The sequence below is a fragment of the Dyella koreensis genome (genome assembly GCF_044904565.1).
Lineage (GTDB): Bacteria > Pseudomonadota > Gammaproteobacteria > Xanthomonadales > Rhodanobacteraceae > Dyella_D > Dyella_D koreensis.
Window position 1 is genome coordinate 1 of the sequence record NZ_JADIKD010000005.1, and the last position, 115,343, is coordinate 115,343.

Annotated in this window: 94 protein-coding genes (1 of these 94 running past the window's edge); 51 read left to right on the top strand and 43 right to left on the bottom strand. The window is 64.6% G+C overall.

The window, feature by feature from the left end:
- Window positions 1-251 precede the first annotated feature (251 nt).
- Entirely contained in the window at window positions 252-1,037 is a 786-nt protein-coding gene (locus ISS97_RS01015) for a TatD family hydrolase (protein WP_379987681.1), read from the bottom strand.
- Window positions 1,038-1,355: 318 nt separating this feature from the next.
- Here ISS97_RS01015 and ISS97_RS01020 point away from each other — a divergent pair, with 318 nt between their 5' ends.
- The 13 genes from ISS97_RS01020 (at window position 1,356) to hrpB (ending at window position 17,555) form a co-directional block, all read left to right on the top strand.
- Window positions 1,356-3,011, top strand: a complete 1,656-nt coding sequence (locus ISS97_RS01020) for a S8 family serine peptidase (protein ID WP_379987421.1) — start codon at window positions 1,356-1,358, stop codon at window positions 3,009-3,011.
- A 259-nt stretch (window positions 3,012-3,270) separates the two neighbouring features.
- A complete protein-coding gene (gene gspE, locus ISS97_RS01025; protein ID WP_379987422.1) occupies window positions 3,271-5,004 on the top strand; it encodes a type II secretion system ATPase GspE in 1,734 nt (577 codons plus the stop codon).
- Entirely contained in the window at window positions 5,001-6,218 is a 1,218-nt protein-coding gene (gene gspF, locus ISS97_RS01030; RefSeq protein WP_379987683.1) for a type II secretion system inner membrane protein GspF, read from the top strand. The genes gspE and gspF overlap by 4 nt, the downstream gene beginning before the upstream one ends.
- Window positions 6,219-6,273: 55 nt before the next feature.
- Window positions 6,274-6,699, top strand: a complete 426-nt coding sequence (gspG, locus tag ISS97_RS01035; RefSeq protein WP_379987423.1) for a type II secretion system major pseudopilin GspG — start codon at window positions 6,274-6,276, stop codon at window positions 6,697-6,699.
- Window positions 6,700-6,764: 65 nt separating this feature from the next.
- A complete protein-coding gene (locus ISS97_RS01040) occupies window positions 6,765-7,244 on the top strand; it encodes a GspH/FimT family pseudopilin (RefSeq protein WP_379987684.1) in 480 nt (159 codons plus the stop codon).
- A 59-nt stretch (window positions 7,245-7,303) separates the two neighbouring features.
- Window positions 7,304-7,759: a prepilin-type N-terminal cleavage/methylation domain-containing protein gene (locus ISS97_RS01045; protein ID WP_379987424.1), complete on the top strand. Its 456-nt coding sequence runs from the start codon at window positions 7,304-7,306 to the stop codon at window positions 7,757-7,759.
- A complete protein-coding gene (locus ISS97_RS01050; RefSeq protein ID WP_379987425.1) occupies window positions 7,756-8,427 on the top strand; it encodes a prepilin-type N-terminal cleavage/methylation domain-containing protein in 672 nt (223 codons plus the stop codon). The genes ISS97_RS01045 and ISS97_RS01050 overlap by 4 nt, the downstream gene beginning before the upstream one ends.
- Window positions 8,424-9,281: a type II secretion system minor pseudopilin gene (locus ISS97_RS01055; RefSeq protein WP_379987426.1), complete on the top strand. Its 858-nt coding sequence runs from the start codon at window positions 8,424-8,426 to the stop codon at window positions 9,279-9,281. Before ISS97_RS01050 ends, ISS97_RS01055 begins: the two co-directional genes overlap by 4 nt.
- Before the next feature lie 2 nt (window positions 9,282-9,283).
- On the top strand, window positions 9,284-10,441 hold the full coding sequence (locus ISS97_RS01060) for a PilN domain-containing protein (RefSeq protein ID WP_379987427.1): 1,158 nt from the start codon (window positions 9,284-9,286) through the stop codon (window positions 10,439-10,441).
- Window positions 10,438-11,076, top strand: a complete 639-nt coding sequence (gene gspM, locus ISS97_RS01065; protein ID WP_379987428.1) for a type II secretion system protein GspM — start codon at window positions 10,438-10,440, stop codon at window positions 11,074-11,076. Before ISS97_RS01060 ends, gspM begins: the two co-directional genes overlap by 4 nt.
- On the top strand, window positions 11,073-11,858 hold the full coding sequence (locus tag ISS97_RS01070; RefSeq protein WP_379987429.1) for a hypothetical protein: 786 nt from the start codon (window positions 11,073-11,075) through the stop codon (window positions 11,856-11,858). The genes gspM and ISS97_RS01070 overlap by 4 nt, the downstream gene beginning before the upstream one ends.
- 3 nt (window positions 11,859-11,861) lie before the next feature.
- Window positions 11,862-14,264: a type II secretion system secretin GspD gene (gspD, locus tag ISS97_RS01075; RefSeq protein WP_379987430.1), complete on the top strand. Its 2,403-nt coding sequence runs from the start codon at window positions 11,862-11,864 to the stop codon at window positions 14,262-14,264.
- A gap of 783 nt (window positions 14,265-15,047) precedes the next feature.
- Window positions 15,048-17,555 (top strand): ATP-dependent helicase HrpB, encoded by a 2,508-nt coding sequence (gene hrpB, locus ISS97_RS01080; RefSeq protein WP_379987431.1) that lies wholly within the window; start codon window positions 15,048-15,050, stop codon window positions 17,553-17,555.
- 139 nt (window positions 17,556-17,694) lie between these two features.
- Here hrpB and glk read toward each other — a convergent pair whose 3' ends face one another.
- Together glk and ISS97_RS01090 are read right to left on the bottom strand one after the other, a co-directional pair.
- Window positions 17,695-18,720 (bottom strand): glucokinase, encoded by a 1,026-nt coding sequence (gene glk, locus ISS97_RS01085; RefSeq protein ID WP_379987432.1) that lies wholly within the window; start codon window positions 18,718-18,720, stop codon window positions 17,695-17,697.
- A gap of 48 nt (window positions 18,721-18,768) precedes the next feature.
- On the bottom strand, window positions 18,769-20,121 hold the full coding sequence (locus tag ISS97_RS01090) for a GH1 family beta-glucosidase (protein WP_379987433.1): 1,353 nt from the start codon (window positions 20,119-20,121) through the stop codon (window positions 18,769-18,771).
- A gap of 157 nt (window positions 20,122-20,278) precedes the next feature.
- Here ISS97_RS01090 and ISS97_RS01095 point away from each other — a divergent pair, with 157 nt between their 5' ends.
- A complete protein-coding gene (locus ISS97_RS01095) occupies window positions 20,279-21,373 on the top strand; it encodes an ABC transporter ATP-binding protein (protein WP_379987434.1) in 1,095 nt (364 codons plus the stop codon).
- A gap of 102 nt (window positions 21,374-21,475) precedes the next feature.
- On the opposite strand, the gene ISS97_RS01100 is transcribed toward ISS97_RS01095, so the two are convergent.
- Complete coding sequence (locus ISS97_RS01100; protein ID WP_379987435.1) at window positions 21,476-23,020, bottom strand: S53 family peptidase; 1,545 nt, start codon at window positions 23,018-23,020, stop codon at window positions 21,476-21,478.
- Between the two features lie 165 nt (window positions 23,021-23,185).
- On the opposite strand from ISS97_RS01100, the gene hemB reads away from it, so the two are divergent.
- Window positions 23,186-24,178, top strand: coding sequence for a porphobilinogen synthase (hemB, locus tag ISS97_RS01105; RefSeq protein ID WP_379987436.1), 993 nt, complete (start codon window positions 23,186-23,188; stop codon window positions 24,176-24,178).
- Between the two features lie 128 nt (window positions 24,179-24,306).
- Here the strand turns inward: hemB and ISS97_RS01110 are convergent, their stop codons facing one another.
- Both ISS97_RS01110 and ISS97_RS01115 read right to left on the bottom strand, forming a co-directional pair.
- The gene (locus ISS97_RS01110; RefSeq protein ID WP_379987437.1) at window positions 24,307-24,687 is read right to left on the bottom strand and encodes a tautomerase family protein; all 381 of its coding nucleotides are present in this window, start codon (window positions 24,685-24,687) and stop codon (window positions 24,307-24,309) included.
- Between the two features lie 9 nt (window positions 24,688-24,696).
- The gene (locus tag ISS97_RS01115) at window positions 24,697-25,284 is read right to left on the bottom strand and encodes a DUF4865 family protein (RefSeq protein ID WP_379987438.1); all 588 of its coding nucleotides are present in this window, start codon (window positions 25,282-25,284) and stop codon (window positions 24,697-24,699) included.
- Window positions 25,285-25,386: 102 nt separating this feature from the next.
- Between ISS97_RS01115 and ISS97_RS01120 the strand changes: the two genes are divergently transcribed.
- The 3 genes from ISS97_RS01120 (at window position 25,387) to ISS97_RS01130 (ending at window position 29,965) form a co-directional block, all read left to right on the top strand.
- The gene (locus ISS97_RS01120; protein WP_379987439.1) at window positions 25,387-26,280 is read left to right on the top strand and encodes a LysR substrate-binding domain-containing protein; all 894 of its coding nucleotides are present in this window, start codon (window positions 25,387-25,389) and stop codon (window positions 26,278-26,280) included.
- Window positions 26,281-26,826: 546 nt separating this feature from the next.
- Window positions 26,827-28,659: a monovalent cation:proton antiporter-2 (CPA2) family protein gene (locus ISS97_RS01125; protein WP_379987686.1), complete on the top strand. Its 1,833-nt coding sequence runs from the start codon at window positions 26,827-26,829 to the stop codon at window positions 28,657-28,659.
- Window positions 28,660-28,870: 211 nt separating this feature from the next.
- A complete protein-coding gene (locus ISS97_RS01130; protein ID WP_379987440.1) occupies window positions 28,871-29,965 on the top strand; it encodes a glycosyltransferase family 9 protein in 1,095 nt (364 codons plus the stop codon).
- A gap of 122 nt (window positions 29,966-30,087) precedes the next feature.
- On the opposite strand, the gene ISS97_RS01135 is transcribed toward ISS97_RS01130, so the two are convergent.
- Both ISS97_RS01135 and ISS97_RS01140 read right to left on the bottom strand, forming a co-directional pair.
- Window positions 30,088-33,558: an ankyrin repeat domain-containing protein gene (locus ISS97_RS01135; RefSeq protein WP_379987441.1), complete on the bottom strand. Its 3,471-nt coding sequence runs from the start codon at window positions 33,556-33,558 to the stop codon at window positions 30,088-30,090.
- 73 nt (window positions 33,559-33,631) lie between these two features.
- Window positions 33,632-33,928, bottom strand: a complete 297-nt coding sequence (locus ISS97_RS01140) for a YcgL domain-containing protein (protein ID WP_379987442.1) — start codon at window positions 33,926-33,928, stop codon at window positions 33,632-33,634.
- 298 nt (window positions 33,929-34,226) lie between these two features.
- Between ISS97_RS01140 and ISS97_RS01145 the strand changes: the two genes are divergently transcribed.
- On the top strand, window positions 34,227-35,663 hold the full coding sequence (locus tag ISS97_RS01145) for an OmpP1/FadL family transporter (RefSeq protein WP_379987443.1): 1,437 nt from the start codon (window positions 34,227-34,229) through the stop codon (window positions 35,661-35,663).
- Between the two features lie 452 nt (window positions 35,664-36,115).
- Here ISS97_RS01145 and ISS97_RS01150 read toward each other — a convergent pair whose 3' ends face one another.
- The 5 genes from ISS97_RS01150 to ISS97_RS01170 all read right to left on the bottom strand — a co-directional run bounded on the left by ISS97_RS01150 (window position 36,116) and on the right by ISS97_RS01170 (window position 43,784).
- Entirely contained in the window at window positions 36,116-37,537 is a 1,422-nt protein-coding gene (locus tag ISS97_RS01150) for a coniferyl aldehyde dehydrogenase (RefSeq protein WP_379987444.1), read from the bottom strand.
- Window positions 37,538-37,543: 6 nt separating this feature from the next.
- Window positions 37,544-39,997: a TonB-dependent receptor gene (locus tag ISS97_RS01155; RefSeq protein WP_379987445.1), complete on the bottom strand. Its 2,454-nt coding sequence runs from the start codon at window positions 39,995-39,997 to the stop codon at window positions 37,544-37,546.
- A gap of 103 nt (window positions 39,998-40,100) precedes the next feature.
- Window positions 40,101-41,249 (bottom strand): SO2930 family diheme c-type cytochrome, encoded by a 1,149-nt coding sequence (locus ISS97_RS01160; RefSeq protein ID WP_379987446.1) that lies wholly within the window; start codon window positions 41,247-41,249, stop codon window positions 40,101-40,103.
- A gap of 11 nt (window positions 41,250-41,260) precedes the next feature.
- Window positions 41,261-42,499 carry a parallel beta-helix domain-containing protein gene (locus tag ISS97_RS01165; RefSeq protein ID WP_379987447.1) on the bottom strand — a complete coding sequence of 413 codons (1,239 nt, stop codon included), beginning with the start codon at window positions 42,497-42,499 and terminating at the stop codon, window positions 41,261-41,263.
- Between the two features lie 199 nt (window positions 42,500-42,698).
- On the bottom strand, window positions 42,699-43,784 hold the full coding sequence (locus ISS97_RS01170) for an AraC family transcriptional regulator (RefSeq protein ID WP_379987448.1): 1,086 nt from the start codon (window positions 43,782-43,784) through the stop codon (window positions 42,699-42,701).
- Between the two features lie 176 nt (window positions 43,785-43,960).
- Between ISS97_RS01170 and ISS97_RS01175 the strand changes: the two genes are divergently transcribed.
- Window positions 43,961-44,833: an acid phosphatase gene (locus ISS97_RS01175; RefSeq protein ID WP_379987449.1), complete on the top strand. Its 873-nt coding sequence runs from the start codon at window positions 43,961-43,963 to the stop codon at window positions 44,831-44,833.
- 110 nt (window positions 44,834-44,943) lie between these two features.
- Here the strand turns inward: ISS97_RS01175 and putA are convergent, their stop codons facing one another.
- Window positions 44,944-48,099, bottom strand: a complete 3,156-nt coding sequence (putA, locus tag ISS97_RS01180; protein ID WP_379987450.1) for a bifunctional proline dehydrogenase/L-glutamate gamma-semialdehyde dehydrogenase PutA — start codon at window positions 48,097-48,099, stop codon at window positions 44,944-44,946.
- 238 nt (window positions 48,100-48,337) lie between these two features.
- On the opposite strand from putA, the gene ISS97_RS01185 reads away from it, so the two are divergent.
- The 5 genes from ISS97_RS01185 to ISS97_RS01205 all read left to right on the top strand — a co-directional run bounded on the left by ISS97_RS01185 (window position 48,338) and on the right by ISS97_RS01205 (window position 52,551).
- The gene (locus tag ISS97_RS01185) at window positions 48,338-48,778 is read left to right on the top strand and encodes a DUF2244 domain-containing protein (protein WP_379987688.1); all 441 of its coding nucleotides are present in this window, start codon (window positions 48,338-48,340) and stop codon (window positions 48,776-48,778) included.
- Between the two features lie 20 nt (window positions 48,779-48,798).
- Window positions 48,799-49,731: a cytochrome c oxidase subunit II gene (coxB, locus tag ISS97_RS01190; RefSeq protein ID WP_379987451.1), complete on the top strand. Its 933-nt coding sequence runs from the start codon at window positions 48,799-48,801 to the stop codon at window positions 49,729-49,731.
- A 56-nt stretch (window positions 49,732-49,787) separates the two neighbouring features.
- Entirely contained in the window at window positions 49,788-51,404 is a 1,617-nt protein-coding gene (gene ctaD / locus ISS97_RS01195) for a cytochrome c oxidase subunit I (RefSeq protein WP_379987452.1), read from the top strand.
- A gap of 51 nt (window positions 51,405-51,455) precedes the next feature.
- Complete coding sequence (locus ISS97_RS01200; protein ID WP_379987453.1) at window positions 51,456-51,587, top strand: hypothetical protein; 132 nt, start codon at window positions 51,456-51,458, stop codon at window positions 51,585-51,587.
- Between the two features lie 76 nt (window positions 51,588-51,663).
- Entirely contained in the window at window positions 51,664-52,551 is an 888-nt protein-coding gene (locus tag ISS97_RS01205; RefSeq protein ID WP_379987454.1) for a cytochrome c oxidase subunit 3, read from the top strand.
- 257 nt (window positions 52,552-52,808) lie between these two features.
- Here ISS97_RS01205 and ISS97_RS01210 read toward each other — a convergent pair whose 3' ends face one another.
- The gene (locus ISS97_RS01210; protein WP_324857678.1) at window positions 52,809-53,024 is read right to left on the bottom strand and encodes a twin transmembrane helix small protein; all 216 of its coding nucleotides are present in this window, start codon (window positions 53,022-53,024) and stop codon (window positions 52,809-52,811) included.
- A gap of 59 nt (window positions 53,025-53,083) precedes the next feature.
- Between ISS97_RS01210 and ISS97_RS01215 the strand changes: the two genes are divergently transcribed.
- The 10 genes from ISS97_RS01215 to ISS97_RS01260 all read left to right on the top strand — a co-directional run bounded on the left by ISS97_RS01215 (window position 53,084) and on the right by ISS97_RS01260 (window position 68,121).
- Window positions 53,084-53,824: an SURF1 family protein gene (locus ISS97_RS01215; RefSeq protein WP_379987455.1), complete on the top strand. Its 741-nt coding sequence runs from the start codon at window positions 53,084-53,086 to the stop codon at window positions 53,822-53,824.
- The gene (locus ISS97_RS01220) at window positions 53,821-54,414 is read left to right on the top strand and encodes a hypothetical protein (RefSeq protein WP_379987456.1); all 594 of its coding nucleotides are present in this window, start codon (window positions 53,821-53,823) and stop codon (window positions 54,412-54,414) included. Before ISS97_RS01215 ends, ISS97_RS01220 begins: the two co-directional genes overlap by 4 nt.
- On the top strand, window positions 54,414-55,583 hold the full coding sequence (locus tag ISS97_RS01225; protein WP_379987457.1) for a COX15/CtaA family protein: 1,170 nt from the start codon (window positions 54,414-54,416) through the stop codon (window positions 55,581-55,583). Before ISS97_RS01220 ends, ISS97_RS01225 begins: the two co-directional genes overlap by 1 nt.
- Window positions 55,580-56,482: a heme o synthase gene (gene cyoE, locus ISS97_RS01230; RefSeq protein ID WP_379987458.1), complete on the top strand. Its 903-nt coding sequence runs from the start codon at window positions 55,580-55,582 to the stop codon at window positions 56,480-56,482. Before ISS97_RS01225 ends, cyoE begins: the two co-directional genes overlap by 4 nt.
- Window positions 56,483-57,278: 796 nt before the next feature.
- Entirely contained in the window at window positions 57,279-57,521 is a 243-nt protein-coding gene (locus ISS97_RS01235) for a hypothetical protein (protein ID WP_379987459.1), read from the top strand.
- A 164-nt stretch (window positions 57,522-57,685) separates the two neighbouring features.
- Window positions 57,686-60,352 carry a magnesium-translocating P-type ATPase gene (mgtA, locus tag ISS97_RS01240; RefSeq protein ID WP_379987460.1) on the top strand — a complete coding sequence of 889 codons (2,667 nt, stop codon included), beginning with the start codon at window positions 57,686-57,688 and terminating at the stop codon, window positions 60,350-60,352.
- Between the two features lie 108 nt (window positions 60,353-60,460).
- Window positions 60,461-62,122 carry a Na/Pi cotransporter family protein gene (locus ISS97_RS01245; protein ID WP_379987461.1) on the top strand — a complete coding sequence of 554 codons (1,662 nt, stop codon included), beginning with the start codon at window positions 60,461-60,463 and terminating at the stop codon, window positions 62,120-62,122.
- A 266-nt stretch (window positions 62,123-62,388) separates the two neighbouring features.
- A complete protein-coding gene (locus tag ISS97_RS01250; RefSeq protein WP_379987462.1) occupies window positions 62,389-63,516 on the top strand; it encodes an efflux RND transporter periplasmic adaptor subunit in 1,128 nt (375 codons plus the stop codon).
- A complete protein-coding gene (locus ISS97_RS01255; protein WP_379987463.1) occupies window positions 63,509-66,607 on the top strand; it encodes an efflux RND transporter permease subunit in 3,099 nt (1,032 codons plus the stop codon). Before ISS97_RS01250 ends, ISS97_RS01255 begins: the two co-directional genes overlap by 8 nt.
- Before the next feature lie 2 nt (window positions 66,608-66,609).
- Entirely contained in the window at window positions 66,610-68,121 is a 1,512-nt protein-coding gene (locus tag ISS97_RS01260; protein ID WP_379987464.1) for an efflux transporter outer membrane subunit, read from the top strand.
- A gap of 18 nt (window positions 68,122-68,139) precedes the next feature.
- Here ISS97_RS01260 and ISS97_RS01265 read toward each other — a convergent pair whose 3' ends face one another.
- On the bottom strand, window positions 68,140-70,206 hold the full coding sequence (locus tag ISS97_RS01265; protein WP_379987465.1) for a M3 family metallopeptidase: 2,067 nt from the start codon (window positions 70,204-70,206) through the stop codon (window positions 68,140-68,142).
- 254 nt (window positions 70,207-70,460) lie between these two features.
- Between ISS97_RS01265 and ISS97_RS01270 the strand changes: the two genes are divergently transcribed.
- Together ISS97_RS01270 and ISS97_RS01275 are read left to right on the top strand one after the other, a co-directional pair.
- Window positions 70,461-73,196, top strand: coding sequence for an Ig-like domain-containing protein (locus tag ISS97_RS01270; RefSeq protein WP_379987466.1), 2,736 nt, complete (start codon window positions 70,461-70,463; stop codon window positions 73,194-73,196).
- A gap of 207 nt (window positions 73,197-73,403) precedes the next feature.
- Complete coding sequence (locus ISS97_RS01275) at window positions 73,404-75,266, top strand: c-type cytochrome (protein WP_379987467.1); 1,863 nt, start codon at window positions 73,404-73,406, stop codon at window positions 75,264-75,266.
- A gap of 6 nt (window positions 75,267-75,272) precedes the next feature.
- On the opposite strand, the gene ISS97_RS01280 is transcribed toward ISS97_RS01275, so the two are convergent.
- The 11 genes from ISS97_RS01280 to dnaG form a co-directional block, all read right to left on the bottom strand.
- A complete protein-coding gene (locus ISS97_RS01280; RefSeq protein ID WP_379987468.1) occupies window positions 75,273-76,115 on the bottom strand; it encodes an oxidoreductase in 843 nt (280 codons plus the stop codon).
- 93 nt (window positions 76,116-76,208) lie between these two features.
- Window positions 76,209-77,369, bottom strand: a complete 1,161-nt coding sequence (locus tag ISS97_RS01285; protein WP_379987469.1) for a serine hydrolase domain-containing protein — start codon at window positions 77,367-77,369, stop codon at window positions 76,209-76,211.
- 131 nt (window positions 77,370-77,500) lie between these two features.
- Window positions 77,501-77,962: a GNAT family N-acetyltransferase gene (locus ISS97_RS01290; RefSeq protein ID WP_379987470.1), complete on the bottom strand. Its 462-nt coding sequence runs from the start codon at window positions 77,960-77,962 to the stop codon at window positions 77,501-77,503.
- 116 nt (window positions 77,963-78,078) lie between these two features.
- A complete protein-coding gene (locus tag ISS97_RS01295) occupies window positions 78,079-78,651 on the bottom strand; it encodes a hypothetical protein (protein ID WP_379987471.1) in 573 nt (190 codons plus the stop codon).
- Between the two features lie 112 nt (window positions 78,652-78,763).
- The gene (locus ISS97_RS01300; RefSeq protein ID WP_379987472.1) at window positions 78,764-79,258 is read right to left on the bottom strand and encodes a nuclear transport factor 2 family protein; all 495 of its coding nucleotides are present in this window, start codon (window positions 79,256-79,258) and stop codon (window positions 78,764-78,766) included.
- A 109-nt stretch (window positions 79,259-79,367) separates the two neighbouring features.
- Window positions 79,368-80,432, bottom strand: coding sequence for a methyltransferase (locus ISS97_RS01305; protein WP_449757856.1), 1,065 nt, complete (start codon window positions 80,430-80,432; stop codon window positions 79,368-79,370).
- Complete coding sequence (locus ISS97_RS01310; protein ID WP_379987473.1) at window positions 80,413-81,414, bottom strand: aldo/keto reductase; 1,002 nt, start codon at window positions 81,412-81,414, stop codon at window positions 80,413-80,415. The genes ISS97_RS01305 and ISS97_RS01310 overlap by 20 nt, the downstream gene beginning before the upstream one ends.
- Complete coding sequence (locus ISS97_RS01315) at window positions 81,411-82,514, bottom strand: type III polyketide synthase (protein WP_379987474.1); 1,104 nt, start codon at window positions 82,512-82,514, stop codon at window positions 81,411-81,413. The genes ISS97_RS01310 and ISS97_RS01315 overlap by 4 nt, the downstream gene beginning before the upstream one ends.
- 617 nt (window positions 82,515-83,131) lie before the next feature.
- On the bottom strand, window positions 83,132-83,734 hold the full coding sequence (locus ISS97_RS01320; protein WP_379987475.1) for a pentapeptide repeat-containing protein: 603 nt from the start codon (window positions 83,732-83,734) through the stop codon (window positions 83,132-83,134).
- A 24-nt stretch (window positions 83,735-83,758) separates the two neighbouring features.
- Entirely contained in the window at window positions 83,759-84,379 is a 621-nt protein-coding gene (locus ISS97_RS01325; RefSeq protein ID WP_379987476.1) for a DedA family protein, read from the bottom strand.
- A 124-nt stretch (window positions 84,380-84,503) separates the two neighbouring features.
- Entirely contained in the window at window positions 84,504-86,243 is a 1,740-nt protein-coding gene (dnaG, locus tag ISS97_RS01330; RefSeq protein ID WP_379987477.1) for a DNA primase, read from the bottom strand.
- 80 nt (window positions 86,244-86,323) lie between these two features.
- Here dnaG and ISS97_RS01335 point away from each other — a divergent pair, with 80 nt between their 5' ends.
- The gene (locus ISS97_RS01335) at window positions 86,324-86,959 is read left to right on the top strand and encodes a GNAT family N-acetyltransferase (protein WP_379987478.1); all 636 of its coding nucleotides are present in this window, start codon (window positions 86,324-86,326) and stop codon (window positions 86,957-86,959) included.
- A gap of 8 nt (window positions 86,960-86,967) precedes the next feature.
- Here ISS97_RS01335 and ISS97_RS01340 read toward each other — a convergent pair whose 3' ends face one another.
- Window positions 86,968-87,138, bottom strand: coding sequence for a DUF1328 domain-containing protein (locus tag ISS97_RS01340; protein WP_379987479.1), 171 nt, complete (start codon window positions 87,136-87,138; stop codon window positions 86,968-86,970).
- Window positions 87,139-87,279: 141 nt separating this feature from the next.
- On the opposite strand from ISS97_RS01340, the gene ISS97_RS01345 reads away from it, so the two are divergent.
- Complete coding sequence (locus ISS97_RS01345) at window positions 87,280-87,579, top strand: hypothetical protein (protein WP_379987480.1); 300 nt, start codon at window positions 87,280-87,282, stop codon at window positions 87,577-87,579.
- Window positions 87,580-87,583: 4 nt separating this feature from the next.
- Here ISS97_RS01345 and ISS97_RS01350 read toward each other — a convergent pair whose 3' ends face one another.
- Together ISS97_RS01350 and rpsU are read right to left on the bottom strand one after the other, a co-directional pair.
- Window positions 87,584-88,030 (bottom strand): GatB/YqeY domain-containing protein, encoded by a 447-nt coding sequence (locus ISS97_RS01350; protein ID WP_379987481.1) that lies wholly within the window; start codon window positions 88,028-88,030, stop codon window positions 87,584-87,586.
- Window positions 88,031-88,231: 201 nt separating this feature from the next.
- Window positions 88,232-88,447, bottom strand: a complete 216-nt coding sequence (rpsU, locus tag ISS97_RS01355; RefSeq protein ID WP_014404075.1) for a 30S ribosomal protein S21 — start codon at window positions 88,445-88,447, stop codon at window positions 88,232-88,234.
- Between the two features lie 55 nt (window positions 88,448-88,502).
- On the opposite strand from rpsU, the gene tsaD reads away from it, so the two are divergent.
- From tsaD to ISS97_RS01375, 4 genes are all read left to right on the top strand, one after another.
- Window positions 88,503-89,555 carry a tRNA (adenosine(37)-N6)-threonylcarbamoyltransferase complex transferase subunit TsaD gene (gene tsaD, locus ISS97_RS01360; protein WP_379987482.1) on the top strand — a complete coding sequence of 351 codons (1,053 nt, stop codon included), beginning with the start codon at window positions 88,503-88,505 and terminating at the stop codon, window positions 89,553-89,555.
- 41 nt (window positions 89,556-89,596) lie between these two features.
- Entirely contained in the window at window positions 89,597-89,956 is a 360-nt protein-coding gene (gene folB, locus ISS97_RS01365; protein WP_379987483.1) for a dihydroneopterin aldolase, read from the top strand.
- Entirely contained in the window at window positions 89,956-90,438 is a 483-nt protein-coding gene (gene folK / locus ISS97_RS01370) for a 2-amino-4-hydroxy-6-hydroxymethyldihydropteridine diphosphokinase (RefSeq protein ID WP_379987484.1), read from the top strand. Before folB ends, folK begins: the two co-directional genes overlap by 1 nt.
- Window positions 90,439-90,558: 120 nt before the next feature.
- Entirely contained in the window at window positions 90,559-91,380 is an 822-nt protein-coding gene (locus ISS97_RS01375) for a DUF6159 family protein (protein ID WP_379987485.1), read from the top strand.
- A gap of 49 nt (window positions 91,381-91,429) precedes the next feature.
- On the opposite strand, the gene ISS97_RS01380 is transcribed toward ISS97_RS01375, so the two are convergent.
- Together ISS97_RS01380 and ISS97_RS01385 are read right to left on the bottom strand one after the other, a co-directional pair.
- The gene (locus ISS97_RS01380) at window positions 91,430-92,176 is read right to left on the bottom strand and encodes a pteridine reductase (protein ID WP_379987486.1); all 747 of its coding nucleotides are present in this window, start codon (window positions 92,174-92,176) and stop codon (window positions 91,430-91,432) included.
- An 85-nt stretch (window positions 92,177-92,261) separates the two neighbouring features.
- Window positions 92,262-92,978 (bottom strand): hypothetical protein, encoded by a 717-nt coding sequence (locus ISS97_RS01385; protein ID WP_379987487.1) that lies wholly within the window; start codon window positions 92,976-92,978, stop codon window positions 92,262-92,264.
- Window positions 92,979-93,208: 230 nt separating this feature from the next.
- Here ISS97_RS01385 and ISS97_RS01390 point away from each other — a divergent pair, with 230 nt between their 5' ends.
- Window positions 93,209-95,401, top strand: a complete 2,193-nt coding sequence (locus tag ISS97_RS01390; protein ID WP_379987488.1) for a TonB-dependent receptor — start codon at window positions 93,209-93,211, stop codon at window positions 95,399-95,401.
- Window positions 95,402-95,508: 107 nt separating this feature from the next.
- A complete protein-coding gene (locus tag ISS97_RS01395; protein WP_379987489.1) occupies window positions 95,509-96,702 on the top strand; it encodes a class I SAM-dependent methyltransferase in 1,194 nt (397 codons plus the stop codon).
- Here the strand turns inward: ISS97_RS01395 and ISS97_RS01400 are convergent.
- The 5 genes from ISS97_RS01400 to ISS97_RS01420 all read right to left on the bottom strand — a co-directional run bounded on the left by ISS97_RS01400 (window position 96,697) and on the right by ISS97_RS01420 (window position 105,758).
- A complete protein-coding gene (locus ISS97_RS01400; protein WP_379987490.1) occupies window positions 96,697-98,940 on the bottom strand; it encodes a YfhO family protein in 2,244 nt (747 codons plus the stop codon). The genes ISS97_RS01395 and ISS97_RS01400 overlap by 6 nt on opposite strands.
- Before the next feature lie 66 nt (window positions 98,941-99,006).
- Complete coding sequence (locus ISS97_RS01405; RefSeq protein WP_379987491.1) at window positions 99,007-101,037, bottom strand: LTA synthase family protein; 2,031 nt, start codon at window positions 101,035-101,037, stop codon at window positions 99,007-99,009.
- A 59-nt stretch (window positions 101,038-101,096) separates the two neighbouring features.
- Complete coding sequence (locus ISS97_RS01410; RefSeq protein ID WP_379987492.1) at window positions 101,097-102,326, bottom strand: multifunctional CCA addition/repair protein; 1,230 nt, start codon at window positions 102,324-102,326, stop codon at window positions 101,097-101,099.
- A 390-nt stretch (window positions 102,327-102,716) separates the two neighbouring features.
- Entirely contained in the window at window positions 102,717-103,661 is a 945-nt protein-coding gene (locus tag ISS97_RS01415) for a complex I NDUFA9 subunit family protein (RefSeq protein ID WP_379987493.1), read from the bottom strand.
- A gap of 18 nt (window positions 103,662-103,679) precedes the next feature.
- Window positions 103,680-105,758 carry a transglycosylase SLT domain-containing protein gene (locus ISS97_RS01420; RefSeq protein ID WP_379987494.1) on the bottom strand — a complete coding sequence of 693 codons (2,079 nt, stop codon included), beginning with the start codon at window positions 105,756-105,758 and terminating at the stop codon, window positions 103,680-103,682.
- Between the two features lie 491 nt (window positions 105,759-106,249).
- On the opposite strand from ISS97_RS01420, the gene ISS97_RS01425 reads away from it, so the two are divergent.
- Entirely contained in the window at window positions 106,250-107,845 is a 1,596-nt protein-coding gene (locus tag ISS97_RS01425; RefSeq protein ID WP_379987495.1) for a glycoside hydrolase family 17 protein, read from the top strand.
- On the opposite strand, the gene ISS97_RS01430 is transcribed toward ISS97_RS01425, so the two are convergent.
- From ISS97_RS01430 to ISS97_RS01450, 5 genes are all read right to left on the bottom strand, one after another.
- Window positions 107,768-108,184 (bottom strand): hypothetical protein, encoded by a 417-nt coding sequence (locus ISS97_RS01430; protein WP_379987496.1) that lies wholly within the window; start codon window positions 108,182-108,184, stop codon window positions 107,768-107,770. The two genes, ISS97_RS01425 and ISS97_RS01430, sit on opposite strands and share 78 nt — an antisense overlap.
- Complete coding sequence (locus ISS97_RS01435; protein WP_379987497.1) at window positions 108,181-108,990, bottom strand: endonuclease/exonuclease/phosphatase family protein; 810 nt, start codon at window positions 108,988-108,990, stop codon at window positions 108,181-108,183. The genes ISS97_RS01430 and ISS97_RS01435 overlap by 4 nt, the downstream gene beginning before the upstream one ends.
- 118 nt (window positions 108,991-109,108) lie before the next feature.
- A complete protein-coding gene (locus ISS97_RS01440; RefSeq protein WP_379987498.1) occupies window positions 109,109-109,762 on the bottom strand; it encodes a thiol:disulfide interchange protein DsbA/DsbL in 654 nt (217 codons plus the stop codon).
- Between the two features lie 47 nt (window positions 109,763-109,809).
- Window positions 109,810-110,709: a thiol:disulfide interchange protein DsbA/DsbL gene (locus ISS97_RS01445; RefSeq protein ID WP_379987499.1), complete on the bottom strand. Its 900-nt coding sequence runs from the start codon at window positions 110,707-110,709 to the stop codon at window positions 109,810-109,812.
- Window positions 110,710-110,773: 64 nt separating this feature from the next.
- Window positions 110,774-111,553, bottom strand: a complete 780-nt coding sequence (locus ISS97_RS01450; protein ID WP_379987500.1) for a c-type cytochrome — start codon at window positions 111,551-111,553, stop codon at window positions 110,774-110,776.
- A 124-nt stretch (window positions 111,554-111,677) separates the two neighbouring features.
- Here ISS97_RS01450 and yihA point away from each other — a divergent pair, with 124 nt between their 5' ends.
- Entirely contained in the window at window positions 111,678-112,316 is a 639-nt protein-coding gene (yihA, locus tag ISS97_RS01455; protein WP_379987501.1) for a ribosome biogenesis GTP-binding protein YihA/YsxC, read from the top strand.
- A 5-nt stretch (window positions 112,317-112,321) separates the two neighbouring features.
- Here yihA and ISS97_RS01460 read toward each other — a convergent pair whose 3' ends face one another.
- Entirely contained in the window at window positions 112,322-112,813 is a 492-nt protein-coding gene (locus tag ISS97_RS01460) for a GAF domain-containing protein (RefSeq protein ID WP_379987502.1), read from the bottom strand.
- Window positions 112,814-113,159: 346 nt separating this feature from the next.
- On the opposite strand from ISS97_RS01460, the gene ISS97_RS01465 reads away from it, so the two are divergent.
- The 4 genes from ISS97_RS01465 to dcp form a co-directional block, all read left to right on the top strand.
- On the top strand, window positions 113,160-113,840 hold the full coding sequence (locus ISS97_RS01465) for a TMEM175 family protein (RefSeq protein WP_379987503.1): 681 nt from the start codon (window positions 113,160-113,162) through the stop codon (window positions 113,838-113,840).
- Window positions 113,837-114,514: a dethiobiotin synthase gene (gene bioD / locus ISS97_RS01470; RefSeq protein ID WP_379987504.1), complete on the top strand. Its 678-nt coding sequence runs from the start codon at window positions 113,837-113,839 to the stop codon at window positions 114,512-114,514. The genes ISS97_RS01465 and bioD overlap by 4 nt, the downstream gene beginning before the upstream one ends.
- 31 nt (window positions 114,515-114,545) lie before the next feature.
- Window positions 114,546-114,896, top strand: coding sequence for a hypothetical protein (locus ISS97_RS01475; protein ID WP_379987505.1), 351 nt, complete (start codon window positions 114,546-114,548; stop codon window positions 114,894-114,896).
- 131 nt (window positions 114,897-115,027) lie between these two features.
- A protein-coding gene (gene dcp / locus ISS97_RS01480) for a peptidyl-dipeptidase Dcp (protein ID WP_379987507.1) crosses the window boundary here: on the top strand, window positions 115,028-115,343 show its start. The gene runs 1,877 nt beyond the window's last position; 316 of the gene's 2,193 nt are visible here — the first part of the coding sequence; it begins with the start codon at window positions 115,028-115,030; the stop codon falls past the right edge of the window.

The following is a 115,343-nucleotide window of genomic DNA, read 5'->3' on the forward strand; positions in this document are numbered from 1 at the left end:
CACTGCCTTGCCAGTATCGACCTGCGCGAGGCCGACTAAACTGTTACCTATGTCCTGGCACGTTTGTTACCCATGTGTCCGGTCCATACACTGGCCCAAAGAGAAAGTAACCAAAGAGAAATGGCCTCAGAGCAGGCGGTGTGCTTCGTAGCTGCGCATCTTCCAGTGCCAGACATCTGGATGGTTTTCTTCGGGGTCTGAGTGTTTGACCCGCACCGTTCCACTGGGGACTTCGTTGGTGGCGCTGTGCGTTACAACCCGAAAAACGCTTCCGCCGTCGCCGTGCTGTTCGCTGCGGTGACTTCTACCGGCTCGTTGCGGTCGCGGGCGATTTCGTAGCAGATATGCCGCAGGTACATCGGTTCATTGCGGCGGTGGCTTGGCTGCGGTTTCACCGTGCGCGGCAGCAGGTAGGGGGCGTCGGTTTCGATCATCAGGCGGTTGGCGGGGATGTCGCGCACCAGTTCGCGCAGGTGGGTGCCGCGGCGTTCGTCGCAGATCCAGCCGGTGATGCCGATGTGGCAGTCGAGGGCGAGGTAGTCGCGCAGGGCTTCGCCGGTGTCGGTGAAGCAGTGGACGACGGCGGCGGGGATTTTGTCGCGGTAGCGGCGCAGCAGGGCGACGAAGTCGTGGTGGGCGTCGCGCTGGTGCAGGAACAGTGGTTTCTGTACGTCCACGGCGATCTGCAGTTGACGCTCGAACACGGCGAGCTGCACGTCGCGGGGGGAGTAGTTGCGGTTGTAGTCGAGGCCGGTTTCGCCGACGGCGCGGACTTCGGGCTGCCGGGCGAGTTCGCGCAGCAGCGCGTCGGTGGCGTCGTCGTAGTCGATGGCATGGTGGGGGTGGACGCCAGCGGTGGCATAGAGCTCGCCGGGATGGCGGCGGGCCAGGTCGAGCGCATGCGTGCTGCCGTCGCGGGAGGCGCCGGTGACGATTATGCGGGTGACGCCATGGTCGCGTGCGCGTTGCATCACGGCGTCGAAGTCGTGATGGAACGATTCGTGGGTGAGGTTGGCACCGATGTCGAGCAACTGCATGGTCTGGCCGATGGGGCAAAACATGCATTGTCCCAGAGCGTCCCGATCGATCAAACCGCGCTCGCGTCAGGCTCGCGACAGGGATGGTGAAGCGTGTCGTGATGACCGTGTGAATTTGCGAATGACGCCGTTATTTCATGCGAGGATGAATCGCCGGCGTCAACCAAGGTGGGACCGACCTGGGTTACCGGCATTTCTGGAGGTCCACCTCTGGGGGTGGTGGCCGGTCGCGTTCTGGGGAGAGCGCGCCGGTGGGTTCCTGACGCATAAGGTGAGGAACGCCTCCGCTCAGTACATCCATAGATAGAGGGAGTTCGAATGATTCAGCGTTCGCAAGTGAAGTTGCTCGCCGCCTCGCTGCTGTTGGCCTTGAGCCTGCCGGCCGTCGCCGCGGAAGATATTTCCGGCAACACCCGTTTCGACCTCAGTTCCGTCCAGGAAGACGCCACCTATAACCGTTTCATCGTTGTCTATCGCAACGGCAGTACCGAACACGCCAGCCCGAATGCGGCGGTGCAGGCGGTCACGGCTGCCGCCGGCAAAGCCAAGCTGATGGATCAGGGCGGCACCAGTCTCTCCACGAATGCGCTGCGCTCAGGTGGCCGCATGCTGGGAGTGAACTACGACCGTAAGCTTGCCATCGGCGGCGACCTGGTGACCACCTCGCGGCGTTTGTCGGCCGCGGAAACGCGCCAGTTCGTGCAGCAGATCGCGGCCGATCCAGCTGTGGAATTCGTGCAGCCGGACTACATGCGCCATGCCCTCGGCAAGCCGGTACAGGCGCAGCCGGCCGGTGCGGCCACCTTCACCACGCCGAATGACACGTACTACGCCGGGTACCAGTGGGACTATCTGGCAGCGAACGGCGCGGCGTTCAGTGACGCCAGCCTTGGCACCTCGGTGGCCAACTGGGGTGGCGCCAACATCCAGCAGGCGTGGACCTTGGCCGACGGTACCGGCATCACCATCGCCAGCCTCGATACCGGTGTGACCAATCACCCGGACCTCGACCTGACCCTGGCTGACGCCGGTTACGACTTCATCAGCACCGCGCTGGTCTCCGGTCGTGCCGCCGACGGCCGCGCCGCTGGCGGCTGGGATACCGGCGACTGGACCACGGGCAGCAAGTACCTCGCCAGCAACGGCGGTTGCGTGGACTCCACCCATCCGGCGGAGAACAGCAGCTGGCACGGCACGCATGTGTTCGGCACGGCGGGTGGTGAGAAGACCAACAACAGCACGGGTATGGTGGGCACGGCGTTTGGCGCCAAGGTGCTGCCGGTGCGTGTGCTCGGCCATTGCGGCGGCTACGACAGCGATATCGCGGACGCCATCACCTGGGCCTCGGGCGGCCATGTGAACGGTGTGCCGGACAATACGCATCCCGCGCAGGTCATCAGCATGAGCCTGGGCGGCAGCGGCACCTGCACCTCCAGCACCATCACGGGCAAGGCGATCTCCGGCGCGATCAGCCGCGGCGCCACCGTGGTGGTGGCGGCGGGCAACAGCAACGCCAACGTGTCCGGCTTCTCGCCGGCCAGTTGCCCTGGCGTGGTGGCGGTGGCGGCGACGGGCATCACCAGCCGTCGTGCGTACTACTCCAACTACGGCGCGGGCATCACCCTGGCGGCACCGGGCGGCGGCGTGTATGCCAACGATGGTTCCAGCGGCACGCAGGCGACCTCGGGCTTCATCTGGTCGACCATCGACTCCGGCACAACGTCGCCGTCGGGTTCGACCTATGGCGGCATGGCCGGTACGTCGCAGGCCACACCGCACGTGGCCGGCGCCGTGGCATTGATGCAGAGCTACCGCCTTGCTCTCGGCAAGGCTCTGCTCACCTCGACGCAGATCACCTCGCTGCTGAAGTCCTCGGCCACCGCACCGCACGTGGCGGCCAGCCGGACCAAGCCGATCGGCGCGGGCATCCTCAATACCTATGCGGCGGTGCAGGCGGCGGGCGCGCAACCCTGATCGAGCCGATTTGAGCCGCACACCATCGAACCGGCGTCCTTCGGGGCGCCGGTTCTTTTTTCTTTCATATGGCGTGCCACCGTAATTTCACACGTTGGCAAATATCGCGCTTCAGGATCGGGCATTCGTCTGTATCCGCCGTCCAGTCTCGCAACCGTATTGGAGGATGTGCTACCAATGTGGGCTGATGCGCCCTCCAGGGGCGGTACCTCAGGTACCGTGGGTGCGAATATGGACTTGAGAAGTGCGGGGTGAGTGCATGTCGGCAGTGGCAAGGCCGGCGGCCAGCGAGGCAGGGATGGCAGGACAGGATCGCGAAATAGCGGTCTGCGATCTGCTGGTTGCGCGCGGACGCTTGAAAGACAGTGACCTGGCACGTGCCCGGCGGCTCCACGAGGAGTCACCCGAAGGCACGTTGACGGCGCTGATGGCACGGCTTGGCCTGGTTTCCGAGCGCGACCTGGCCGAAGCCTGGTCCGAATTGCTGCATACGCCGCTGTTGGCTGCGCGCGACGCGCCGGAGCTGCCCCCGGCCGAACTCGATATGTCGGTGCGCTTTCTCAAGCTGCATCACGTGGTACCGGTACGCGACGGCGAAGACGGCGTCGCCCTGCTGGTTGCCGATCCGGCCGATGCGTATCCGCAGCAGGCGGTGGAACTGGCTGCCGGTCGTCCGGTCATGCTGCGCATCGGCCTGCGCTCGGAGATCGACGATCTGATCGAGCGCTATTACGGCTCCGGCCGCTCCGCCATGGGCACCATCGTGGAGAACCTCGACGGCAGCGCCGCGGTGGAAGACGACGTGGAGCATCTGCGCGACCTCGCGTCCGAGGCGCCGGTGATCCGCCTGGTCAACCTGATCCTGCAGCGCGCGGTGGAACAGCGCGCGTCGGACGTGCATATCGAACCGTTCGAGAACCGTCTGAAGGTGCGCTACCGCATCGACGGTGTGCTGCATGAGGTGGAGGCGCCGCCATCGAGCTCCACCGCCGCGGTGATCTCGCGCGTGAAGATCATGGCCAAGCTCAACATCGCCGAGCGGCGCTTGCCGCAGGATGGCCGCATCCAATTGCGCGTGCAGGGCAAGGAGCTCGATCTGCGCGTATCGACCGTGCCGACCAGCTTCGGCGAGTCGGTGGTGATGCGTATCCTCGACCGCGAATCGGTGGTGTTCGATTTCGCCTCGCTCGGTTTCACCGACAACTTCCAGCAGCGTTTCGTGGATGTGCTGGAGCGCCCGCACGGCATCCTGCTGGTCACCGGCCCCACCGGCTCGGGCAAGACCACCACGCTGTACACCGCGCTGTCGCAGATCAATACGCCCGACGTGAAGATCATCACCGTCGAGGACCCGGTCGAGTACCAGATCGAAGGCATCAACCAGATCCAGGTGAAGCCGCAGATCGGGCTGGATTTCACCGGCGCGCTGCGCTCCATCGTGCGCCAGGATCCGGACGTGATCATGATTGGTGAAATGCGCGATCTGGAAACCTGCCGCATCGCGATCCAGTCCGCGCTCACCGGCCATCTGGTGCTGTCGACCCTGCACACCAACAGCGCGGCCGGCGGCATTACCCGCCTGCTCGACATGGGCGTGGAGGATTACCTGCTCGGTTCCACCGTCAACGGCATCCTGGCCCAGCGCCTGGTGCGCCGTCTCGACCCGGCAACGGCGACGCCGTATGAAGCGCTGCCCGAGGTGATCGAGCAGTTCGAATTGCACAAGTACACCGATGAGCGGCCCATCCGCCTGTGGAAGCCCGGCACCAGCACGGCCAATCCCACGGGCTATCGCGGCCGCCGCGCGATCATGGAATTCCTGGTGATGAGTGACCCGCTGCGCCGTCTGGTGATGCAGCGCGCTGATGCTGGCGAAATCGAGCGCCTGGCGCGCGCCGAAGGCATGCGCACCATGTACGAAGACGGCATCGCCAAGGCCGTGGCGGGCATCACCACCATCGAGGAGGTCCTGCGCGTCACGCAGGAGAGCTGATGCAGTTTCATTACCGCGCCGTCAGCGACGCCGGCGAGTTGCTTCAAGGAGAGATGGAAGCCGCCAGCGTCGAGGAGGTCATCGCGCGCCTGCAGGACCAGGGCCACACGCCGCTGGAAGCCAAGCCGGCGAACGAGGCGGCCAGCGGCAGCGGACTGGCCGCGCTGTTCAAGCGCGGTCCCTTCACTGGCGATCAGCTGGCGCAGTTCACTCATCAGCTGGCGACCCTGTTGGGCGCCGGCCAGCCGCTGGATCGTGCGCTCGGCATTCTGCTGGATCTGCCGGAAGGCGAGCGCGCCAAGCAATTGATCGAGCGCGTGCGCGATCGCGTGCGTGGCGGCACGCCGCTGTCGCAGGCGCTCGATGAAGAACACGGCGTTTTCCCCAAGCTCTACATCAGCCTGGTACGCGCGGGCGAGGCGGGCGGATCCCTGGAAGATACGTTGCGCCGCCTGGCCGACTATCTCGAGCGCAGCCAGCAGTTGCGCGGCAGCATCGTCAACGCGCTGATCTATCCGGCCTTCCTGATGGTGGGCGTGTTCGGTTCGCTGGTGCTGCTGCTGGCCTATGTGGTGCCGCAGTTCGTGCCGATTTTCGAAGATATGCAGGTGCCGATCCCGTGGATCACCCAGGCGGTGCTCGCGCTGGGCAACCTGCTGCAGTCGTGGTGGTGGCTGATCCTGGCCGTGCTGGTCGGCGGCATTTTCATGTGGCGGGCCCGCCTGCGCGACCCGGTGGCGCGGCTGGCCTGGCATGCCCGCCTGCTGCAGATGCGCCTGGTCGGGCCGCTGCTGCTGAAAGTGGAGACGGCGCGTATCGCCCGCACCCTGGGCACCCTGCTCAAGAACGGCGTGCCCCTGCTGTCCGCGCTGACCATTGCCCGCCAGGTCACCTCCAACCGCGCGCTGGACGAAGCGCTGGCTCACGCTGCGGAACAAGTGAAGGGTGGTTCGGGTCTCAGTCTGGCGCTGGCGCAGTCGCAACGTTTTCCGCGACTGGCCCTGCAGATGGTGCAGGTGGGTGAGGAGGCTGGCCAGCTGGACACGATGTTGCTGAAAGTGGCGGATACCTTCGAGCTGGAGAGCAAGCGCGCCATCGACCGCCTGCTCGCCGCCCTGGTGCCGGCGCTGACCATCGTGATGACGATCCTGGTGGCCATCATCATGGCCGCGATCCTGCTGCCGCTGCTGAGCCTGACCAGCAACATCCAATAACAACAACGTGGCCTGCCACTCCCATTTCACTTTGCCGATGATCAGAGGTTTCGCTATGCAACACAGGCACATCCGACTCCAACGCGCCGCCCGCGGCTTCACCCTGCTCGAAATGCTGGCGGTGATCGTGCTGATCGGCATCATCGGCGCGGTGGTGGTGACCCAGGTCGGCAAGAACGTGGACAAGGGCAAGTACGGTGCCGGCAAGGCGCAGCTCACCACGCTCAGCCAGAAGATCGAGAACTACGCGCTGGACAACGGCGCACCGCCCGCCCAGCTCGGCGACCTGCTGGCCAAGCCCGCGAATGCGCGCAACTGGCAGGGCCCGTATGCGAAAGAGTCGGAGCTGAAGGATCCGTGGGGCCATGCGTTTGGCTACAAGTACCCGGGTGACCATGGCAGCTTCGACCTGATCTTCTACGGCCAGGACGGCCAGCCCGGCGGCGATGGCTATAACGCCGACGTGGGGAACTGGCAGTAATGAAGCAGGAGCGGGCCACGGCGAACGAAGAACGGAGGGCTGCCGCAGCGCTGCAGCTTCTCGCTCTGCCTCGTTCCCCGTTCCCCGTTCCCTGTTCCCGGCGCGCCACACGCGCTCATGGCTTCACCCTGCTCGAAATGCTCGCGGTGATCCTGTTGATCGGTATCGCGGCGGCGGCGGTTTCCGTCTCCGTGTCGCAGGGGCTGGCCAGCGCGCGCGTCAACGCCGCCAGCGGTGAACTGGCCGCCGCGCTGCGCGCCACGCGCGCGCAGGCGATCGTGCGCGGGCAGGAACAGGTGTTCGATGTGGATACGCGCAAGAACACCTACCGCGGCAGTGACCAGCGCGACGTACGTTTGCCGCAGGGCATGCGCCTGAGCATTACCAGCGCCAAGGAAGACCAGCCCAATGCCACCACCGGGCGCATTCGCTTCTTTCCCGATGGCAGCTCCACCGGTGGCCATATCACCCTGCAGCGCGAACAGCGGCGCTGGCAGGTCAATGTGTCGTGGCTTACCGGCGCAGTGAGTGTGGTGGCGTCGTGAATCGCCTGCAGTGGGAAACGGGGAACAGGGAACAGGGAACAGGGAAGAGTAGCCGCGCGGTGCTCTGCCGTTCCCCGTTCCCCGCTCCCCGTTTCCCGCGCGCTGCGCGCGCCAATGGCTTCAGCTTGCTGGAGGTCATCGCCGCGATCCTGTTGCTGGCGATCGCCTTTACGGCCTTGATGCAGGTCGCGGGCGGTTCCATCGGCCTCACCAATAACGCCGCCGACTACAGTCGCGCCGCCATGTGGGCGCGCAGCGTGCTGGATACCGCGGATGTCATCGCGCCGTTGCGTCCCGGTCACAGCGAAGGACGTTTCGATGAGCAATACCGCTGGCGTCTCACCGTAACGCCCTGGCGTCCCGCCGACGCCGGCCAGCAACCTTCGCCGATGCAGATGGTGAAGCTCGATCTCGATGTGCTGTGGGGAAAGGGCAGTCGCGAACGTTCGGCGCATTTCAGCACCTTGCGGTTGATCGGACAGAACAGCGGAAACCCGCCCGTGGTGACGCCGTGAACGGCGCACGCGGCTTCAGCCTGCTCGAAGTGCTGGGCGCGCTCGCGCTGATGGCGCTGCTGCTGCTCGGTGTTTACTCCGGCGTGCGTACGGCGACGCAGAGCGTGCGCTCCGGCACGGCTTCGGTCGAACAGCTCGACAAGCTGCGTTCCACCCAGCAATTCATGCGACAGGAACTGGCGCAGATCCAGGCGGTGCCGTTCGGACGCGATGGCAACGGTGACAATCTTTATTTCAGCGGCGACGCGCAGACAATGCGCTTCGTGGCGCCCCTGCCGGGCTATCTCGGCAAGCTGGGCCCGCAGTTGCAGGAATGGAAGATCGTGTCCAATGGCAAGGGCGGCTCGCAGTTGCAGGCGAGTTTCGCGCTGTTGCCGCCGGATGGCAGCCCGCCGCATGCGCTCAGCGAACCGGAAGTGCTGCTCGACAACGTACGCGAAGGACACTTCAGCTACCGCACGCCGGATACGCAGGAACAACTGGGTACCTGGCAGCCCAAGTGGGCAGATGAACGCCTGCTGCCGCGCATCGTACGGGTCGAACTGAAACTGGATGGCCGGCAGGAGTGGCCGCGCCTGGATGCGCCGCTGCGCATCGATCCCACCGCCGCGCTCGGTCAGCAGATGGATCTGCTGCAAGGCCTCCGTCGTCCGCAGGTGGTGCGATGAAGCGCCGCTTGCAGCGTGGCGTGGCCTTGCTGGTGGTGCTGTGGGCCTGCACCTTGCTCGCCATCCTGCTCGGCGGCTACGCCACGCTCGCGCGCACCGAAGGCATGCAGGCGCGTTACCAGTTCGCCCAGATGCGCGCGCACTACGCCGCCGAGGCGGGTGTGATGCGCGCGATCTATGCGATGCAGGACCCGTCCATGCGCAACCGCTGGAAACCGGATGGGCGCAATTACGATTTCCAGTACGACGACGCCAAGGTGAAACTGGCCGTGGTCGACGAAAGCGGCAAGGTCGATATCAACGCGGCTTCGCCCGACGTGCTGCAGGCTTTCTTCCGCGCTGCCGGTCTGAACGACAGCGCGGCCAACGAGCTGGCCAAGCAAGTGGTGAACTGGCGCAGCTTCGGGCGCGGGCCGGACGATCTGAATCGAGCCGCGGCGGCATACACCTCAGCCGGACGCGACTATGCTCCCCGCCATGCGCCATTCGCCAGCATCCAGGAACTGCAGATGGTGCTGGGCATGGACCCGGCCCTCTATCGCAAGATCGCGCCGCAGGTCACCTTGTGGTCAGGGCGTAACGCACCGGATCCAAACTTCGCACCGCCGCTGGCGCTGCAGGCGATCCCCGGCATGACGCCGGAACAGGCAAACGCGCTGTATGCCGCAAGACAGCAACAACAAGGGCCTGCGGGCCTAGGCGGGAGTCAGGGAGTGACGCATAGTATTCGTTCGGAGGCGACGTTATCGGATGGCACACGTGCGATTGTGCGTGCCACGGTACGTCTGCAAGGGGCCAGGGCGGGGGCACAGCCCTATGCAGTGCTTCGCTGGCAAGAGGGAGACGGGGAGTGACCATGACGAGCTCGCTGCGACCGCAGCTCGAACGCGTACGCCGCGCATGGCGCGCTTCGCCGTTGCCGCGATTTTTTGCGTGGTGGGGCGGCGAACTCGCCTTCCTCGTGCCCGCGCGCTCGCGCGTTCTGTTTGGTGGCGGTGCCGCATGGCATCTGCTGGAGCGTGCCGGCGACGATTGGCGACTGCGCCGCACCGGCTCGCACGACATGTTGGCGCAATGGCCGGACAGCCTCGACGCGGCCAGTCAGCAGGTGGCGCTGGCCGACGGCCTGCGCGGGGTGGATCGTGAGGACTTGCGTCTGGCGCTATGCCTGCCGGCGAGTGCCGTACTGCGGCGCCTGCTGATGTTGCCGGCGGCGGCGCGCGACACCTTGCAACAGGTCGGCGCATTCGAGATGGATCGGCAAACACCGTTCCGCGCCGAGCAGGTGCGCTACGACATCCGTGAACTCGACACCCCCGCACCGGCCGGCCGTCTCGCGGCGGAACTGGTGGCGGTGCCGCGCACCACACTCGATCCCCTGCTGGCACGCCTGGGCCAGGTCGGCATCGCGGTGGATGCGGTGGACCTGGGCGTGGATGGCGGCCGCCTCGGCGTCAATCTGTTGCCGGCCGAACTTGCGCCGCGCCGCTCACATCCGCGGCAACGCCTGAATCTGGCACTGACCGCAGCGTGCGTGCTGCTGCTGGCGCTGGTGCTCGGCCAATGGCTGCACAACCGCGAAAGCGCTCTGGCGCAAATGCAGACCCAGGTCGAAACCATGCGCGCCGAAGCGCAAGAAGTCGGCGGGCTGCGCCAGCAATTGCAGGACAACGCCGGCGCCGCGGGTTTTCTGGCCGCGCGCAAGAAGAGCACAGTTTCCGCGCTGGCCGTCTTGCAGGACATCACGCAGCGCCTGCCGATCACCGCCTGGCTCGAACGCCTCACCATCGACAACGCGGGGCAGGTGGGCTTTCAGGGGCAGAGTCCGCAGGCCGCGCGGCTGGTCGATGCGCTGAAAGATTCCACCGTCATCAGCAATCCCAATTTCCAGGGCACCATCCAGGCGGACCCATCCACCGGCAAGGAGCGTTTCTACATGGTGGCGCAGATGCGCAAGCCGACGGCCGCCAAAACCGCGCCCGCCGCGCCGTCCAGCAATGGGGGCAAGCCGTGAAGCTGGTCGCGCTGAAACCGCGCGAATCACGCATCGCGGCGATCCTGTTGCTGCTGTTGGCGCTGGTGCTTGCGTACTTCGTGCTGTTGCACTGGTGGTTCGTCTCGCCGCTGCTCAACGTCCGCTCGCAGATGGCTGACCTGCGCGATACGCAGGCCCGTTTCGCTTCCGCTATCGCGGAAAAGCCGGCGTTGCAGCAACGTATCGCCACGCTCGGCCAGGGTCAGGCGGCGAGCAATGCATTCCTTCCCGAGGATGATCCGAATGCCGCGGCTGCTGGCTTGATGCAGCGTGTGGTCGACGTGGTGGCTGCGCATCCCGACGGCGGCAGCTGCGAAGTCAGTCAGAAGATGCCGGTACCCAATCCGCCTGCCGCCGATGGCGAGCCCTATCGCAAGGTGGCGGTGAGCATCAGCTTGCGCTGCGATATGCAGCCGTTCGCCGCGGTGATGCAGGAACTGGAGCAGGGCACGCCGTACTTGTTCATCGACGACCTCAGCATCTATCGCAACCCGGTCGCCGCGCAGCAAGCCAGCGCGCCGCCGCTGGAAGTGCAGTTCACCCTGAGTGGCTATGTGCGCCAGTCGCGCGGTGCCGCGCCGGCCGCCGCCGCCCCCGCGGGAGATGCCTCTTGAACGCCGCCGCGCAGCGTCGACTGACGCCCGTACTGGCCGGCGTGGCGATTGCGCTGGCCGCACTGCTGATGGTGTTGCTCGCCGGTGTTGGCCGCAGCGTGCGCTGGGATCCCCCGCGTCCCACGCCACCGCTGCCGGACACCCGCGAGGGCAGCAACCTGCCGGTGCCGGTGCCGTTGGCGCAGTTCGCTGCGGTGTGGCAGCAGCCCGTGTTCAATCCTGATCGCAAGCCGGCGATGCGTTCGGCCAAGGGCGGTGCCAGCCTGGGCGAGATGCAGCTCACCGGCATCATCCTCACGCCCGCGCTGCATATGGCCTTGCTGCATACGCGCGGCAGCGACAGCGATGTGCGCGTGCGCGAAGGCAGCAGCCTGCCCGACGGCAGCTGGAAGCTGGTCGAACTGAAATCGCGCTCGGCCATCTTCGAGTCCGGCAGCGGCCGCACCGAGCTGGAGCTGCCCGCCGGCGCGCCGATTGATGCGCCGAAGAATGACGCACAGGCACAAGCGCCGAACCCGAACCAGGGTAGCGCCATGCCCGGCCCCATCACCGTGCCCGCGGGCGCGATGCAGCGCGTGGGGCCGGCCGGCAGCAGTCCCGCCATGCGCATGCCATTGAAACCCGGTGGCGAAGGCACGCCGCCGCCCAACGCCGACAGCAATGCGCCGCGTCCGCAACAGGACGACGGCTCGCTGCAGGCCGAGCGTATCCGCCAGCTGAAAGCCGCCATCCAGAAGCGTCGCGCCGAACAGGCCGCCGGCAATCCCGAAGGAGCACACTGATCCATGTCCCGCCACCTCACCAAGCCGACGTTTCGCTACGGCACGCTCGCACTGGCCTTGTGGATGGCCGGCTGCTCCACGTTGCCGCCGCCGCACGATGATGGAGCGCTGCAGCGCGAAGCCATGGCCGGTACGGAGAAGCCCGCGCCGGAGCCGCAGCCGCTCAACACCGGGATCAATGCACCCTCGGACACGCTGTCCCAGCCGCAGATCAGCCAGGGCAGCGGGACCTTTATCCATCCCTCCGCGCTGGCCACACCGCGTGCGCCGGCGACCGGTGACGGCGCGGTCACCTTCAACTTCGAGAACCAGCCGGTACAGGCGGTGGTGAAGGCGATCCTCGGCGACCTGCTCAAGCAGAACTACACCATCGCACCGGGCGTGCAGGGCAACATCTCGTTCGCTACGGCGGAGCCGGTGGATTCCAGCCAGGCCATGCCGATTCTGGAAACGCTGCTGTCGTGGACCGGCAACGCGCTGGTCAAGCGCAATGGCGGCTACGTGGTGATGCCGGCGAAGGAGGCCGTGGCCGGCAATCTCGTGCCGAGCCTGGGCGCTTCCGCACCGCAGGAAGGCATGCAAGCGCGCCTGTTCCCGCTGCGCTACATCTCGGCCACCGAGATGCAGAAACTGATCAAGCCGTTCGCGCGGCCGGAATCGATCCTGTTGGTCGACCCTTCGCGCAACGTGATCGTGCTGGCCGGCTCGCCGCAGGAACTGGCCAACTACCAGCGCACCGTCAGCACCTTCGACGTGGACTGGCTGCGCGGCATGTCGGTCGGTGTATTCAATCTGCAGCACGCCGGCGTCGCCGAGCTGATGCCCAAGCTCGACAGCATGTTCGGCGCCAAGGGCGATACGCCGCTGGCCGGCATGTTCCGCTTCATTCCGATCGAGCGCACCAACGCGCTGGTGGTGATCAGCACGCAGCCCAACTACCTGCAGGAAGTGGGGCAGTGGATCGAGAAGATCGATCGCGGCGGCGGCAACGAGCCGCAGCTGTTCGTGTATGACGTGCGCAACATCAAGGCGTCCGATCTGGCGCAGTACCTGGGACAGATTTACGCGAGCGGCAACGGCGGTGGCAACGCGGGCGCCAAGGTAGGGCCCGGTCTGAGTTCCGGCACCCTGGGCAACGCTGACAACGCCAATGGTTCGGGCAGTGGCATGGGCAGCACGGCCGGCAGTTTCGGCAGCAGTACGACTGGCGGACTTGGTGGCGGCATCGGTGGCACGGGCGGCGGCATTGGCGGCACGGGTGGCCTCGGCGGCATCAATTCCGGCGCGGGATTCGGCAACGGCTCCGACAAGAGCGGCGGTTTTGGCGGCCCGGGTACCAGCATCGGCAGCGCCTTTGGCTCCAATCCGAGCAGTAACGGCAGTGCGCAAAGCGCACAGCAATTCGTCTCGGAAGACGGCAGTGTGCGCATCAGCTCGGTGGATGCCAATAACCAGTTGCTGGTACGCGCACGTCCTTCGCAGTGGGCGGAGATCGAATCGGCCATCCATCGCCTGGACAACACGCCGCTGCAAGTGCAGATCGAGACACGCATTCTGGAAGTCTCGTTGACCGGTGCGTTCCAGTTCGGAGTGCAGTGGTATCTGGAGGGGTTGCGTAACCTCACCCAAACGACCGACAGCAGCGGCAACCCTGTCTACACCCCGGTCGATACCTTCCGCCATCGTGCAATCGGCCTGGGCGGTGGCGGTAATCAGTTCAAAGGCGAGCCGTTCTTCTATTCGTTCATGAACAGCAATATGCAGGTCGCCGTGAAGGCGCTGGAGACCAACGGCAACACCAAGACGCTATCGGCGCCGTCGCTGGTGGTATTGAACAACCAGGTCGCGCAGATCCAGGTGGGCGACCAAGTGCCGATCAACCAGACCAGCGTCAATCCCGGTGTCGGCACGGCGACTTACAACCAGGTCAACTATCTCAACACCGGTGTGATCCTCAACGTACAGCCCCGCGTCAATCCGGGTGGCTTGGTGTACCTCAGCATCCAACAGCAGGTGAGCTCGCCGAGCTACCCTAGCGGCGCTAACACCAATCCCACCATCTCGCAGCGTTCGATGGGCACGCAGGTCGCGGTGCAGAGCGGGCAGACGGTGTTGCTTGGCGGCCTGATCCAGCAGCAGACGACCAATGGCGACACCGGTATTCCCGGCCTGAATCGCGTGCCAATACTTGGGCGCTTGTTTGGCACGACCAATAGCAATCGCAAGCGCACCGAGCTGATCGTGCTGATCACACCCAAGGTGATCAGCAGCAGCGAGGAAGCCAAGCAGATTACTGACGAATATCAGCAGAAGTTCGAGTCGCTGAAGCCGTTGCGCGAAGGCATGGTGGCGCCTGTCGCGGCACCTGCGCGCACGTCGAAGGTGACGACTGCTCCGATTAAGTGAGTTGCCGCGCGCTTCATTGTTGCTAGTTGGTGTGCGTTTTTTGCGAAGCAATCTCTCTCTCATCGTCATCGTTGACACGATGAATGCCACCGAAATCATTGGCGTGAGAGGCCTGAGTCTCCTTCGCTGCACGCAAAAATTTGCTTGCCTTCGCCAATAAAAGAAGAGCCCTTGCTGTAGAAGCAAGGGCTCTTCTCATAACTTGCCAAGATAGCTCTTAGCTAGTTCGTACGACTATCCATTTCGTGCCATTGATGGAGTAACCGCCGCACCAAGTAGGAGCTGGTGACGTGTTGCCGGTTATGCTCCAGTTTGATGGAACAAATTGCCCAGGACAGATATGCAGGGCAGCTCCTATGGGCTGATCGTAGTAGGCGAAATATACGGGGGATACTGGCCATTTGAGCAGGGCAGGCCGATCGGCGGATTGCCAGTCCAGAAGTATCCATTTGGGGTTGGTCCACTGCAGTTGCTGGCTTGTATTCCTATGGGTGGTTCACTCGATCGAGTGTCTGGGGTGGGTGGCTGTTGTTGGGACAGTGCTGTCCCGGAAAGACACACTCCAATCATGGAAAGGACGAGCTTTAATTGGTGATGCATGCCTTAATCCTCATCATTGGTTGCGCGACCCATTTGGATCGCATGTCAACGATGGAGGCGCTTTATAGCGGTGTAAGTCATCATGATCCCGAATATGCGTAGGCTTGTGGCTTGTAGAGTGGTCGCTGGATGCGTTGATGAGAAAATATTCATGGCCGTAATGGCAGTTTTTTAGTTCAGGTTATGCAGTTTCCAATTACCCCCCTTCTCGCGGACATACGTGACTCGCTTTCGGCGCAGTCCCGCCTCGTGCTCGAAGCGCCACCCGGCGCGGGCAAGACCACCCAGGTCCCGCTCGCTCTGCTCGATCAGGCCTGGCTGGGCGGCGACAAAATCCTGATGCTGGAACCACGCCGCATCGCGGCGCGCGCGGCGGCGCAATTCATGTCGCGCCAGTTGGGTGAGGAGGTGGGGCAGACGGTCGGCTATCGCATCCGTTTCGAGTCGAAGGTGAGCGCGGCGACGCGGATCGAGGTGGTGACCGAAGGCATTCTCACCCGCCTGATCCAGGACGATCCCGAGCTCACCGGCATCGGCGCGATCCTGTTCGATGAATTCCACGAGCGGCATCTTGCCGGCGATCTTGGCGTGGCCCTGGCGCTCGATGTGCAAGCGACGTTGCGGCCGGAGCTGCGCATCGTGGTGATGTCGGCCACGCTGGATGGCGAACGCATCGCGCAATGGCTGGATGCGCCGCGCATCAGCAGCCCGGGGCGCAGCTTTCCGGTGCGCGTCGAGTATCCACCGGCACGCACGCAGGAAAATGTCGAACATCAGCTGGCGCGTGTTGCACGCCAGGCGCTGGAAGAAAGTGACGGCGACGTGCTGGCCTTCCTGCCGGGGCGCCGCGAGATCGCGCGCACCGAGGCCGTGCTGGCGCAGACGCTGCAAGATGACCACGTGGAAGTGGTTGCGCTGCATGGCGAGTTATCGCTGGCGGAGCAGCAAGCGGCGTTGAGTCCCGCCGAGCCGGGCATGCGGCGCATCGTGCTCGCTACCAATGTCGCCGAGTCGAGCGTGACGCTGCCCGGCATTCGCTCGGTGGTGGATAGTGGTCTCGCGCGCGAGCCTTGCTTCGATCCCAACTCCGGTTTTACGCGGCTGGAAACGGTGAACATTTCGCAGGCCTCCGCCGACCAGCGCGCGGGTCGCGCGGGCCGTGTCGCGGAGGGCACGGCGTATCGCCTGTGGCCGCAAAGCAAGCGGCTGGATGCGGCGCGTACGGCGGAGATCGCGCAAGCCGAGTTGTCGGGTCTGGCGCTGGAGCTGGCGGCCTGGGGAATCACCGCGGATAGCCGCAACGATCTACCATGGCTGGACGCGCCGCCCGCAGGCGCATTGGCGCAGGCGCGCGAGTTGCTGGTGGTGCTCGGCGCGCTCGATGCCGGCGGACGCATCACGGCGCTAGGCCGTCGCATGCTGGAGCTCGGCGCCACTCCGCGTCTCGGTGCGGCGGCCTTGCGCGCACCGCAGGAGCTGCATGCCCTGGTGGCCGATCTGCTCGCCCTGATGGAGGCGCGTTCACCGCTGCGCGGCGAGCAGGCGCGCAGCGACGATTTCCGCGCCCGCGTGACGGCGCTGCATGCCTGGCGCGACCGCCGCACTGCCGGTGCGCGCGGTGGTGCCGATGCCGGCGCGCTGGCGGCGATCGAGCAGGCCAGCAAAGGCTGGCGCCGCCGTCTGGACGTGCGCACCGCGGCGAGTGGCGTGCCGGACAGCCACGCCGTGGGCGATCTGTTGTTGCATGCCTATCCCGATCGCGTGGCGCGTCGCGATGACAACAATCCATTGCGCTACACGCTGGCGAATGGCCGCGGCGCACGCCTGCACGAAAGTACCGCCTTGCTCGGCGAGCCCTGGCTGGTTGCGCTGGATCTGCGTTTCGAGGCGCGCGACAGTCTGATCCTCGCCGCCGCGCCACTCGATCCGCGTGTGCTGGAGTGTGACTACGCCATGCAATTCCGGCGCGAACGCACGTTGCGCTGGAACGATGAGCGTCATGCGGTCGAAGCCTTCGAAGAACAGCGCTACTCCGCCATCGTGCTGTCGCGCCGCAGTGTGCCGGTGCAACCGGAGGATGCCTTGCCTGCGCTGTTGGCGGCGGTGCGCGCGAAGGGCCTGGATGTGCTGCCGTGGAGCGAGAACGCACGCCGCCTGCGCGCGCGCATGCAGGCGCTGCGCGCATGGATGCCCGAACTTGGTTTGCCGGATGTCGCCGATGAGGCCTTGCTCGCCACGCTGGAGTCGTGGCTTGCGCCTTACCTCAACGGCAAATGGCGCCTGGATGCACTGGCGACGGAAGAGCTGTCGCAGGCGCTCGCGGCGCTGTTCGATTACGAGCAACGCCGCCTGCTTGATGCGCAGGCGCCAGAGAGTCTCACCGTGCCCAGCGGCATGGCTCGCCGCATCGAATATGTCGCCGGGGAGCCACCGGTGCTCGCCGTGAAGTTGCAGGAGTTGTTCGGCCTGGCCGACACGCCGCGCGTGGGTGGCGGACGCATTCCGGTGACGCTGCATCTGCTGTCGCCGGCCGGCCGGCCGATCCAGGTGACGCAGGACCTCAAGGGCTTCTGGGAACGCACGTATCCCGAAGTGAAGAAGGAATTGAAAGGACGCTATCCGCGTCATCCGTGGCCGGACGATCCGTGGAGCGCCACGCCCACGCATCGGGCGAAGCCGCGCGGTACATAGCGCAGGGCAGCGATGAAACGGTAGGAGCGCACCCTGTGCGCGAAAGCCCTGCGCAGCGGGGCCATCTTCTTTTCATAGGGCAAAAGCCAGCCCTGCGCAGCAGGGCTTTCGCGCACAGGGTGCGCTCCTACGAGTGGTGTCAGGCCAGGGCGGTCGGCAGCAGCGAGTGGCCACTTTCCAGCACCGCGATGGCCGCTGCGCCAAGCAGGCCCGGCTCCGGATGCATCATCGCCACCGTCGGCACCTGCTGCATGGTTTCCCTGAAGCGGCCCTTGGCTTCAAAACGTTCGCGGAAGCCGCCGTGCTGCAGCCACGGCAGCAGGATCGGCAGCACGCCGCCGGTGAGGAACACGCCGTCCCAGCCACCGAGGCTCAGCACGAGATCGCCGGCCACGCTGCCGAAGATCCCGGCTAGCGTTTCCACCGTACGCACGCATAGCTTGTCGCTGCCTTCGACGGCGCGCGCGGTGATGTCTTCGGGCGTGAATTCCTCGGCCGGCAGGCCTTCGATATCGGCGAGCGCGAGATAGAGATTCACCAGGCCGTTGCCGCAGATCATGCGCTCGTTGGAAACGCGGCCGAAGCGCGCGTTGAGGCGATGCAGGATCTCCACATCCTCGGCGGTATGCGCGGCGAAGCCGGCGTGGCCGCCTTCGGTCTCCAGCACGGTCCAGCGGCCGTCGCGCAGTAGCAGGCCGGCGACGCCGAGGCCGGTGCCGGGGCCCATCACCACGAAGGTCTGCGCGTGGTGCTCGCCGGTGTTCGGCAGCTTCTGCGGACCCACCGCCTGCAACTGATCGTGACGCAGCAGCGGCACGGCCATGCCCTGCGCGGCGAAATCATTGACCAGGCGCACCGAGGTCAGTCCCAGTTCGGCCTGCAGGCCATGGGCCGAGACCAGCCACGGATTGTTGGTGACCTTCACCGTCTCGCCATCGACGATGCGGCCCGCGGCGGCGATCACCGCGCGCGAGGCCGACAGGCCGGTATCGGCGAAGTACTGGCGGATGGTGTCCGCCATGGAAGGAAAGTTGCTGACCCGGTAGCGCTTCACGCTGTCCAGCAATAACGGCGAAGCGAGTGACGGATCGGCGAGAGCAAAGCGGACATTGGTGCCGCCAAGATCGGCAAGCAGGGTCGTGGCGGCGCTAGAGGTAGAGCTCATGAACAATCCTGGCAACGGGTCACGCAAGCCTGCCGGATGGGTGTGGGCTCAATCGTCCAGCACCGTACCGTTGCTCTCGATGACCTTGGCATAGAGTTTCGCCGTCGCCTTGGGCGTGCGCTTCTGCGTGGCGAAATCCACATGGTACAGGCCAAAGCGCTTGGAGAAACCCAGCGACCACTCAAGATTGTCCATCAGCGACCAGGCGTAATAACCCTTGAGGTTCACGCCTGCGTCGATGGCCTTGTGCAAAGCCTTGAGATGCTTGCGCAAGTAGCTGGTGCGCAAGGGGTCGTCGAGCACGTCGCCTTCGGCCACCGGCGCATCGTAGAAGGCCGAGCCGTTCTCGGTGATATAGAGCGGGATGTCGCCGTAGCGGTCCTTGAACCAGGTAAGGGTATCGGTCAGGCCCTGCTCGAACACTTCCCAGCCGGTCTCGGTGTAGGTCTTGTTGGGCTGCCGCACCGGCGAGGCCTTGAGCGGGTACTGGGCCGGGTCGTTCTTCACCACCGCGCGGGTGTAGTAGTTGATGCCCACGAAGTCGACCTTCTGCCGGGTCAGCTTGAAGTCGTCCACGGGGAAATCCGGCCACGCGTCGCCGAAGATTTCTTTCAGTTCCGGCGGATAGCTGCCGAGCAGCGCCGGGTCGGCGAACTGCTCGTTCATGTAGGCATGGGCGCGGCGCGTGGCGGCCAGGTCTTCCGGGCTCTGCGAGTGCGGGTACTTCGGTTCGATGTTGAACACCACGCCGATCTCATGCTTGCCGTGCGCGCGATACGCCTGGATGCCGGCGCCGCTGGCGCGCATCAGGTTGTGCGCGGCGATGGGCGCCTCGTACTTGCTGCGATGGCCAGGGGCCAGCGCACCATGCAGGTAGCCGCCATCGGTCACCACCCACGGTTCGTTGAGCGTGGCCCAGCGCTGCACGCGGCCGTCCAGCGCCTTGAACATCACTTCGGCGTATTCGGCGAACCAGTGCGCGCTGTCGCGATTGAGCCAGCCGCCGCGGTCGTCCAGCGCCGCCGGCATGTCCCAGTGGAACAGGGTGGCGTTCGGCGCGATGCCGTTCTCCAGCAGTTCGTCGACCAGGCGCTTGTAGAAATCCAGGCCCTTGTCGTTGATGCGGCCGGTGCCCTCGGGCAGCACGCGCGCCCAGGCGACGCTGAAGCGGTAGCCATGCAGACCCAGCGCCTTCATCAGCTGCACGTCGCCCTTGTAGCGGTTGTAGTGATCGCAGGCGATGTCGCCGGTATCGCCGCCCACCATCATCCCCGGCGTATGCGCGAAGCGTTCCCAGATGCTGGGGCCGGCCCCGTCCGCCAGCGGCGAACCCTCGATCTGATAGGCCGAGGTGGCGGCGCCCCACAGGAAGCCTTCGGGAAAACGGTAGCTACGGGTCATGGCGGGAGTCTCGATATGCCGCATCGCGGCTTGATGTAAACGTTTACATTGGAGAATATCCGAATGTTTCCTGCTTGTGCAGCCCAGTTGGTCACAAGCTGGCCCCACCCCCCAGCCGATGTGGTTCGATCCCGCCGGCCCCAGGAGAGAAGTCCGCATGGCCCAGGTCCGCCTCGACAAGCTGCGCAAGGTCTACCCGAACGGTCACGTAGGCGTGGCCGAGGCCAGCTTCGAGATCGCCGATGGCGAGCTGCTGGTGCTGGTGGGCCCGTCCGGCTGCGGCAAGACCACCTTGCTGCGAATGATCGCGGGGCTGGAGTCGATCAGTGGTGGCACGCTGTCCATCGGCGATCGTGTGGTGAACGACGTGGCGCCGAAGGATCGCGACATCGCCATGGTGTTCCAGAACTACGCGCTGTATCCGCATATGACCGTGGCCGAGAACCTTGGCTTTGGCCTCAAGCTGCGCGGCCAGCCCAAGACGGAGATCGAGCGCCGCGTGGCCGAGGCGGCGAAGATGCTGGAGCTCGAACAACGGCTGGATTCAAGGCCGGCCGCGCTGTCCGGTGGCCAGCGCCAGCGCGTGGCGCTCGGGCGCGCGCTGGTGCGCGACCCGAAGGTGTTCCTGCTCGATGAGCCGCTGTCCAATCTGGATGCCAAGCTGCGTTTGTCCATGCGCGTGGAGATCGCGCGCATCCATCAGCGCCTGAAAGCCACCATGGTCTACGTCACCCACGACCAGATCGAAGCGATGACCCTGGGCCAGCGCATCGTGGTGCTCAACGGTGGCGTGATCCAGCAGATCGACACGCCGATGAACCTGTACGACAAGCCGGCCAATCTGTTCGTGGCGGGTTTCCTCGGTAGCCCGGCGATGAACCTGCTGCGCGGCAGGTTGCATGCCGATGGCGGCTGGAAACTCGCGATGCCGCAGGGTGTGTTGGCGCTGGGCGAGCTGCCGCAGAGCAGCGCGCTGGATGCATGGCGCGATCGCGAAATTGTGGTGGGCGTGCGGCCGGAGGATTTGTGTCCGCGCGCGGACGCCAGCACCGCCACGCTCAGCGCCGAGCTGGAAGTGGTGGAGCCGGTGGGTAATGAGATCTTCCTCAATCTGCGTCATGGCGATCAGGCGCTGGTATCGCGCACGGCATCGCGTGACTTGCCCGCGGCGGGCAGCACACTGCACTTCGGTTTCGCGCCGGAGCGGCTGCATTTCTTCGATGCGGCGCAGGGGACGCGCATCGGTTTCTGATCAGGATAAGGGGCGAGTTGGTCGCCCCCATCGCTTGTTACTCCGTCCGTGATCCTGAAAAGAGATACGCCATGCGGCGGTGAAGCGGTAACGGGCACGGCATCACGCAGCCGGTTGCAATGCCTTCAAGGCCTGCAACATCGCCTGTCCATTCGGCGTGCCCAGGCCGGTGCAGGCATCCCAGCCCTTGCCCGCCTGATAGGCACCGTTGTTGCCATGCGTGATGTCACGGAACGCGCCGCCATTCACCTGGTACAGCGCCGCATGCGCATCGCCTAGCGGCGCGCCGAGCGATTGGTTGAAACGCGCCACCAGCGCTGCCCATAGCGGTGCCACCGCGCTGGTGCCGCCGATCACCTGGTTCTGGCCATCCACGCGCACCTGGTAGCCGGTCATCGGATCGGCGTTGCCGGCGACGTCGGGTACCCCGCGGCCGACGAAGCCGCCGGGTGCGGTCGGCACGCCTGCCTTCTGCTGATATGCGGGCCGCGCGTAGTCCATGCTGACCCCACCGCCGGTGGCGCCTTCGTTGGTCGCGGTTTCGTTCCATACCGTTTCGCTGGCGATGGTGGCGCCGTTGGCATCGAGGCGGGTGCCGCCGCAGCCGAGCGTGTAGACGCTGGAGGCGGGGTAGTCCACATGCGGTTGGCCGTCCGCTTCGCCATCGCCGGAACCGCTGTCGCCGCTGGCTGCGGTGATGGTGAGGCCGAGTGCGGCGGCATCCTGCAAGGCGCTCTCCATCGCGGCAAGCGTGGAGGCGCTCCAGCTATCTTCCGGCCCGCCCCAGCTGATCGAGATCACCGAGGGTTTGTGCTTGGTATCGTGCGCGGCCTGCGAGATGGCTTCGTAGAAACCCTGGTCGGTATTCGGCGCGAAATAGATGACGATCTTCGCGCTGGGCGCCAGTGCGCCGATCACCTCGGCATCCAGCATCACCTCCGCATCGGCGGCACCGGACCGACTCTTGCCACCGGCCACCGAGACGGTAGTGACCGATGGTGTTTTCTTGAAGCCAAGTGCCTTGAAGTACTGCGTGAAATCGGTCTTCTTGAATGCGCCGCCGAGTTCAATCACCGCGATGGTCTGGCCGGTGCCGTCCGTGCCGGTGGGAAACTGATAGAGCTGGCCTATCTGCATCGGTGTGTAAGCGGCGCTTGGCTTTGCCATCGGGCGGAGGAAATGCGGGCGTGCCACCGGACGACGGTCGAGGCCCAATACGGCGATGACAGAAGATGAAATCGCGCTGGACAGCGCGGGTGGGTGACGGCTGCCCATCACGGTGTCGCCGGAGGGCAACAGCTGATACCGCCCCAGTTCGACGCCGAAGGCCCGCTGCATTGCCTGTGGCGTGCCGCGCAGATGCATCACGCGACGGCAGGTATCGCAGCCAGTTTCTTCCAGCCCGTGCTGGCGGGCAAAGCCGCGCAGTTGATCCACGTCGTGCGGATTGGCGCCGTAGGCGTTGTCGAAATCCTGGCGCTGCACCGCTGCGGCGTGGGGCCATGCGGCTGCTTGCGGATGGGCGCCTTTGCGGCGCATCACCAGCGTGACGTCGATCGGGCTCGTATCTTCGTGCGGCCCGAGATAACGCGCTTCCGTGGCCAGTGGCCAATGCGTGCGCTGGATGAAATGGGAGTTTGCGCTCATGGGCGGCGTCTCCTTCTGCGAGGAGGAGCAGGCTGCACCGCGCGATGTTTTGAGAACGTGTGGACGGCGCTAAGCGTTCGCCAATGCCGCGGCAAAGTGACCGGGCCAGCGGTGGTGCGGCAGTGTGGCGCTAAAATGCCGGGTATTGCCCCGAGAGAATCCGCCATGAGCTTCCCTGCCATCCGCATGCGCCGCATGCGCCGCGATGCCTTCTCCCGCGCACTGATGCGCGAACACACTCTGCTGGCGAGCGATCTGATCATGGTCGCGTTTGTGATCGAGGGCGAAGGCCAGCGCGAGCCGGTGCCGTCGATGCCGGGCGTGGATCGTGTTTCTGTCGATGAATTGTTGAAGCTGGCCGGCGAGTGCGTGCGACTGGGCATTCCCGCGCTGGCGCTGTTTCCCTCGCCCGGCGCGTCGGTGAAGACCGAGGACGCGCGCGAAGCGTGGAACCCGGATGGCCTGATGCAGCGCGCGACCCGTGCCTTGAAGGCAAAGTATCCCGAGCTGGGCCTGATCGGCGACGTGGCGCTGGACCCGTACACCACGCACGGTCAGGACGGCCTTATCGACGAGCACGGCTACGTGATGAACGAGCCGACCGTGGAAGCGCTGATCAAGATGTCGCTGGCGCAGGCCGAAGCCGGCATGGATTTCGTGGCGCCGTCGGACATGATGGACGGCCGCATAGGCGCAATCCGCGATGCGCTGGAAGAAGCCGGCCATATTCACACACGCATCCTTGCCTATTCGGCCAAGTACGCCTCTTCGTTCTACGGGCCGTTCCGTGACGCGGTGGGTTCGGCCGCGAATCTCGGCAAGGGCAACAAGCACACCTATCAGATGGACGTAGGCAACAGCGATGAAGCCTTGCGCGAGGTGGAGCTGGATATCAGCGAGGGCGCCGATGCGGTGATGGTGAAGCCCGGCATGCCTTATCTCGATGTGTTGCGGCGGGTGAAGGATGCGTTCGGGATGCCGACGTTCGTGTATCAGGTGAGTGGTGAGTACGCGATGTTGAAGGCGGCCGCGCAGAATGGGTGGCTGGATGAGCGGGCGGTGGTGTTGGAGTCGTTGACGGCGTTCAAGCGGGCTGGGGCGGATGCGATCCTCACTTATTACGCCATCGACGCGGCGCGCTGGTTGCGCGGCGAGTAAGCCGGCTCACCGCTGACCTGTAGGAGCGCATCCTGTGCGCGAAAGCCCTGCGTAGCAGGGCCAGCTTTTCTCTGGGTGTGGGCAAAAGCGGCCCTGCTACGCAGGGCTTTCGCGCACAGGGTGCGCTCCTACACGTACTGCGCAATTCCGTTTCCAAACGACCAGTTCTCTTTTGCTGTCTCCAGCAGGTTGATGAAGAGGTCTTCGGGCCTTAGTCCGGGCTCTTCCGCCAGCACTTCTGCCATGCGTTGGTAGAACGCCTGTTTCTGTTCGACGGTGCGGGTGTTGTTGCAGGCGATCTGCACAATCACGAGGTTGTCGGTGCGTGCGATGCCCAGGTAGTTGGGGTCGTAGTCGAATTCGTCGGCGTCGTGTTGGCTGATGAGGATGAAGCGGTCGTTTTCGGGGACGTTGAAGCTTTCGCGCATGGCGCGGTAGATGCCGTTGCGCAGGACCGCGAGGTACTGGGGGGATTTGCCGCGGCGGAGGGCGATGCGTACGAGTGGCATGGGGGACTCCTAGAGGGTGAGTTCGGCGGGTGTGCGCTGGGGCAGGGAGACGTGGCCTACGTCGTAGAGCTGGCGGTGGTCGCGTGCCAGTTCGGCGCGCAGTTCGCCCCACAGACGAAAGCGGATCAGGTTCCATTGGGTAGGTTCGAAAGCGCTGACGGTAGCGAGTGCGCCGTCGGCGATATCTTTCTGCGCGAGCAGGCGTTCCTGTTCGCGCAGTTCATCGAGGTCAGCGTAGGGCGGGATCGCGACGATGTCGCGCGAGGCGCTGATCGCCTGGGCAGCCTCGGGCGAAACGTCGGCATGCCACACCGACCACATCTGCACCGTTGGCCAGCCGAAGGCCTGGGTGAGGCCGGCGAAGCCGCTGCTGCCAAGAAAGGCGTTCATGCTGTCGCTGTGGTTCCACAGATAGAACGGGGCATACAGGTTGTCCCGGGTGGGCAGTCTGGCGCCGCGCCGGTCGGCGCTGAGGTACGCCTTGAAGCGCAGACCCGGGAAGTGGTCGAGCAGGTGGCCTTTGTCCGCGATGCGCTGGCGGACGATCGCCATGTCGTAGTCGGCGGGCAGTACGAAGCTGTATTGCATGGCGAGCATGGGAAAGCCCTTTGCGGCATTGACGGGGTGTACCGTAGCGCGGCAATGTTGTCCTGAAAATCGGGAAATATGGGATTGATAATCCACTAATTCGGGATGGTTATGACGCGGCGGATTCACTTCGACCTGGACGTACTGCGCAGCTTCGCGCTGGGCGTGGAGCTGGGCAGTTTCGCCAAGGCGGCTGATCGTCTCGGCCGCTCCACCTCGGCGGTCAGTGCGCAGCTGAAGAAGCTGGAGGAGCAGGCCGGTTCGCCGCTCCTGCGCCGGCAGGGACGCGGGATGGCGCTGACGGATGCCGGCGAAACCATGCTGGGTTATGCGCGTCGCCTGCTGGAGCTCAACGACGAGGCGACCGCTGCGATTCATGGCGCGGAGCTCGAAGGCTGGATCCGCCTGGGTCTACAGGAAGATTTCGGCGAGTCGCTGTTGCCGGATGTGCTTGGGCGTTTTGCACGCGCGCATCCCAAGGTGCGCATCGAGGCACGTATTGCGCGCAATGTGGAACTGCTCGATCGGGTAACGACCGGCCGGCTCGATCTGGCGCTGGCCTGGGATGCCGGCGTCGCCACTCCGCATGTCGAGCGTATCGGCGAAACGCCGATGTGCTGGATCGGTGCGGCGGACGGTGAGCTTGGCTGGTCGCGCGACAGTGGTGAACCGTTGCCGCTGGTTTCGCTGGATGCGCCTTGCCTGATGCGCACGGCGGCGACGGCGTCGCTGGATCGCGCGGGTGTGCCGTGGCGTATTGCGTTTACCAGTGCGAGCCTTGCCGGGATCTGGGCGGCGGTGGCGGCGGGGTTGGGGGTGGCGTTGCGGACGCGGGTGGGGTTGCCTGGGGTGGTGCGGGTGTTGGATGGGGGTGAGGTTGGACTTCCGGTGATGCCGGTGTTGGGGTTGAGTTTGCATCGTGCGGAGGCGGAGCCTGCGCCTGCGGTGGCGCGGCTGGAGAGTATTTTGCGGCAGCGGTTGGAGGTTATCCCGCTGCGGGATTGAGGTTGCTCGTCATCCCTGCGCAGGCAGGGATCCAGTAGTGAAGCGCCTTGATGTTCGCGTTATCGCGACCGGGCTCGCCTGCGGCGGGCTTTCGAACCGCTGCCGCGGTCCGAGTCACTTTTCTTTGCTTGCCCAAAGAAAAGTAACCAAAAGAAAAGGCACCCCTCTTGCGCGCCCTCCGGCTTCGCCTGCGGGTCCGTGAGGGTTGGCCGGGCTTTTCGACAGGACATCCCTGTCCTGTCGAAAAGGCATCGGCATCCATGCCGATGCCCCCTTCGGGGCCTGATCGTCCAACCCTCACCGCTCCACAGGGGACCCGTTACGGGCTCGCTTCGCATCGCCCACCAAGATCAGAAAAGCATTGCTCCCTCTCCCCTTCGGGGAGAGGGTTGGGGTGAGAGGTGGGTGCTTGGGGTGGGGTTTCTACTTCAGTCATTCCGGTTTGCGGCGGAATGACGATGGCCGCGCAATTTCATGCGTTGGCGACGTTCGCTGTATGCAGCAGCGTGGAATAATCACCCCATTCTTCCGCTGTCGGGCGAGTACGTGGAAAGTCATTCGTTTCTCAATGCCGCGCTGGTGTTTTTGCTGGCGACGGTGATTGCTGTGCCGTTGACCAAGCGCTTCCGTCTGGGGGCGGTGTTGGGGTTTTTGTTGGCGGGCATGGCGATCGGGCCGCAGGTGTTGGGGCTGGTTAGTGACACGGAAGGTGTGGCGACGATTTCCGAGTTCGGCGTGGTGCTGATGCTGTTTGTGATCGGCCTGGAGTTGTCGCCGCAGCGTTTATGGGTGATGCGGCGTTCGGTGTTTGGTGCGGGTTTGTTGCAGGTGCTGTCTTGCGGCCTGGCGATCGGCCTGGCCTGTTATTACCTGTTCGGCCTCACGGCCAATGCTTCGGCCATCGTCGGTGGCAGTCTGGCGTTGTCGTCGACGGCGTTCGGTTTGCAGATTCTGGCGGAGCGCAAGGAGGCTGGTTCGGCTTATGGACGGCAGACCTTCGCCATCCTGTTGTTTCAGGATCTCGCCGCTATTCCGTTGATCGCGATGGTGCCGCTGTTGGCCAGTTCGGCGTCGCCGCATGGGCTGGATCCGCGAGCGATTCTGCAGACCGTCGGTGCGATCGTGGCGGTGGTGGTGGGTGGTCGCTATCTGCTGCGTCCGGTGTTCCGCTTCGTGGCACGCGCGAATGCGCAGGAGGTCTCCACCGCGACGGCCCTGCTGGTGGTGCTGGGCACGGCGTGGTTGATGGAAGAGGTGGGCGTGTCGTCGACGCTGGGTGCGTTCCTGGCCGGTGTGCTGCTGGCGGATTCGGAATATCGGCACGAGCTGGAATCGCATATCGAGCCGTTCAAGGGCCTGCTGCTCGGTCTGTTCTTTATCAGCGTCGGCATGTCGATGGACGTGGCGCTGCTGCTGCATAAGCCATTGCTGGTGTTGGGCCTGACCCTGGCCGTGCTGGCGGTGAAGGCACTGCTGCTGTGGCCGCTGGGGCGCATCGTCGGTGCGCTCAATAACGCCGATACCCTGCGCATGGTGGTGTTGCTGGCCTGCGGTGGCGAATTCGCGTTTGTGGTGTTGAAGCAGGCGGCGGAGCAGCGGTTGATCGGCGATTCGCTGCAGAGTCTGATCGTGCTGGCCATCACCTTGTCGATGGCGGTGACGCCGCTGCTGGTGGCGGTGATCGCGAAGCTGATCGACGTGAAGGCGAAGAAGCCGGAGCGCGAGTACGACACCATCGAAACCGATGCGCCGCGCGTGATCATCGCCGGTTTCGGTCGCGTGGGGCAGATCGTCGGCCGCGTGCTGCGCGCGCAGCGCATTCCGTTCGTGGCGCTGGAGTCGTCGGTGGAGCAGATGGATACGCTGCGCCGTTTCAACAATACCTCGCTGTTCTTCGGCGATCCGGCACGGCCGGATCTGCTGCGCGCGGCGCAGGCCGATCAGGCTGAGGTGTTCGTGCTGGCTACGGACGATCCGGAAGCCAATCTTCGTATCGCGCGCCTGGTGCGCCGGCAGTATCCGCACCTGAAGATCATCGCGCGGGCGCGCAATCGCCAGCACGTGTTCCGCCTGATGGACCTTGGCGTGGAAGAGCCGGTACGCGAGACCTTCCATTCCAGCCTCAAGATGACGCGCAAGACACTGGAGGCGCTGGGTCTGTCCAGCGAACTGGCGGCCGATCGCGTGGAGCGTTTCCGCCAGCACGACGTGAAGCTGCTAAAGGCGCAGTACCTCGTTTACGACGACGAGACCCGTCTGGTGCAGACCTCCAAGGAAGCGCTCAACGATCTGCTGCATCTGTTCGATGCGGATGAGGAGCCGACCGCGAAGCAGGAGCTGGAACAGCCTCCGGCGGAGTTGTTGCGCGATCAGAGCTAAGGGTTCGCTAATCTATTTCACTTGGCTGTCATGGCACTCGGCAAGAATGCCCGCGCGTGAATCCGCGCTGATAGCGCGGCAAATTACGCCATTTCCGTAACTCATTTCGACGCATAACGGGAATGATGGCAGCACCGCGAAGCCGTGCTGCCGGGGGGTAGGCCGTTTCCGGATCGGGCCGGTCCCGATGTCTGCGTGTGTCCGCATAGCCATGTCTGCGACCTCATCTCCGGTAGTCATCCGTTTTGGCCGCCTCGGCGACACGGTGATGTTGCAACCGTTGCTGCACAAGTTGCACCGGCGTTACGGCGCACCCTGCCGACTGGTGGCGATAGGCGATTGGCCACGAGTGTTGTACGAACCCAACGACGACGTGGCGGAGGTGCTGCATTTCCCGAGTCAGCACGGGTCGCTTTGGCTGAATCCGCAACGCCTGCGCGTCGCGCTGGCGCTGCGTCATTTGAATGAGGCACCGTTCTACATCTGCGAGCCTGACGTGCGCACCCGCACCAAGGTGCGTCCGATGCTGGCCCTGGCGCGTGTGCCGCAGGAATGTTGCGTATTCATTGAGGACATCCCGATGCAGGAAGGAGAGCATTGGGTGGATTGGCTGCTGCGTTTCGCCGATCAGACACCGCAGGCCTTCGCCAGTACACCGGGATTCCAGGACGATGAACTGTCGTCGCCGCATCTGGTTCCGACCTCCAGCGAGCGGGCGGACCTGCAGATGTGGTTGCGCGGGCAGGGTATCGACGGTCATCCCCTGGTGCTGCTGCAGCCTGCGAACAAACGCACCATGCGCTGGAACGGCGTGCGTGCCGCGAACGACGACGACAAGTCATGGCCGGTCGAGCGTTGGGCTGGACTGGCGCGCGCGATCCTGCAATGGCAGCCGGAGGCGCGCGTATTGCTATGCGGCTCGCCGGCTGAGGCGGGTTACCTGGAAACGATTCGCTACGCGACGAACCACCCGCATGTGGTGGCGCCGGCAGGCGGCTTGCCGCTGGGGCATTTGCGCGCGTTGCTGGAAATCGCGCACAGCATGGTCTCGGTGGATACCGGGCCGGCGCATCTGGCTGCGGCGGTGGGTTGTCCATTGGTGGTGCTGTTCGGGAATCGCTGGCCTTGCACGTGGGCACCGCGTAGCGGATGCGGCAGTGCTGTCACGGTCATCGGCGGTCTGCCGCGGATTGGCCGGATCGATCAGATCAATATGGAAACCGTCGTGCAGGCCTGGTGGCGGTTGCCCGTAGGAGCGCACCCAGTGCGCGAAACGGCCCGTGAGGGCCGCGCTCTTGTCTTATAAGGCACAACGGCCCTGGCGGGCCGTTTTACTTGGGCTATCCATGGCCCTCGTTCTGCGAACGGCTTACACCGTGCAAACCGGCAATCCTGCCGGTTTGTCGCGCACTAGGTGCGCTCCTACCTCTAGTCCGCAGGCTGGGCCGGTTGACGCAGGGTCTGTCGCACGCTAGGCATCGCGCCGCTGCGCGCAGCGAGTTCATGCGCGATATCGACAAAGCCGAGCTGGCGCGCCACGTCCGCGGCAGAGCGGCCGAAGGCATCGACCGCGGCGCGGTCGGCGCCACGCGCAAGCAGGACGCGGGCTGGCGGCAGCAGCGCGTGCATGGCGCAAGCGTGCAACGCGGTGACACCGCGCTGATCGGCTTGCTCCAGGCGCGCACCGGCATCCAGGAGTACCGGCACCAGGGCGCCGATATGGGTGGCATCGCAGTCGCTGCCAGGACGCATGTGCGCACCGAGCAGTAGCAGCAATGGCGTCTTGCCTTCGGCATCGGCGCGGTTCACGTCGGCACCGCGTTTGAGCAATGCGTCGAACAGGCGGCGAGCACGCAGGCTGTCGTTATGTTCGAAGCCGAACTGCGCCGCGGCATGCAATGCGCTATGGCCACGCGCGTCGACCGCGTTGATATCGGCGCCGGCATCGAGCAACTGCTCGGCGATCTCGGGATAGCCCATCGCCGCGGCCACCATCAGCGTGGTGGCGTCACCGGGCAGGCGCTGGTCGGCAGCCACGCCGTGTTCCATCAGCAGGCCGACCAAGGTGTCGCGGCGCGCAGCCACGGCGGCGGCCAGCGGTGTCATGCCGTTGGCGGCCGCGAGCGTCGTATCGGCGCCGGCCTCGAGCAGGCGCGCGGCGATGTCGCGATGGCCCGTGCCGCAGGCGTGCAGCAATGCGCTGGCGCCCTGGCGATCCTGCGTGTTTACGGCATAGCCGAGTTCGAGCAGTCGTTCCACCGCAGCCAGGGCGCCAACGGCAGCTGCGGCCGGCAGATCGTCCGCGCGCAGCGGGCGGCGCGGACGGGTCCAGTCGCCCCAGTCCAGCCAGCGTTCGATTTCTTCAAGTTCGAAGGCCAGGCCCAGTGGCGTTTCGCCGTTGGCGTCGGTGGCTTCGGCGTCGGCGCCGTGCGCCACCAGTGTGCGCACTAGCGGCAGGGCTTTCTCGCCATGCTCCAGCGCGGCGAACAGTGGCGTGCGGCCCTGCGTGTCGCGTGTGTTCGGATTGCAGCCGCGCGTGAGCAATGCCTGCAGCACGGGCAGCTGCCCTTGTGCGGCGGCGAGATGCACCGGCGTGCGCTCGCGCGCGTCCGTGCCGAAGGGGTCGGCGCCGCGCTCGAGCAGGTTCAGGGCCAGCGCGATGTTGGCCGCGCTGTTGTCGAGGCGCAGCAGCGCCTGGGCCAGCAGCCCGGCGCCGGCCGGTGTGGCGCCGGCATCGAGCAAGTCTTCAATGGCTTCGCTGGACGCGGGCAATTGCAGCAGCAACGCGTCGAACAGGCGGCGGCCGAGCGGCGGCAGCGCGGCGTGCGGTACGCCTTCGGCGACTTCGGCGTCGTCGACCAGCTGCGGTTGCAGGCGCGCTTCCGGCGACAGCGCGTGGTCGAGCAGCCAGCGGCGAGCGCTGCCGAGACCGGGGCCGGCCAGATCCAGATAAAGCTGGGCGAGCTGCGACTGCGGCCATTCGCGCACGCGCTGGGTGAAGGTGGAGACCACCGCCCAGTGACCGAAGCGCAAGGCGTCGAGCAGGTGCGCTGGCGTGTCAGCGCCTTCGGGCATGGCTTCGTCGAAGCGCAGGTTGGTGGGTAGCGGCGTTTCCGGATCGAGCAGCGTCACCAGATCCCAGCGGCCCGCGGCGGCGGCGTGATCAAGCGCGCTGCGGCCGTCGCTGCCCACCGCCTTGGGCTCGGCGCCGAGCGAGAGCAGCGCGCGCACGGTTTCCGCGTGCGCATGCGGCGACTGACAGGCCAGGGTCAGCGCATCGCGGCCGTGGCTGTCGCGCACGCGCGCATCGGGCTGCGCTTCGGCCAGCAGTTGCACGATGCCGACGGCTCCGGCACGCGCTGCTTCCATCAACGCGGTGCTGCCGCGATGGTCGGCCAGCACCACGTCGGCGCCGGCGCCGCGCAGCACGCGGGCGATCTGTTCGTGGCCTTCGGCGGCGGCTTCCATCAGCGCGCTGCGATGGCGCGCATCGACCGCATTCACCGCGGCGCGATGCTTGAGCAGCAGGCGTACGCCTTCCGCATCGTCGTCGGCGATGCCAGCGGCAGCGACCAGTGCCGGCTCGCCATCTGGCGGTGTGGGCTTGGCGCCGTGTTCGAGCAGGAATTTCACCAGCGGCCAGTTGGCCGCGCGGCAGGCGGCGGCGAGCGGGCTGACGCGGCTGCGGTTGAGCGCGTTCACCGGCGCGCCGGCATCCAGCAGCATCGCCGCGACCATGGGCTCGCCGCTGAGCACCGCGCCATGCAGTGCGGTGTTCCCGTCGGCATCGGTGGCCACTGAGCTGGCACCGTTCGCGAGCAGGGTCATCACCGCTTCGGAGCGGCCATGCCAGCTGTCGCGCGTGACCGCCAGCAGCGGGGTGAGGCCGCCGCTGGCGCGATTGACGTCGGCGCCCTTGGCGATCAGCGCGCGCAGCAGGCGGGTGTCGGGCAGCAGGGCCGCGAGCATCAGTACCGGGCGCTGGTCGCGGTCGCCGGCGGGTGGTGCGGTGTTCGGATCGGCGCCGGCTTCGACCAGCGCGAGTGCGCGTTCGATGTCGCCGTCGCGCGTGGCGAGGAGCAGGGCCTGCGCCTGCTCCGGCGTGCCGGCGGTGCGTTCCTGCTCATTCAGTACGGGCGGTGCGGGCTTCGGCGGCGGGACCGGACGGGCTTCCTCGACGCCGGCGGCCGGCTGGCGCAGCGGGCGGCGGCCTTCGCACAGCAGCGCGCGCAAGGTGCGGTTGGCGATGACCAGGCAACCCAGCGGCAGCAGCACGACGCCATAGATCGCCAGCGCGGTGATGCGCAGCTCCGGTGGCAGCACGCCATACAGGCCGGACAGCACGATGGCGGTGAAGGCGAGCACCAGCAGCGCGAATGCCGCCGGCAGGTAATGGGTGAAGAAGCGCTCTTCGCGCGACAGATGGCGGCCGAAGGCCACGCTACGTGCGGTAGCGGTGAAGATCCACGAACCATCGCTCTGCGGCGGGTAGGCATCGTCCCAGACATAGACCAATCCGAACGCGGGCCAGACGCGCCATAGCGCGGTCAGTGCGATCACTAGCGCCGCGGCCAGCATCAGGGTCGCGCCCAGGCTGTGCTCCTGGTTCAACTTCAGCATCGGCCAGGCGATCAGCACGAACACCAGCACCACATAACCGGTGAACATCACCAGATGCGCCGCTCCGCGTCGTAGCACCGTGCGCCCGTACTTGGGCTCCGGGTCGAAACCGATCGCGTGGCACACCGCAGCCATGGTCAGTGCATTCGCCAGCAACAGCGGTATCAGGGAAAGCGGATGTGCGCTGAAGGCGGCCACAGCCACAGCCAGCAGGCCGGGGACGAACCAGAGCAGGGCCTGCAGGAAAGGCGGCGGGCGACGCGTTTTGGAATAGGACATGGGCGAGAAGTATAGGAATCGTCAAAACGTTAGAAGGTAATCCGGTGTTAACGCCGGCCGGATACGGACGAATTCATTCGTCTTCGCTGTCGTGTGGTGTGTGGTGCGTGTAAGCGGGGTGGTTGGCGGTGGCCAGCGTCTCCGAGGGAGGCAGCTGCAAATGCCAGCCCTGCGTGACGAGGTGTTCGAGTACGGTGCGGGCATCTTCCATGGGCAGGCGGCGCCCGGGGTGCAGCTCCACCTCCAATACAAAGCGCAGGTCGCCCAGCATTAGCACCAGGGATTCGGGCAGCACGCCGAAATCGTCGCGGCGCGCCAACCATAGATAGGTATCGGCCTTGCGCAGGCTGGCGTAGACAAAACAATGCATGGGACACCCGGCGACTAAAACGTAGGAAGGCGCACGTGTATCGGCGCAAACGGCAGAGCGACATAGTCCTCAGATAAGACACTGTGGTCAACGCGTGGCGTCGTTATCTCCCGGCATCGGATGCCGAACGGCGGGTAATGGCATGTATCGCCTCGCAGATTGCTGCGACCGCACTTGCAAGCCCTCGGTCTAGCCGGCACAGTGCCGGCCGGGGATGTCAAACGCGCGTATGAATTTTCTTGCCGGTCAGCCCCTTACTGTGACCCGATTCGGACCAACGATAAGCAGGAGCTATCCGATGCAGAAGTCTTTCCGTTCCTTTTCGCGTGCGGCGCGGCCGCTCGCGCTCGCCGCGCTGAGCCTGGCCGTCGTCGGTGCCCTGACCGCACCGCAGAGCGCCGAAGCCAGCGCGTTCCAGCTGCATGAGAACAGTGTGAAGGGTATGGGCCGTGCCTATGCCGGTTCGGCGACAGCCGGTGACGATGCTTCCGTCGTGGTGAACAATCCCGCGGCGATGAGCGACCTGAAGGGCACCTACTTCCAGGCGGACGTCACGGCGATCAATTTCGGCGCCAAGTTCAGTGGTTCCGCGCACGACGCGCTGGGCCGCCCGATCAGTGGCGGCAACGGCGGCGACGCCGGCACCACGCTCCCGGTTCCTGCGCTGTATTTCGCCACCAAGGTGGGCGACCGCTGGCACGTCGGTGCCGGTTTCTCGGTGCCGTTCGGTTTCCAGACCGAGTACGACAAGAACTGGGTCGGCCGCTACAACGCCGTCAAGACCAAGCTCGAATCCCTGGATGCCACGCTGTCGGCGTCGTATGACGTCACCGATACGTTCGCCCTGGGCGCGAGCGTGATCGCGCAGCGCACCAACGCGACGCTCACCAGCGCGATCAACTTCAACAGTGTCGGCCTTGGCGTGGTCCGGCAGGCCGCCGCGGCCGGCAAGATCACCCCGGCGCAGGCGCAGGCGCTGGGCCAGCAGGTCAGCCTGATCGTGCCCCCGGGCTCGGACGGTTACGCCACCATCAAAGGCGATGACTGGGCCTACGGCTGGCAGTTGGGTGGCTACTGGAAGCTCAGCCCGAATGACAGGCTGGCGCTGAACTACCACTCCAAGATCTCGCACACGATCGAGGGCACCGCCAACTTCATCGTCCCGACCAATGTGCAGGCTCTGCTTGCCAGCCCGCAGGTCGGCGCGCTGCTTGGCGGCGCCGTGCCGTTCCAGCACACCGGCGGCACCGCCGCGCTGACCACGCCGGCTTCGGCGACGGCCAGCTACTGGCACCAGGAAGAGAAGTTCGGCCTGGGTATGGACGTGGCATGGACCAAGTGGGATGTGCTGAAGCAGCTCACCGTGAAGTACGACAACCCGGCGCAGCCGCCGACGGTCGAGCCGTTCAACTGGCGCAACACCTGGTACATCTCGGTGGGTGGCGATTACTACGTCAACGACAAGCTCACCCTGCGCGCCGGTGTTGCGGTGGATACCACCCCGACCCGCGCCAGCAACCGCGATCCGCGCGTGCCTGACTCGACCCGTCAGCTCGTTTCGCTGGGTGTCGGTTACAAGGCCAGCGAGCACTTCGAGATCAATGCCGGCTATACGCATATCTTCGTCAACAGCGCGCACGTCAACGGCTCGGTCAGCTCGACCGGTGATGTGCTGACTGGTAGCTATGACGACTATGGCAACTTGTTGGGCGTTTCCGCGCAGTACAAGTTCTGATCGCGATTTAGCGGTTGGAGTTTTGAATGGATGAAGCCTCCCCGTGAAAGCGGGGAGGCTTTTTTGTGTGGTGCGAAATGTGGTGGGCTTTGTGGTGACGCTTTGCCACTCTCTGCGGGAGAGTGGCGGTTCTCGCGACATCCCCACCTACTCGTCATCCCTGCGCAGGCAGGGATCCAGTAGTGGTGCGCTTCGACTGTCGCGTCAGCGTGCCCTGGCTCGCCTGCCGCGGGCTTCCGAACCGCTGCCGCGGCCCGGGTCACTTTCTCTTTGCTGGCCCAACCCCCCGAAGGGGGCCTAGAGAGAAAGTGACCAAAGAGAAATGGCCTGAAGAGCAGGCGGTGTGCTTCGTAGCTACGCCTTTTCCAGTATCAGGCGTAGGGGTGGTTTCTTCTCGGTCCGATCGTTGGAATGGCGTTCTTTGTGGATGGTTTTGCTGGCTGGCGTTTCAATCAACCGCGCTTGAGCATGATGGAGAGCATTCGCTTGAAGCGTTCGCCATAGGGCGGGTTGAGCAGGCCGGCGCCATTGAATCGCGCCTGGTGAAAGACTGGCTTCATGTGCGAGAAGGTGCGGAAGCCGGCTTCACCGTGGTAGCCGCCCATGCCTGATGGGCCGACGCCGCCGAACGGAAGTTCGTGTTGGGCGATGTGATACAGCGTGTCGTTGATGCTGACGCCGCCGGCGAGGGTGCGGGCGAGGACGTTGTCGATGATGCGGCGATCCTGTTCGAACAGGTAGAGCGCCAGGGGATGAGGATGCGCGGCGACGTAGGCGATGGCCTGGTCGATGGTGTCGTAGGGCACCAGTGGCAGTAGCGGGCCGAAGATTTCTTCCTGCATCACCGTCATGTCGTCGACGACGTGGGTGAGCATGACGGGCATGAGGCGGCGGCGCGCGGGTTGGTCGTTGCCTTCGCCGAGCGGTTCGGCGCGGGCGCCGTCGCGCAGGGCGTGGTCGCGCAACGCGGCGAGGCGCTCGTACTGGCGGTCGGAGACGATGCTGGCGTATTGCGGGTTGTCTTGCAGCGACGGATAGAGACGCGCCACGGCATCGCGTGCGGTTGCGACGAATGCTTGCAGGCGTTCGCGCGGCAGCAGCACGTAGTCTGGGGCGATGCAGGTCTGGCCTGCGTTGAACAGCTTGCCTAGCAGGATGCGTTCCACCGCATGCTCGAGCCGCGCGCCGGGGCCGACGATGGCGGGTGACTTGCCGCCGAGTTCGAGCGTGACAGGTGTGAGGTTCGCGGAGGCCGCGCGCATCACGTGGCGGCCGACGGCCGTGGAGCCGGTGAACAGCAGGTGGTCGAAAGGCAGCGCCGAGAAAGCCTGCGCGACGCTGGCGTCGCCGTTCACCACGTGCACTTCGTCCGGTTGGAAATAGCGCTCGACCAGCTTGGCGAACAGGGTCGAGAAGTTCGGCGTGAACTCGCTCATCTTCACCATCACACGGTTGCCGGCGGCGAGCGCGTCGACCATCGGGCCGATGGCGAGATAGAGCGGGTAGTTCCACGGCACGATCACGCCCACTACACCCAGCGGTTGCGGACGCACTTCATTGCGTGCGGGCATGAACAGCATGCCGGGCAGGCTGCGTCGTGGTTTCATCCAGCGGCGGCCGTGGCTCAGCCCGTGGCGGATCGCAGACAAACTCGGGAACACTTCCAGGAGATCGGTTTCTTCCGCGGGACGTCCGCCGAAGTCGTCGTTGATCGCCTTGGCGATGTCGCTACGGTGCTCGGTGATCAACGCCTGCAGGGCGCGCAGCCGCGTGGCGCGCGCGGACCACGCGGGCATGGGGTCGCGTGCATGGGCATCGCGCATGTGCTGCAGCGCGATGGTGAGTATCGGAGTGGTCTGGTCGATATCGTTCATCGTGGTCTAGAACTTGGCCCGGAGTTCCACGCCCCACATGCGCGGTGGCGTGACGCTGGCGTAGGGGGTGCCGAAGACGGTGGTGCTGATGTTGTCCACGCCCCTCACGTAGCGATTGTTGAACAGGTTGCTGGCAAACAGGGCGACACCCCAGCGATCACCCGCCGAGCGCCAGTCGATCCGTGCGTCGGTGCGCTGCTGACTTTCGCCGATCTTGAAGTTCGGGCTGATCTGGCAGGTGCCTTGCAGCAGTGAATCGTTATTGCAGCGGGTGGGGCCTCGATAGGCATAGTTGAGGTCGAACTCCAGCGAGCCGTTCGCCACATTGCGCACGGTGTAGGCGAGGCCGGCGGTGTAGGAGAAACGCGGTTCGCCGGTGGGCTGGCCGGTCAGGTCCGCGCCGGAGTCCGCCATCGCCTTACGATACGTGGCGTCGATGTAAGCGCCGGTGAAATTGAGGCGGAGATCGGTAATCGGTTGCCACTGTGCTTCCAGCTCCAGACCCTTGGCTTCCTGGTTGGTGCTGTTGACCAGGTAGCGCGGTACGCCGGAGCCGGCGCTGTTCGGGTCGAGCGTGAGCGACTGCTTGTTGTCGTAGCGGTAGTAGTACACCGAGCCGTTGAGCAGCAGGTTGTGTTCCGGGAAGGTGGTCTTGAGGCCGGCCTCGTAGTTGATGACCTTTTCCGGCGCGAAGCGCGAGCCCACCTGCACGCTGTTGTAGCCGCCGGCCTTGTAGCCCTTGGTTACCGAGGCGTAGCCCATCACGTCCGGGGTGAATTTGTAATCCACCACCACGCGCGGGCTGAGGTTGTTCCAGGTGTTCTTGAATCGCACCGGTATGCCGACAGCGTCGGTGAAGATGATGTTGTTGCCGAACGAGGCCAGCGCCATTTGTATTTCCGGGAACGCGGCGAGGATGCCGGCCTGGTCCAGCGCCTGCACGGTGCTGTCGAACTGCGGCGCACTGCGCGGCATGTTGTACCAGCTGAAGGTTTTCTGGTCGCGCGTGTAGCGGATGCCGGTGGTGACGTTGAGGCGGTCGTTGATATGCCAGATCACGTCGCCGAACGCCGCGTAGGCCTTGAACTTGCCGACGTTGCTGATCGCTTCGTGCCACGGATCGCCGAGCAGCGTGTAAGGCAGGCCCATGCCGGCAAATGTATTGCTGATATCGGTGAGCGGCGTACCCACGTGCATCACGTTATTGGCGAGCGTGTCGAGGCTGTCAGTGAAGATGTTGGTCTGGCTGGTCTGGCGCGCCTGCTCCTGGTAGTAGCTGATGCCGCCGACCCAATCGGCGATGCCGGTGGTGCCCGAGAGTTTGAATTCCTGGTACCAGCTGTTGTTATGCTCGATATTGGTGGTATCGAGATAGCTGACGATGTGGTTGGTGCCGTCGTAATCGCCACGGTTGAAGGTGTCGAAGCCACGCCATGCCGTGGTGGAAACCAGGCTGCCCCAGCTGAAGGAGTGGTCCAGCGACAAGGTCACGCCATCAAAGGTACGCGACTCGCGCCCGCCGACCGCGTCGTTGTACAGCGGTGCATGCAGCGGGTTGAGATAGGTGGTCGGATCGGGCGGGAAGGGCGGGCGCTGGTTGGTGTCGTTGGAAAGCGGAATCAGGCCGATCGCCGGATGCGGTGGTTGGTTGAGCTTCTCGTGATCCCACGACAGCAGCATGCGGGTGTCTGGCGTGATGTTCCAGCGAAACACCGCACGCGTGCCCCAGTCGTTGTCTTCGCCGTAGCGCTTGCCGGTGGCGGCATCCTTGATCCAGCCGTCGCTCTGGTTGTCGTAGGCACTGACGCGCAGGGCCATGTCCTGGTTGATCGGCAGGTTGATCAGCGCATCGCCATAGACCTTGCCGTAGTTGCCCACGCGCAGGCGTGCCTTGCCTTCGAAGCGGTCGGTGGGTTCGTTGGTGACGATGGAGATGGCGCCGGCCGCTGCGTTGCGACCGAACAGCGTGCCCTGCGGACCCTTCAGCACTTCCACGCGCTGCAGGTCGTTGAAGGCGAGTAGTGCGCCACCGGAGCGCGCGGCGTATACGCCATTGATATACACGCCTACGGCTGGCTCCGTACCCACGCCGAAGTCGCTGGTGGAGATGCCGCGCAATTGATAGTTGGGCTGCGTCGGCTGTTCGGCGCTCACCACCAGGCCCGGCACGAACAGATCCATCTTGCTGAGGTCGGTGGCCGCCAGCGTGTCCACCTGCTTCGCGGTGATGATCTGCAGCGGGATCGGTACCGATTGCATTTCCTGGTTGCGGCTTTGCGCGGTGACGGTGATGTTGCCGAGCAGCTTGGCTTTGGCTGGGTCAGCGCTGTCGTTCTGGTTCGCCGGTGGCGTGCTCTGCGTCTGGTCGTCAGCGAACGCGGGTTGCACGCAGAGCAGCAGGGCGGTGCCGCCCAGCAACTGACGGAGGCTGACGGACAGCGGACGTGGACGGATGCTCATCACCGGTTTCTCCCCTCGATGGTGAAGCCGTGGCGAGACGGCCTCGATGCGTTTTTCGTTGGTGCTGCTGCAGGGCTCGCCCGTGGATGGGTGAGCCCTCACCTCAATGAATCGCGACGCAGCTCCCCGGCTGCGCGGCGATCCACGCCTTGATCAGTGCCACGCCTTCGCGATGCACGGTGCTGCGTCCGATCTCCGGCATCATTTCGCCGGGGTCGGCTGAGTTCATGCGATACGACAGGATCGAGTCGTCGGGCTTGCCGGGCACGATGTCGAACATGTGATCGCCGGTGCCTCGGCCGGCCGCCACGGGCGGCTTGCAGACGCCCAGGTGGCGGTCTTCCGGTGCGCTCGCGTCCAGCGTCAGGGCGGTGGTGTTCGCCGCGCCCTTCGGGTTGTGGCAATGCCCGCAATTGATGTCGAGATAGGCCCGCGCGCGGGCGTCGAGCGAGGCGTGTTCGTCCATCCAGTTGGCGTTGCTCGGGGCTTGTGCGGGCGCCGGAGCACCGGTGAGGTAACCCACCTTCATCAGATGTTCGAGCTGATTCTCTTCGCCGCTGGCGTAGTGATAGGTGCGGTTGAGATGGCGCGCCTTGGGGCCGATCGGATGGATCTTGCGCGTGACCCAGTCCTGCGCATGGCAACTGGAGCACTGGCTCTCGTCGGGTACGACGTAGTTGAAGTCTTCGCGTGAACTGTCCGCAGCGACCAGGGTCAGTGGCAGCACAGCGCCGGTGCGTGCGAGATCGGCTTCGGTCTGCGCGTCGTTCCACACATAGGGAATCGCGGCCCAGCCATCGGTGCGATGCACCAGGATGCGCGTTTCGACCAGATGGACCTGGGCGAGATCGAGCCCTTCGCCGGCGAAGTCATGCGAGCTGTCATAGGTGCGCGCGACATCGCCAGCTTTGCCGTCGGCCGTTTTCGGGTAATAGAAAGTCTTGCTGATCACCGTGCCGACGGGAAAGTCGAAGGTGTCGTTCGGGTCGTACTTCGCCGAGACGCCCTTCGGCATCCAGATCGTGCGCAGCTTGTGCGCGTAGTCAGTGAACAGAGGCGTGTTGAGGTTGTACGGCACCACACCCTGATTGAGCTGCAGTTTGCCGTCGCGTACTTCCACCACGTGCCAGTCGCTGAGTTTCGGTGGCCGTCCATCAGCGTGGAAGGCCACCGGATCCATGCCGTGTTGGCAGGCACTCAGGCAAAGCATCGCAATCAGCGCGGTTGTGCGCTTCCAGAACTTCATCGACATCGATACGCGCCTCAGGCTTTCGGTGCCGGTTCAAGCACGACCGGCGGCAGCTTGGGCAGGGTGCACTCGTAAGGCTTGGTGTCGGTGCTGGGATTCTTGTAGTCGTTGGGGCCGTCGGCGTTGATCACACCATTGGCGCCCTGGATACAGATGCGATCTTCCGCCGGCAGCTGGCCGTTCACCATCGACTTGGTGTCGGTGTAGCCGTCCCACAGTACGTCCGGGAATTTGCCGCTCATGCCGTACACGGCGGTCTTGAGCATTTTCAGCTTCATACCGTCCGGCGATTCGCCACCGCCCTTGAAGCGGTTGTCGTAGACGTAGATGCCTTTCGGATACGGGTTGTAGTCCGCCGCCACGCCCTTGGTGTTGTAGTAGTTGGTGGAGAAGTAGCTGGAGATGATCACGTTCGCCGTCTGATGGTTCACGACATCGTTGTCGAAGATCTCCACCTTGTCGTTGGAGTTCACCACCACGCCCGAACCCGCCGGCACACTGGCCACCGCCGCGCCCTTGGCGGCGAAGTTGCCGAGGTTGTTGTCGATCACCTGGTTCTTGAACACGCGCGTGGCTCTGCCCGCCTGCGACAGGTTGGGCATGTTGAACACCAGGATGCCGCCGGTGTTGCCGGTGGCAGTGTTTTCGTACACGTCGGCGTTGATGGAGTTTTCGATCTCGATGCCAGCCACGTTCTGCTGGGCGCGGTTATGGCGCACGATGATGTTGCGCGACTGGCCCACATAGATGCCGGCGTCGGAGGCACCGATGACCTCCGAGTCCTCGATCAGCACGTTCTCGGTCTTCACCGGGTACAGGCCGTAGGCACCGTTGGTGGTCTGCGGGCCGCCGGTCCATTCCACGCGCACACCGCGGATGGTGATGTTCTTGCCCTGGTTGATCTTGAGCGCGTCACCCTTGGTGTCTTCCAGCGCGAGATTCTCGATGGTGAAGTCGCTGGCATTCACCAGCAGGCCTTCGGGGCCTACTACCTGGCCCTTGAACGACAGCACGGTCTTGTCCTTGCCGGCGCCGCGGATGGTGACGCCATCGGTGCGCAGGCTCAGGCCGCGTTTGAGTGTGTAGTGGCCGGCGGGAATCTCGATGATGCTGCCGGGCTTGGCATCCAGCAGCTGCTGTTGCAGCTTGGCTTGGAAAGCGTTGTCGGCTTCGCTCTGCGCGGCCGGTTGATCGTGACCGCCGCAACCGGCGAGCGCCGCGCCGAGCGCGACGGTGAGTACTAGCTTGCGCATGTTCGGTGAACCTCCCCAGGAAACCGAGAACATAGAGCGCTGCGTCGTCCGCAGCCCGGTAAGCACTGTTGCGCAATGCGGTGCCATGGGGGAGGGCAAAACGGCCAATGCCAGGGGGGCAAATCGGCCAGATTCGTCTCCCGTAGGAGCGCGCCCTGTGCGCGACCGGCGCGGCGCGGCGCCCCACAGGGGATTTCGGTCAGGCCGCGGCTCTGCGCGCGGCCTGAGGTGGCATGCCGGTCCAGCGCTTGAAGGCCCGGCGGAATTCGCGCGGGTCGCTGAAACCGAGTTCGTTGCCGATCTCGGCCACGCTCAACGCACCGGCCTGCAGCAATTCCAGGGCGCGTTCGGCGCGCACGCGGTCGTGGATCTCGCGGAAGATGCGGCCGCTCTCGGCCAGTTTGCGACGCAGCGAGCGTTCGCTGAGGTTGAGGGTGCGGGCCACGTCCTGCAGTTTCGGCTGATCCCGCAACTGGCTGCGCAGCAGGCGTTCCACCGCCGCGACGATTTCCTGATGCGGCTCGCCGCCATCCGGGGTCATTTGCTGCGCGCACAGCGCCAAGGCTTGGCGGGCAGTCAACGGGTTGTGGCCGGGTAATGGACGGGCCAGCCACTGAGTGTCGATCAGCAGGCGATTCTGCGCGGTGCCGAAGCGCACTTCGCAGTCGAACAGCTTTTCGTGTTCCTTGGCGTAGCCCGGGCGCGGGTAGCCGAACTCCACGCGTGCCGGTCGCAGTTCGGGGCCGACCAGCTCACGCGCGATCATCAAGCAGCTGGCGAACAGTTCTTCGCAGAAGAACGGCAGCAATTCGGTATCGCCAAAACGCGGCCAGGCCACAAGGGCCACTTCGCGTTCGCTGACCACTTCGAAATTCAGTTCGAGCAGGCAGCCGCAGATCTTGTGGTGCGCGACGCCGGCCATCATCGCCTCGCCCAGCGTGCGCGAGGTCATCATGGCTAGGCCGAGCAGGCCGAAGCCGCCGATGGTGCCTTCGCGGCCGATGCGCAGGCCGGCGTCCGGCACGTTCAGCGCCAGCAGCGCGCGGCGCACGAAGGTGCTGGCCTGCCGATACGACACGCGCAGCGACGGATCCGCGATCTGCGCCCGCGAAAGCGCCAGGCCGGCGAACCATGAGCGGGTATCCACGCCAAGCGCATCCGCCATCTGCGTCAGATACAGCAGTTTGTTCGGCGGGAATTCGGCGGCCGTATAGCGCGGATCGTCCGCGGCCAAGGGATGGTTCGCGGAATGGGGGAGACCGACCAGGGTGGCGGGACGAGCCATCGTGCCTGTTGCTCCAGCGCTGGCGCCGGCGGGGCGGCGCGAAAGTGCCTTCTATAGCATGTGTCCGCTGGCCGTGCTTGCGCGATGCATCATGCGTCACGCCTCGGCCGTTCGACGGGTTGAAGGTGAACATCAGCGGGTGTCAGATGGCGCCTTCTCTGGAGGGAGGCGCTGCGATGAAATCACGCATCATCCGTTGGGCTGGCGCAGGCGTGCTGTTGGCTGCGTTGGGAGGCTGCTCGTCGTCGCCACCTCAGGCGCTGTCGAAGACTCCGGCGGTCTCTGAGGCGACACCAGCGCCTGCTTCGACCGCCGGCTATCTGTCGGAGACGGAACGCAGCGCGATACAGCTCAAGGACATCCTGCCCGCGCCGCCGGCACTCAAGGTCAGTAATTCCAGCAATGCGCGCTACGAAGCCGATCGCAAGGTGTACAAGGCCACGCGCCCGAAGAGTGCGCAGGATCCCAGGTATGTCGTCGCGTTGGCCGACGATAACTGGCACACCGATGCCCAGCTCAAGGATTTCAGTTGTGCGGCAGGTGTGCCGTTGGACGCCAAGGCATCCCAGTTGAAAGCGCTGGTCAATCTGCTCGACAACGTCACCACCGACAGCGTGGCCATCGGTGAGGCCGCCAAGGCGCATTTCGAGCGGAGGCGGCCGTTCGTGATCGATCCGGATGGTGTGGGCCATCCGATCCGCTGTGGCAATCCGAGCTCGTACGACTACCCTTCCGGGCACTCCACCGGTGGCTGGATCATCGGTCTCATCCTGGCGGAAATGCTGCCTGAGCGTGCCACGCCGATTTTCATGCGCGCACGTGCGTACGCGGACAGTCGCGTGGTGTGCGGGGTGCACAACCTCAGTGCCACGACCGCTGGCCAGATGAGCGCATCGGTGTTGGTGGCCCGCCTGCATGCCAATGAGGGCTTTCGGAGCGCATTGCAGAAGGCGGAGACCGACCTGCATACCTATATGCAGAGCGCACCACGCACGGATGAAGCGCAGTGCCGGGCCGAGTACGAGCTGCTGGTCAAGACACCGTATTGATGGCGATATCCAGCACGATGGGTTCTTCGACTGCCATGCGTTCGCCATAAAGCACGAAGCCCTGGGCGGTACCGCCCAGGGCTTCGTTCGATCGTGCAGGTGAAGCGTGCTTACTCGCCGATCGTCAACAGCGATGCATTGCCGCCTGCCGCCGTGGTGTTGATGGTGAGCGTGCGCTCGCCAGCGAAGCGGAACAGGTAGTGCGGGCCGCCGGCCTTGGGGCCGGTACCGGAAAGGCCTTCGCCGCCGAACGGCTGCACGCCGACCACCGCACCGATCTGGTTGCGATTGACGTAGCAGTTGCCGACACGGGCGCGGCTCTGGATGAATTCCACGGTGTCGTCGATGCGGCTGTGGATGCCCAGGGTCAGGCCGTAGCCGGTGGCGTTGATTTCGTCGACCACCTTGCCCAGCTCGTCGCCCTTCCAGCGGATCACGTGCAGCACCGGACCGAACACTTCGCGGGTGAGCGTGGACAGCGACGGAATTTCATAGGCGCGCGGCGCGAAGAAGGTGCCGTTGCCGGTGACGGCCGCGTCGAGCGCGACTTCGCCGATCTTCTTCGCTTCCTTGTCCATGCGGGCGGCGTGATCGACCAGGATTTTCTTCGCGTCCTCGTCGATTACCGGACCCACGTCGGTGGAAAGCTGGGACGGATCACCCACCTTCAGCTCAGCCATGGCGCCAGCCAGCATCGCGCAGACCTTATCGGCGATGTCTTCCTGCACAAACAGCACGCGCGCGGCGGAGCAACGTTGGCCAGCGGACTGGAAGGCGGAGGAGATCACGTCCTTCACGATCTGCTCGGGCAGAGCGGAGGAGTCGGCGATCATCGCGTTCTGGCCGCCGGTTTCGGCGATCAGGGCGGCAATTGGCGCGTTGCGTGCGGCGAGCGCGCGATTGATCGCCCAGGCGGTTTCGGTGGAGCCAGTGAAGGCCACGCCAGCCACGCGCGGGTCGCGGGTGAGTGCGGCGCCGACCGTAGCGCCGTCGCCCGGCAAGTACTGCAGCACGTCGGCGGGCACGCCAGCGTCGTGCAGCAGCTTCACGGCGGCATGACCGATCAGGCTGGTCTGCTCGGCGGGCTTCGCGATGACGGCGTTGCCGGCGGCAAGTGCGGCGCTGACCTGGCCGAGGAAGATCGCCAGCGGGAAGTTCCACGGGCTGATGCACACGAACACGCCTCGGCCATTCAAGAACAACTGGTTGCTCTCGCCGGTCGGGCCGGGCAACTGTTCCGGCTGGCCGAAATAGCGGCGCGCCATGGTGGCGTAGTAACGCAGGAAGTCGGCGGCCTCGCGGATTTCAGCGATGGCATCGGGCAGGCTCTTGCCGGCTTCGCGCACGCACAGGGCGATGAACTCGCCGCGGCGCGCTTCGAGTTGCTCGGCAGCGTGTTCGAGGATGGCTGCGCGGCTGGCCGCTGGCAGGCGATCCCAGCTGTGCTGCGCGGCGACGGCGTTGCTCAGTGCCTTCTCGACGGTGGCGCTGTCGGCCGTGACGTAGCTGCCCACCACCTGGCGGCGATCAGCCGGATTGGTGACCTGCACGGAAGCACCGGTGCTGTTGGCACCCGGCACCAGCGGCGCGGCCGTCCACGGGCCGGACTTCGCGTTGACCGCCTCGGCGAGGGCCTTCAGTTCGTTGTCGTTGGAGAAGTTGACGCCCATGGAATTCTTCCGAAGTTCACCGTAGAGATTCACCGGCAGCGGAATGCGCGGGTGGGGGATGGAGGCGAAGGAACGCACCGTTTCGCAGGGATCGGCGACCAGCTCGCGCACCGGCAGTGTTTCGTCCACCACGCGGTTGACGAAGCTGGTGTTGGCGCCGTTCTCGAGCAGGCGGCGCACCAGGTACGGCAGCAGATCCTCGTGCGTGCCGACCGGCGCGTACACGCGGCAGGGCACATCGAGATTTTGTTTGCCGATCACCTCGGCATAGAGATCCGTGCCCATGCCATGCAGGCGCTGGTACTCGTAGGGGCGGCCCTTGGCGAGGTGATGCACGGCGGCGATGGTGTGCGCGTTGTGGGTGGCGAACTGCGGGTAGATCAGTTCGATGCCCGCGTCGAACAGCTTGCGTGCGCAGGCGAGATACGACACGTCGGTATTCGGCTTGCGCGTATACACCGGATAACCCGGCAGGCCGTTCTCCTGCGCACGCTTCACCTCGGCGTCCCAGTACGCGCCCTTCACCAGGCGCACGTACCAGCGGCGGTTGGCGGCGCGCGCGGTTTCGATCAGCCAGTCGATCACGAACGGGGTGCGCTTGGAGTACGCCTGCACCACGATGCCCAGGCCGTTCCAGCCTTGCAGCGAGGGATGCGCGAACACGTCGCCGAGGATGTCGAGCGACAGCTCCAGGCGATCGGCCTCCTCCGCATCCACCGACAGCGCGATGCCGTACTTCATCGCCAGCTGCGAGAGTTCCAGCAGCTTGGCGGTGAGGTCGCGGCGGGCGATCTCGCGCTTGGCCACTTCATAGCGCGGATGCAGCGCGGAGAGCTTCACCGAGATCGACGGTGCATCCGTGTGGTTGGCGAACGGGCCGCGTGCACCGATGGCGGCGATGGCGTTGCGGTAATCCTGCTGGTAGCGCTCGGCCGTCTCGCTGGTCAGCGCGGACTCGCCGAGCATGTCGTAGGAGTAGCGATAGACCGCGTATTCCTTCTGCGCGCAGCGGTCCAGCGCTTCGCCGATGGTGCGGCCCATCACGAACTGGTGGCCCATGATGCGCATGGCCTGGCGCACGGCCAGGCGAATGGCGGGCTCGCCCGCGCGGCCGACCAGGCGGCGCAGTGCGCCGGTGAAGTCGTGGCGGGTTTCTTCGGACAGCGTGACCAGCTTGCCGGTCAGCATCAGGCCCCAGGTCGACACGTTGACGAACAACGACTCGCTCTGGCCCAGATGCTTCTTCCAGTTGGCGTCGCCCAGCTTGTCGCGGATCAGCTTGTCGGCCGTGATCTTGTCGGGAATGCGCAGCAACGCTTCAGCCACGCACATAAGCAGCACGCCTTCCTCGCTGGAAAGGTCGTACTGGCGCATGAAGGATTCGACCGCGCTTTGATCCTTGGCGCGGGCGCGCACACGGGTCACCAGGTCGGCGGCAAGGTCGATCACCTTTTCGCGTTCGACCGGCGGAAGGGTGGCCTGGGTGAGCAGGTCGTTGACCGCTTCGGTCTCGTCGCGCAGCCAGGCGGCAGTAATGCGCGCGCGGGCCGGCTCGGCGCCGGTAGGGAGTTCGGGGCTGAGAATAGGCTGGGTCACAGGGGCGTCAACAGGGTGGGGAAGCGCGGAAATTTCCGGATTGTACGCGCTCGCCAAGAACGGACGCATCCGTACGCGGGGATGTGCGCGGGTTGATGGCGGCTTGTCGGTCGATGTCAAGCGCCTGCGTCATTCTTGCCCGTTCGGACGCTGCGGCCTATCATTCGCGGGTTCCAGGCACGCCGGTATTCCCATGATCGTGCTTCGACCAGCTGCGGCCGGCCTGCCGTGCGCGACGATGTGGCTCAAGCCCAATCGCGCTCTGAGCCGGCGTGATCTGCGTCGACTGATCGGGGTACTGGCGGCTTTGGCGCTGACGACGGCCGGGTTGGGTGCGTGGCAGGGGAATGTATTCGCCCCGTTGTTCGCCCTGGTCGAGTCCTCCGCGGTGGCTTTCGCCCTGGGCGTGGCCTGGCGGGCCGGCGATCGCAGCGAGCGCATCACCCTCGACGCTTCGTCGCTGGAGGTGCAATCCCTGCCAGGCCGGCGCTGCACACGCTTCCAGCCGTATTGGGTGCGGGTGCAGCTGAAGGACGGGACGGATCGCCGTCGTCTGCTGCTGACGTCGCATGGGCGCGAGCTGGAGATCGGGGCCTTTCTCGCCGATGAGGAGCGCGCCGAGCTGTCGAAGAAACTCATGGTGCTGCTGGCCGCTCTCAACCGCCAGCCGCGCAGGTAGGTTCAACAAAGGTGCAAGACATGACATCTGGCGGCATCAGGATCAAGGCATGGGTGGCGATGGCCTGCGCGCTGTTCGGCAGCGCGGCGTGGGCCAATCCCGAACCGGGACAGCTGAACATGACGCGCGGCGTGACCGAATGGTCGCCGGTGCCGTACTTCCTCAATAACGTCGCCCTGGGTGTCTGTGTCGTCATCGGCATCCTGGTGTTCGGCGCGATGTTCATCGCCATGTTCCGCTTCCGCAAATCGCGCGGCGCCGTGGCGGAGAAGTGGTCGCACAACACCACGCTCGAGATCGTGTGGACCACCATTCCGGTGATCATCCTGATCGTGCTGGCCTACCTGGCCACCGGCGGCCTCAAGAGCTTCGCCGACACCACCGGTTCGCAGATGACCGTCAAGGTCACCGGCTACCAGTGGAAGTGGCGCTACGACTACGTGGACTACCAGGGCAAGGCGATCGACAAGGTCGGCTTCATGTCCAAGCTGGACCGCGAGAGCGACGAGACCCGCCAGCTGAAGTCGGGCCTGGACCCGAACGCGGTCAAGGTCGACGGCTACAACACCTACCTTATTAATGTGGACGAGCCGCTGGTCGTGCCCGTCAACACCAAGATCCGCTTCGTGATCACTGCTGGCGACGTCATCCACTCCTGGTGGGTGCCCGCGCTGGGCTGGAAGATGGATGCCATCCCGGGCATCGTCAATGCGGCCTGGACCAACATCAAGGAACCGGGTGTGTACCGCGGCCAGTGCGCCGAGCTGTGCGGCCAGGATCATGGCTTCATGCCGATCGTGGTGAAGGCCGTGCCGAAGGCGGAGTTCGAGCAGTGGCTGGCTTCGAAGCAGCAGTCGGCGTCGCCGGCTCCGGCCGCCGCGCCTGCGCCTGCCTCCACCGCCGCCGCGCCTGCCACGGCTCAAGTTGCTCCCGCCCCGGCCCCTCGGGGTTGATCCGGCTGTTCAAGCCCAATCTCCACGTTATTCGCATTAGGTAGAGGTGCAAGGCCATGGCCCACGCAGCCACCCACGATCACCACGACGACCATCACGGCGCGCCGAAGAACTTCTTCGTGCGTTGGTGCATGTCCACCAACCACAAGGACATCGGCACGCTGTACCTGGTCTTCTCGCTGCTGATGTTCTTCATCGGCGGCAGTTTCGCCATGGTGATCCGCGCCGAGCTGTTCAAGCCCGGCCTGCAGCTGGTGCAGCCGTACTTCTTCAACGAAATGACCACGATGCATGCGCTGGTCATGATCTTCGGCGCGGTGATGCCGGCCTTCGTGGGCCTGGGCAACTGGATGATCCCGCTGATGATCGGTGCGCCGGACATGGCGTTGCCGCGCATGAACAACCTGTCGTTCTGGATCCTGCCGTTCGCCTTCGCGCTGCTGCTGTCCACCCTGTTCCTGCCAGGCGGCGGCCCGGCCGGTGGCTGGACCATGTACCCGCCGCTGTCGCTGCAGGGCGATTCGGTGGCCTACGTGGTGTTCGCGGTGCACTTGATGGGTATCAGCTCGATCATGGGCGCGATCAACATCATCGCGACCATCCTCAACATGCGCGCGCCCGGCATGGATCTGCTGAAGATGCCGGTGTTCGTGTGGAGCTGGCTGATCACGGCGTTCCTGCTGATCGCGGTGATGCCGGTGCTGGCCGGTGCGGTGACCATGCTGCTCACCGACACCTACTTCGGCACCAGCTTCTTCAATGCCGCCGGTGGCGGTGACCCGGTCCTGTTCCAGCACATCTTCTGGTTCTTCGGGCACCCCGAGGTCTACATCATGATCCTGCCGGCCTTCGGCCTGGTCTCGGAGATCATCCCGGCGTTCGCCCGCAAGCCGATCTTCGGCTACAAGGCGATGGTGTTCGCGATTGCCTCGATCGCCTTCCTGTCGTTCATCGTGTGGGCGCACCACATGTTCGCGGTGGGCCTGCCGCTGGGCGGCGAAATCTTCTTCATGTACGCCACCATGCTGATCGCGGTGCCGACCGGCGTGAAGGTGTTCAACTGGGTCAGCACCATGTGGGGCGGCTCGATGACCTTCGAGACCCCGATGCTGTTCGCGGTGGCCTTCGTCATCCTGTTCACCATCGGTGGCTTCTCCGGCCTGATGCTGGCGCTGGCTCCGGCCGACTTCCAGTATCACGACTCGTATTTCGTAGTGGCGCATTTCCACTACGTGCTGGTGACCGGTGCGATCTTCGCCATCATCGCCGGCACCTACTACTGGCTGCCCAAGTGGACCGGCCATATGTACAGCGAGTTCTGGGGCAAGATGCATTTCTGGAACAGCGTGATCTGGGTGAACGTGCTGTTCTTCCCGCAGCACTTCCTGGGTCTGGCCGGCATGCCGCGCCGTATCCCGGACTACAACGTCGCGTTCGCCAACTTCAACATGATCAGCTCGATCGGCGGTTTCCTGTTCGGCGCCTCGCAGCTGATCTTCCTCGGCGTGATCATCCACGCGGTGTGGTTCTCCAAGAAGAAGGCCGCCGACCGCGTGTGGGAAGGTGCCAAGGGTCTGGAGTGGACTGTGCCGTCGCCGGCGCCGTACCACACCTTCGAGCTGCCGCCGGTGATTCACGACGACGAGCTGGCTCACGGCCACGTTGAAGACTGATAGAAGATCACCCCGGCCGCTCGCGACCGGGGCGATTGGAAACCGCGTTCGATGACTCAGCAGAATCTGGATTCGATCAAGGAAGCACGCCGAAAGGGCGTGAAGCGCACCGCCCTGGTGGTGGGTGCCATCGCTTTGGCGATCTTCCTGCTGTCGATCTTTCAGGCGCTGCGAGTCAAGTAAGCCAGTCTGGTTTTGCATTTCCCCGCGCGGTGCGGCGGGGTGGAAGTAACAAGAGAAAATCCACGGGGATTTCACCATGGGTCATCAGCAAGGCGCTTATTTCGTTCCGTCCAAGAGCTATTGGCCGATCGTGGCCGCGGTCGTCATGTTCGTCACCGTGTTCGGTGCCGCGCATTGGCTGAACGCGCAGCCCGGTGAGGCCGGCTTCGGCAAGACCGCGCTGACGATCGGTTTCGTCGGCATCCTGCTGATGTTCTTCGGCTGGTTCCGCTCGGTGATCCGCGAATCGCTCGCCGGCAGCTACAACAGCCAGGTGGACACCTCGTTCCGCATGGGCATGATGTGGTTCATCTTCTCCGAGGTGATGTTCTTCGCCGCGTTCTTCGGCGCGCTGTTCTACGCCCGCATGTTCTCGGTGCCGTGGCTGGGCGGCGACGGCCATGGCGTGCTGACGCACCAGTTCCTGTGGAGCGAGTACGCCGCGGCGTGGGGTGCGAACGGCGGTGGTGGCCCGGCCAGGATCGGCGGCGACTTCCAGACCGTGGCGCCGTGGGGCCTGCCGCTGCTGAACACGCTGATCCTGCTCAGCTCCAGCGTCACCATCACCATCGCGCACCATGCACTGAAGGCTGGCCATCGCGGCAAGATCCTGGTGTTCCTGGGCCTGACTGTGCTGCTGGGCGCCACCTTCCTGTACTTCCAGGCCCACGAGTACATCGAGGCCTACAAGGAGCTCAACCTGACCCTGCAGAGCGGCGTCTACGGTTCGACCTTCTTCATGCTCACCGGCTTCCACGGCATGCACGTGACCCTGGGTACGATCATGCTGGCGATCATCTGGCTGCGCTGCGCCAAGGGCCATTTCAGCAAGGAGCACCACTTCGGCTTTGAAGCGGTGGCCTGGTACTGGCACTTCGTGGATGTGGTGTGGCTGGGCCTGTTCATGTTCGTCTACATCCTCTGAGTTGCTTCGGCAGCCCAGCAAAAAGCCCGCCGGAAGGCGGGCTTTTTTGTTCCCGTAGGAGCACACCCTGTGCGCGACAAACCGGCAGGACTGCCGGTTTGCACGGCGAAGCCGCCCGAAGGGCGAGGGCCATGGATGGCCTGAGTGAAAACCTACGGAGCGATTACCTGGAATCGCGCACAGGGTGCGCTCCTACCAAGACGCCTCTGCGGCCGCGACATCGCGTGCGAGGCGCCGGCCGCGGCGGCCGGCTACAATCACTGACCCACGCCGTGCGGGTGCAGCCAGCCCATCCAGATGCCGAGCACGACCATCAGGATGAGCAGGATCGAAAGCCCGATACGGCGGGTCAACGCCCACACCGTGCGCTTGCTGCCGTCCTTGTCGGTCATCATGAAATACAGCGCTTGACCGAGATTGAACAGCACCACCAGCAGCAGGATCACCAGCGCATATTTGTAGATGGTTTCCACGTGATTGGTCCAAGCGACGACGATATCCGCAGTATAGCGTTCGCCTGTGGTGGCTCTGTATGAGCCTGCTGCGGCGTCCTGCCTGGTGGGCCGTGCTGCTGACGCTGGCTGGAGCCTTGCTGTTCCTGCGTTTGGGCGTGTGGCAGCTCCATCGCGCGGATGAGAAAGAGCAGCTTCTGCGTCGCTATGCCACGTCGGCAACCGCCCCTGTGCGCGAATTTGCCGCAGCGGCCGATACGTCGACAGCAGACGCGTATCCACATGTGCAAGCGCGTGGCGAATACCTCGCCGATCGCGTCTACCTGCTCGACAACCCCAAGCACGACCAGCGCGGTGGGGTAGAGGTCTACGTGCCGTTCCGGATGTCCGGACAAAGTCGCCTGCTGCTGGTCGATCTGGGTTTCCTGCCGGGCAACGGTACCGATCAGGCGCCGCAGCTGCCGCCGCTCCCCACCGGTGAGCGCGAATTGCAGGGACTCTATCAGCCGCCGCCGGGTGTAGGCTTCGAGATGGGTGGCGATGCGCTCGCGCGCCAGTCGGGCTGGCCCAAGACCACGATCTATCTGGACATGCCGCAACTGTCCAAGGATCTCGGCGCGCCGCTCTATCCGCACGTGCTGTCGCTCGACGCCGATCCTGCCGCGATCTATGTGCGTGAGCACACGCCCGATTTTAGCTCGATGCCGCCAGCGCGGCACCGGGCCTATGCCTTCCAGTGGTTCACCTTCGCCGTGGTGGCGGTGGTGATGTTTTTCATCCTGCATCGCAGGCGCAAACCGAAAGCCTCGGACTTGCCATGACCCAGCCATCCAAAGCGGCACAACGCAGCAGCCGCATGAAACTTCTCTTGATCATGGCGGTGTTCGCCGCGCCGATCATCGCCGCCGGCCTGCTGACTTTCAGCGGCTGGCAGCCATCCGGCAAAGGCAACGGTCAACCGATCACCCCACAGCGCAATTTCGCGCAGGAAAAACTGCGCGTGCAGTTGCCTGATGGCAAGGATTGGGTCTGGCGCGACGACGAACCGAAGCTCACCTTGGTGGCCCTGCCCAGTGCGGACTGCGCCGCGCTCTGTGTCGAGACGCTCAACAAGATGGCGGCGGCGCGCGTGACGCTCAACCGCAACGCGCCACGCTTGCGTTTACTGCTGCTAGGGAATGCACCGCACGAAGGCAAGGCTGAGCAGGGCATCTGGCAGCCGGACGTCAATGTCGATTTCCAGTGGCGCCTGGGTACGGATGTCGATGGCAAGCTGACGCCATGGCGCGCCACATCACCGGACAGCGTGAGTGCGCTGCTGGTCGAATCCAATGGCACCGCGCTGGCCCTGTATCCTGCCGGCTTCGATCCGACCGGCTTGCGCAAGGACCTGCAGAAGGTGATCCGCTGATGTCCTCCCGCTCCTTGAAAATCCTGCGCGGCCTGGCCTTGCTCGCCGCAGTGTTCGCGTTCGGCGTGGTGATGTTTGGCGCCTTCGTGCGCCTGTCCAACGCTGGGCTGTCATGCCCGGATTGGCCAACCTGCTACGGCAAGGTGAGCTGGCCGGAGCATCAGCATGAAATCGCCCAGGCCAACGAGGCCTTCCCGGATCGCCCGTTCGAAACGCACAAAGCCTGGCGCGAGCAGGTGCACCGCTTCCTGGCCGGCACGCTGGGTGTGCTGGTGCTGGCTTTGGCGCTGATCGCAAGCTGGCGGCGTCCGTGGGCGCGCTATGCGGTGATCCTCGGCGCGATCTTCGCGGCGGGCGGCATCAGCTTCTATATGCATGGCGAGCACCTGTGGTCGTCAGTGCTGTCGGCTTTTGCGATTGGCTTGCCATTGCTCGCCGCCATCGGGCTGGATCGCCCCGGCGCCTGGCGCATCAGCGTGCTGGCGCTGGCGGTGATCATCTTCCAGGCCATGCTCGGCATGTGGACGGTAACCCTGCTGTTGAAACCCATCGTGGTGATGGGGCATCTGCTGGGCGGCATCACCACATTTGCATTGCTCGCCTACGCGGCACTGCGGTTTGCTGGCGTCGGTGCGCACAGTGATAACTACGCCGCGCTGCGCCACCTGGTGGCAATCGGCATTGTGCTGTTGATCGCGCAGATCGCCTTGGGTGGATGGACGTCCGCGAACTACGCCGCGCTGGCCTGCGGTACGGATTTCCCCAAGTGCCTGGGCCAATGGATGCCGCCGACTGACTTCAAGGAAGGCTTCGTGCTGTGGCGTGGCATCGGCGTGAATTACGAAGGCGGTGTACTCGATATGGCCGCGCGCAGCGCGATCCAGATCGCGCATCGTATCGGTGCGTTGGTGGTGTTCTGCTATCTCGCCTGGCTGGCGCACAGAGCGTCGCGTCGTGGGCTACGCGGTTTCGGGCTCGCCATCGCGGTGATGCTGGTGTGTCAGGTACTGCTTGGCGTCAGCAACGTGCATTTCGGCCTGCCGCTGCCGGTGGCGACGTTGCACAATGGCGTAGCGGCACTGCTGCTATTCGTATTGCTGGCCACCCTGGCACGCACGCAGCGCAAGCCGGGCGATGCCATGTTCCAGAACCTGGGACGACACGTATGAGCCGCTTCAACGAATATCTGGAATTGACCAAGCCGCGCGTCGTCGCGCTGCTGGTGTTCTGCGCTGTGATCGGCATGTTCCTCGCGGTGCCGGGCATTCCGCCGTGGCGCGCGCTGGTGTTCGGCACGCTGGGCATCTGGCTGGCATCGGCTTCGGCGGCGGCGTTCAATCACCTGATCGATCAGCGCATCGACAAGCTGATGGCGCGCACGGCGCACCGGCCGCTGGCTACCGGTCATCTCACGCCGAATCAGGTGATGACATTTGCGCTGGTGCTGGGTGTCGTTTCCATGCTGGTGCTGGTGTTCCTGGTGAACCCGCTGACGGCGCTGCTCACCTTCGGCGGCCTGATCGGCTATGCGGTGATCTATACCGCCTATCTCAAGCGCGCCACGCCGCAGAACATCGTGATCGGTGGCCTCGCCGGCGCGATTCCACCGGTGCTTGGCTGGACTGCGGTGACTGGGGAAATGCACGCGTTCGCGCTGCAGTTGTGCCTGATCATCTTCGTGTGGACGCCGCCGCATTTCTGGGCGCTGGCGATCTTCCGCCGTGACGATTACTCGCGTGCGCAGGTGCCGATGCTGCCGGTGACGCACGGCGTGGTGTACACGCGCTGGCATGTGTTGTTCTACACGATCCTGCTGGTGTTGGTGACTTTGTTGCCGGCGCTCACGGGGTACAGCGGCATGGTGTATCTCGGTGGGGCGGCGGTGTTGGGCGCGGGCTTTCTCTACTACGCCATCCGTCTGCTCAATCCGCCGGATGAGTTTTTTGCGATGAAGGTGTTCAACTATTCCATCGTGTATTTGATGGCGTTGTTTGCGTTTTTGCTGGCGGATCATTGGATGGTGGAGCCGTTGGTGCAGCAGGGGTTGGCGTTTCAGCGCGCGCTCTGAGGGTGGCTTGCTGCCGTCTGTTCGAGACTCTTTGGCTCGTCATTCCGGCGTAGGCCGGAATCCAGTGGCGTTATCGCCCGGTTTTAGCGTCTGCGTGTTCTGGTCCGCCTGCGGCGGGGTTTCGTCTCGCTGCCGCGAGCCGAGTTACTTTTCTCTGCTTGCCCAGAGAAAAGTAACCAAAAGAGAGGGCACCCCTCTTACGCGCCCTCCGGCTACGCCTGCGGGTCCGTGAGGGTTGGCCGGGCTTTTCGACACGACATCCATGTCGTGTCGAAAAGGCGCAGGCGTCCTGCCTGCGCCCCCTTCGGGGCCTGATCGTCCAACCCTCACCGCTCCACAGGGGACCCGTTACGGGCTCGCTTCGCATCGCCTAGCGAAGAAGAGAAAGAGCAGCTCCCTCTCCCCTTGGGGAGAGGGTTGGGGTGAGGGGTGGGTGCTCGGGACGAAGTTGCTTCGTGATGCTCTTTAGAGCTGGATACCATCCAAGGCATCGCTCCCCGCAAAAACTTTCGTCACCCAATTCAGCCACTTTGGGTTGACACTCCCGCAATGCAGCAAGACAATGCGCGCGCCACTCGGCGCGCTGCGTCCCGTGGCATCCCTGTCCGACCAAACCAAGGCATATGGACGTTTACCCTAGTCGCAACGTCGACATCCGCGAGCATCGGGTGCCGGCATTGCATAACAAGCTGATTGTCTGCGGCGACCGCCTGCGGTCGGCTGGCGCTTTCCTCGACTAGGGAAGACCGGCCCACTCCTGACGGCTGCCAAAGGCGCCGTTACGAGGAGATGGGCCATGAAGCTCCTTCGCGAATTTTTCCGTCTGCGCACCGCGGGCCGTTCCCTGTTGGGCCGCCGTGATGCTTCCCGTCGTTCCTGGACCATCACCGTGCCCGAGCCGCTGGTGAAGCCGGTGCAGAGCAACGTGATCGACATGCACTGGAACGCCGACCCGGCCCGTGGCCGCCCGGTCGCGCATTGGCATGACCATGCCGCGTCGCAAGCACGCGGTCATCTACAGCTGGTATCTAGTCACTGATGTCGACATCAGTGACCGGCAACGCTGTGCCCCGCAAGGGATGGCCTCCGCCAGTGCCCTGGCGCGGGCCGCGTGTGCGGTCGTAGCAAGGCGTCAGTGCTCGCGGGCGAAGCCCGCCGACTCGCTGATCCGCCCCGGTACCACGAAATCCACGGAAGCGAGTCATGATCAAGCATTCCACCCAGACCGTCGCCAGCAAGACGGCCGGCAAAGGCGCATCCGCACCGGTTCGCGTCGCCGTTGCCATGGAAGCGTTCCGCCATAACGAGGCCTTGTTCGCCGCGCTGGACACGAGCGCCGCCGGCCTTAATGAAGAGCAGATCGCCGAGCGGCTGGACCGCGACGGCCTCAACGAGGTATCGCACGAGAAGGCGCCGCACTGGTCACGCCAGTTGCTTCGCGCGTTCAAGAATCCCTTCATCATCGTGCTGCTGGTGCTGGCTGCGGTGCAGTTGTTCACCGACGGCGAAGACCTGACCGGGCCGATCATCATCGCGGTGATGGTGAGCATCAGTGTGTTGCTGAGCTTTACCCAGGAATACCGTTCGTCGAAAGCCGCCGAGAAGCTCAAGGCGATGGTGCGCAATACGGCCACCGTGACGCGCCGCGCCTCGGATGGCCATAGCGAGCGCATCGAAGTGCCGGTGGGCGAGCTGGTCGCGGGCGATATCGTGCATCTCGCCGCGGGCGACATGGTGCCTGCCGACCTGCGCCTGTTCAGCGCGAAGGACCTGTTCATCAGCCAGGCCATCCTCACCGGCGAATCGCTGCCGGTGGAGAAGTCCGCACCCACACCGGCGCAGACCAGCGACGAGAGCGTTCACAGCGCGCTCGACAATCCGCTCGACCTGCCGACGGTCTGCTACATGGGCACCAACGTGGTCAGCGGCACCGCCAGCGCGGTGGTGGTGGCGACCGGTTCGCGCAGCTACCTCGGTTCGCTCGCGCGCACCATCGTCGGCCAGCGCGTGCAGACCAGCTTCGATCGGGGCGTAAACAGCGTCAGCTGGCTGCTGATCCGCTTCATGGCGGTGATGGTGCCGATCGTTTTCCTGATCAACGGTCTGGACAAGCACGACTGGCTGCAGGCGTTTCTGTTCGCTCTCTCCGTGGCGGTGGGCCTTACGCCGGAGATGCTGCCGTTGATCGTCACCGCCAACCTGGGCAAAGGCGCCATCGCCATGTCCAAGCGCAAGGTAGTGGTGAAGCGCCTCAACGCGATCCAGAACTTCGGCGCGATGGACGTGCTGTGCACTGACAAGACCGGCACACTCACGCTGGACAAGATCGTGCTGGAGCGCCACCTCGACCTGTACGGCGAGGAGTCCGACGAAGCGCTGGAGTACGGCTACCTCAACAGCCGCTTCCAGACCGGCCTGAAGAACCTGATGGACAAGGCGGTGCTGGAGCATCGCGACCTGGAGCAGGCAGCAGCGCACTACCGCATCGTCGACGAGATTCCGTTCGACTTCCAGCGCCGCCGTATGTCGGTGGTGCTGGGCAACGGCGACGGCAACGAGCTGCTGGTGTGCAAGGGCGCGGTCGAGGAAATGCTGTCGATCTGCGACTACGCCAAGGCCGGCGACGAAATCCTGCCGATGACCGACGCGCAGCGCGCCGACATCAAGGCGATGACACGTGGCCTCAACGAAGACGGCCTGCGTGTGCTGGTGGTGGCGATCAAGTATCAGCCGCCGGCTGGCCGCGCCTATGGCGTGGCTGACGAAAGCGGCCTCACCGCGATTGGCTGCCTGGCCTTCCTCGATCCGCCGAAAGACTCGGCCGCCACGGCCATTGCCGCGCTCCACCATCACGGTGTGGAAGTGAAGGTGATCACCGGTGACAACGAAGCGGTGACGCGCAAGATCTGCCGCGAAGTGGGCCTGGACGTGGAGCACTCCGCGCAGGGTAAGCACATCGAGCCGTTGACCGACGACGAGCTGGATGTACTGGTCAAGCGCACTACCGTCTTCGCCAAGATGTCGCCGCTGCAGAAAGCGCGCGTGGTGAAGTCGCTGCAGCGCCAGGGCCACACCGTGGGCTTCCTCGGCGACGGCATCAATGATGCGCCGGCGTTGCGCGAAGCGGACGTGGGTATCTCGGTGGATACCGCCACCGATATCGCGAAAGAGTCCGCCGACATCATCCTGCTCGAAAAGAACCTGATGGTGCTGGAAGAGGGTGTGATCGAAGGTCGTATCACCTTCGGCAACATCATCAAGTACATCAAGATGACCGCCAGCTCCAACTTCGGCAACATGTTCTCGGTGTTGGTGGCGAGCGCGTTCCTGCCGTTCCTGCCGATGTTGCCGCTGCAGATCCTGGTACTGAACCTGCTGTACGACATCTCGCAGCTGTCGATTCCGTTCGATCGCATGGACGACGATTACCTGCGCAAGCCGCGCAAATGGGACGCCAGCGACATTGGTCGTTTCATGGTGTGGATCGGCCCGGTCAGCTCGATTTTCGACATCACCACTTTCCTGCTGTTGTGGTACGTGTTCGGTGCTAACAGCACCGATCACCAGTCGTTCTTCCAGTCCGGCTGGTTCGTGGAAAGCCTGCTCACGCAGACGCTGATCGTGCACATGATCCGCACCAAGCGCATTCCGTTCCTGCAGAGCGTGGCCGCGGCGCCGGTGCTGGCGCTGACCACCGCCATCATCATCCTCGGCATGCTGGTGCCTTACAGCGGGCTTGGCGCGAAGATCGGCATGGAGCCGCTGCCCGGCGTGTACTACGTATGGCTGGCCGCCACGGTGCTGACGTACTGCGTGCTGACGCAGCTGGTGAAGCTGATCTACATCCGCCGCTACGGGCGCTGGCTCTAAAAGAAGGGGAACGGGAAACGGGGATCAGGGAACGGGGAAGGCCGTTCCCCGGCTCTTCCTGTTCCCTGATCCCCGTTCCCTGTTCCCCCGACGAAGGAGGAGTCAGCCATGAAAGGCACCTTCGCTCTACTCGACATTGCCGGCTATGTCGCCCTGCTGCTGTGGGGCACGCACATGGTCACCAGCGGTGTGCTGCGTGGTTATGGCAGTGCGCTGCGCCGCTGGCTGGGGCGCTATCTCGGGCATCGCCCGGCGGCATTCGCTTTCGGTATCTGCATCACCGCGCTGCTGCAGAGCAGTACCGCCGCCGGTCTCATGGCGACCTCGTTCGCGGCCAGCGGTTTCCTCGGCCTGGCGCCGGGATTGGCGGTGATGCTCGGCGCTAACGTCGGCACCACGCTGATCGTGCAGGTGATGTCGTTCGACATCTCGGTGGTGGCGCCGATGCTGGTCCTGCTCGGCTTCGTCATTCATCGCCGCAGCGACGATGCGCGATACGAGAACCTGGGCCGTGTCGCGATCGGACTGGGCCTGATGCTGCTGTCGCTGCATCTGCTGGTGACCGCGCTGGCTCCGGTAGAAAACGTGCAGGCCCTGCGTGCCGTGCTGCAAAGCCTGGCGAGCGAACCCGTACTGGCGGTGCTGGTGGCGGCGCTGCTGACCTGGCTGTTCCACTCCAGCGTCGCCATGGTGTTGTTGATCGCCTCGCTGGCTAGCGCCGGTGTGGTGGATGCGGCGGGTGCGCTGGCGCTGGTGCTTGGCGCGAATCTCGGCGGCACGCTTCCGGCGTTGCTGGAAGCCCACACGCCGATGGCGCGCCGACTGCCGCTGGGCAACCTGCTGGTGCGCGCCTTCGGCTGCGTCGTCTGTCTGCCGATGTTGCATCCATTGGCGCAGTGGCTGGCGCCGCTGGGCGCGTCGCCGGCGCGCATCGCGGTGAACTTCCACACCGTGTTCAATCTTGCGCTGGCCGTGTTGTTCATCCTGCCGGTCGAGCGCATGGCACAGCTGCTGGTGCGTCTGCTCCCCGATCCGCCGCGTCCGGATGATCCGGGCGTGCCGCAGTATCTCGACGAGGGCGCGCTGGACTCCGCCAATGTGGCGCTGGCCAATGCCGCGCGCGAATCGATGCGCATGGCCGATATGGTCGAGGGCATGCTGAAGGGCCTGGTGGAAGTCTTCGGCAAGGACGACCGCTCACGCGCCGCAGCAATCAGCCGCATGGACCCGTGGCTCGACCGCCTCGGCATGGCCATCCGTGAATACCTGGCCGAACTCGGTGGCGAAGCCTTGAACGAGGAAGACGGCGAGCGCAGCCAGGAAATCCTCGCCTTCGTGATCAACATCGAACACATCGGCGATATCACCGCCAACAACCTGATGGAGTTCGCCGCCAAGAAGGCAGAGCGCGGGCAGGACTTCTCGGCCGACGACATCCAGGATCTGGCCGCCATGCATAACCTGGTCATGGAAAGCCTGCGGCTGGGCTTCACCGTCTTCATGCGTGGTGACCTTCGCGCCGCGCAGCAGCTGGTGGCACGCAAGGAGGCGCTATGGCGCCTCGAGAACGAAGCATCCGAGCGGCACATCCGCGCGTTGCGCGAGCGTCGGGATGGTGGAGGCGGTGGCGACGTCTATCTGCGCATCCTGCGTGACCTCAAACGCATTCACTCGCATCTTGCGGCGCTGGCTTATCTCCCGCTGGAACGTGCTGGCCTGCTGCAAGACCGGCTCGTACGCGAATCCGTCACACCACGCGCCGCCGTCTGAGCGGCTCGACAAACAAGGAGAGATCCGACCTTGGACCCAGACTCTACAAGTAGCCATCTAAACCCGAATCACCGATCGCATTGAACGTCGTCTCCGCGCAGCTCCCCTGAGCCTAGCCCGGACGCGGCGGCCGATGACGGTCCGACCGCGGACGGGTAGCGCCCGCAGCCTCAGCCAGGCTGCCTGCTTCCCCCGCTACATGCATGCCTCGTGGCCGCATGGCCACGGCAGGCTTGTGCGTGCCTTATGCCAACAGGGGAAACCCCATGCTGTTCCGCTCAAAGAAAATCGTCTCTCACCTGATCTTCGCCGCTGTGCTGCCTGTGTTGCTGAGTGCATGCGCACATGGCGACGGCCGGCAGGAAGCCGCCACCGCCGTGGTGGACGATCACGGTGTGTTGCGCGTGCCGGAGAAATCGCCGCTGCGTGCGCGTCTGAAAGTACAGCCAGTAGCACAGCGTGACCTCGCGCATCCGCTGTCGGCGCCGGCGATGGTCGAGGCCGATCCGGCCCACACCATAAACATCCTGCCGCCGGTGACCGGGCGCGTCGCGGAACTGAACGTGGGGCTGGGTGATCGCGTCACCCGAGGCCAGGCGCTCGCAGTGATCGCGTCGGGCGATTACGCGCAAGCGATGTCCGACCGGCAGAAGGCGAGCGATGCACTCGCGCTCGCGAAGAAAACCCTAGATCGCGCGCAGGGCGTGCAACAGGTGGGCGGCGCCGCACAGAAGGATCTGGAAGCCGCACACAGCGCCTTCGTACAGGCGCAGGCCGAGTACGACCGTGCCGACACACGCCTGACCTCGCTGGGTGCGCTTGCTCCGGGCAAGGGCGGTGCGCATCGCATGGCCGTGGTCGCGCCCACCGATGGCAGCATCACTGCGCTGTCCGCGGCGGTCGGCGCGTTCGCCAATGACCCGAACGCGCCGCTGATGACCATCACCAACCTGGACCACATCTGGGTCACCGCCAATGTTGCCGAGAACGAAGCTCGGCAGATCGCAGCGGGACAGCAGGCCGACGTGGTGCTGCCGGCCTGGCCGGGCCGCAGCTTCCACGGCACGGTGCAGTCGGTCAGCGATGTGCTCGATGCCGATTCGCGCCGCGTCAAGGCACGCATCGTCGTGCCAAATGCCGACAGCGCGCTCAAGACCAACATGTTCGCCACAGCCACCTTCCAGGTGCCACAACCGAAAGCGCTGCTGGTGCCGCAATCCGCGCTGCTGATGAACAACGACAGCGTCACCGTCTTCGTTGAAGTGTCGCCGTGGGCGTTCCAGCGCCGCACCGTCGAGCTGGGCCAGGACGAGGGTGGCGAGACACGCATCACCAAAGGCCTGCAGCCAGGCGATCGCGTGGTGGTGGCAGGCGGAGTGCTGATCAATGATTGATAAGCTCATCGCATGGTGCCTGCACAAGCGCACGCTGGTATTCGGCGTGGCGATCCTGGTGATGATCTACGGTCATTACGCGTGGACGCAGCTGGCGGTGGAGGCTTATCCGGAACTCAGCGACGTCACCGCCCAGGTCACCACCCAGGTGCCTGGCCTTGCCGCGGAAGAGATCGAACAGCAGATCACCATTCCGCTCGAGCGCGCGCTGGCCGGCACGCCCGGCGTGGTCTCGACGCGTTCGAGCAGCACCTTCGGCCTGTCGCTGATCACCCTGGTGTTCCGCGACGGTGCGGAGGACTACTGGTCGCGCCAGCGTGTGATGGAACTCATCGCCGGTGTCACCCTGCCGGCCGGCGTGACGCCGGCGCTCGATCCTGTCTCTGGCCCGGCCGGCGAAATCTATCGTTACACGCTGGAGTCCGACACCAGGAACCTGATGGAGCTGTCAGAGATCCAGCGCTGGAAAGTGATCCCCGCGCTGCAGCAGGTATCCGGCGTAGCGAATGTCGACAACTTCGGCGGCTTCACTAAAGAGTTCCAGCTTGAAGTGGAACCGCAGAAGTTGTTGCAGTTCGGCGTCGGCATGAACGACGTGATCACCGCAATCAGCGCCAACAACACCAATGCCGGTGGCGGCCGTGTGACGCGCGGCGAGCAGTCGTATGTGATCCGCGGTGAGGGCTTGATGCGCACGCTCAAGGATATGGGCGACATCGTGGTGACCCAACACAACGGCAACCCGATCCGTGTGCGCGATCTCGGCAAGCTGCAGTATGGCCACCAGATTCGCGAAGGCATCCTGGGCAAGGACAACAACCCGGACACCGTCGAAGGCATTGTCAACCTGCTCAAGTACGAGAACCCCTCGCTGGTCCTCAAAGGCATCCACGCCAAGGTGGATGAGTTGAACAAGCTGCTGGCGCCGATGGACGTGCGCATCGCGCCTTTCATCGATCGCGACGATCTGGTGCAGGCCACCGTCAGCAAGGTCTCGCATACGGTGATCGAAGGCGTCGGCCTGGTCTGTATCGTGCTGATTCTGTTCCTGGGCAGCCCGCGCAGCGCGCTGGTGGCGGCGGTGACCATTCCGTTCGCGCTGGTGACGGTGTTCATCGTCATGCACTTCTTCAAAATGCCTGCCAACCTGTTCTCGCTCGGCGCGATCGATTTCGGTGTGATCGTGGATGGCGCGATCGTGGTCACCGAGGCCATCCTGCGCAAACGCGAGGCGCGGCCAGATGCCTATCTGCACGAGGCCGATGTACTCAGTGCGACCAAGCAGGTGGCGCGCCCGATCTTCTTCGCCACGCTGATCATCGTTACGGCTTATGCGCCGCTGCTTGCCTTCGAGCATGCCGAAGGCAAGTTGTTCTCGCCGATGGCGCATACCGTGGGCTACGCCTTGCTCGGCGCGCTGCTGTGCGCGATCACGCTGGTGCCGGCGCTGGCGTGGCTGGCGTTGCGCAAGCCGCGAAAGATGTTCCACAACAAGCCGCTGGAGCGCCTGCAGGCCGGTTATCGGCGCCTGCTGGAGCGCCTGCTCGGACGTCCGCGCGTGACGTATGGGATTGCCGGCATCGCGCTGGTCGCCGTGATCGCGCTGGGCATGAGTATCGGGCGCGAGTTCCTGCCCGAGCTCGACGAAGGTTCGCTGTGGGTGCAGGTACAGCTACCCAGCGGTCTGTCGCTGGAGAAAGCGAGCGAGATGGCCAGTGAGTACCGCCGCGTCGTGGGCGAGTTTCCCGAGGTGAGTTATGTCGTCACCCAGCTTGGCCGCAACGACACCGGCAGCGATCCGTGGACGCCATCGCATATCGAATCCGGTGTGGGCCTCAAGCCGTACGACGCATGGCCGTCAGGCGAGAGCAAGGCCGATTTCGTGCGTCGCCTCAACGCGCGTCTGCAACAGATCCCCGGCATCAGCGTCGGCATCAGCCAGCCGATCATCGACGGCGAGAACGATATGGTGGGTGGCGCGCACAGCCCGCTGGTGCTGCGCATCTACGGTGACGACTTCAAGGAGCTGCGCCGCATCGGTGGCGAGATCGTCGACGTGTTGAAGGGCGTGCGCGGTACCGCCGACGCCTCGATCTTCCAGGAACCGCCGATTCCGCAGTTGACGGTGAAGGTGGATCGCGACGCCGCGGCGCGCTACGGCATCAACGTGGCTGACATCAACACGCTGATCCAGACCGGCGTGGGTGGTTCGCCCATCACCCAGGCCTACGTGGAAGACCGCGTATACAACGTTACCGCGCGGGTGCCCCATCAGGTCGCCGCCAATCCCGAAGCGCTGGGGAAGCTGGTGCTCACCGCACCGTCTGGCGCGCGCGTGCCGCTGGCCATGGTGACCCGGATTACCTTGCAGACTGGCGAAAGCACCATCGCGCACGAAGGCGGGCATCGCCAGATCACCGTGCGCATCGACAACCGCGATCGCGCGCTTTCCGAGTATCTGGCCGAGGCGCAAGACAAGATCGCCAGCACGGTGCATTTCGATGCGCAGCAATATCGCCTGGAATGGGCCGGTCAGTTCGAGAACCAGCAGCGCGCACAGTCGCGCCTGGTGCTGGTGCTGGGCCTGGTGCTGGCGGTGATGGCCGTGCTGCTGTTCGCCGAATTCGGCAACCTGCGCCAGGCCCTGCTGGTGCTGGCGGTGGTGCCGCTGGCGACCTTGGGCGGCCTGATCTCGCTGCATGTGAAGGGCGAGACCTTGAACATCGCCACAGCGGTGGGCTTTATCGCGCTGTTCGGTGTGGCGGTGCAGAACGGCATCATCATGGTGGCCAACTTCAACCGCATGCGACGCGAAGGTCACGGCGTGCGCGATGCGGTGCTGCTTGGCGCCACCGAGCGTTTCCGCCCGGTGCTGATGACCGCCACTGTGGCCAGCGTCGGCATGCTGCCCGCCGCACTCGCCACCGGCATCGGTACCGACGTGCAGCGTGGGCTTGCCACCGTGGTGGTTGGCGGTCTGGTGATCGCCACCTTGCTCACGCTTTTCATTCTTCCCGCGTTCTATGACGTGCTGGAGCGTTTCGTCGAGCGCCGTTTGCGCCGCCATTCGCATCCAGCCAAGGAGATCTGACCATGCGCATCGCATCCATGAAGTGGAACGGATGGCTGGGCAGTCGCGTGTTGCTGGTGCTGTGCATCGGCACGGCGCTTACCGGTTGCGCCGTTGGCCCCGATTACCGCAGGCCGGAGGCGCCCAAGGCGCAGGCTTACGCGCCCATACCGTCATCGGAAACCACGTCGGCCGCGTCCGGACCGGGCGGTGAAGCGCAGCGACTGGTCACGTCAATGGATATCCCTGGCCAGTGGTGGACGCTGTTTCATTCCGAACCGCTCAATGCGCTGATCGACGACGCCCTCAAGCACAACGCCGACGTGGAGGCCGCGCATGCCGCCCTGCAAGTGGCATGGGAGAACGTGTACGCACAGCGAGGCGCTTATTTCCCTTCGGTCAGCGCGGGCCTCAACCCGACACGGCAGGATGTCGCTAAAGACCTCGCCAGTCCGGCCTCGTCCGGCGCGAGCCTGTACAGCCTGACCACGGCGCAGGTGAGCGTGTCGTACGCACCCGATCTGTGGGGCGGTACGCGGCGCCAGGTGGAGTCGGCAGTGGCCCAGGCGAATGCGCAGCGCTTCCAGCTCGAAGCGACCTATCTCACCCTGACCAGCAACCTGGTCAATGCGGCGATCCAGGAAGCCTCGCTGCGCGAGCAGATCAAAGCGACGCAGGAGATCGTCAGCGCGCAGACGCAGATCCTCGACACGTTGCGCCGCCAGCAGGCGCTTGGCGATGTGGCCGAGTCTGCCGTGGCGACGCAGGTCGCCGCACTCGAGCAGAGCCGCGCCACGCTGCCGCCGCTGGAAAAGCAGCTGGCCCAGCAGCGCGATCTGCTGGCGGCCCTGAGCGGGCGCACGCCGGATGCATCGATCGACGCGACGTTCGAACTGGCCGCGCTGCAACTACCGACCGAATTGCCACTGAGCTTGCCAGCGCAACTGGTCGAACAGCGCCCGGATGTGCGTGAGGCCGACGAGCAGTTGCACGCCGCCAGTGCCGGCATCGGTGTGGCTGTCGCCAACCGGCTGCCCAATGTGCAGATCAACGCCACGCTCGGCAGTGCCGCGGAAAAGACCAGCTCGCTGTTCACCGCAGGCACCGGCTTCTGGAGCCTGGGCGGCAACATCACGCAACCACTGTTCGACGGCGGCTCGCTCAAGCACAAGCAGCGCGCGGCGGAGGCTGGCTATCGACAGGCGGCCGCGCAGTACCGCAGCACGGTGCTGGGTGCGGTACAGAACGTGGCCGACGTGCTGCATGCGATTCGTTCGGATGCGGACACGCTCGTCGCGGCGGAGCGTGCGGAACGCGCGGCGTCGCGCAGCCTGGAGATCGCCAGACATCAGCTGTCCCTCGGCGACATCAGCCAGAGCGTCATGCTGGCTGCCGAGCTGGCCTGGCAGCAATCCATCATCGCGCTGGCCCAGGCCAGGGCAGCGCGCTTCGCCGATACGGTAGCGCTGTTCCAGGCGGTGGGTGGCGGCTGGTGGCATCGCGATGATACGGCGGAGGTGTCGAAAGCCGAGTAAGGACGCCGGGTGTCTGGCCTACGGGCCGGACACCTTTTGCGTAGCGACTGTCGGAGGTGGATCGATGAACGCTTCGTTGATCCACGACGCCAGCACCTTCATGTCCTGCGGGCGGCCGAGGAAGTTCTTCACCAGCTCGGCCGCGGGTTTCGTTGCGCCGGGTTCGATGACGGCTCGCCGGTAGCGCATGGTAGCTGCGCCGTCGAAGGGATGGCTGGGATCGAACTGCCGGAAGAAGTCCACCGCGATGACCTTGTCCAGCAGGTAGGTGTAGTAGTTGGAGGTATATCCGGTCAGTTGGGTGAAGCTTGCATAGGGATGCGCACCGGGCAGGCTTTCGTACGGCGCGAAGCGCTTCTCGTCGTCCGCCCAGACCTCGCCGACGTCGATCGCCTTCGCCGGCAATTCGTGTATCTGCAACGCATACGTGGCGTAGACCATTTGCTGTTGCAGCCATGAACCGCGCCCATAAGCCGTCGAGCGATTCATGGCCTGGATGGTGGCCAGTGGCAGCACTTCACCGGTCTTGTAGTGCCTGGCGAAGCCTTGCAGCACGGAGGGCAGGTGGAGGAACTCCTCCAGCATCTGCGGTGGCGCCTGGATGAAGTCACGCTCGACATTGAATGCCGATTGCGCGGACCAGCGCGTCTGGCTACCGAGGATGTGTTGCATCTGAAGGCCGAATTGATGGAAGAACGCGACCACGTCGCTGTAGTCCATCAGTCCGGGGTCGCCCGGCTCGCCACCGGCGACATTGCCGACCACCACCCCTTCCGGCAACTGCCGGCCGCCCATGCCCGGTATCAGGGCCCAGGCGGAAGAGCCCTGGCTTTTGCCGTCACGTGGGTGCATGTCGAGATAAATGCGGCCGATCTTCTTCTGTCCATCCAGTACATCGAAGGTTGTCACGGCGGGATGCCAAACCACGGCGTTGCTCACCGGACGGAAGCTGACGTGAAAGATGCGCGAGGCGGTGTCGAGTACACCGGCCTGCACGGCGTTGAATGGGAAATACGCACGCACCGTCTGCGCATCGAAGTCGTACGCCGCCCTGCGGTACTGCTCCTGCCAGTAAATGAAGTCGGCGCCGGTGATGTGGGCGTCCGGTTGTCGGCCATGCACGAAGTCGCGCAGAAGCCTTGCTTCGCGGTCTGCTGCGGGAGCGGCTGCTGCTTGGGCTTGATCGAGAAACTGCCTGGCCTCGGCTTTGCCGCCGATCATCTGATCCGCCATGGCGAGGTCGGCATACGTGTCGAACTTCAGCACGTGGGCCAGCTCCTCGCGCGCCTGCAGCAGCTGGTGCAATACCTCGTCGTTCGCTGGCCAGCCGCGATTGAGATACGCCGTGACCAGGTCGCTGCGTAGCTGCGCGTTGCTCGCGAATTTCTCGACGGGCAGGGCATCGGGCTGATCGGTGGTGAGGAGGATGTGGCCGCTGGCATCCGGCGGGTGCCGGGCAATGAAGTCGTTGGGCATGCCCGCCAACTGGTCCGGACTCACGCTCAGTGTGCGTTTGTCCTCCTGGATGTTGCGGCTGAAGCTCAGCTCCAGCGCGGCGATCTGGTCCCGCAGTTGTGTGATGCGTTCGCGGGTGGTGGTATCGCGATCGACGCCGGCCAGGCGGAGCTCTAGCAGCGTGCGATCCAGATAGTGTCGGGTCGCGGGGTCGGCGGCCTTGCCCGCCTCCGATGTCGACAGGCTCCGCAGCGCGTCGTAGGTAGCGACGTCGAGGGTGATCTCGGTATCAATGGACGAGAGGGCTTGCTGCAGTTCTTGCCCCTTGTCGCGCAGGGCCTTGTCGGCTCCCAGCGCGTTGATCATATGCGCTTGTCCGAAGGCCAGGCCGAGCTGATTGAGCGCTTCGTCGTAAGGCACCAGTGTGTTGTCGATGGTGCGCTGGCCCTGCACGGCATGCAGCTTGGCAATCTGCGCCTTGATGCCATCGATCCGTGCGTGCACCCAGGCATCAAGGCTGGCGCTATCGCCGCCGGTCCAGCCGTGCAGTGGGTCGGTGGAAGAGGTCGCCTGCGCACCGGCGGCAACAAGAAGCGCGAAGGTCGCGCCAAGCCATGGCTTCGTCTTCATCCGGCGGAGCCTAGTGGGCGGGCGAGAGCTCATGCCATGTGTCTAAGGACATGGGTGGATCGGTCACTGCGAATGGACATCCAGACGTCTGAATACGAAGAGCTTGCGCGAGACTGTCGCAATAACTTTCGACAATGCCATGCCCGATATGTGCGCCCTGTCACGGGTGAAGAGTCATCCGGTCATACCCTTGTCAGCTGGGCAAGGAAGATAACGCCCGGGGGAATTCTTCATACGACTGGGGAAGGGTACACATGGAATTGAAGCGAATGATGGCGGGTGGCCTGCTGGCCGCCGGCATGATGGTGCTGGCACCGGTGATGGCGGGCACGCTGCCGGATCACGAAGAGTTTGAGGCGGCGCTGCATGTGCCGTTCCAGGCGGCCGGAGCACGCAATATCACCTTGCACTTCTCGTATCCCGGCGCGGCGCAGGGCACGCCGGTTGCCTGGGAGGTCGAGCTGCTTGGTCCCAATGGTGCCGTGGTGCGCAGCTGGCAGGGCCAGGGTGCAATCCGTGCCGGCGGCACCCAGGCCCAGGTGGCCTGGGACGGACGCGATGCTTCCGGCCACGCGCTGGCGCCGGGCTACTACACGGTGCATATGCGGGCGGTCGCGCTGGATGCGAATGCGGTCGGCGTTATCGGCACCGGTCTGCCGCAGAACGCGTTGGCGGCGGCTCGCAGCAAGGCACCGCAACTGATCGAAGAGCAGCGTTACGACGTGCAGATCGGCTCGGTCGCCGCGCCGCAGATGCCGCACTTCACCGCACTGCGCCACACCGGCAGTGCCAGTGCGGGTCCGATGATCCAGGCGCAGTCAGTGGGCGCGAGCGGCCTGCCGTACACCATCTACTACGGCAATCTGCACAGCCAGACCAACCACAGCGACGGCGGCGGCGACGTCTCCACCTGCGTGGATGCGCAGAACCCGCAAAGCGCGCCCTATGGCCCGGCGGATGCTTACCAGTACGCCTTGAACGATGGCCTGGACATCCTGATGACGTCCGAGCACAACCACATGTACGACGGTTCGACCGGCACCAATACCTCGGCCAGTCCGACCACCGCGCACAACCTGTTCCAGTCCGGCCTGCAGGCGGCCAACACGTTCAACGCCGCGCATTCGAACTTCCTGGCGATCTATGGCCTGGAGTGGGGCGTGATCAGCAACGGCGGCCATCTCAATATCTTCAACACGCCGAGCCTGCTGGAGTGGGAATACAACAGCTCCAATCAGCTCATCGGCGACGTGTTCACGGCCAAGAGCGACTACGGTTCGCTGTATACGCTGATGAAGACGAACGGCTGGGTGGGTCAGTTCAACCATCCCGCCAGCAGCGGCCAGTTCAATGTGGGCGGCACCGATCTCGGTTACTCCGCCGACGGCGATCAGGTGATGGCGCTGGCCGAGGTGCTCAACAGCTCGGCGTTCTCGCACAACACCACCGAAACCGAAACCAGCCACGCCAGTTACGAGCCGGCCTTCAACATCCTGCTTGAGCGTGGCTACCACGTGGCGCCCAGCTCCGATCAGGACAATCACTGCGCCAACTGGGGCGCCAGCTACACCAACCGCACCGGTGTGCTGATTCCCAACGGCACGGCACTCAGCCTCAACGCTTTCCTCGATGCCGTGCGCGCCCGCCGCGTGTTCGCCACCGAGGACAAGACCGGCCAGATCGTGCTCACCGCGAATGGTCATGTGATGGGCGAGCGTTTCAGCAACAGCGGCACGCTGACACTCACCGTCAACTACGCCAGCAGCGCCGGCCACACCGCCCAGCGCGTGCAGGTGTTCGAGGGCGTGCCGGGCAGCAATGGCACGGTGGCGACCACGTCCAGCACCGCAACCACCACCATCACGCCGGCGAACGGCGATCACTTCTACTACGCCAAGGTCACCCAGGAAGACGGCAAGCAGTTGTGGTCCGCGCCGGTATGGGTGACCCAGGGCGCAGGTGGTGGTGATACCACGCCGCCGACGGTGAGCGCGTCGGAGAGCGGCAGCTCGGGCACCATCACGCTGTCGGCGAACGCGACCGACAATGTCGGAGTGACCAAGGTGGAGTTCTATGTCGACAACGTACTCAAGTCGACGAGCACCACTTCGCCGTACCAGGCTTCGCTGGACTCCACCACGCTGAGCAACGGCACGCACTCGCTGGTTGCCAAGGCTTACGACGCAGCCGGCAATGTCGGTACCAGCAGCACGGTGAGTTTCAGCGTGTCCAACAGCAGCGGTGGCGACACCACGCCGCCGGCGGTGAGTGCTTCGGAGAGCGGTAGTGCCGGCACCATCACGCTGTCGGCCAATGCAACCGACAACGTGGGCGTGACCAAGGTGGAGTTCTACGTCGACAGCGCGCTCAAGTCGACGGTGACCGCTTCGCCGTACCAAGCCTCGCTGGACTCCACCACGCTGAGCAACGGCACGCACTCGCTGGTCGCCAAGGCCTACGACGCGGCCGGCAATGTCGGCACCAGCAGTACGGTGAGTTTCAGCGTGTCCAACAGCAGCGGCGGTGGCGCCACCGAGCTGATGCAGAACAATGGCTTCGAAAACGGCACCACGCCGTGGACGCAGACCAGCGGCGTGATCAACAACACCGCTGGCGAGCCAGCGCATGCCGGCAGCTACAAGGCATGGCTGGATGGTTACGGCAGCGCGCATACGGACTATGTGCGCCAGTCGATCACCATCCCTGCTACGGCCACCAAGGCGACGCTCGATTTCTTCATGCACATCGACACCGCCGAGACCGGTACCACCGCCTATGACAAGCTCAGCGCGCAGGTGATCACCTCGGCAGGCAAGTACGTGACGTTGGCCACCTGGTCCAACGTGGACGCCGCTACCGGCTACCAGGAACACACCGTGGATCTGTCGGCCTATATCGGCCAGACCATCCAGATCAATTTCTACGGCGTGGAAGACAGCTCCAACCAGACCTCGTTCGTGATCGACGACGTCAGTGTGAAGGCGCAGTAAGCGCATGTGGCGGGAGGCCGCTCGGCCTCCCGCTTTTTCGTTGTCGATGGCGGCAACGACTTTCACAGGCCATCCACGGCGCCGCTCGCATAGTGCGCCGGCCGTCCGGCGGTTACTGCTACTGGTCGCCCTGTGAAGGGCGAGGGGGTAGGCATGTGTACGCCGTGGCGTTGTGCAGGTGTTGTTCTCGTATGTGGCCTTGCCGGGGTGTTGCAGGTCCGGGCCTCCGATCTGCTGGGCAGTGATCACGGTGGCCATCCGTGGTTTCAGTATTGCAAAGCCCTGCCGGACAGCGCGCCGCTACCGCCGGATCCGCGCTCACTGGTGACGCCGACCTTCGACAAGGCGGTGGCCTTCAACGTCGGCTGGCATCAATGCATGAATCAGCAGCCAGCGACGTGTGGCGAGTTGCGCTCGCAAGCGGCGGCAGGTGCCCGCCTGCTGAACGGAAACGGCGCCAACGAAGCCGGTTGGCAGTTCAGCAGCGGCCAGTCCTGGAGCCTGTGGTCGATGCCGGCCTCGCAGTACAACCAGCTTTGGTTGCGCTGGGGTTTGCTATGGCGTCCTTCGAATTTCGATCAGCTCGTTGCCGAGCGCTATGGCACGCCGCTGAGTGCGCAGCGCAATCCGTATCCGTTGCCCGGCGAAAATCCGAACCTTACCAACGGCGGCTCCGGCCAGTTGCCCATGGCGCTGACCCAGACGCATAACGCCGATGGTAGCTGGAGTGGAAACATCGGTATTACCTGCGCGCTCTGTCATGGTGGCCAAGTAGGCAATGCCGCGGACGGGCCCGGGCTTGGGCCGTTGCTGGGCAACAACGGACTCTCTGATGTCGACTTGTTGCTTACCGACTGGGGCGGCGCGAACAACGCCTTCTATCTGTTGAGCCTCAACCGCGTGCGCGGCAGCGGCGACATCACCAACTTCCAGATGTTCGGCCTGCTCACGCTATTCGATACGCAGGCGCTGCCGAGTTTCCTGAACCCCGCGCTCTGGCTGTCGGGTACCAGCGGCAGCGAGGATCCACCGAACTGGTGGAACCTGGGCCACCGGCCGGCCAAGTTCTACGACGCCGGTATGAGCAGCGATTCGACGCGCATTGAGTTGTCCTGGTACATGCCTGACGCGGCGACACCGCAATATGCGCAAGGCTTCGACTGGATCAGGAATCACGAGTACATGGCCAACACCTGGTTGCTGAGCGTGCAGTCGCCTGCCTATCCGCTGCCGGTCGATACGGCACTGGCCGAGCAGGGGGCGGTGCTGTTTCACACGCTCGACCTGTGGGCTGCCGATCGTCACAACACGGTGCTGCGCCCCACCGGAGGCAATGGTTCTTGCGCGAGTTGTCACGGCGCGTATGCGCCGCGCTACGTGAACGATCCGGCCTTTCTGGCAACGCCCGCGCTGGCCGGCATGGCAGGTAACGTCACGCCGATCGACATCATCAACACCGATCCGGCCCGGCTCAATGCAAATACGCAAGCGGTGCGGGGGCAGTTTCAGAACAGCTTCTTCGGTTACGAAGGGCAGGCTGGCTGCGTAGACGAATACAACGCCGTTGGCTATCTGGCGCAGCCGCTCTACGGGATATGGGCATCCGCGCCTTACTTCCACAACGGTTCGGTGCCTACTGTATGGAGCGTACTCAAATCCTCGGACCGTCCTTTGTTCTGGCGGCGTCTGTCCAAGCCGGCGCAAGTCGGTGTGGTGATGGGCTTCGATACCGATCTGGCTCGTGCCTACGATCTGGTCAAGCTGGGCTGGAAGTACGACAACCTGTCTTGTAGCGCGATCAGCCTTATCCCTTACCTGCAATGCAATCCAGGTGACCCCTACGCCACGCCCTTGATCGAATCCCTGCTGAGCATTCTGTTCGCCAACGGCTCGCTGGCCTGGAACATCCTGGGTGGCTTGCAGGCACCCAGCTTCACCAACATGGATATCGAGAACCGCAAAATCTACAACACACGGATGTACAGCCAGTCCAATACCGGCCACGAATTCACCGACGTGCTGACAGATGCGGAGCGCACCGCGATCATCGAGTACCTGAAGACCTTGTAATCAGGGTTATTCCGAAGACGCATCGATGCGCGTGTCAATCGCGACGGTTTCCCACGCGCGCAGATCGGCCAACAGGTTCTCGGAGTGCGCGCGGATCGCATCCACCGAGTCCTGGCCGAGCTGCAGACGCAGCGGCGTGTGCTCCGCTTCGATCGCCTTGGCGATGGCGGCGGCGGCCTTCAGCGGATCGCCTTGCTGGGTGTGGTGCATGGTGTGCGCGAATTCGCGGGTGGCGCCGACGGTATCCCGATAGGCGTCGTTGGCCGGCATATGACGCATGGCACCACCGGCAAGATTGGTGCGGAACTGCCCCGGTTCCACGATCAGCACCTTGATGCCGAACGGCGCGACTTCGGCGGCGAGCGCTTCCGACAGGCCTTCCAGTGCGAACTTGCTGGCGGAGTAGGCGCTGAAGCCGGCGAAGGACATCTGGCCGCCCATGCTGGAGATATTGACGATGGCGCCGGCGCGTTGGGCGCGCAGAATCGGCAGCGCCGCACGGATGACTTCCGCCGCGCCGAAGAAATTGGTGTCCATCAGCGCGCGCAGTTCTGCGTCGGGTGTTTCTTCCACCGCTCCGACTACGCCGTAGCCGGCGTTGTTGATCAGTACGTCGATGCGGCCGAAGCGCGCGACCGCGGCCTTGACCGCGGCTTCCGCTTCGCCGGATTTGGCTACGTCCAGTCGGTGAGCCAGCACGCGATCGGGCGCTGCTTCCACCAACCCTTGTAGCTTCGCGATGTCGCGAGCGGTGGCCACTACGCAGTGGCCCGCAGACAGCGCGTGGTGCGCGAACGCTTCGCCGAAGCCGCTCGATGCACCGGTAATGAACCACACCTGCTTCGTCATGCCGTTGACTCCCGGACGCACCCCGCGTCCCGAGCGACGGATGCTAGCCGAGCCTGCCGCCGCGCATATGTGCAGGAAGGCGCTATGCGGACATCACGGTTCCGGACTTTGCTCGTACTTGGCGAGCGTGGCCCAGATGCTGTCGAACTCGCGCACCACGTCCTTGCGATCGCCGTAGCTGATGTTGGTGATCAGGATGCGCCCGGTGCCATCGACCGGATTGAACGCCATCTGGGTGGTGAAGCCCTTGTCGCCGCCGGTGTGGCCAAATTCGCCGCGCTCGAGGCGTTGCCAAAAGAAGCCGTTGTCGATGCCCGCGCCCGGTCGCGCGCCCTTGGGCTGCTCCTGCTTCGACCATTGCGGCGCGAACATCTGCCGGAACGAAGCGGGTTTGAGCAGGCCGGGCTGGCCCTGATAACCGCGGATCATCGCGGCGAGAAACCTGCCCAGATCCGCGCAGGACGTGTAAAGCCCGCTATCGGGATAGCTGGGAAAGGCATAGGGCGCGATCGCCGACCGGTTCTTGTCGTAGAGCGTGGCTACCGCTCCCTTTGCTTCGCTGGGCGCCCAGCCGGTCGCGCTCATGCGCAACGGGTCGAAAATGTGTTCCTGGGTGTAAGCACGATACGAAGTGCCAGCCTTGGTTTCGACCATCAGCGCGGCTAGCGAGGCGCCGAGGTTGCTGTAGCGGTACGTCGTGCCCGGGCGCGCCTTGATGAAGTTGGCCGGGTCGTAGTGGGTGCCTTTGGGGTCGAGATACGCGCGCAGCGGGGTCTTGATGTCGAATACCGGCTGTGCGCCCTTGGTGTAGCTCTGGGTATAGAACGGCTCCCGGTCGACGATGCCGGAGGTGTGCGTACCCAACTGGCGCAACGTGATCGGTGCGGCGGGAAAACCCGGATTGCGCACAGCGAATGGCAGGGCACCGTCGATATCCGCGTCCAGGTTGAGTGCGCCACTCTCCACCAGTTGTATGGCGGCCACGCCGATCAGGGTCTTGCTGATCGAGCCGACCGGTTGCACGGTGTCCGCCGTGTAGGGGCGCTGCTGCGCGATATCCGCATAGCCGAAGCCTTTGGCGTAGCGCACACCGCCGCCATCCACCACCGCCACGCAATAGCCCGGCAGCACCGACTTGGGCTGCATTGCTTGCAGGGCACGCTCGAGCGTGGCGGGCTGAGCCTCCGCCTGCATGGGAAGGCCGGCGGCGAGGCCGAGACATGCGGAAACAACAACAACGGCGTACTTGCCCATAAATCCCCTGCGTCCTGATCTGTGCCTGGCGGCGGTGCGTCGAAACCGGCGGCGCGGAGCCGCGGACGCGTAGTCTGCCGCCTGTCCTCGCCGGCGGCCATAGTTTTCCAGGCGATTATGACGGCTGGCGCTCAGAGCAACTTGCGGTAGACGACGAAGCCGGACTGCTCGGCCACCTGATCGTAGAGCCTCATGGCGGTGGCGTTGGTGTGATGGGTCTGCCAGTAGACACGCGGCGCGCCGGCCGCGTGTGCCCGGCCGTAGACCGCCTGGATCAGTGCGCGACCCACGCCCTTGCCGCGCGCCTGCTCGACGGTGAACAGGTCCTGCAGGTAGCAACTGGGGCCGATCTGGATGGTGCTGCGGTGGAACAGGTAGTGGGCCAGGCCCAGCAACCGGCCTTCATGCTCCGCGACCAGCGCGTGCACTGGCTCCGCTTCGTCGAAGAAGCGAGACCAGGTGACTTGGGTGATTTCGTCCGGCAACGCGGTTTCGCCATGGCGGCCGTAGAAGGCGTTGTAGCCGTTCCATAGCGGACGCCATGCCGCGCTGTCGCCGGGAGTGATAGGGCGGACGATCACAGGAGTGCTCATGGGGATTCGCTGCCAGGGACGATATCGGTCGCCTCCTAGCGTAGCGGCGCGAGCCGGCACGGATAACCCCTGGGCGAAGGGCGCCGGCCCGATAACGGTGCCGGCGCCGGTGTGGATCAGAGAATCAGGAACGTGGACGGACCGCTGGCGCTGGTCACGCCGGTCGCAGAACTGCACTGGGCATTCAGTGTGGCGCCGAGATTGAGCAAGGTGAATACGGCAGTGGCGCTGCGTCCCGCATAGCGGCCTGTGGTGATGTTGCCGGGCGCTGTCACCACCAGGTTGCCGTTGACCGGCGCTACGGTCGCGGTGAAGGTGAACGAGCTGGTTGCCGGACCACCGTTGTCGCTCCAATGGATGGTCCAGGTGATGGGCGCGGTCGAGAAGAGGTTGTTGCAGTTGAACGGTGCAGTGAATTGCTCGTGTGACGAGGCGCTGGTGAGCACCGGCAGCGCGATCAACTGGGTGCAGCTCCAGCTGGTGTCGGTGGTGACGGTATGCAGCACCGTGGCATTGGTGACGCCGGGAGACCAGGTGGCCGCGTGATTCCCCGTGCAGCTGACGATGGGCAGGATGCCTTGCGCGGAGACCGGCGATGGCGCCATGCCGGCGCCCAGGGCAAGCATCGCGGCGAGTGCGAGTGATGCGTGTGATCCGAGTATCGCTTTCAAGACACGTAATGCGGACATGGTTGTCTCCTGGGTGGATGGTTGCTCGATACGTGCGCCATCCCTGTGCGCTGGCGTCGTCCGGTGGTACTTGCGTGCCGGGCGCCGGTGGTACAGCGGCGTGGCGCGTTGCTTAGTGGGCGCCGGGATGCTGCGTGGGTCGCGTACCGGGTGTGCCGCGAGCGAGCGAGGGATCCATGCCTGGCGCGGCAAGTGTTATCCAGGCGCCGTCGTTGACCTGGCCCATTAGAAAACCGCCGAGCGCGCCGGCGTCGTAGGCGTTCTCCCAGTGCTCCACGATGCGCCCGTCGCGGAAGCGCCACAGACCGCAGAACGGCATGCCGATGCTGTTGCCGTCGCGGTGCGTGCGCAGGATGCCCAGTACGGCGCCGAAGTAGTCGTTGGCGATGATGTCGTGGACTTCCATGTACAGCGTGTCGCCGCTCAGGCGGATCAGGTCGAGTTCCTTGGCTTTGACCGCTGCCTTGCCGATGACTTGCGCGGGGCCGCCAGAGGCACCGCGATCGGCGGTATGCAGAACGACATCGTCGGCGACGTAGCGATCGATACAGCGCAGGTCGGCATAGATGGCGCGCAGACTTTCAACATTGGGGTGATGGGTCGACATGCTGGCGATTCCTTTGAGAGTTGATCGATGGCGGACACTCAGAACGGACAGCTCGATGGGCGACGCCTGGTGGCGCTCCGATGTCAGGGACATGCGGAAGGATGGCGCTTCATCGCTTGTGGCCGATGACGGCACCGTTGGCGGCGGGAGCTTCGAATCGGACGGTTTGCACGCCGGTGAATCCGGCGGTGACGAGCCAGTGGCGGTATTCCGCGGCGGTGTAGTTGCGGCCCCAGGTTTCGATGAGCATGTTGAGGCTCATCAGTGCGGCGTCGACGGGGCCGTCCTTGCTGTCATCGACGAACAGGTCGGTGATGACGATTTTCCCGCCTGGCGGCAATGCGGCGAAGCACTTATGGATGATCGCGAGACAATCGTTCTCTTTCCAGTCGAGCAGGATCTTCGACAGGAGGATGGCGTCGTGTCCGCCCGGCAGTTCGGCGTCGGCAAAGAAGTCGCCTTCCGCGAGATGGATGCGGTCGCTCAACCCGGCCTGCTCGATCTTGGGCCGGGTCAGCGCACAGACGAACGGCAGGTCGAACACGGTGGCCTGCAAGTGCGGGTGACGTCGACACAGCGCGATATCGTTGGCGCCGCCGCCACCGCCGACGTCGAGCAAACGGGCCACGCCGGAAAGATCGACAGCATCGGCGAACAGGTCGGCGGTGGTGATGGACAGTGCGTACATCGCCTCCCAGAAGGTAGCGACGAGCGAAGGATCTTCGCCGTCGAACAGCGAAGCCTGGCGATCGGGATTCCAGGTGAGCGGGCGGTTGCTGTGCAGGGCGTCTTTCAGGCGCAGCCAGGCGGGATACTCCCGACGATCGGCCATGGCGATCCATCCGCCAAAGTAGAGTGGCCGTCCGCGGACCAGATAGGTTTCGGCCAGCGGGGTATTGCCGTAGTGCTCGCCGCGTCGCTCGAGCAATTGCAACGCGGCGCACGCGGTCAACAACATCTCGGCAGGGCGGTGCGCGATGCCATAGTGCGCCGCGCACGCCTCGATGGTGATGCCGGTGGTTCCGGAAAGGTGCGTGAACAAGTCCAGCTCGTGTGCCACCGCGAGCGTTTTCGATGCCCACATCCCGGTCACAAGCGCCATCAATGGCCTGGCATCCGGTGTGGGCGGCTTGTGTGGGATGGGCGACGAGCGATCAGGAAGCGAGGCGAGCATGGTCTTGTGTCCCGGTTGCGGCAGAGGCGGGTACTTGCGCGGCACGATCGGGACGCCAGGTTGGCAGGTGCTCGCGATCTACCGCTTCCACAATGGCGCGCATGTCGGCCGAGTCGAGTTCGACGTTGGCGGCGACCGCGTTCTCGTCCAGGTGCTTGATGGAGGTGGTGCCTGGAATCAGCAGCGTCGCGGGCGAGTGGTGCAGCAGCCATGCGAGTGCGAGCTGCGAAGCGGTGAGACCGTAGCGATGGGCGATCGGCGCCAGCGGACTGTCTGGGCCGACCAGGCCGCCATGCCCGAGCGGGAACCATGGAATGAAAGCGATGCGATGTTCTTCCGCGTAGCGCATCACATCGTCGTCGGCGCGGTCGGCGATGTTGTAGAGATTCTCGATCGCCACGATGTCGGCGTACTGCCGCGCCTGCATCAACTGATCGATGCTCACGCCGGGCTGGTTGGACAGGCCGAGGTGATGAATCTTTCCCTGTTTTTGCAGGCGCACCAGTTCGCCGAGTGTGTCGGCTAGCGGTACGGTCGGATCGATGCTGTGCAGCTGATAGAGGCTGATGCGTTCTACACCGAGGCGACGCAGGCTCATTTCCACTTGCTGGCGCAGATATTCCGGCCGGCCCAGCGGCATGATGTAAGGCGCACCAGGTGCGCCGTGGATCCAGTCGAGCTTGCCTGAGCGCAGCATGCCGCCCTTGGTGGAAATCACCAGGTCGGCCGGGTAGGGGTACAGCGCTTCGCGGATGATGTCCTCGTTGTCGCCGGGGCCGTAGGAGTCGGCGGTGTCGATGAAGTTGATGCCGAGATCGTGCACGGCATGACGCAGCAAGGCGATGGCGCCCTTCTTGTCATCGGGTGGGCCCCACATGCCGTAGCCGGTGAGGTGCATGGCGCCGTAGCCAAGACGGTTGACCGTGAGGTCGCCGCCGAGCGTGAACTGTTTGCTGTTGGGTTGAGGATGTTTCGCGTTCATGTCATCGCCTCCTTCATGGCAAGGTTCAATGCATCGGTGATGGAAGGTGCAGGGTGTGTGGCCCAGGTGCCGAGCGCTATCTCGGCGGTGATGCCGGGGCCGAAGCCGGCGACGATGCCTTGCGCGCCGTCGTGCACGGCTCCGGCTTCAAACAGGCGTCGCAGCGCATCGAGTACGACCGCGGATGCGATGTTGCCGTACTCGGTCAGAGTGGCCCGGCTGTAGCGGAACATCGCCGGATCGACGCCGAGGAAATGCGAGAGGTCATCGAGAATGCGCGGGCCGCCCGCATGGATGATGTAGAAGTCGAGATCGGCGGCATCCCAGCCGAATTCGCCGGCGACCGCGCGCAGCTCGGGTGCCAATTGCTCCATGGTTCCCGGTACGCGGCGATCCAGGCAGAAATGAAACCCGGTGGCTTTGACGGCATAGGAAATCCAGTCCTCGGTGCCGAGCACCAGCCGCGAGCCGTTGCCGATCAGGCGCAGGCCGCTACCGCCTTGGCCGCGTACCACGGCGGCCGCGACGGCATCGCCGAAGAGGCCGTTGGAAAGAAGGTTGCCGACGGACAGGTCGGTGGGCTGATAGCACAGCGAGCAGAACTCGCAGGCGACGATCAGTACATTCGCACCGGGATACGCCAGACAGAAATCGTGGGCGCGATTGATCGCCGCGCCACCAGCGGCGCAACCCAGCTGAGCGATAGGCAGCTGGCGGGTGTCGCTGCGAAAGCCCAGCGCATTGATCATCCATGCGATGGGCGAGGGCATGGTGAAGCCGGTGCACGACACATAGATGATGGCGTCGATGCGATCGGCGGTCAGCTCGGCATGGATCAGCGCTTGTTCGACTACGGCGGGTACGCGTGCTCTCGCCTCGCGCACATAGACCAGATTGCGCGCTTCGAAACCGGGGTGCCGCAGTGTGATGTCGATGGGTTGCACGATGTGGCGCTGCGCCACCTGGGTGTTCTTGATCAGTCGAAGTACCAGCGGCAGTTGTTCGTGCCGCGTATGCAGGGCGCGTGCGAGATCCAGCGTCTCTTTCAGGCTGATGATGTGTTCGGGGACGGCGACAGCGGGACGGCAAAGGGTGGGCATCACACGCTCTCCGGTGTGAATAAACAGCGCGCGGAAATGAACGCCGCAGGGCTATGCGTCCTGCTGTCCAGGGCTATTGGATGGAGGTGCCGCGCGATAATCCCCTTATGAGTGAGGATTAATGCGGGACCGGTCGATCCTTCATCGTAGTCGGCCGAATGGGCCGCGATGACTGAGGGCGGGTTTGATCCGTGATTCCATCAAGAGAATGTCACTGATCAATCGTTTTCTGGAAAAAAGGATCTGGCGATGATGTTGCCGGGCCATGACGACATGCGTGGCCATGCTCTGCAAGGCATGCAGGGCGTACCAGGACATGGCGAAAGTAAGCCGGCGCGGTCGCCAGCGTCGATGTGCGCGTATAGCGGTCCTGGTTCTGCACAAGCATGCGCGAATCAGCCGGAACAGCATGGCTGCGATTCCTCTTGAGACTTCGGGAGTGCTCAAATGCGTGCGACCAAACGTTTGGTTTTATACGCCCGCGCTGCTTGGCATGTATCTATTCCGCGTCAAGATAGGTGTGACTGCGTGGAATATGTGATGCGGGTCGCTATTCGCGATTTACTTCTTCGCGCTATGGCGAGTGGCAGATTTTTTGCTGCCTGGATGGCCATCGATTAATCGTCGATTTCGATGTCCAGACTATCGAGCAGTGCCATTGCTTCGGGCAGCGAAAATTTCGCTCCCTTGATGTCGTTGTTGAAGATATCAATGCGGTAATGCTGTGCTTCGGAAAAATTGGCGCGGGCGAGGCGGGTCTTGCGGAACAGGGCGTCGCGGAAGTCCGTGCGCCGGAAGTCGGCGTCCTCGCAGTTGGCATCGGTGAAGTCGGTATCGAAGGCCCGGCTGTCGATGAGCTTCAGTTCGCGCAGGTCGAGGCCGAAGAAGCTGCAGTCGTTGAGCACGCAGCGATCGAATGCCAATGCGCCGGGAATGCGCACGGCCGACCAATAGGCCGCGGTCCAGTCGATGCCGACCATCTTGCAGCCGGTGAACGCCACGTTGGTGAAGCCGCTGCCGGTCAGTCTGGCCAGACTGAGATTGCAGTCGATGAATTCGCAATCGTTGAAACGGCAGCGTTGCATGACGCCTTCGCTGAAGTTGCAGCGGGTGAAACGGCAGCCGTGAAATTTACACGACTCGAGCGTCGCGCCTTGCAGGTCGAGTTCGTGGAAGTCTTCATCCTCGTACTCGTGCTGGTTGGCAATGCGCGATGACATGAGAGAGTGGCTGGCGATGCGCTGTTACTTGGATTCGCTGGCGACGCGCCGCCTGTGTCGCCACCACAGCACCAGCGCCACCAGCAGCAAGATGCCGCCGAGTACCCACAGGCTGCTTTGGCCGCGGCGGATCCACATCACCAGCCATTCGTGGTTGTTGGCGCCGAAGTAACCCAGGTAGACCCAGATCGGCACGCTGATCAGCGCGGCCAGGCCGTCGAGCAGGAAGAAGCGCAGGAACGACACGCGATGCGTGGTGCCGGCGGTGATGTAGACCGCGGTGCGCATGCCGGGCAGGAAGCGGGCGATGAACATCAGGCGATTGCCGTAGCGTTCGAACTTCTCCTGCACCTTGGCGTAGCGCTCGGGCGTGAGCACGCGCGCGACCACGCGCCATTGCAGGATGCGCGCGCCGTAGTGATGGCCCAGCAGGAACATGCCGGCGTCGCCCAGCAGCACGCCCACCATCGACACCGCGAACATCACGTGCACGTTGCCGTAGCCCAGGCCGGTGATCACGCCACCGGCGACCAGGGTGATGTCCTCCGGCAGCGGCGCGCCGGCACCGCACAGCATCAGTGCGATGAAGACGGCGGCGTAGCCGTTCTCGGCAAACAGCGTGATCAATCGTTCAAGCAGGTCCATCTACATCCTTGCCTGTCGTGTCCGGCCCACGGGGTAACGAGTGGGCGATGATCCCACAGGCTGGTGACTCCATGTGCACCAGCTCTTTGGGGGCGGAACGGTCAAGGATAACCGCATGCGGGCTTCAGTCCGAAGCGACCGGACGCTGTACCCGTGCGGCCAGTAATTCGCGTAGCTCGGCTTTCTCGGCGCTGTCGAGCGTACCTTCGCGGCTCTTGGTGGTGAGCAACGTGCGGCGCTGCTCGATCACCTGCTGTTCCATGCGCTGCAGTGCGTCGAAGAATTCGACACGCTGGATTTCCGGCTCGCCGACGACGGTGGCGGCCATCAGTTTTTGCAGTGCGGGATATTCCGGGCGCTCGGCGTAGTGTTCCACCAGCATCGCGGGATTGATGCCGGGTCGCGAGCGGGCGTGGTCGATCAAGTCGGCGAGCAGGTCCACGCCGGGTTTGTCGAGGCGCAGGAAGCGGTACGGACGTTCGACCTGATCGGCCATGCCAGGTTGCGCCAGCAGCAGGGCGATGGCGCTGCGCACCAGGCTGCGCTGCACGGCGACCGGACGTTGCACGGGGCGGCGCGCGGCGGTGTCGGGTTCCAGCACGGCGCGGGCGCCGGTGCGTTTCTCCAGCTCTTGTGCCATCAGGTCGCGGAAGGCGCCGTCGGGCAGGCGGGCGATCAGCGGTCGCGCGCGTTCGGCGAGGCGCGCGCGGCCGTCGAGGCTGCCGGTGTCCACGTCGTGCGACAGCTCACCAAAGAAATATTCGGACAGCGGCGTGGCGTTCTTCAGGCGTTGCTCGAAGCCGGCCTTGCCTTCCTTGCGGATCAAGGTGTCCGGATCTTCGCCGTCGGGTAGGAACAGGAAGTAGGCCTGACGTCCGTCGCGCAAGCGCGGCAGCGCGGATTCCAGTGCTTTCCACGCAGCAGCGCGGCCGGCGCGGTCGCCGTCGAAACAGAACACCACGTCGGGTGCGGCGCGGAACAGCACTTCAGTGTGTTCGGGTGTGGTGGCCGTGCCCAGGGTCGCTACCGCAATGGGCAGGCCGGCCTGGTGCATGGCGATCACGTCCATGTAGCCCTCGACCACCACGATGCGGGCGAGGCTGGCGTTGGCCTGTTTCACCTGCCACAGCGCGAACAGTTCGCGGCCTTTGTGGAAGAGCGGCGTTTCGGGTGAGTTGAGGTATTTCGGGCCTTGTTCCGATTGCAGCACACGGCCGCCGAAAGCGATCACGCGGCCGCGGCGATCAAGGATCGGAAACATCAGCCGTTCGCGGAAGCGGTCGTATTTGCTGCCGCGTTCGTTGCTGGCGACCATGCCGGCTTCGTTGAGCAGCTGCATGCGGCGCGGCTCATGCGCGCCCAGCGCTTTCATCACGCCGTCGTAGCCAGCCGGTGCCCAGCCGATGCGAAAGCGCGCGATGGTGTCGGCGTCGAGGCCGCGCTTGGTGCAGTACGCCTGTGCTTCGGCGCTGCGCGGCAGTTCGCCTTCGTACCAGCGTGCGGCGGCGTCGAGCAGGCTGTAGAGATCGGTCTTGTCTTCGCGCGGGGCGTTGTCGCGGCCGCCTTCGAAGGGGACTTTCAGGCCGACCGACTGCGCCAGTTCTTCTACCGCATCGGGAAATTCCAGGCGGTCGTAGTCCATCAGGAATTTGATGGCGCTGCCGTGCGCGCCGCAGCCAAAACAATGGAAGAACTGCTTGGTGGGGCTGACGTAGAACGATGGCGTGCGCTCGTTGTGGAACGGGCAGCAGGCGGTCCATTCGCGTCCGGCCTTTTTCAGCGGCACGCGCCGCTCGATCACGTCGACGATGTCGACGCGGGCAAGCAGGTCGTCGATGAAGCTGTCGGGGATACGGCCGCGCATAAGACGCTTAGTCTACCGGGGGCGACCCATGCTGCGGGGGACTCGGCTTATGCTGCGTGGCATCTCGGGGAGGGGTGTTCATGCCAGCCAGTGCGCAGATCCGCTTTCGACCGGCCAGTGCCACTGATGTTGCTCTGGCGGTGCCGCTGATTTACAGCTCCGGCCCCGCCGCGTTCGATTATGTATTTGCGGTGCCAGGACGCGGCGATGCTCAAGACTTCCTGCGGCACGCCTTTGTCGACGGCGCGGGTGAATTCGGCTGGCGCAATCACTGTGTGGGTGAGCTCGATGGCCAGGTCGTGGCGGTGGGGGCGGGTTTTGGTGCCGAGACGCACTGGCCATTCACGCTGGCGGCGGCGCGCCAGATCCTTGGATATTACGGACTGCGGCATGCGCCTGGCGTGATCGCGCGTGGTTTGCGGGTGGAAGCGGTCATTCCGCCCCCTTCGGGCGATATGCATTACCTGGCGCATCTCGGTGTGGCGCCAGCGTTGCGCGGGCGGGGCATCGGGCGCGCGCTGATCGACTATCTGGTGGCCGCCGCGCTCACGGATGGGCGGCAGCGCATGGTGCTGGATGTGGCTGTCAGCAATCCGCGCGCCGAGGCGCTTTATGCACGCTGCGGCTTCACGATGACGGGTGAGCGGTCATCCGCGCTGGCAAACGCGCAAGGCAGTGTGCCCGGCCACCGGCGCATGGAGTGGCGGCCGGGCTGAGCGGCCATCTACACGAGATGGAACAGCCCGATCGCGGCCAGCACGGCGATGATGAACAGGATCAGGAAGATCGCGAACAGGATCTTGGCGATGGTGCCGGTGACGCCGGAGACCTGTGAAAAGCCCAGCCAACCGGTAACCAGCGAGATAATGGCGAGGATGATGGCCCACTTGAGCATGCTTGCCTCCGTCACGCTGTCGCGCCGCCGAATGGCGCACGCTCACGGTGTAGCGGGCGGGGTGTGAAGAGGGTGCGTCGATAACGCTTGCGCAGCGTCATGCTGCGCTGCAGCCTTCACGATCCATTCGAGGAGATGACGATGTTGCTGACGTGGGTGTTGCTGCGCGCACAGCGCGACATCGTGCAGCACTTCATGCAGGCCGGCGCGACCGCGGCCGATAGCGCGCGCACGACAGAAGCGCTGGGCTTGAAGCCGGGCATTGCCTGGCATCAGCTGGTGGGGCATGCGGTGCTGCGCTGCCCCGGCGAGGGGCACTATTACCTGGATCTGGCGAACTGGGAGCGCTTGCGCCTGCAGCGGCGCCGCCATACCTGGATGGTCGGCGTCGCCGTGCTGGTGCTGCTGGCGCTGTTGTTCTGGCTGCGCGCGGCGGCCTGAAGCGTTAGCCCGCCAGGCGCGCTTTGATACGTCCGGAGACGGCGGCCATGTCGGCGCGGCCGGCGGCCTTCTCCTTCACGGCGGCGACCACTTTGCCCATGTCGCGGGCGCTGCTGGCGCCGGTATCGGCGATGGCGGCAGTGATCAGCGCGTCGACTTCCTCGTCGCTGAGCTTGGCCGGCAGATAGGTCTCGATCACCGCCATTTCGGCGCGCTCAACGTCGGCCAGGTCGGTGCGGTTGGCGGCGTCGTACTGGCTGATGGAGTCGCGGCGCTGTTTGAGCATCTTTTCCAGCACGGCCAGGGTCTGGGCGTCATCCAGCTCGATGCGCTCGTCCACTTCGCGCTGCTTGACCGCGGCCAGCATCAGGCGGATCACCGCCAGGCGCTGCTTGTCGCCGCCGCGCATGGCGGTCTTCATGTCTTCGGTGAGCTGCTGCTTGAGGGACATATCACTCTCCGGGGTGGTGGCGGGGTGGTAGCGTGAAGGAAACGCATAAAGCCGGCGTTGCACTGGGCAACGCCGGCCTATGTTGAAGCGGAAGGCAGCGGCGGCGGATAAACGCGCCAGCTGCCGGGCCGTGTCTGGTACCTTGGGGCTAGGCGCCGGTGGCGCCTGCACTCCGGATCGTCCGCCGGGCGGACGAAAGGCTCAGTACAGGCGGGTGCGACGCGAAGTGTCGCGCGAGAGACGACGCAGGTGACGCTTCACCGCGGCGGCACGCTTGCGCTTGCGCTCCTGGGTCGGCTTTTCATAGAACTCGCGCTTGCGGGTCTCGGCCAGAACGCCGGCCTTTTCGCAGGTGCGCTTGAACCGACGCAGGGCAAGCTCGAACGGCTCGTTCTCGCGAACTTTTACGCTGGGCATGGAAACTCCGAATGGTAAACTGGCCCGTCTGATCGGGCGAGCCGCGAAGTATAGCGTGGACACGAAGCAATTTTCAAAGCCCATCCTGGGCATCGAGACCTCCTGCGACGAAACCGGCGTGGCCCTGCTGCGCTGGGAGCCGGCTGCGCCGGGCAGCGGGCTGCTTTCCCACGCGCTTTACAGCCAGATCAAGCTGCACGCCGACTATGGCGGTGTGGTGCCGGAGCTGGCCAGCCGCGACCACGTACGCAAACTGCTCCCGCTGATCCGTGAGGCCCTGGCCGAGGCCGGCCTGACCCCGCAGGACCTGGGCGGCGTAGCTTACACGGCCGGCCCGGGCCTGGTCGGCGCCTTGCTGGTGGGGGCGGCGGCGGCACGGGCCATGGCCTGGGCGCTGGGCGTGCCGGCCATCGGCGTGCATCACATGGAAGGTCATCTGCTGGCGCCGCTGCTGGAAGACGACCCGCCAGAGCCGCCATTCGTGGCCCTGCTGGTGTCCGGCGGCCATTCCATGCTGGTCGAGGTGAAGGGCATCGGGCAGTACCGCATCCTTGGCGACACCCTGGACGACGCCGCGGGCGAAGCCTTCGACAAGACCGCCAAGATGATGGGCTTGCCGTATCCGGGTGGCCCGGCGCTGGCCGCACTGGCGCAACAGGGCAGGCAGGGCGCATTCCGTTTCTCCCGGCCCATGACGGACAGGCCGGGGCTGGATTTCAGCTTTTCGGGCCTGAAGACCCAGGTCCTGCTGGCCTGGCAGCAATCGGACCGAAGCGAGCAGACCCGCGCGGACATCGCGCGCGGTTTCGAGGAGGCCATCGTCGACACCCTGGCGATCAAGTGCCGTCGCGCGCTGCAAGCCTCCGGCGCCAAGCGGCTGGTGATCGCCGGCGGCGTAGGCGCCAACAAGCGCCTGCGCGAGGAACTGGCGGAGGCTGGGGCGAAGGAAGGTTTCCGCGTGTATTTCCCGCGTCTGGCGTTCTGCACGGATAACGGCGCGATGATCGCGCTGGCCGGCGCCATCCGCCTTGCCCATGGCCAGCATCAGGACGAAACGGTGCAGGTATTCCCGCGCTGGGATCTCGAAAGTCTGCCGGCCGCGGTGTAACGACGCTTGCATCGGCACGGCTTCTTGCCGACCCTAACCGCATGGATATCGTTTTCATCGAAGATCTGCGCATCGACACCGTCATCGGCATCTACGACTGGGAGCGGCGCGTGCGCCAGACCTTGTCGTTCGATATCGAGATGGCGTTCGACAACACCCGTCCCGCCGCGACGGACGACATCGCCGACACGCTCAACTACAAGGACGTGTCCAAGCGCCTGATCGATTACGTCGGCGCCTCCAGTTTCGGCCTGGTGGAGACCCTGGCCGAGCGTTGCGTCGCGATCATCCGCGAGGAGTTTGGCGTGAGCTGGGTGCGCCTGAAACTCTCCAAGCCCGGAGCGGTGCGCGGTTCCAAGGCCGTGGGCGTGCGCATCGAACGCGGCCAGCGGCCTGACTGATGGCGCGTGCTTACCTGAGTCTCGGCTCCAATATCGAGCCGCAACGCTACCTGCGCGCGGCGCTGGATGAATTGCGCGCTCGCTTCGGCGCGATTGCGGTGTCGCCGGCGTATCGCAGCAAATCAGTGGGGTTCGACGGGCCGGATTTCGTCAACCTCGCCGTGGGGCTGGATACCGACCTCTCGCCGGAAGCCTTGAACGACTGGCTGCATGCATTGGAAGACCGCCATGGCCGCCGCCGCGATGTGCCGCGCTATGCGGATCGCACACTGGACGTGGATATCGTGCTGTACGACGACCTGGTACTGCAGGGCGCGGGACACCTGGAGATCCCGCGCAAGGAGCTGAAGCACGCCTTCGTGCTGCGCCCCATCGCCGACATCGCTCCGGAGTTGCGCCATCCGGTGAGCGGCGAACGCATGGCAGCGCTATGGGCCGCATTTCCGGCGGACCGCGAGCCGCTGACGCCCGAGCCGCTCTGAACGCCCTGCTTTGAACGACACACTATCGCCCGTCACGCGCGGGTGCTAGAACACGCACCTCAATCACCATGGAATGAGGTAGGGGGCATGGCGGGGAAATTTGCACGTAGCTGGAGTCTGATGAAGTCGAGCGCCGCGGTGCTGCGTTCCGACAAGTCGCTGATGATGTTCCCATTGCTGTCGGGCATCTGCTGCCTGCTGGTGGCGGCTAGTTTCTTGATCCCGATCGGCATGGCGATGGTCGGCGCGGAGCGCGCCGGTGTCGGCGAGCACGGGCTTTCCGTGGGCGCCTATGCAGCGTTGTTCGTGTTCTATCTGGTGCAGTATTTCGTGATCATTTTCTTCAACACCGCGCTGGCCGGTGCCGCGCTGCAGCGGCTGCGTGGCGAAGCCACCAGTCTCGAGGCCGGTTTCGCAGTGGCGAAGTCGCGCGTGGTCAGCATCTTCGGCTATGCGCTGATCGCCGCCACGGTGGGACTGGTGTTGCGCGCGCTGCAGGAGCGTCTCGGCCTGATCGGTCGCCTGGTTGCCGGCTTCCTCGGTCTGGCCTGGACGGTGGCTACCTTTCTGGTGGTGCCAGTGCTGGCCAGCCAGGACATCGGTCCGATGGATGCAGTGAAGCGCAGCGTGGAACTGCTCAAGCAGACCTGGGGCGAGAACCTGATCGGCAACGCCGGCCTCGGCGTGGTGTTCGGCATCGTCACTTTCGTCGCTGCGCTGTTGGCCGTGGGCCTTATCGTGGTGGCGGCGAGCATGCAGTCTGCCGCCGCGCTGATCGCCATCATTGCGATCGTGGTGATCGGCTTTACCCTGCTGGCGCTGATCCAGGCTTCGCTGCAAGGCATCTATGCCGCTGCGCTGTATCAGTACGCGGAGGAAGGCACCGTGGGTGGCGGTTTTGATCAGGCGCTGCTGGAGCGTGCGTTCCAGCCGAAGAGCTGAGCGGAGCGTCGATTCGACTGAAAAAGGGCGGCAGTGATGCCGCCCTTTTTTATACGGCGAGTGAGCGGCCGCCGTCGATGCGGATGATCTGTCCGGTGACAAAGGTCGCATCGCGTAGCAGCCACAACACGGCACCGGCGACATCGTGCGGTGAGCCCGCGCGTTGCAGCGGCGTGCGCGCGAGCATGGCTTGCTGATCGTCGTAGGGCTTGCCGTCGCTGGGCCACATCACCGCACCGGGCGCGATGCCGTTGACGCGGATCTCGGGGCCAAGATCGAGCGCGAGTGATCGCGTCATGGCAGCCAGCGCCGCCTTCGCCATGCAATAGACCGGGTGTTTGGCGAGCGGCCGTTCCGCGTAAATATCGACAAGGTTGACGATGGCGCCGTGCGATTCGCGCAAGGCAGGCACTGCCGCCTGCGCCAGAAAGAAGGGCGCCTGCGCATTGGAGGCGAACAGCTCGTTCCATTGAGCGGGCGTCGCCGTGCCGATCGGCGTTGGGTAGAACGCGGACGCATTGTTGACGAGCGCATCGAGGCGGCCGAACTGCGCCACGGTGGTATCGATCAGCGCCGGCAGGGCTTCGAGATCGGCGAGCTCCGCCTGCAATACCAGGGTGCTGTTCGCGCGCCGCTGCTCCAGTTCGGCGGCCAGCGTGGTGGCTTCGTTGACCGAGCGTCGGCAGTGCAGGGCGAGGTCATAGCCAGCGGCGTGCAGCGTGCGTGCGATTTCCGCGCCCACCCGTTTGCCGGCGCCGGTAATCAGGGCGACCGGACGTTCCTGGTGTGCGTTCATGCGCGGCTCCTGCGTGCATCGGATCAGCGCGCAGCTTGCCGCAAAGCGCCAGGGGCGTCATCCCGCAGGCGCACGCGAAGTGCGGCTATTCGGGTGAATGCTCGCGCTTGACTACTTTGCGCGCGACACGGCCGACGGTGTGTACCACGCCGCGTTTGGGACGCTCCTTCGGCAGGGTTGCCTCTGGTGCATCGCCAGCTTCGGTATCGAAGTCACCGCCGAACATGGCAATGGCCGTACTCGCGACCTGCCCGGTGTCGTAGTAGGCGTAGGCGCCGACACCGAGCGCGCCAACCACCGGCAGCCAGCGCGACAGGCCCTTGCCGACGGTACGCTGGGTAACTTTCACGCCGATGCGTTTGGCGACACGTTCGGCGACGGCGTACGACATGCGCCGGAACAGCAGGCGGTCGCCCATGCGCACCACCAGATCGCGAAACGCCTGTGCCGCGGTGTGGCGGAACAGACACCACAGCATCTGCTCGCGGCCGAGTGCGGCATGTTTGCCGTAAGCGGCGGCAATGTCGCTGACCATCTGTGCCTGGATCTTCCAGATGGCGATCAGTTCGGGCAGCACGGTGAGCCAGCCCAGCGGCCCCGGCGGTAGCGCCAGCGAGCCGGCGGTGAGTGCGGCGCGTTGTGCTGCACGGTTGGCCAGCTTGCGAGCCTCGGCCTCCGGGTCACTGCTGGTGTCCACTTTGCTGTTCGGGATCTGGCTGACGAAATCCAGGATCGCCTGAGTAATGCGGCTGTGTTCGTCCGCACCGATCACGGCGGGAAGCTGCTTGTTGCCCTCGGTCATGCGGGAGCTCCTGACGATCGTGCGCAAGGCAGTCTAGGTGGCTTTGATGAAAACATGGCGAATATCGGCCAGCGCCGCTCAGGTTTGGGCGTTTGGACATCCGCAGGCGATTGTTTTCGCAAGATTGTGCGACGCAGGGTGTGACTTCTGGGGCAGGCGTTGGGCTTGGTTCAATGGCAATGTTATAACGTATCGAAAAACACAAAGCCCCTTTCCCGCCCGAGCCCCCGATGAAGCCCACCTTGCTTGCTTTCAGCCTTGCCGCCGCCTTGGCTGCCGTATCCGCGCACGCGGCGGAACCGACCGCGCAAACCGTCGATACCTCCAGCCCGTCCGCCAAGGACGACACGGCGGCTGATGCCGCCGGTGGCGCTACCCGCAACAAGCCCGCGAACAAGGTCCAGCAACTGGGAGCGATCGATGTGACGGCCGCGCTGGATCAGGCGCGCAATGCGCTGTCGCCGGATACCGGCAGCAGCCAGTACGTGATCGACCAGAAGGCGATCCAGGCCATGCCGCTGGGCGAATCGACGCCGTTGAACCAGGTAATCCTGCAAGCGCCAGGCGTCGTGCAGGATTCCTACGGCGGACTGCATGTGCGCGGTGACCACGCGAACCTGCAATACCGCATCAATGGCGTGATCATTCCCGAGTCGATCTCCGGCTTCGGCCAGACGCTGGATGCGCGCACCATCAAGAACGTCAAGCTGCTCGACGGCGCCCTGCCGGCGCAGTACGGCCTGCGCACGGCGGCGGTGGTGGACATCACCACCAAGAGTGGCCATGACCTCGGCAATGGTGGCAGCGTTGGCATCACCGGCGGTTCGTTCGGCACGCTCAACCCCAATGCTTCGGTGTGGGGCAGCAGCGGCGCATGGAGCGGCTTCTTCACCGCCAACTATCTGGAGAACGATGTCGGTATCGAAAACCCGACCTCCAGCCGCAAGCCGATCCACGATCACACCAATCAGGTGAAGGCCTTTGGCGATATCTCGTACTTGATCGACAACGAGACCCGGCTGAGCTTTCTGTTCGGTGCCAGCAACAACCGCTTCCAGGTTCCGAACAACCCGAACCAGACACCGAAGTTCGGCTATCTCGACACGGTCGACTTCGATTCGGCCAAGCTCAACGAACAACAGCGGGAAAAGACCCGCTTCGGTGTGCTTGCGCTACAGGGCAAGCTGGGCAGCACTGACTACCAGGTGTCGCTGGGTCAGCGCTACACCAGCGTGAATTTCCAGCCGGACCTGATCGGCGATCTGATGTTCAACGGTGTGGCTTCCAATGTGACTCGCACCAACCGAGCCAGCACGCTGCAGGCGGATTTCGCCACGCCGATCGGTGACAGCAACACCTTGCGCTACGGCGTCTACGGCAGCTTCGAACACGCCAGTAGCGGCAACAACGCCTGGGTCTTTCCGGTGGACGCCAATGGCAATCAGGCCAGTACCACGCCGCTCAACATCATCGACAACAACCGCCTGACCGCGAAAACCTGGTCGGCCTATGTGCAGGACGAATGGAGCATCGGCGAGAAATGGACGGTGAACTACGGCGTGCGCGGCGACAAGTACACGCTGGCGCGCACCGAGAGCCAGCTGAGCCCGCGCCTGGGTGTGGTCTATCAGGCCACTGACAGCACGACGGTGCATGCCGGTTACTCGCGCTACTTCACGCCGCCTGCGACGGAGATGGTCACCACCTCCAACATCGCCAAGTTCGACGGCACCACCAATGCTGTGTCCAACCCGGGCAATGCCATACCGCTGTCGGAGCGCTCGGACTACTTCGATGCCGGCATCGCGCAAAACGTTACCCCCGCGCTGACCTTTGGTCTCGATACCTATTACCGCAAAGTGACCCGCCTGCAGGACGAAGGGCAGTTCGGCGCCGCGCTGGTGTATTCCACCTTCAACTATGCCCGCGGTCATATTGGCGGCGTCGAGTTCACGGCGAACTACGATGAAGGCCCGATCTCCGCCTACTTCAATTTTGCCTACAACCGCTCGATGGGCAAGAAGGTCATCACCAGCCAGTACAACTTCGCGGTCGATGATCTCGCCTACGTCGCCGACAACTACATCCACCTCGATCACGACCAGAAGTACACCTCGTCGGGTGGCATCAGCTATGCCATCGACAGTGCCACCAAGGTCGGCGCGAACTATATCTTCGGCACCGGCCTGCGCCGCGACGGCGCCGTGCCGAACGGCAACTCGATGCCGGACTACTTCCAGCTCAACCTGAGCCTGTCGCACGACTTCAACTTCGACAGCGTGGGCACGCTGCACACGCAATTGGCGGTGATCAACGCGCTGGATCGCACCTATGAGTTGCGCGATGGCACCGGTATCGGTGTGGGCGCGCCGCAGTTTGGGCCGCGCCGCGGGCTGTATCTGAGTCTGCAGAAAGACTTCTGATCAGGCTGGCCCCTCTTCCCTTCAAAGGGGAGAGGGGCTGATTGCTCGGCGCAACCCAATTCGGCCCTATGGCCGCTTCGGCTATCCTTGGCGGGATGAATCCAAGCATGTCATCCCGTCTGCCGACCCCGGGTGCCGAAGAGCGCGAGCACTCCGACCGCCTATTGCAGCGACTGCGCGAGGAGATCGCCTCACACGGACCGATGCCGTTCTCGCAGTACATGGAGCGCTGCCTCTATATGCCGGGGCTGGGCTACTACAGTGCGGGCGCGACCAAGTTCGGCGAGGCCGGCGACTTCGTGACCGCGCCCGAGCTGGGTCCATTGTTCGCCCGCTGCATAGCGCGCGTCGTACAACCCGTCTTCGAGATGCTTGGCGAGACAGCCGATTTCCTGGAACTGGGCGGCGGCAGCGGAGCGTTTGCGGAAGCCGTTCTGTTGGCGCTGCACGCGGAGAACGTCGCACCACGCCGCTACCTGATCCTGGAGCCGAGTGCGGATCTGCGCGAACGCCAGCGCGAGCGTCTGGTCGCCGCTTTGCCTCCCGCCTTGTTCGAGCGCGTGGCGTGGCTGGATCGTCCGTCGGAAGAAGACTGGCAGGGTGTGCTGTTCGCCAATGAAGTGATCGACGCCTTGCCGACGACACGATTCGCCATGCGCCATGGCGAGGTCTATGAGGAATATGTGGCTCTGGACGGCGAAGGTCGCCTGACGCGCATCGATCGTCCCGCCGACGCGCTGGTCTCCGGCGCAGTGCGTCACGTCGAGCGCGATATGGAAGCCGAGTTCGCCGAAGGCTATCGCTCCGAGATCTTGCCGCAATTGCCCTACTGGATGCAGGCCGTGGCCGCGTCGCTGACCAAGGGCATCATGCTTTTCATCGACTACGGCTACGTGCGCCGCGAGTTCTATCAGCCCGGACGCACCGACGGCACGCTGATGGCGCACTACCGTCACCGTGCACACAACGATCCGTTGTACCTGCCCGGCCTCAACGACCTCACAGCCTCGGTGGATTTCACCGCACTGGCCGAGGCCGGTAACCAAGCCGGCTTCGGCGTCGCCGCCTATCTACCGCAGGCGCACTTCCTGATTGCTGCCGGCCTGCAAGAAGTGTTCGAGCGTGCCTACACCGAAACCGACGACGAGGCGACGCGCTATCGGCTATCGCAGCAGGTGAAGCGCCTCACTTTGCCGGATCAGATGGGCGAACGTTTCCAGGCCATGGTCTTTGCGCGTGGCATGGATATGGTGCCGCTGCCGGCTGATCTGTTGGCGGCGGATCAGGGCGAGCGGCTATAGGCGAGCAGCATCTCGCTGGTAGCGTTGCCAGGTCTCCGCCACCATCGTCCAGGGGTGGAAGCGAAATTCCAGCGCATGCTGACCGGCCGGAACGCAGACTGCCCGGAACATGCCGTTGGCACGGTGGATCGGTAGCGGCTCGCCATCAACCTGTGCGCGCCAGCCTGGAAAATCCAGTTCGCTGACCACCAGCCAGCCGGGACCTTCGTCAGAGCGTGTCCGAACCGTCAGTGATGTCGGTGTGGTCGTGGCGTCCTGCAACTGCAGGCGATGGTTGCAGCCGGCGGCGCGAGCTTCCGCAAGCTCGCGATCCTGCGCGTCGCGCGGAGTCAGCCAGAACGTCTGATTGAAGTCGGTTGAGGCGAACACATCTGGCGATGGCGGTGCATCGGAGGTGCGCATTTCAACGGGTGTCAGCAGGCGCGGATAGGCATGGTTGTTGCGCCAGACTTCGCCGTTGCGTCCGGCGAAGACACGCTCATAACCTGTTGAAGGTGTCCAGGAGGGCGACTTAAGCGTGGTGTCCCTTACTAGATATTCGGCACCGAGCAATGCACTCATCGCGCTGCCCGGCGCCGGGTTGTAGGGCGTAACGGGCCAGGACTGAATGCTGCTCTCGCGTGCGCCGTACCATTGCTCGTAGAGCGCATAGCGCAACGGATTGTAACCCTGGGTGGAATGCAGGCCGCGAAACGCCGCCGAGTTGTCCCAATACGGTTGGGTGTTCACTGGTTCGACGCGGGGAGGCAGTAGTCTGCCGGCGGCACGTGCATCGTTCGCAATGAATGCAGCGGCATCGTCTCGCATCAATGCGCGGGTGCCATCGGGGCCTTGATTGAACAGGCCGTTGAGATTGAAGCAACGGTAATCAACCACCAGCAGTGCCAATAGCCATGCAGCTCGGCCGATGTCCGTGATGCCTGGGCGCCGTACCCGCCACAACGCGATCACGGCAAGCAGTGAAGCTGCCAGTGTGGCTGTTTGCCAGCGCGTATGTGTGTCGCGCATGGCGAAGCTGGTGAGCAGTAACCACACGGCGGCAACTACCAGCAGCCACGTGAGATGACGTCGCGAATCCAGTCTGAAGTGTGAGGCGGATAAGCCGACAACGATCGCGAAAGCAAAATTAAGCAGGTAGGCCCCATCCGCAGGACGCCTGAACTGCTTGATCCCTGGCAGCCACGAATACAGCCACCCGTAGAAAGGCGTATTCACTCCGAGCATATACAAGGTGGCGATCAATCCCACGACACCGAAGAACAGCATCTGCCGACGTTGTTGTGGTTGTCGCCAGGCCAGTCCAGATCCCGCAAGCAGCAACAGAGGCAGGACGCCAATGTAGAGATAAGCCTCAACGAGAGAGGCCGGTCCCGTATAGGTGCCACGCAATGCGTGCAGCGCGTTGGGACTGAGCAGCGTCAAGAATGCGCGCAGGTCCAGCGAGGCCGGAACCGCGGCCGCCAGCGGCAGTTCCGCACGATTCGAGAGGGCAGTGAACGCGAGGCTAAGGACGAGTTGCGGTAGTCCCATGGCGAGCGCAAGCAGCAACGCCAATCCCATGCCGAAGCACCATTGCCAGCGATCGCGTGAGGTGTAGCTGCGCCAGTGCGCCACGGTTGCCACCACACCATACCCAGCGAGCATGAGTACAAGGAGATAGGTTAGCTGTACCAGCTGAGTCAGCATGGCTCCCGCAGCACATCCGAACAGCAGGCCGCGCTGCCACTGCGGCCGCGCAAGGAAATGGCGCAGCGCAAGCAGCACCACAGGTGCGTAGCCATAAGCCACGACGATGGGTACGTGTTCAATGCGGGATGCGGCGACGCCGCCGGCCATAAAGACCGTGGCGCCTATCAGGCTGCCGAAGGCGTTGGCACCGGTCCGGCGCAATATGGCCAGTATGGCGGCGCCACCCATCAGCACATGCAGCAATACACCCCAGGCAAACCAGGTGCCGCCTGGCGAGGAGGGCAGCAGCATCCACAGCATCAGCAGTGGCGAGAAAAGCATGCCTTGCGGATCGGCGATCTGCGGATAGCCGCCGTAGATGTGTGGATTCCACCAAGGCGCCAGACCGTGACGCAGGCTGTGCGCGTTGAAATAAACGGTGGGATAGAACTGGTCGCTGGCATCCCATGGCAAGACCTTGATGCCCACCAGCACAGGCAGATTCAGAAGCAGCCAGATCAGTAACAGCGCACCGAACAGGCGAGTGCCAGGACGTTGCCACCAGGACATGAAATCCCTTTCTTGATGGGCGTGTCGCCTGCGCCTTTCCAGAAGGCGCAGGCGACACAGGAAATGTTAGTGAGAGGCGGGCATGGCGTCAGCGGCGCTCTCGGCGGCGCCTGGCGAGGGCTGCACCGGCGTGCTGTCCTCCTTACGCCGCCCCAACTGCTGGTTCTTATACATATGCGCCGCCACCTGGTAGTACGCCGTGGCCTGATCCACCAGCGACTGCTGGACCGGATGCACCGGCGTGCCGTCGCCGGTGTCGAAATCGGGCTTCATCTGTTCCAGTCGACGCTGCGGTTCGAGCACGGTGAGGATGTCGCCGTGCAGGTAGCCGAGTTTTTCGTAGGTGGCGGGGAAAGCGCGCTCGCGGCCGGGTTCGAGCTGGAACAGGTCGTAGCCGAAGAAGCGGCTGCGGTAGCTGAAGTTCAGCAGGCCGAGCAGGGTGGGCACGATGTCGATCTGGCTCATCAGGCGATGTACGCGCTGCGGCTGGATGTGCTTCGGCGCGTAGATCCACAGCGGAATGTGGTAGCGGTTGATCGGCACGCTGGTGCGACCCGCGCTGGACGAGCAGTGGTCGGCGGTAATGACGAAGATGGTGTCGTCGAAGTACGGCTTGCTGCGCGCACGCTTGATGAAGTCGGCGATGGACCAGTCGGTATAGGCCACGGCGGCTTCGCGCGTGCCGTTCTTCTGCGGTACGCGATCGGCCGGCACGGTGAAGGGGCGGTGGTTGGAGGTGGTCATTACATGCAGGAAGAACGGCTTGCCTTCCGCATGACTGCTGTCCATCTGGCGTAGCGCGAGGGTATACAGATCCTCGTCGGCCACGCCCCACACGTTCTCGTGATGGATGGGGTCGCTCTTGGAGATATCGTTGCGGTCCACCGCGCGATAGCCGTTGTGGCTGAAGTAGTAGTTCATGTTGTCGAAGTAGCCGTAGCCACCGTAGACAAAGTCGGACTGGTAGCCGCGGTCATTGAACACCGTGGCGACGGAGAACAAGTTCTCGTTGTTGTGCGCTTTCACCAGCGAATCGCCCGGCGTCGGCGGGATCGACAGCGACAACGCTTCCAGGCCGCGAACCGTGCGGGTGCCGTTGGCGTAGAGGTTGTCGAAGAACAGGCTCTGGTCGACCAGAGCGTCGAGATTGGGCGTGATGTCGCGCTTGTCGCCGAAGGTCTTCATGAAATCGGCGGAGAGGCTTTCCACGCTGATCAGCACCACGTTGAGGTGCTTCTCGGGCCCGGTATGGCGGATCTCGCGGGTAAGGTCGCGCGGATCGTCGCTGATGAAGGTGGCCTCGGGGGTCTTGATCAGGGCGCGCACGTCACGGAATGCCTGGTCTTCCGGCAGCGTGGTGTAGAAGCGCGAGTAGTCGAGATGGCTGCTGCGGAAGGCGGCGAAGAATTCGTAGATGCCGTTGCCAGAGAGTTCGTTGACGAAGACGTTGTCGGTGCGGTCCTTCAGCGTGCCCTTGAACGCAAAGGAGATCAGCACAGTCAGCGCCAGCCAGGTCAGCACGACCTTGCCACGCTGAAGGAAACGCGTGCCGCCGTCGCGCGTGCGCAGCCCCTTGCGGCTGAGCACCAGCACCACCAGCACGGCGAGGGCGAGCAGGCTCAGCCATGTACCCAGCGGGTAGGATTCACGGATATTGCCGATCACTTCCGTGGTGTAGACGAGATAGTCCACCGCGATGAAGTTGAAGCGCGTGCCGAATTCGTTCCAGAACACCAGTTCGGAGACGGCCACGAACATCAGCCAGTACAACAGCACCGCGCCGAGCACATACAACACCCACTGGCCGACGCGCGACAGATAGGCGCGCTGCGGCATCAGCCACAGGAACAGCACCAGCGGCCAGGCCACGTAGATAAAGGTGACCAGGTCGTAACCCAGGCCTACGCCGAAGGCATACGCCCAATACAGCGGGTTATGCGGCACACCGCTGCCGGCCATGCCCAGGAGGACTAGGCGAGTGATGGCGCCAAGCAGCACATAGGTGATGCCGAGCCACCACAAAGGGCGAAAACGCTGGCGCAGCGGTGAGGCAGAGAGATAGGTGGCGGGCAAGGGTGGCTCCGGGCGCAAGGTCATCAGAACGCCCGACTTTACCGAAAAGTGACAGGCAGCCCCGTTTTATATAACGGATTGGCTTAGCGAACGCTGGATTTGACCTCGGCGATGGCCGTTATACGGGCTTTTTCCAGCGCTGCGCCCACTTCCGGCCCTTGTAGCCCCTGGGCTACGAAGGCGGTGGCGCCGATCCCGGCTGCCGCCGCGCGCGCCGCGCGCAGGTAATCGGCCTGGGGATAGCTGTCGTTCTCATGATCCAGGCGGCCGCGTTTGTCCGCCTCGCAGGCGGCCAGGAATACATCCAGTCGTTCGGGGCGGCGCAGCGCATCCAGCGCGCTCAGCAGGCGCAACACGGTTGCCGGCTTCAGTTCCAAGGCGCGATGTGCGTTGAGGTGTTCGCGGCACACCTGTTCGGCCAGCGCCGCGTAGTCGGTCGGTACGCGAAGACGCGCTGACAGTCGGCGCAGCGGTGACACACCGGCCTGTTCGTGGCCGATATGCCGCGGCAGGACATTGGTCGGCGTCAGCGCCTTGCCGAGGTCGTGGGTGAGTGCGCAGAAGCCAACCAGGTCGTTGCCCGGAGCGATACGCGCAGCCATGTCCAGCACCATCTCCAGATGGATGCCGGTGTCGATTTCGGGATGGAATTCCGCGCGCTGCGGCACGCCATACAGGGCGTCGATTTCAGGAAACAGCACAGCCAATGCGCCGCTTTCGCGCAGTACTTGCAGGAAAGCGGAGGGGCGCGGTTCGGCGAGTGCCTTGCGGGTTTCCTGCCATACGCGCTCCGGCACCAGGTGATCCACTTCGCCGTCGCGCACCATCTGTTGCATCAATGCCATGGTTTCTTCGGCCACGCGGAAGCCGAGCGGCGCGAAGCGGGCGGCGAAACGCGCCACGCGAAGCAATCGCACCGGATCTTCGACAAAGGCCGACGAGACGTGCCGCAGCACGCATTGCTCGATATCGCGCACGCCATGGAAAGGGTCCACCAATGCGCCGTGCTCATCTTCGGCAATGGCGTTGATGGTGAGGTCGCGCCGGGCCAGATCCTGCTCCAGCGTCACTGAGGGATCGGCCTGAAAGGCGAAGCCGTGGTAGCCGCGGCCGGTTTTGCGCTCGGTGCGGGCGAGTGCGTATTCCTCGTTGGTCTGCGGGTGCAGGAAAACGGGGAAGTCTTTGCCTACGGGTTTGTAGCCGAGCGCGAGCAGGTCGTCGGGCGTGGCGCCGACAACGACGTGGTCGTGGTCGACGACGGGGCGGCGGAGCAGTTTGTCGCGGACTGCGCCGCCGACTAGGTAGGTACGCATGGGGGGATTCTGCCACGTTGCTCTGTTTTCTCCCCTAAAGGGCGAGAGGTCGGTTCTTGCGACATCGTTTCTACTTCGTCATTCCGGCGAAGGCCGGAGGCGCTTCACAACAGCGAAGCTGGTCATCCAGTAGTGGTGTGCTTCGGTTGTCGCGTCTGCGCGCCCTGGCCGCTTATGCAGCGGGCATTTCGGACGCCTGCCGGCGCCCGAGTTACTTTCTCTTTGCTGGCCCAAAGAGAAAGTAACCAAAGAGAAATGGCCTCAGAGCAGGCGGTGGGCTCTGTAGCTACGCCTTTTCCAGTGTCAGACGTCGGAATGACGATCGTCCAGTCTTGATCGCCGTCCAGGAGAGACGGCGATCAAGGACTAAAGACAAAAAGCGGCGCGCGTTTAGCGCGCGCGGTAGGTGACGCGGGAGTGGTCTAAACGACGCTGCCGGATCGAGCCTTGCAGCAATACCGGCAGCCATGGCGTGAGTGCCTGCGGCTGAATGCCCAGGGCGGCATAGCCGTCCTGTTTGCCGACGGAGTCGGTGCGCAGGGAGAGGAAGTTGTCGCGGGAGAAGGGTTTGCCGGGGAGGAGTTCGGCGAAGGCGGCCTGCAGTCGGCCCAAGCTGTCGGGCAGGGGCAGGATGGGGGTGCGCAGGCTGGCGCTGTCGCGGATCTTGTGCACGATCTCGCCCAGGGTCAGGACTTCGGGGCCATAGAGCTCGAAAGTGCGGTCGATGCTCAAAGCATCGTCGGCGACACAGCGGGCGATGGCTTCGGCGACGTCGCCAGCGTAGGTGGGGGCGAGTCGCGAGGGGGCGCGTGCGAGCGGCAGCACGGGCATGCTGCGCAGCAGTTTGGCGAAGCGGCTGACCAGGCCATCGCCAACGCCGAACATCACGCTGGACTGGTAGATGGTCCAGTCGAGGCCGGATTGGCGCACCACGGTTTCGGCTTCACCACGCGTCTTCAGGTATCGCGACAGGCCCTGGCCCGCTTTGAGCGAGCTCATCAGATGCAGGCGCGAAACGTTGGCGGCCTGGCAGGCGGCGGTGACGCGCCGCGGCAGATCCACGTGTGTTTCCTGGAAGGTGTGGCGGCCTTGCGGGTTGAGGATGCCGATCAGGTGGATGACAGCGTCCGCGCCTTCGAACTGGCGCCGCAGAGCGTTGCCGTCGTAGACGTCGGTACTGCGTATTTCCACGCCGGGAAGCACGGAGAGTTCACGGTGACGCTCGCGGTTGCGCGAGAGCAGCACGATGCGGTGGCCATCAGCGGCCAGTCGCGGCACCAGATAGCTGCCGAGAAAGCCGGTGCCGCCGAGAATGACAAGTTGCTTGGGTTTCATAGCGATGCACCTCCGTGCTTAACGCGCTGCATCCGTGGCTGCACCGGGGCTGGCCGCCACCGGTGTGGCAACGGAGCTGGTATCGGCCGGCGCGGCGGGCGCGGGGGCTACTGGACAGGCGGCCACGCGCCGTGGCGTCTGGCCATCCGGAAGTCTATACGCCTGACCGATCGCCGGCATGCGTTCGGCCAACGTGGTGGCCTTGCCGTTGAGGCGCCAGTCGTAGATCACCGCGAAGGCCATCACGCGCGCCACGTATTCGCGCGTTTCCTTGAACGGCATGCTGGCCACGAACAGATCCGGCGGTAGCGAGCCGCGCGCGGCCAGCCATTGATCGACACGACCGGGACCGGCGTTGTAGGCGGCGCTGGCCAGCCATGGCGCGCCGTTGAAGCGCTCCGCCATCTGGCCCAGGTAGCGGGTGCCGAGTTTGATGTTGACCACGGGGTCGTAGAGCGAGTCGCCGCCGCTCCAGTCCAGCCCGTTGCGCTTGGCGACCAGGACGGCGGTGCTGGGCAGCAGCTGCATCAGGCCGCGCGCATCGGCGCCGGAGCGGGCATCAGACATCCACGCGCTTTCCGCGCGCAGGATTGCGTAGGCCCAGGACGGATCGATGCCGGATTCGCGCGCCTGTGGCACCACGCCATCTTGGCTGGCCAGCGGGAAGCGTTGCTCGTAGTAGCGCAGTGCGTCGCCGCTGTTGAGGGTGAACACCGCGCGGTCGTACCAGCCGCGGCGATAGGCGAGATCGACCGCCAGCTTGAGGGTGGTTGGATCGGCGCCATCCAGCGCCTGCGACCATTCCCGGCGCGCCAGCTTCGGCAGATCCACGGCATAGAGTTCGAACGCGCGTTGCAGGCCGCGATTGGCCAGTAGCGCCTGTTCTCTTTGCGCATCGGTCGGCAGAGTCAGCGGGCAGATGCCATAAGGCGTGTCGAGATGGTCGGCGGCGAGAAAGCCGAAATAGGTGGGCTCCAGCGCCAGGGGGGCGAGGACCTTGCGTGCCTCGTCATCGCGATCCAATGCAGTCAGCGCGCGCGCGCGGAACCAGCGCCATTCGCCATCCTGTTGCTGTGTTGCAGGCATGGCGTCGATCGCGGCGAGCACCGCCTTCCAGTCCTGCTGGGACAGCGCGACGCGCACGCGCCACTCGCGGCTGGCATCGGTTTGCGCAGTGGCCGGCAAGGAGATAAGCCGTTGTAGGGCACTTTCATCGAAGTCGGTTGCATGGAAAACCGCCAGCGCGTTCAGCACGCGTCCGCGCTGCTCAGGCGTGAAGCTGAAACGGCTTTGCAATTTCTGCCATGCCGTATCGGCTACGGCGGACTGGCGGCGTGCCAAACGCTCCAGTGCAAGCATGGCGGCCTGCCGGTAACGCGGCGTGTCCAGCCAGTTGCCGGCTGCCACCACGGTGCTGCCCGGATCGCGTAAAGCCATCGCCAGGCGCTGTCCGACCTGCATGTCCTCAGCTGGCAGCCATTCGGCCAGTGCGGCGATCGTGCCGCCCTGACCCGCATCGGCGGCACGATCGATACGCGCCCATAGGCGCGGGCCGGTCAACAGGCCCTGATCGCGTGCCGCATTGAGCACCGGGTCGCATGCGCTGGGCAGATTCGGCTTGTTCCACAACGCGGACAGGTCGCGATCGAATTCCAGAGTGCCGCCATTGGCGAGCTTTGCCTGCAGCGCATCGCAACTCAAAGCGTCACCCATGCCGGGCTGGTAGAGCGAGAGGAAATTGCCCCAATCCTTGCGGCGCGCCAGTTCCAGCAGATAGTCGCGGCGAAGGTCGTTGGCGGGAATCAGATCCGGGTAGCGCTTGAGATAAGCATCGACCGGCGCGCGATCGAGCTGGCGCAGATCGTGGGTCAGCGCGGCTGCTTCCAGATAGGGATACAGCGGATAGTCGGCCAGCCCCTTGGCCAGATTGCGCCAGCCGTCACCACCTTGCTGGGCGGCAGCATAGGCCTGCTTGAAGGCGACACGCTGAGCGGCGCCGGGTTCGGCCGCCGCGAGGGCGCTGACGGCCATCAGGCCGATCGAGGCGAGTGCGAGCCATGGGCGGGAAAGGCGCCGCGGCGCTGCGGGATGGGGCATGACAACTCCTTGAACCGATCGAGGCGCAGTGTAGATCGCCGGCCAGCTCCGGGCCGCGACGTCGAACGCGCCCGCCAGAGTGGCAAAGGGCCGCTGAGCGTGGCGTTAAAACACCAAGGGATGCTCTGATCTATTCCGCGCGGGCGTCACCTCTGTTGTTTGCGCGCAGATGGCCGTTGCGTTGGCGAAGGCAGGCTGGACGTCTGTTGAGACAACGCAACGGCCATCTGCGCGCAAACAACAACGGCCCAACTTCTTGTTTTCAAATGATGGGTGATCTCCAGAAGGCACATGGCGGCCGCCGCGCGGCTTGACCTGACGGCCAGTCAGGCGCTGCACCACGCGGCGGCCGCCATGTGCCTTCTGGAGATCATGCCGCCCACGCGGAATAGATCAGAACATCCCAAGCGTGACGCCGGCAAAAAGCCTTGCCCTGCTAGACTTCCGGGCTTTCGAGGCGCCGCGGCCGGCGCAAACCCTACAGGTAGCGCATGTCGTCATCGCCCTCGTCGTCATCCCGCGTGCGCTTCTGCGTGTGGCTGGTGCTGGTGTCTGCCACCGTGGCGGGCGCGTTGTGGTGGTGGCTGATCGGCCGGCCGGTGCAGATGCCTGAGGCGCCTTCGGCGCGCATCGCCTGCGTGTCGTATGCGCCGTTCCGCGAACCGGGCGAGACGCCGTACGACTTGAAGGCCTTCGTGAGCCCTGAGCGCATCGATGCGGACCTGCGCGCCTTGTCGGAGCGCTTTGATTGCGTGCGCACGTATTCGCAAGGGCAGGGCCTGAGCGCGGTGCCGGAAATTGCCGGTCGCTACGGCATGAAAGTGATCATGGGTATCTGGCTGGGTCGCGATCCGGTGGCGAATGCCAAGCAGGTCGAGCTGGGCATCGCCTCGGCCAAGGCGCATCCGGAAGTTCTGCGCGGAGTCATCGTCGGCAACGAGGTGTTGTTGCGCGGCGAACTGTCGTCGAAGGCGCTGACGGCGTATGTGCGACAAGTGCGCGAAGCACTGCCGAAGTCGGTGCCGGTGAGCTATGCCGATGTATGGGAATTCTGGCTGCGTTATCCCGAGATGGCGAACGCGGTGGACTACCTCACTATCCATGTCCTGCCGTATTGGGAGGATGAGCCGGTGCCGCCCGAGCATGCGGTGCGCCACGTGGCCGAGGTCTATCAGCGGGTGAAGCAGGCGTTCCCCGGTCGCGAAGTGATGATCGGTGAAACCGGCTGGCCCAGTGCTGGCCGTCCGCGCCGCGCGGCGAGCGCCAGCGTGGTGAACGAAGCGCGCTATCTGCGCGATTTCCTGCAATACGCCGGCAGCGTGTCGATGCCATACAACGTGATCGAGGCCTTCGACCAGCCGTGGAAGCGCGCGCAGGAAGGCACGGTGGGCGGCTATTGGGGCATCTTCGACGTCAACGCCAGGCCGAAATTTGCGATGCAGGGACCGGTGACGGAAGAGCCGCGCTGGTGGCTGGGCTGGGTGGCTGGCGTCGCGGGCATGTGGGTGTTCGTGGTGGCCGGGCTGTGGCGGCGCGACTGGCGCGGTCTGCGCGGCTGGGCGGCGCTGAAGTTTGCGGGCTTCGCCAGCGGCACCGCGCTGGCCTGGCAGTACCGGCAGATGCTCTATGCCTGTCGCAATGCTCTGGAATGGGCGCTGTCGATCGGTGCCTGCGTGGTGGCGCTTGGCACGGCCATCATGCTCGCGCGGTGGATCGCTGGTTGGCTTGCGGGTGCGCCGCGCCGTCCTGCGCCAGGTGGCTGGCTGCGGTTTGGATGGCTATTTGTATTGGCACTGGAAGGCTTGCTGCTGGTGTTCGATGGCCGCTATCGCGATTTTCCGCTGGGCCTGTTCGCGTTGCCGTGTATCGGCTTTGCGCTGGTCGGCTGGCTGGACGGCTGTCGCGAAACAGAAGGTCTGGCGGTGGAAGAGCGCTTTCTGGCGTTCTGGCTGCCTGCGCTGGCCGCAGTGGTCGTGGTGCAGGAGCTCGGGCTGAATACGGTGACCTGGTTATGGCTGGGTCTGAACTTCGCTATCGCCTTGCCCGTCTTCGTCGCCTGGCGACGCGCCCGCCTGCAACCGCAGTAAACGCAGGCAGCCCACCAGCACGGCGAAGGCGCCGCCTTCATAGCAATACATCTGCAGCGCGAACAGGCCGGCCGCCGCGGCCAGCCATGCGGTAAACGGATGCTTCCAGGCCAGCGCCAGCAAGGCGGCGGCCAGCGCAGCCCAGCCATAGCCATAGCTGAGAAAGCCCATGACCGCGGCTTGTCGCCATTGGCACCAGGCCGGATGGGTGGCTGCGCCGTCGCACAGATGTGTCATATCGCTCGGCTCGATCACGCCGTAGCGCAGGACGACCGCGAGCAGGCCGACAGCGGCGAGCAGCAACCAGGGCAGGGACAGGCGGAGCAGCGAAGGTTTCATCGGCGAAGTTTGTGGGCGCGTGGCGCGACGTGGGTGGGTAGGCGGATTTCGGCGGCCAGCGGCAGGTGATCCGAGAATGCCTGGGGCAGCGCCCACAGCTTCTCCAGATGGATCGCCTCGGATGTGAGGATATGGTCCAGCGCGCGACGCGGCTTCCAGCTGGGGAAGGTCGGCGTGGGTTGCGCCGGCGCAGTCAGGCTGCACTTGGCGAACAGGTGACGCATCTCGGCGCTGTTCGCGTCAGTGTTGAGGTCGCCCATCAGGATCGCGTGCGGATATTCCTGCAGCACTTCGGCGATAAACGCGAGCTGGCGCGCACGCGCCGGCGCACTGAGCGAGAGATGGGCGATCATCACGGCCAGCGCATCGTTGCCTTCGCCGAAGCGTGCCAGCAGCGCACCGCGGCCGGGAATGCGGCTGGGCAGCGGATAGTCCAGCACGATACTGGGTTCCAGGCGGCTGATCAGGCCGTTGGCGGAATGCGCCAGGCGGGCCATCGGGCGATTCGGCTGGTGGCTCCAGAACGGCATGCCAGCGGTTTCGGCCAGGTAGCGCGTCTGGTTGAGGAAGCCGGAGCGCAGGCTGCCGGCGTCGGCTTCCTGCAAGCCGATCACATCGAATTGCGGCAGCACTTCGGCGAGGCGGTCGAGGTTGTCCAGCTTGCTGCGCCCCGGCAACACCGCGTTGATGCTGCGCGTGACGTATTCGCTGTAACGCTGCACGCTCGCGCCGGCGAGAATGTTGCAACTCAGCAGCCGCAGGCGGCGTTCGGTGGCGGCAGCTTGGGCGGGGGCGGCGCGGGTCATCGGATCACGGTGCACGGAGTGGGGCGGGGCATCGGTATGCCGCTAGGCAACACTGACTAAGCATGCCCACCCGGACGTGAATGCGGGGCCGTCAAGCGACAGCCCCGCGTGGTGCGGCTTACTTGCCGGTGAGTTCGCGCTTGGCCAGCCACTGGGTGAGCGCGGCCAGCTGGTCCAGCGTCTTCACGCTGTTGCTGCGGTACTTGCCGTCGACCACGATGGTCGGCGTGCCGTCGATCTGCCATTTCTGCACGAAGGCCATGTCGCGCTTGATCTGCGCGGTGACTTCATCGGAGCTGGCGATACTGAGGAACTTGGCGCGGTCCACGCCCTTGGTGGCGTAGAAGTCGGCTAGCTCATCCAGGGTCGAGATCGGATAGTGGTCGCTGAACTTGGCCTGGAACAGCGCCAGATGGGTCTGGTCGAGCACGCCGAGCTTCTGTGCCGCGTAGAAGGCGCGCGCGAACGGCACCCACTGATCGTTGAACGCAGCCGGCAGCAGCTTGAACACCACGCCGGCCGGCAGCTGCTTGCGCATCTGTTCGGCGATCGGCGCGAAATGCGCGCAATGGATGCAGCCGTAGGAGAAGATCTCGACCACTTCCACCTTGCCGTCGCTGCTGTAGCGCTGCGCGGGGGTGGGCAGGGTCACGTACTCGGTGCCTTCGGTGTAGGGCACCGGCGCCTCGGAGTTGGACGCCGTGCAGGCGCTGGCCAGCAACAGGCCGCCGAACAGGGCGACGATGCGCAGGCGGGCGAAACGCTTGAACATGGATATCTCTCCGGAAAAACGGGACAGGGTGGCCATCATCGTGTGCCTTACTTGCCAGCGGCTTCCTTGGCGACCAGCCACTTGGTCAGCTCGATGATCTGCGGATAGCCACCCGCGCTGGTGACGTCGTACCGGTACTTGCCATCCACCACCATGGTCGGCGTGCCTTCGACACCATAGGCCTTCACCAGTTCATCGGCGCGCTTGGCCTTGGTGTTGATGGTGAATGAGTTGGCGACGGCGACGAACTCTTTCGGGTCCGCGCCGAACTTGGCGTAGACCTTGGCGGCATCCTCGAGCGTGGGCAGCGCCGACATGGGCTTCAGGCCCTGGCCGCCGGGCTTCATCGCGCTGAGCTCACTTGTCTTCCACACCGCGTCGTACATTGCATCGTTGGCCTTGTCGGCCACGCCGAGTGCCTGTGCGGTCAGGAACGCGCGCTGCAGCATCGGCCAGTTTTCCTGCGGAATGAACGAGGCGGGCAGGTAGGCCATCACGGCATTGGCCGGCAGGCTGGAGGCCAGCTGATTCACCGTGGGATGGAACTGGTTGCAGGCCGGGCAGCCGTACGAGAACACCTCGACCACTTCGACCTTGTCGGTGTTGGTGATCTTGGATTGCGCCGGTTCGATGCGGAAATAGTTCTTGCCCTCGACCCACTTGCCGTCATCCACGAACGGCTCGGCCTTGGCGGCGGCGCTCGGGGTTTCGGCGGGTGCGGCAGCTTCCGGCCTGGCGCCGTCGCTGGCCGGTGCTGCTGCAGCGGTAGCTGCGGCGGCTGGCGCGGGCGCGGTGGCTGGCGTCGCCGGGGCGGCAGCCGGTTGCGCGGGTGCGCTGGCGGCCGGTGCCGGCGCGGGCGACTGAGCGGCGCCGCTGTTATCGCTGTTGTTGCTGCAGGCGGCGAGCGCGAGCAAGGAGACGCACAGGAGGGGCAGACGCTTCAGCATGGTTACCTCGGAAAACAATGTGACGTAAAAACGATAACGCCGGCTCGGGGCCGGCGTTGTTTGATCAGGGCGTGGCCGGCTTGCTGCTGGTGCCTTCAGTGGCGTGCAGGCCTTCGATATAACTGGCCAGTGCGGCGATGTCCTTGGGTTCGAGCTTCTGCGCGATGCCCGGCATGATCTTGGCATGAGCATCGTCGCCCCAGCTGCTGCCGTCGTGCATGGCCTTCAGCGTGGCCTCGATGTACTGGGCATGCTGGCTGGTCAACTGCGGATACATGGCGCCCGGGTTGCCGCGGCCATCAACGCTGTGACAGGCCATGCAGGCCGGGATGCCGCGGCTGCTGTCGCCTTCGCGATAGAGCTTCTGGCCCTGCGCGACCAGCGCGGCGTCGGCCACGCCCGGCAGGGCGGTCTTGGTGGCGAAGTAGGCGCCGATGTCACGCATGTCCTGCTCGGACAGCGGGGTGGCCATGCCCATCATGATCGGGTTCTGGCGCTTGCCGCTCTTGAAGTTGGCGAGCTGGTGGGCGATGTACTGCTCGCTCTGGCCGGCCAGCTTCGGGTACTGCGCATCGCTGGAGTTGCCGTCCATGCCATGGCAGGCGCCACAGGCGGCAGCCTTGCCGGCACCGGCGGTGGCATCACCCAGCTTGACGCCGGCGGACGCCTCGGCCGCAGGGGCTGCGGCTTTCTCGGCGCTGCTGGCAGCAGCCGGCTGTGCAGCGGTGGCCGTGGCGGCGGGCTTGGCTTCCTGCGCCGAAACGACACCGGCAGCAAGCGCGAAGACGAGGGCTACGGCATAACCAAGAACAGCGGGCCGGGAACCAGCGGGCCGAAAACTCATACACTTGTCTCCAGAAAAACTGCTATGGCTGCACGGCGCGCGGCGTGGTGGCGCCCGTAACTGGCAGAAACTTTGGAATTATCCCTGCCGCATCGTAGCCGGTCAAACCAGAAGAATCCCCCAAATGAGCCTCAATCCTCTCCAGGGCGCCCAGTTTGTGCTGGCCGCCCATCGCATCAATCAGTTGCCTGCCGATCAGGGTGCGGAGGTGGCTTTCGCCGGACGCTCCAACGCCGGCAAGTCCAGCGCGCTGAATGCGCTCACCGGACACAAGGGGTTGGCGCGCACCTCCAAGACCCCGGGGCGCACACAGCAGATGGTGGCGTTCTCGCTGCCATCGCTGGCGCAGGGTGAGGGGCAGCCGCCGTTGCAGGTACGGCTGATCGACCTGCCGGGCTACGGCTACGCCAAGGTGCCGCCGGAGCTGCGTGATCACTGGAAGCAGGAGATCGATGCCTACCTGCACCAGCGCCGCAGTCTGCGCGGTGTGGTGCTGATCGCGGACATCCGCCATCCGTTGAAGGAATTCGACCGGATGATGCTGGAGTTCTGCTTCCAGACCCACTTGCCCTGCCACCTGCTGCTGACCAAGGCCGACAAGCTGTCGCGCAACCAGGCGTCGCAGGCGCTGGCGGCGATGCGCAAGCAGTTTGAGCAAGATGGATTGCAGGCGACGGTGCAGGTGTTCTCGTCGACCGAAGCGACGGGTGTCGAGTCTGCCCGTGAAGCTGTGGTTGCGCTGCTGCGCCAGCCGCGAGAGTAAGAAGCTCAGCCGTTCACAGCTTCCATGAAGACCGCGCACAGCGCTTCCATGCCCGCGCGGTCTTCATCGTCGAAACGCGCTACGAGCGGACTGTCCACGTCCCATACGCCGAGCAGGCTGCCATCCGCCTTGACCAGCGGAACGACGATTTCCGAATTCGACGCGGCGTCGCAGGCGATATGCCCTTCGAACTCATGCACGTCGCGCACTAGCTGGGTCTGTCGCATCTGCGCCGCAGTACCGCACACGCCACGGCCGATCGCGATGCGCACACAGGCCGGCTTGCCCTGGAAGGGGCCGACCACCAGTTCCTTGCCGTCGAACAGATAGAAACCGGCCCAGTTCAGATCCGGCAGGCTGTTGAAGACCAGTGCCGCGAAGTTCGCCGCATTGGCGATCAGATCGGGTTCGCCGGCCAGGATGCCGCGCGCCTGTGCGCACAGATCTTCGTAATGTTCGCGCTTGCTGGCATAGGTTTGCGTGGCGACTTCAAACATGGCGCGGTTCCGGACGGAAAGTCCGTATTATGCGCTCACCAAGGGGATGCCCTGAACCAGTCTACGTGGCCGCCATGATGTGTGGGAGGCCCGCAGGGTGTGGCGCGCGGCGACGGCAAGGCTGGCTCTGCCTTGCCTAGACGTGGGCCGCAGCCTGCGGGTCTCCCACACATCACCCTGTCATTCAATTCATAGTGTGAGGGCCGGCTCTGTCTGCCCACCGCTCCGCGGCGCGCTGGCTAGGAAGACGGCCAGTCTGCCGTCGCCAACGCACCACGCATCGGCGAGCAGACAGAGCCGGTGGCGGCCACGTAGACTGGTTCAGGTCATCCCTGAGGGCGCTGGCATGAATGCAATCGTGCACCGTGAGGGCGTCGAGGCCGGGCGCCTGGATATGTTTGTGGACGGCGCGTTCGCGTTCACCCTGACGTTGCTGGTAATCGGCGGCGACGTGATTCCCGATAGCACCGCCAAGTTGCTGCATGCGCTGGGCGGCATTCCGGCCTTCGCCGCCTGCTTCTTCCAGATTGCCTTCTTCTGGCATGGCCATGTGCATTGGCGCGAACGTTGTCCGGAAAGCGACGCACGGAGCCGCTGGCTGTCGCTGTTGCTGGTATTTTTTGCGCTGATCTTCATCTATCCGCTGCATATGGTGTACGCCAGCGTGTTCAACGGCATCAGTCCGATCTTTCCCAGCGAGTTCCGGCCGGCGGATACGTCGGATATGCGCATCCTGTTTACCTGTTTCGGCCTTTGTTATGCGTGCATGGCGGGAACCTTGACCTTGTTGTTCCGTCACGCGGCCAAGCGTGCGGAGCGTGAGGGTTTTGATGCGCGTTTCGCGCAGCTGGGCCAGTGGAAGTGGAGCGTGCCGGCAGCGATCGGCCTTGCCTCTGCGCTGGTGGCCTTGCTGATGCCCGATAGCGCGCCGGGCATTTTGTGGATGCTGCCGGGTCTTATGTACGCCTTGTTGTTCCTGATTGGCCCGGTCACTACGCGGTTCCGCCGCAGGCACGGTCTGGTATGAACGCGCCGGCCGTTTTCATCGCCGGCACCGATACCGGTATTGGCAAGACGCATACGGCGTGCGCACTGCTGCATGCCCTGCGCCGCACCGGCGATTCGGCCTGCGGCATGAAGCCGGTGGCGAGCGGCTGCTTTCCCACGCCGGATGGTCCACGCAATGAAGACGCGCTGGCGTTGCAGGCGGCCAGCAGCGTGCCGGTGCCGTATGAGCTGATCAATCCGATCGCTTTGCGTGAGCCGCTGTCGCCACATCTCGCTGCCATGCATGAGGGCGTAACGATTTCACTGCCACCGCTGCGCGACGCGTTTGAGGCGTTGCTCGCCAGTCATGACAAAGTGGTCGTGGAAGGCGTGGGTGGCTGGCTGGTGCCGCTGGCCTGGGGGCTCTCCGCCGCGGACATACCGAAGATGTGGCGCCTGCCGGTGATCCTGGTGGTCGGCCTGCGCCTGGGTTGTCTCAGCCATGCATTGCTCACGGCGCGAGCCATCGTGGAGGACGGCTGCGAATTGCTCGGCTGGATCGGCAATCGCGTCGATCCGACCATGGCGGCCGTAGAGGAAAATGTAGCGACGCTGCGCGAGCTGCTGCCGGCGCCATGCCTGGGCGTGTTGCCGCATGGCGTCGAGCCGGCGCAGGCGGCGCGCCATCTCGATGTGGGTGCGTTGGTCGAGTAGGTTTCGGATATCTCAGCGGAGGAATACAGCCATGGCGGGTCGCAACCATTATTTTCTTTCCATCGACGATCTGGCGCACGCGCGCGGCGCGGAACCGTCGCTGAGCTACGACGGCGCAGGGCCCAACGATTTCGCTGCCGCGCTGCAGGAGGCCCTGCGCTCACCCATGCTGTTCGAGCGCTGGCGCGCCATGCAGCCGGAGCCGGACGAAGTGGACCCCACCCTGGGCGGCACGGATCCCGCGGCCGAATCAAGCGCTCGCGTGGCCGACCTGCACACCGATGTCGACCTGATCACCAGCCTGCCGATGCGCATCGTGCGGCACCGGCTGAACCTGTTGATCGGCCCGGGCTGGCAGCTGCGCGACATGCGCGCCGCCTGACACCGCGGGCCTCATGCTTTTGACTTCAGGCCTTTGACTTCCGGCCCTTGGAAGAACGTGCCGGCTATGGTTAGAGTCGAAGGCTGTCATATCAGCGCCCGTACTGCGGGCGCGCCACCTTGGGAAGCCCGATGCCTCGTCTCCGCGCACTTGTGATCGCCACCTCGATCGCCCTCGCTGCCTGCTCGCAGCCGTCCAACGACACCGCCAAGACCGGCGAGCCGCCGGCAGCCGCCTCTTCGGCGCCGACGGCCGCGGCCGCCACCACGGCCAACCCGTTCTTTGCGGCCAGCACGCTGCCGTTCCAGGCGCCGCCGTTCGACAAGATCAAGGAAGCCGATTACCAGCCGGCGATCGAAGAAGGCATGAAGCAGCATCTCGTCGAAATCGAGAAGATCGCCGACAACGCGGAAGCGCCGACCTTCGACAACACCTTTGTGGCGATGG

Excerpts from the sequence above, each read along its gene's own strand:
- ISS97_RS01015 (WP_379987681.1), bottom strand. The coding sequence starts at position 1,037 with ATGCAGTTGCTCGACATCGGTGCCAACCTCACCCACGAATCGTTCCAT.
- ISS97_RS01020 (WP_379987421.1), top strand. The coding sequence starts at position 1,356 with ATGATTCAGCGTTCGCAAGTGAAGTTGCTCGCCGCCTCGCTGCTGTTG.
- gspE (WP_379987422.1), top strand. The coding sequence starts at position 3,271 with ATGTCGGCAGTGGCAAGGCCGGCGGCCAGCGAGGCAGGGATGGCAGGA.
- gspG (WP_379987423.1), top strand. The coding sequence starts at position 6,274 with ATGCAACACAGGCACATCCGACTCCAACGCGCCGCCCGCGGCTTCACC.
- ISS97_RS01055 (WP_379987426.1), top strand. The coding sequence starts at position 8,424 with ATGAAGCGCCGCTTGCAGCGTGGCGTGGCCTTGCTGGTGGTGCTGTGG.
- ISS97_RS01060 (WP_379987427.1), top strand. The coding sequence starts at position 9,284 with ATGACGAGCTCGCTGCGACCGCAGCTCGAACGCGTACGCCGCGCATGG.
- gspD (WP_379987430.1), top strand. The coding sequence starts at position 11,862 with ATGTCCCGCCACCTCACCAAGCCGACGTTTCGCTACGGCACGCTCGCA.
- hrpB (WP_379987431.1), top strand. The coding sequence starts at position 15,048 with ATGCAGTTTCCAATTACCCCCCTTCTCGCGGACATACGTGACTCGCTT.
- glk (WP_379987432.1), bottom strand. The coding sequence starts at position 18,720 with ATGAGCTCTACCTCTAGCGCCGCCACGACCCTGCTTGCCGATCTTGGC.
- ISS97_RS01090 (WP_379987433.1), bottom strand. The coding sequence starts at position 20,121 with ATGACCCGTAGCTACCGTTTTCCCGAAGGCTTCCTGTGGGGCGCCGCC.
- ISS97_RS01095 (WP_379987434.1), top strand. The coding sequence starts at position 20,279 with ATGGCCCAGGTCCGCCTCGACAAGCTGCGCAAGGTCTACCCGAACGGT.
- ISS97_RS01100 (WP_379987435.1), bottom strand. The coding sequence starts at position 23,020 with ATGAGCGCAAACTCCCATTTCATCCAGCGCACGCATTGGCCACTGGCC.
- hemB (WP_379987436.1), top strand. The coding sequence starts at position 23,186 with ATGAGCTTCCCTGCCATCCGCATGCGCCGCATGCGCCGCGATGCCTTC.
- ISS97_RS01110 (WP_379987437.1), bottom strand. The coding sequence starts at position 24,687 with ATGCCACTCGTACGCATCGCCCTCCGCCGCGGCAAATCCCCCCAGTAC.
- ISS97_RS01115 (WP_379987438.1), bottom strand. The coding sequence starts at position 25,284 with ATGCTCGCCATGCAATACAGCTTCGTACTGCCCGCCGACTACGACATG.
- ISS97_RS01120 (WP_379987439.1), top strand. The coding sequence starts at position 25,387 with ATGACGCGGCGGATTCACTTCGACCTGGACGTACTGCGCAGCTTCGCG.
- ISS97_RS01130 (WP_379987440.1), top strand. The coding sequence starts at position 28,871 with ATGTCTGCGACCTCATCTCCGGTAGTCATCCGTTTTGGCCGCCTCGGC.
- ISS97_RS01135 (WP_379987441.1), bottom strand. The coding sequence starts at position 33,558 with ATGTCCTATTCCAAAACGCGTCGCCCGCCGCCTTTCCTGCAGGCCCTG.
- ISS97_RS01140 (WP_379987442.1), bottom strand. The coding sequence starts at position 33,928 with ATGCATTGTTTTGTCTACGCCAGCCTGCGCAAGGCCGATACCTATCTA.
- ISS97_RS01145 (WP_379987443.1), top strand. The coding sequence starts at position 34,227 with ATGCAGAAGTCTTTCCGTTCCTTTTCGCGTGCGGCGCGGCCGCTCGCG.
- ISS97_RS01150 (WP_379987444.1), bottom strand. The coding sequence starts at position 37,537 with ATGAACGATATCGACCAGACCACTCCGATACTCACCATCGCGCTGCAG.
- ISS97_RS01155 (WP_379987445.1), bottom strand. The coding sequence starts at position 39,997 with ATGAGCATCCGTCCACGTCCGCTGTCCGTCAGCCTCCGTCAGTTGCTG.
- ISS97_RS01160 (WP_379987446.1), bottom strand. The coding sequence starts at position 41,249 with ATGTCGATGAAGTTCTGGAAGCGCACAACCGCGCTGATTGCGATGCTT.
- ISS97_RS01165 (WP_379987447.1), bottom strand. The coding sequence starts at position 42,499 with ATGCGCAAGCTAGTACTCACCGTCGCGCTCGGCGCGGCGCTCGCCGGT.
- ISS97_RS01170 (WP_379987448.1), bottom strand. The coding sequence starts at position 43,784 with ATGGCTCGTCCCGCCACCCTGGTCGGTCTCCCCCATTCCGCGAACCAT.
- ISS97_RS01175 (WP_379987449.1), top strand. The coding sequence starts at position 43,961 with ATGAAATCACGCATCATCCGTTGGGCTGGCGCAGGCGTGCTGTTGGCT.
- ISS97_RS01185 (WP_379987688.1), top strand. The coding sequence starts at position 48,338 with ATGTGGCTCAAGCCCAATCGCGCTCTGAGCCGGCGTGATCTGCGTCGA.
- coxB (WP_379987451.1), top strand. The coding sequence starts at position 48,799 with ATGACATCTGGCGGCATCAGGATCAAGGCATGGGTGGCGATGGCCTGC.
- ctaD (WP_379987452.1), top strand. The coding sequence starts at position 49,788 with ATGGCCCACGCAGCCACCCACGATCACCACGACGACCATCACGGCGCG.
- ISS97_RS01200 (WP_379987453.1), top strand. The coding sequence starts at position 51,456 with ATGACTCAGCAGAATCTGGATTCGATCAAGGAAGCACGCCGAAAGGGC.
- ISS97_RS01205 (WP_379987454.1), top strand. The coding sequence starts at position 51,664 with ATGGGTCATCAGCAAGGCGCTTATTTCGTTCCGTCCAAGAGCTATTGG.
- ISS97_RS01215 (WP_379987455.1), top strand. The coding sequence starts at position 53,084 with ATGAGCCTGCTGCGGCGTCCTGCCTGGTGGGCCGTGCTGCTGACGCTG.
- ISS97_RS01220 (WP_379987456.1), top strand. The coding sequence starts at position 53,821 with ATGACCCAGCCATCCAAAGCGGCACAACGCAGCAGCCGCATGAAACTT.
- ISS97_RS01225 (WP_379987457.1), top strand. The coding sequence starts at position 54,414 with ATGTCCTCCCGCTCCTTGAAAATCCTGCGCGGCCTGGCCTTGCTCGCC.
- cyoE (WP_379987458.1), top strand. The coding sequence starts at position 55,580 with ATGAGCCGCTTCAACGAATATCTGGAATTGACCAAGCCGCGCGTCGTC.
- ISS97_RS01235 (WP_379987459.1), top strand. The coding sequence starts at position 57,279 with ATGAAGCTCCTTCGCGAATTTTTCCGTCTGCGCACCGCGGGCCGTTCC.
- mgtA (WP_379987460.1), top strand. The coding sequence starts at position 57,686 with ATGATCAAGCATTCCACCCAGACCGTCGCCAGCAAGACGGCCGGCAAA.
- ISS97_RS01245 (WP_379987461.1), top strand. The coding sequence starts at position 60,461 with ATGAAAGGCACCTTCGCTCTACTCGACATTGCCGGCTATGTCGCCCTG.
- ISS97_RS01250 (WP_379987462.1), top strand. The coding sequence starts at position 62,389 with ATGCTGTTCCGCTCAAAGAAAATCGTCTCTCACCTGATCTTCGCCGCT.
- ISS97_RS01255 (WP_379987463.1), top strand. The coding sequence starts at position 63,509 with ATGATTGATAAGCTCATCGCATGGTGCCTGCACAAGCGCACGCTGGTA.
- ISS97_RS01260 (WP_379987464.1), top strand. The coding sequence starts at position 66,610 with ATGCGCATCGCATCCATGAAGTGGAACGGATGGCTGGGCAGTCGCGTG.
- ISS97_RS01265 (WP_379987465.1), bottom strand. The coding sequence starts at position 70,206 with ATGAAGACGAAGCCATGGCTTGGCGCGACCTTCGCGCTTCTTGTTGCC.
- ISS97_RS01270 (WP_379987466.1), top strand. The coding sequence starts at position 70,461 with ATGGAATTGAAGCGAATGATGGCGGGTGGCCTGCTGGCCGCCGGCATG.
- ISS97_RS01280 (WP_379987468.1), bottom strand. The coding sequence starts at position 76,115 with ATGACGAAGCAGGTGTGGTTCATTACCGGTGCATCGAGCGGCTTCGGC.
- ISS97_RS01285 (WP_379987469.1), bottom strand. The coding sequence starts at position 77,369 with ATGGGCAAGTACGCCGTTGTTGTTGTTTCCGCATGTCTCGGCCTCGCC.
- ISS97_RS01290 (WP_379987470.1), bottom strand. The coding sequence starts at position 77,962 with ATGAGCACTCCTGTGATCGTCCGCCCTATCACTCCCGGCGACAGCGCG.
- ISS97_RS01295 (WP_379987471.1), bottom strand. The coding sequence starts at position 78,651 with ATGTCCGCATTACGTGTCTTGAAAGCGATACTCGGATCACACGCATCA.
- ISS97_RS01300 (WP_379987472.1), bottom strand. The coding sequence starts at position 79,258 with ATGTCGACCCATCACCCCAATGTTGAAAGTCTGCGCGCCATCTATGCC.
- ISS97_RS01305 (WP_449757856.1), bottom strand. The coding sequence starts at position 80,432 with ATGCTCGCCTCGCTTCCTGATCGCTCGTCGCCCATCCCACACAAGCCG.
- ISS97_RS01310 (WP_379987473.1), bottom strand. The coding sequence starts at position 81,414 with ATGAACGCGAAACATCCTCAACCCAACAGCAAACAGTTCACGCTCGGC.
- ISS97_RS01315 (WP_379987474.1), bottom strand. The coding sequence starts at position 82,514 with ATGCCCACCCTTTGCCGTCCCGCTGTCGCCGTCCCCGAACACATCATC.
- ISS97_RS01320 (WP_379987475.1), bottom strand. The coding sequence starts at position 83,734 with ATGTCATCGCGCATTGCCAACCAGCACGAGTACGAGGATGAAGACTTC.
- ISS97_RS01325 (WP_379987476.1), bottom strand. The coding sequence starts at position 84,379 with ATGGACCTGCTTGAACGATTGATCACGCTGTTTGCCGAGAACGGCTAC.
- dnaG (WP_379987477.1), bottom strand. The coding sequence starts at position 86,243 with ATGCGCGGCCGTATCCCCGACAGCTTCATCGACGACCTGCTTGCCCGC.
- ISS97_RS01335 (WP_379987478.1), top strand. The coding sequence starts at position 86,324 with ATGCCAGCCAGTGCGCAGATCCGCTTTCGACCGGCCAGTGCCACTGAT.
- ISS97_RS01340 (WP_379987479.1), bottom strand. The coding sequence starts at position 87,138 with ATGCTCAAGTGGGCCATCATCCTCGCCATTATCTCGCTGGTTACCGGT.
- ISS97_RS01345 (WP_379987480.1), top strand. The coding sequence starts at position 87,280 with ATGTTGCTGACGTGGGTGTTGCTGCGCGCACAGCGCGACATCGTGCAG.
- ISS97_RS01350 (WP_379987481.1), bottom strand. The coding sequence starts at position 88,030 with ATGTCCCTCAAGCAGCAGCTCACCGAAGACATGAAGACCGCCATGCGC.
- rpsU (WP_014404075.1), bottom strand. The coding sequence starts at position 88,447 with ATGCCCAGCGTAAAAGTTCGCGAGAACGAGCCGTTCGAGCTTGCCCTG.
- folB (WP_379987483.1), top strand. The coding sequence starts at position 89,597 with ATGGATATCGTTTTCATCGAAGATCTGCGCATCGACACCGTCATCGGC.
- folK (WP_379987484.1), top strand. The coding sequence starts at position 89,956 with ATGGCGCGTGCTTACCTGAGTCTCGGCTCCAATATCGAGCCGCAACGC.
- ISS97_RS01375 (WP_379987485.1), top strand. The coding sequence starts at position 90,559 with ATGAAGTCGAGCGCCGCGGTGCTGCGTTCCGACAAGTCGCTGATGATG.
- ISS97_RS01380 (WP_379987486.1), bottom strand. The coding sequence starts at position 92,176 with ATGAACGCACACCAGGAACGTCCGGTCGCCCTGATTACCGGCGCCGGC.
- ISS97_RS01385 (WP_379987487.1), bottom strand. The coding sequence starts at position 92,978 with ATGACCGAGGGCAACAAGCAGCTTCCCGCCGTGATCGGTGCGGACGAA.
- ISS97_RS01390 (WP_379987488.1), top strand. The coding sequence starts at position 93,209 with ATGAAGCCCACCTTGCTTGCTTTCAGCCTTGCCGCCGCCTTGGCTGCC.
- ISS97_RS01395 (WP_379987489.1), top strand. The coding sequence starts at position 95,509 with ATGTCATCCCGTCTGCCGACCCCGGGTGCCGAAGAGCGCGAGCACTCC.
- ISS97_RS01400 (WP_379987490.1), bottom strand. The coding sequence starts at position 98,940 with ATGTCCTGGTGGCAACGTCCTGGCACTCGCCTGTTCGGTGCGCTGTTA.
- ISS97_RS01405 (WP_379987491.1), bottom strand. The coding sequence starts at position 101,037 with ATGACCTTGCGCCCGGAGCCACCCTTGCCCGCCACCTATCTCTCTGCC.
- ISS97_RS01410 (WP_379987492.1), bottom strand. The coding sequence starts at position 102,326 with ATGCGTACCTACCTAGTCGGCGGCGCAGTCCGCGACAAACTGCTCCGC.
- ISS97_RS01415 (WP_379987493.1), bottom strand. The coding sequence starts at position 103,661 with ATGAAACCCAAGCAACTTGTCATTCTCGGCGGCACCGGCTTTCTCGGC.
- ISS97_RS01420 (WP_379987494.1), bottom strand. The coding sequence starts at position 105,758 with ATGCCCCATCCCGCAGCGCCGCGGCGCCTTTCCCGCCCATGGCTCGCA.
- ISS97_RS01425 (WP_379987495.1), top strand. The coding sequence starts at position 106,250 with ATGTCGTCATCGCCCTCGTCGTCATCCCGCGTGCGCTTCTGCGTGTGG.
- ISS97_RS01430 (WP_379987496.1), bottom strand. The coding sequence starts at position 108,184 with ATGAAACCTTCGCTGCTCCGCCTGTCCCTGCCCTGGTTGCTGCTCGCC.
- ISS97_RS01435 (WP_379987497.1), bottom strand. The coding sequence starts at position 108,990 with ATGACCCGCGCCGCCCCCGCCCAAGCTGCCGCCACCGAACGCCGCCTG.
- ISS97_RS01440 (WP_379987498.1), bottom strand. The coding sequence starts at position 109,762 with ATGTTCAAGCGTTTCGCCCGCCTGCGCATCGTCGCCCTGTTCGGCGGC.
- ISS97_RS01445 (WP_379987499.1), bottom strand. The coding sequence starts at position 110,709 with ATGCTGAAGCGTCTGCCCCTCCTGTGCGTCTCCTTGCTCGCGCTCGCC.
- ISS97_RS01450 (WP_379987500.1), bottom strand. The coding sequence starts at position 111,553 with ATGAGTTTTCGGCCCGCTGGTTCCCGGCCCGCTGTTCTTGGTTATGCC.
- yihA (WP_379987501.1), top strand. The coding sequence starts at position 111,678 with ATGAGCCTCAATCCTCTCCAGGGCGCCCAGTTTGTGCTGGCCGCCCAT.
- ISS97_RS01460 (WP_379987502.1), bottom strand. The coding sequence starts at position 112,813 with ATGTTTGAAGTCGCCACGCAAACCTATGCCAGCAAGCGCGAACATTAC.
- ISS97_RS01465 (WP_379987503.1), top strand. The coding sequence starts at position 113,160 with ATGAATGCAATCGTGCACCGTGAGGGCGTCGAGGCCGGGCGCCTGGAT.
- bioD (WP_379987504.1), top strand. The coding sequence starts at position 113,837 with ATGAACGCGCCGGCCGTTTTCATCGCCGGCACCGATACCGGTATTGGC.
- ISS97_RS01475 (WP_379987505.1), top strand. The coding sequence starts at position 114,546 with ATGGCGGGTCGCAACCATTATTTTCTTTCCATCGACGATCTGGCGCAC.